Origin of the sequence: Sphingobium sp. Cam5-1 (genome assembly GCF_015693305.1) — a bacterium.
Lineage (GTDB): Bacteria > Pseudomonadota > Alphaproteobacteria > Sphingomonadales > Sphingomonadaceae > Sphingobium.
The window spans coordinates 904,243-1,019,585 of the sequence record NZ_CP065138.1 but is presented as its reverse complement, the minus strand read 5'-3'; the positions used below and the strand labels follow the sequence as shown (position 1 = coordinate 1,019,585).

The following is a 115,343-nucleotide window of genomic DNA, read 5'->3' as shown; positions in this document are numbered from 1 at the left end:
ATCAGCATGATATTTTCGGCATGATAATCGCGCAGCACTGTGACCGTGGGGCTGGCGGATTGCTCCACGATCGGCAGCACGGCATCCCAGGCGCGGGTATAAGCGTCCGCATCCACGGAAAGGCCGATCGCGGGGCAGTACCATTCAGTGAGCAGCCCGGCTTCGCGTTGATAGACCGCGCGATCATAAGGCGGCAGATCGGCGGCAGGCTGGCGATGAAGATCAGCGAGCAGTTCGACTGCGCGGCTATAAACGCCTTCCTCGTCGGCGGGGACATCGTCCAGATGTTCCTTGACCCGCAAGTCGCCGAAATCCTCGATGAGCACCAGACCTTGCTCCAGATCGCGGGCAAGGATCGCCGGGGCAGCAAAACCCTGTCCCGTCAGATGTTCGGCTATGGCGATGAAAGGACGCGGGTCCTCATGTGGCGGCGGAGCGTCCATCAGCACTGCACGGCGCGCGCCATCGACCACGCGAAAGTAGCGGCGGAACGACGCATCACCCGCCAGCGGGACGATAGCGGCATGCCCCCACCCAGCAGCTGAAAGAAAGGCGGGAGCGGAAGCGGGCGGGATCATATCTGCGACCATCGCTCTGTCCAAGCGTCCGGCACGCGCACTGTCAAGCGTCGAGCGCCGTCGGGTTCGATGTCGATGTGGAGCCGCAGCGCATGGGGCCATGCATCTGGACCCAGACGGTCGGGCCATTCCACGATCAGCAGACTGTCCATCAGATATTCGTCCAGAGCCAGTTCCTGCGCTTCGTTCGCATCATCAAGGCGATAGAGATCGACATGGGCGACGGGCAGCTTCACCTCCGGCACGTCATAGGGCTGGACGATCGCGAAGCTGGGGCTTGGCGCCTCGCCTGCAAGGCCAAGCCCCTCCAATATGCCGCGCGCCAGAGTCGTCTTGCCCGCGCCAAGGCCGCCTTCCAGCGCAATGACGTCCCCGATGCGCGCCACGTCGGCCAAATGGCGGCCGAGGGCCAGCATCGCCGCTTCGTCGGCCATGGTCAGGCTCTGCTCAGCCACGGGGTAGCTCGATCACGGCCATGGTGCCCTGCCCCGGCTCTGACACGAGCTGGAGGGTGCCGCCATGGGCCTCGGCGAATTGCTTGGCGAGCGGCAGGCCAATCCCGGCCTTTTCGCCGCTTCGTGCCTGTTCGGCCCGCGCCGCCGCATCGAAGATCGTGGCGCGGCGCTTTGCGCTGATGCCTGGACCATTGTCGGACACGACGAGCCGCGCGGAGTCGCTGCTGCCGTCGCCGTGCAGCAATACGCGCGCGCCGCGTCCGCTGTAGCAGACCGCATTTTCCAGCAGATGGTCGAGCGCCTGTCCTATCCGGCGGCTGTCGCCTTCCACTTTCCCCAATGTTTCATGCAGGGAGATGGCAAGGTCGATGCCCTTGGCCGTTGCCTCACCCTTGATCCGTTCGATGCTTTCCTTTGCCAGGGCGGCGAGATCGACAGGGGCGCGGTCGATCGGAAGCGTCCCGGCTTCTCCCTGTGTCAAGTCCAGCACATTGTCGATCAACATCGACAGGCGATTGGTGCTCTGGAGAATGCCATCGACATATTCCTTGGCGGAATCGCTCATATCCCCGGCATAACCGGCGCTCATCATCTCTGCGAAGCCCGCGATGGTGGTGAGCGGCGTGCGCAGTTCGTAGCTCATATTGGTGACGAAGGCCGTCTTGACCCGATCGGCCTGCTCCAGCGCTTCGTTGCGGTCGCGCAGTACCTGCTCGACACGGCGGCTGTCGGTGACGTCCAGCATCGTGAAAAGCGCATTGCCGTCGGGCAGAGGGATGGCGGCGAATTCGAAGATGCGGCCGTCCGCGAAACCGACATGGCCGACGCGCTGCTTGCGTTCCACGGTCGCTGCGCGGACAAGTTCGCGGACGAGATTGGCCTGCTGCGGCTTGGCGAGGCGGGATTGGACGGCACGGAGAAGTTCGTCGATGCGCGGATGCTGCGCGAGAAGTTCTTCGGAGATTTCCCAGATCGAGCGGAAACGGCTGTTCCACAGCGACAGGCGGCCATCGGACGAAAAGACGCCGATCGACTCGAAGAGGTTGTCGAACGTTGCCGTACGGACTCGCAGCAGCGTGTCGCGCGCGCTGGAAAGCTGGACCTGCTCCGTCCGATCCTCAAAGATCAGGAGCAGGCCGCCGTCGGGCAATGGCTGACCATAGACGCGCAGATGCGTGCCGTCGGCGAGCAGCCAGTTTTCCTCGCGCGGGTCGGGGGAGAGGAACCAATCGCGGCGTTCGGCGCGCCACGCCGGAAAGTCGCGATGTTCGGGCAGGCGGCGGGCTTCGCGCATGCGGTCGAGGACGCGTTCGAACACGGGCTGATCGGCCAGATGTTCCTGATCCAGCCCGAACAGGCTCATGAATGGCTGGTTCCAGAACCGCAGGGTGCGATCCGGGCCAAAGCGGGCTACGCCTGCGGAGAGGCGATCGAGCAGGTCGCGCTGAGCCGCTTCGAGGCGGCGATGCTCGACCCGTGCCTGTTCAAGCTCATTCTGGTCCATCGCGAAACCGGCGACGCCAGCTTCGCCAAGCGGCACATCGACGACCCGCATCGTTCGGCGTTCGCCATCTATGGTTGCGGGCACCATGCGCTCGACCACCCGATCCTCGGCCAACGCCTGCTCTGCTGATGACTGAGGGCCAAGGCCGCCCACCGCCTCGACCAATTCCGTGCCCTGAGCGATGACGTCTGCCGCATTGGCCCCATCCACCGCGCGGACATAGGCAGCGTTGACGAGGCTGAGGCGCATGTCGGCGGTGCGATGCCACATTGGGAAAGGCGCGGCTTCCACAAGGCCCGCGAGCGCTTCCAGGGCCTCGCGCAACTGCTCGACCTTGCTCTTCAGCGCCTGAATCTCTGATTGGCTGTCGGTCGCGTCGAATATCCACAGGACTACGCCGCCGCTTTCGGCCAGCACTGGCCCGGCAGGCGCGCCGCGCACCAGCAAGAGCCGGGACGAACCCTCTCCTCGCACAGGCAGGGCGAAGCTGCGTCCGGCGCGCTGGGCCGCCGCTATTTCCTGCGCGAGGGCCGCTGCGTCCTCCGGTTCCAGGCCGCCGTCGGGCGCGGTCAGTTCGGATACGAAAGCGGGCACCCGGTCCTTGCCAAGCCATTTGGCGAGCCGGTCGGCGGCCTCGATCCGGCCATCGGCATGAATGATGATGGGGGCGGCGGGCGCTGAAGCGAGTAGGCTGGACAGGCGGTCGAACTTGCCCTGAACCTGCGTGCCTTCGCGCCGCATGCGCTGCCCGGTCGAAAGCGCCCACACCGCGGCGGCCAGCCAGGCGGCCAGCACGATCCCCAATATGACTGCGGCAAAGGGGGTCAATGACGTCATTGCGCCTGTTCACCCCTCATCGCGACCTGCCACCCCTTTGCATGATTATCAGGGGACTAACCCAAGTCGGGAGCAGCGTGAAGCGGGGAGTTTGAAGAAATGCGCGGCTCCTTAAAGACGGACAAGCTCCCATCTTCGTCATGCCAGCGAAAACGGGCATCTCAGCCGGACGCCGTTGGCAATAGATGCCAGCTTTCGCTGGGATGACGAGAGGCTAAGCATAAAAAAGGGGAGACTTGCGCCTCCCCCTTTCCGGTTTGCTTAGTAGCGGTAATGATCCGGCTTGAACGGACCTTCCGGCGTCACGCCGATATAGGCGGCCTGCTTGGGGGTCAGCTTCGACAGCTTCACGCCCAGCTTTTCGAGGTGAAGCGCCGCCACCTTTTCGTCCAGATGCTTGGGCAGGACGTAGACCTCGTTCTTATACTGGTCCGACTTGGTCCACAGTTCGATCTGCGCCAGCACCTGATTGGTGAAGCTGGACGACATGACGAAGCTCGGGTGGCCGGTGGCGCAGCCCAGATTGACCAAGCGACCTTTGGCCAGGACGATGATCTTCTTGCCGTCGGGGAATTCGACTTCGTCGACCTGCGGCTTGATTTCGGTCCACTTCATGTTGGACAGGCCAGCAATCTCGATCTCGCTGTCGAAATGGCCGATGTTCGACACGATCGCCATATTCTTCATGGCGCGCATGTGATCGACGGTGATGACCGCTTCGTTGCCGGTCGCGGTAACGAAGATATCGGCGCGGGTGGCGGCCTCTTCCATCGTCACGACTTCATAGCCTTCCATCGCGGCCTGAAGCGCGCAGATGGGATCGACCTCGGTCACCAGAACGCGGGCGCCGCCGTTGCGGAGCGATGCCGCTGAACCCTTGCCAACGTCGCCAAAGCCAGCGACGCAAGCGACCTTGCCCGCCAGCATGACATCGGTCGCGCGGCGGATGGCGTCGACCAGCGATTCCTTGCAGCCGTAGAGGTTGTCGAACTTCGACTTGGTGACGCTGTCGTTGACGTTGATCGCCGGGAAGGGGAGCTTGCCCTTCTTCGCCAGCTCATAAAGGCGGTGGACGCCGGTGGTGGTTTCTTCCGACACGCCCTTGATCGCGGCGACGGTCTTGGTCAGGTAGCCCGGACGCTCGGCGAGGAAGCGCTTCAGCGTGGCGACGAAGATTTCCTCTTCCTCATTGCCCGGCGTGAAAAGCTCTTCCCCGGCTTCGACGCGTGCGCCCCACAGAGCGAACATGGTGGCGTCGCCGCCATCGTCCAGGATCATGTTGCAGGTCGTGTCACCCCAATCGAAGATGCGGATGACATAGTCCCAATATTCTTCCAGCGTCTCGCCCTTGACAGCGAACACCGGGATGCCGCGCGCGGCGATAGCGGCGGCGGCATGGTCCTGGGTCGAGAAGATGTTGCACGAAGCCCAGCGGATTTCGGCGCCCAGTTCCGCCAGCGTCTCAATCAGCACGGCGGTCTGGATCGTCATGTGGAGCGATCCGGTGATGCGCGCGCCCTTGAGCGGCTTCGCAGCGCCGAACTCGGCGCGCAGCGCCATGAGGCCGGGCATTTCGGTTTCGGCGATCTCGATTTCCTTGCGGCCGAACGCGGCAAGGTTGATGTCGGCGATCACATAGTCCTGCGCCTGGGTGGCGGGTGCTGTGGCCACGAGCGTGTCTCCATCGGTTTAGAATGTGCCGGAGCCGCTCGCATGGCGAAACGGCGGCGATGGTCTGCGCTTTACCAATCGCCGCCGGTGATGGCAACTCAATATAAAGTTTTCTTTATGTCACTCTTCTCCCGGTCGAGATGCGACCGCGACCCTCGTTTCACCCAGATCAGCGGATGGCTCGGCTTCCCGACCCGCAATCGCCATAACGACGTCGCAGCGGGCGCCCGACAGATGCGGGGTCGTACCGGCAGCGTCCGATAATTCAAGCAGCGCCGCCCGGGTCGCGGGTAGCGCGTTAGCCGCATCCGTGATCGACTGTAGGTCACGGCAGGCAAGCCCTTCGGCCCCGGCGCCATAAACGTTGGCGAGGCTGGTTACGTAATTGTCATAAGCTCCCAGCGCGCCAACCGGTCCTGCGACGGAACGGAAATGTTCGCGCAGTTCATCATTGACCTGCGTCAACGCGTCACGCTTTTCCCGGATGAAGCGGTTATAGTCGGCCAGGAAGTTGCTGCCCGTGGAGCGACAACGCAATGCCGACACCATCAGCATCATCTCAAAATCCCGGATTTGCGCCGCCTCTACCGCAACCTTCTTCCAGCAAGGTGCGGCGCTGGCAGGCGCGAGCGGCATCGCTGCGGCAATCATAGCCGCGACAAACTTCTTCATGATTTGAACCCCCGAGCAATCTCCCGAGGATGAAGGTGCGCCTGCGCGCTTGCCGCATTGTAAATGAAGGCAGTTAGCGGGAATTTACCCGGAAATGTTCAGTTACGATGCGGAAACAAGCTCTGTTTCGCGCCATCGTTACGCAGTTGAACCGGGGGAATATTTCGCAAATTATGCGACGTGATCAGGCGGAACCAGCGCCGCTCACCAGATGAGACGCATCGACTCCGGCAGCGGCATAGGCCGCCGCCCATTTTTTTTCCGCCGGAACGTCGAACAATATATCCGCGCTGCATCCCGCCGGGAACCAGCTTTCGCCGGTCATCTCCTGATCGAGTTGTCCTGCGCCCCAACCGGCATAGCCGAGGGCGACGATATAGCGACTGGGACCAGTGCCTTCCGCAATCGCCTTCAATATCTCCAGCGAGCCGGAAAGCCCCCAGTCCTCGCCGACCTCCACCATGTCATGCCCTTTCCAATCTAGGGAATGCAGCACGAAGCCCCGGCGCGGTTCCACCGGCCCACCGCGAAGCACGGGTATGTCGGGGACATTGGCAGGGTTGATGTCAAAGCTTTCGAGCAGCTCGTGCAGCCCGACGCCCTCGATTTCATCGCTGACCGCGATGCCGAGGGCGCCATTTTCATCATGGACGCAAATGGCGATCACGGAATGATCGAAGCGCATGTCTTCCATGCCCGGCAAAGCGAGCAGGAACTGACCGGCATAGGAGCGAAGCTGATCCATGAGATGAATATACGCTGCCCAGCGGCTTTGCCAATGGCCGGCTGTCGTTTGCCCGGGGCGATGCGGCACGTTCGCGCACCTTGACACAGGACCGCCAAGCGCCGACCTCCCGCTCCATCAACGGCAGGAGACAGAACATGACCATCGCAAAAGGGGATCGCATCCCCACCACCACCTTTGCCAAGATGACGGAAAATGGGCCGGAACAGGTCTCCTCCGACGAATTTTTCAAGGGCCGGACGGTGGCGCTCTTCTCCGTTCCCGGCGCCTTTACGCCGACCTGCTCGGCCAAGCACCTCCCCGGCTTTGTCGAGAAGGCCGACGCGCTGAAGGAAAAGGGGGTGGACGAGATTGCCTGCACCGCGGTCAATGACGCGTTCGTCATGGGCGCTTGGGGCAAATCAGCTGGAGCGGACGATAAGGTCACCATGCTGGCGGACGGCAATGGCGACTTCGTCAAGGCTGCGGGCCTGACGATGGACGGCAGCAAGTTTGGCATGGGCATGCGTGGCCAGCGCTTTTCCATGATCGTAAAGGATGGCGTCGTGACCGAACTGAATGTCGAGGCACCGGGCGAGTTCAAGCTTTCGTCGGCTGATCATCTGCTGGGGCAGCTCTGACGCGATTGCCGCGCGACGATAACCCCGTCGCGCGGCTACCGGCCTTCCTTCCGTCACATATCTGCGGTAGCAAGGTTCGATGACGAAAAGCATCGGCAGCGCGGCGGTCGCGCAATTGGACCGGATCTACCAGGCTTCTATCGGAAATTTGCGCGAGGCCATGCAGGCCTATGCCCGGGATGGCAGCGTACCGCCGCCAGAGGCAAAGTCCGATCGCCGCTTCTGTTATCCCGAACTGCGCATCGTCCATCATGCCGAAACCGATGCCCCGCCGCCGGGGCGATCCTTCGCCCGTTTGTCCAAGCCTGGCCTTTATACCACCACGGTCACCCGGCCTGAGATGTTCGGCGATTATCTGGCCGAACAGATCGATTTGCTCGTCCGGGATTATGGAGTGGAGGTCGAAACAGCGGTCAGCGATCAGCAGATTCCCTTTCCCTATGTGCTGGATGGGCTGGACATCAGCGCTCTTGACGGGACCCCTCCCACCGAACTGGCGCGCCATTTCCCCGCAACCGAGTTGGCGGAGATCGGGGACGAGATCGCCGATGGCCTGTTCATGCCGGATGCAGATGGGCAAAGGCCGCTGGCTCTGTTCGACGGGCTGCGCACCGATTTCTCGCTGGCCCGACTGAAACATTATACGGGGACGCCAGCCGAGCATATTCAACGATACATCCTGTTCACCAACTATCATCGCTATGTCGACGAGTTCGTGGCTTGGGCCTGCGCGGAACTGCAAAGAGACGGCTCGCCCTACACGGCCTTGTCCGGCGCAGGCGGCGTCTATGTGACGCGGGAAACGGCCGATCCTGCGCGCATGATCGCGGACAGTGCATGGCGCAAGCATCAGATGCCCGCCTATCATCTGATTGCACCCAATCGCAGTGGCATCACGCTGGTCAATATCGGCGTCGGCCCCGCCAATGCGAAGACCATCTGCGATCATCTGGCAGTCCTGCGGCCGGAAGCCTGGCTGATGATCGGTCATTGCGGCGGCCTGCGTCCAAGCCAGCGGATCGGCGATTATGTGCTCGCCCATGCCTATCTGCGCGACGACAAGGTGCTGGATGATATGCTGCCACCCGAAATACCGGTGCCAGCCATTGCAGAGGTGCAGGTCGCGCTGGCCAAATCCGCCGAAGCGGTATTGGGCGGAAGTGGAGCCGAGGATTTCAAGCGCAGGCTGCGCACCGGGACCGTGGTGACGACCGACGATCGCAATTGGGAGCTACGCTATTCCAGTTCAGCGTTGCGGTTCAGCCTGTCGCGCGCGGTCGGTATCGACATGGAGTCCGCTACGATCGCCGCGCAGGGCTATCGGTTCCGGGTTCCGTATGGGACATTGCTCTGCGTGTCGGACAAACCGATCCATGGCGAACTGAAGCTGCCGGGGCAAGCGAACCGCTTTTATGAGGAAGCGATTGCCGGGCATCTGCGGATCGGCCTGATGACGTGCGAACTGCTGCGGCAGGAAGGCCCTAAACTGCACAGCCGGAAACTGCGAGCCTTCAACGAGCCGCCATTTCGGTGATCGATTGGCGGGTCAGCAGGTCAGGAACTCCACCATGGCCTCGCCCAATTCCTTCTTCGTGACTGCGGCCATGTGATTGCCGGGTATCTCGACATAGCGGCCATTGGGCAGCGTATCGACAAGCTCCTGCGCAATCCCATTATCCTGATCGTCGATGCCACAGATGACTTCGGTCGGCTGCATAAAGGTCGCGATCGTCTCGGCCGACGTATCCACGAAGGTGTTCAGGATGTGCAGCAACGCGACCGGATCGCCCTTCGTCGTTTTCAGGAAGGCTTCCGTCATCCATTCCGAGGTGCCGCGCTCGAACGTGCCGAGGTTGGTGAGGACGTTGCGATAATAGCCGCCCTTGTCGAGCGTATTGACGAGGCCTCGCAGGCCCATGCCCGCAAGGATCACCCGGCGCGGGGTCGCGCCGCGCGCCAGCATTCGCACGGTGGTCCGCGCGCCTAGCGAATATCCGCCGAGGTCGTAATCGGTCAGGCCAAGCTGGTCGATGACAGCCAGATTGTCGTCCGTCAAGGCATCGGGCGGATAGGCGGCGGGGTCATGCGGTTTGCCGCTTTCGCCATGTCCGCGCAGGTCCGGCATGATCAACCGGAAGCCCGCGTCCACAAGCCGCGCGGCATGGCCGTAACGCACCCAATTGGTCCAGGCGTTCGAGAAATAGCCATGGATGAGAACGAGGTCGCGTCCCTCCCCAGCTATATGGACCGCAATGGGAAGACCGCCGAGCCCCTCGACTTCCACTTTCTTTAGCTCAAGGTCGGTCATGATAACTCCCTCACTGTGTCGCCGCTGCTCGATATGGCCTTGGCGCCACCTTGTCGATGGCGGCGTAGGCCAAGGATCAGCAGGGCGATTAGTGCACCGACCTGAGCGGCGGCCATGTCCTTTTGCGGGTCCCAGACGTCGCCTTGCTGGCCATTATACCAGTCGGCGGTTTCTCCTTTCGCCATCAATGTCAGCAGCCATTCGAACGATTCATAAAGGGCGCTGACAAAGCCGATCGTGACGAAACCGAAGGCCAGGCTCCAGCACAATGTCATACCACCCCGTCGCCGGGCGATCTGCGCCAGCGGGTGTGTCAGCAGCAGGCCAAAAGCGAAATGCACGAGCCGGTCATAACCATTGCGCCGCCACCCGAAGGTGCTCGAAAGGTCATGGCCTGTCATCGAGCGCGCCCAATCGTCATAGGGCACATAGGAATAGATGTAGCGTCCGCCCAATGTATGCAGGAGCAGAAACAGGGTGATGCAGGCCATTGCGCCATTACTCAGAGGCCAGCGCCGCAGAAGCCAGGGCGCAGCCAAGGCGAGGGCGATCGTTGGCCCATGCTGTAACGGCGCGAGTTCGGGAAATGGCTGATTGACCTGCGCGGCGGCGATGGCGCCAATCAGCAGCAGGATAATCCGGCGCTGCGCTATCGGAAGGCTTTTCCAAACAGCGGCAGCGCCGGACGTCATCAGTTGGCCTCAGCCCTTCTTCAGGTGGCGGCGGCCCAGCAGTTCAGCGATCTGCACCGCGTTCAGCGCAGCACCCTTGCGGAGGTTGTCGCTGACGCACCAGAGCGAGAGGCCGTTGTCGATGGTCGAGTCCTCGCGGACGCGGCTGACGAAAGTCGCATAGTCGCCCACGCACTCGACCGGGGTGACGTATCCCCCATCTTCGCGCTTGTCGACAAGCATGACGCCCGGCGCTTCACGCAGGATGTCCTGTGCTTCCTTGGCTGAGATTTCGTTCTCGAACTCGATGTTCAACGCTTCGGAGTGACCGACGAATACGGGCACGCGGACGCAGGTGGCCGTGACCTTCACCTTGGGATCGAGGATCTTCTTGGTTTCCGCAACCATCTTCCATTCTTCCTTGGTCGAACCATCGTCCAGGAAGACGTCGATGTGCGGGATCACGTTGAAGGCGATCTGCTTGGTGAACTTCTTGGCCTCCGCCGGGTCGCCGACGAAGATGTTGCGCGACTGTTCGAACAGCTCGTCCATGCCCTCTTTGCCAGCACCGGAAACCGACTGGTAGGTGGCGACGACGACGCGCTTGATCTTCGCGGCGTCATGCAAGGGCTTGAGCGCAACGACCATTTGCGCGGTCGAGCAATTCGGGTTCGCGATGATGTTCTTCTTCGTATAGCCGTCGATCGCGTCCGGGTTCACTTCGGGCACGATCAGCGGGACATCGGGGTCCATGCGGTAAAGCGACGAATTGTCGATCACCACGCAGCCAGCCGCAGCCGCCTTGGGCGCATATTCAGCCGTCGGGCCGGAGCCAGCGGCAAACAGGGCGATGTCCCAGCCCGTGAAGTCGAAATGTTCGATATTTTTGACTTTGAGCGTCTTGCCGGTGTCACCGAAATCGATTTCGGTGCCCTGCGACCGGGGCGATGCGACCGCCGCGATCTCGTCAATCGGGAACTCGCGCTCGGCGAGAATGGTCAGCATTTCGCGGCCCACATTGCCCGTGGCACCAACGACGACGACCTTGTAACCCATGACTAAAGACTCCACTCCATGCAAAATTGCGCAAGGGCGCGCCATAGCGTTGTCCCGGCAATTGTCCAGCATGAAGCGGCTTTGCGCGCCGATAGCCTTTATTTACCTAGGCGCGGCTCCTCGGGCGCGGTTCCGTTGCGGCGAAGGAAATCCTCGATCGTGCGCCATAGATGAATGCTGATGCCGGGGCCGCCCACGCGGTGCGTCTGGCCGGGATAGACCATCATCTCGAACGGTACGGCGGCCGCCTGCATGCGGGCCATCAAGGCGGTGGCGTTGTCGAACACGACATTGTCATCGGACATGCCATGGATCAGCAGCATCGGGTCCTTGATTTTGACGGCATCATCGATGGCGCCGGACGCGGGATAGGCGCTGGGCCGGTCCTGCGGCTTGCCCAGATAGCGCTCGGTATAGTGCGTGTCGTAAAGCTCCCAGCGGGTTACGGGAGCGCCCGCGATCGCGGCAGAGAACAGGCCTGGCGCCTTTTCGAGCAGCTTGACCGACATATAGCCGCCATAGGACCAACCATAGGTCGCAATCCGCTGAGGATCGACATAGGGCTGGGATTTCAGCCACTCGACGCCCTTTAGCTGGTCGTCGACTTCCACCGTCCCCATGGCGCGGTACAATTGATCCTCGAACGCCTTGCCGCGATCCGGCGTGCCCCTGTTATCGATTGCAAAGACGATCCAGCCGCGATCCACCAGATATTGATAGACGGGCGATCCCCATTGATTGGTGACCACCCTCCCCGCTCCCGGCCCGCCATAATGCAGCATGAAGACAGGGTATTGCTTGCCCGGCTCCAGCGGCGGGGTCATGATCCGTGTATAGAGCGTTGACCCATCCGCCGCCTTGATCGTGCCAAAGCGCGTCTTTGCATGGCTGGCGAGGTAGGGGGCATAGGGGTGATCCCCGGTCATAGCATTTTCTGACAGCCACCGAAGCCGCTTGCCGCTGCCATCGGCCAGATAGACCTGCTTGGGCTGGTCCGTGTTGCTGCGGGAGATCACCAGATGCGTTGCGCCGCTGTCCATCACCGCATCGTTCCACCAGCCATTGCTGGTCAACTGCCGCAACGGCCCCTTGCCCGACAGGGAGCCTGCGTAAAGCTGCTGCTCCAAAGGCGTTTCGCGATTGCCGGTGAAGTAGACAGTGCCCTGCCGCTCATCCACCGCGACCACGTCCCGCACCTCCCACGTGCCGCTGGTGAGGGCAACCCACTTGCCGCCGCGAACATGGTATAGATGGCCGTGCCCCGTCTTTTCCGACCACCAAAGGAAGCTGCCGTCATTCAGCGGCTTGAAATTATTGCTAAGGTTGACCCAGCTTTTCGCCCTTTCGGTCAGGACGATCCTGGACTTGCCCGTCGCAGGATCGACCGCGAGCAGATCGAGCCGCTTCTGGTCGCGGGTCTGACGTTGGACGTAAAGGGTCCGGCCGTCCTTGGACCAATCGACCCGCGCCAGATAGATGTCGCTGTCATCGCCAAGATCGACCTTCACTTGGCCACTGCCATCCGGCCGCATGACGTAAAGGTCAACCAGCGCGTTCGGTGTCCCCGCAGCGGGATAGCGTTGCTGATAGACCTTCGTCCCTTCCCCGCCGATCGCGGTCCGCGTAACGATGCCAACCGGCGCTTCATCCACGCGAGCAACCGCGATCAACTGGTCGTCAGGCGACCACCAATAGCCGGTGCGCCGGTCCATTTCCTCCTGCGCCACGAACTCCGCGACGCCCCAGCTGACCGTGTCGCTCGCGCCCTGCGTGACCTGCCGCTCCTGCCCGCCGATCGGCTGCACGAAGAGGTTGCCGTCACGGACGAAGGAGACAAAGCCGCCCTTGGGACTGACCACGCCATTCAGTTCGCTGCCCGGAGTGTTGGTCAGGCGCGACACCTGGCCATCGAGCGACGCAAGGTAAAGATCGCCATCCACCGGAACGAGGATGCTCTTGCCATTGGGAGCCCAGTCATAGCCGACGATCCCGGTGCTGCCCGCCACCGACCGATCCCGTTCGCGCTGCATCTTTTCCGCTTCTGAAAGCTCGGCGCCGCTGCCGGTCTTCCTTGAATCCACCAGCATGCGCTCAGCCCCGGCCGCGCTGTCGATCGCCCAAAGGTCCAGCCGTTCCTTCTCGTCCGCGCGCGGCTTGAGCAGCGTGACAAGCTTGCCATCCGGTGAGAGCTTCAGCGCGCGCGGCTGAGGCCCCGACAGGTCGGGATTAGCGAAGATGCGCTCAAGCGTCAGTTGCTGTTGTGCGGAAACCGGGACGGCAGCACTTGCCAGCAGTGCCAGAGCGGCTGTGCTGCCCTTCAACAATGAGGACATCCTTATCCTTTCGCCTCGGCCAAGACAGCCGGATGTATCGCCGCGAGTTAACGCGGAGTGGACGAAAAGATCAATGTAGGGACATAATCTTTCTCACCATGACCGAAGGAGATCATGGTGGGCGCGACAGGGATTGAACCTGTGACCCCACCCGTGTGAAGGGTGTGCTCTACCGCTGAGCTACGCGCCCCCTGAAAGGAGGATGCGGCCATTGGCATCGGCCACGGCTCCTGTCAAGACGAGCTTAGAGGGGGAGCTGCAAATTGCACTTATTGCCTTTTGGGCGTGAAAGTTTAGTGGCGGGAACGATAAAGGGAGTGACTATCGATGCGTCAGACCATTGCCCTCGTGATCACTGGGCTTCTTCTCACCAGCTTGGCGGCCTGCAACACGGTCAAAGGCGTTGGCCGGGACATTGAATCGGTCGGTCGGGCCGGTGAGAGGGCGATGTAAGGATAGGCCAGCCTTACCTTCACACCGATTATTGGAGGACGCGGTTAGTCATGGCCGCGCTTCTTTCCAGCTTTACGCCGTCACAATCCGGCTGGCCGCAGTTGCAGGCCGCGATGGTGTAGCGGACGCCGCACATCACAAGGACGTCATGGTCGAAGCTATAGTTGGAAATCCCTGCCCGCTCGACCTTCTCTCGCGCTCTGGCTTTCAGAGACATGTGAAATTTTCTCCCATTCGCCGTCCGGACATGATCTTTGCTGCTCTGCACAAAGTCAATTGACCGGGATCGGTTCCTGAATGGATTGTCATAAATCCGTCCAGAAAATGACACGATCCGGCGCCCTCCGCTACTATGCTTGCGCGGTAGCCCATTCGCACCCATATGCCGCGCCATGAACGACCAACGCTCCTCCGCCATGCCCGTCTGGCACGGCACCACCATCATGTCCGTACGCAAAAATGGGAAGGTGATCGTGGCCGGTGATGGCCAGGTTTCCATGGGTCAAACGGTGATGAAGCCTAACGCCCGCAAGGTTCGTCGTCTGCATGACGGTTCCGTCATCGGCGGTTTTGCGGGGGCCACGGCCGACGCCTTCACCCTGTTCGAACGGCTTGAAGCCAAGCTGGAACGACACAATGGGCAGCTAATGCGCGCCGCCGTGGAGTTGGCCAAGGACTGGCGCACCGACAAATATCTCCGCAATCTGGAGGCGATGATGATCGTTGCCGACAAGGAAGTGACGCTGATTCTGACAGGCAATGGCGACGTGCTGGAGCCGGTCGGCGGCGTGGCGGCTATCGGATCTGGCGGCAATTTCGCGCTCGCAGCAGCCCGCGCGCTCGTCGAGTATGAGGAAGATGCAGAGACGCTTGCGCGTAAGGCTATGGCCGTGGCGGCCGATATCTGCGTCTATACCAATGACCAGCTTGTGGTCGAAGAATTGGCGAGCGTGACCTAGTCTATCAAAGCCCCTCCCTTTCAAGGGAGGGGTTGGGGTGGGTCGCGCGGAACGCGCGTCCAGGCCTACCCCGATAAGTTGCCAGCGATTGCTGGCGCAATCGCACCCACCCCTGCCCCTCCTTTGAAAGGGAGGGGGGAGCCCGAAATGAACGACAATCTGACCCCAAAAGCCATTGTTTCCGCTCTCGATGCGCACATCATAGGGCAAGCCGATGCCAAGCGCGCCGTTGCCGTGGCGCTGCGCAACCGCTGGCGTCGGCAGCGCCTCTCGCCCGATCTGCGCGATGAGGTGACGCCCAAGAATATCCTGATGATCGGCCCCACAGGCTGCGGCAAAACCGAGATCAGCCGCCGTCTGGCGAAACTCGCCGACGCGCCGTTCGTGAAGGTTGAGGCGACGAAGTTCACCGAAGTCGGCTATGTCGGCCGCGATGTGGAGCAGATCGTGCGCGATCTGGTCGAAGAAGCCGTGCGTCTGGAAAAGGATCGCCGCCGCGAGGCGGTGCGTGAAGCTGCTTCCGAGGCGGCGATGAGCCGTCTGCTCGATGCCCTCACCGGCAAGGAAGCGAGCGAGGCGACCCGCCTCTCCTTCCGTCAGCGGATCGAAAACGACCAGATGAATGACGTCGAGGTTGAGGTGGAAGTCGCCGACAGCCCCTCCATGCCGATGGAAATCCCCGGCATGGGCGGCCAGGTCGGCATGATCAACCTGTCCGACATGATGTCAAAGGCATTCGGCCAGACCCAGAAGAAGCGTCGCAAGCTGCGCGTAGCCGAGGCTTGGGACAAGCTAGTCGAAGAAGAGCAGGACAAGCGGCTGGATCAGGACGATGTCGCCCGTGTCGCGATCACCAGCGCCGAGCAGAATGGCATCGTCTTCCTCGATGAGATCGACAAGATCGCGGTGAGCGATGTGCGTGGCGGCTCCGTAAGCCGCGAAGGCGTGCAGCGTGACCTGTTGCCGCTGATCGAGGGTACGACGGTATCCACCAAATATGGGCCGCTGAAGACGGATCACATTCTGTTCATCGCATCGGGTGCGTTCCACGTCGCGAAGCCCAGCGACCTGCTGCCGGAGCTTCAAGGGCGCCTGCCGATCCGTGTCGAACTGAAGGCGCTGACGGAGGATGATTTCGTCTCGATCCTGTCCGACACCAAGGCAAGTCTTGTTGCGCAATATCGCGCATTGTTGGCGACCGAAGGCGTCACGATCGACCTCACACCCGACGGCATTCGCGCGGTCGCGAAGATCGCTGCCGAGGTGAATGGCGAGGTCGAGAATATCGGCGCCCGCCGTCTTCAGACGGTGATGGAAAAGCTGCTGGAAGATGTGAGCTTCGACGCTGAAGATCGCCAGGGCGAAACGCTGGTGATCGACGCGGCCTATGTCGAGAAGCAGCTGAGCGAAGTGGCGCGCAACACCGACCTCAGCAAATATGTGCTGTAAGTGAGATAAAGTCCCTCCCTTTCAAGGAAGGGGTTAGGGTGGGTGCGAGCGTAGCGAGCCTCCTTCGGAGGCCCCACCCCTTGATCCCCCCCGCCTGCGGGAGGGGAGATTGATTAGTAGCTGCGTCCCACGAGCACCCGCTCGACCGCCTTTTCGCCGGTGAAGATGCACGCACCATCGGCCGCCTCCGCATCCAGCGGTACGTTACGCAGCGTCAGCTTCTCGCCCTTCAGCCACTCGATCACCTTATCGAGCGCCGGACCCGTGGGCTTCGACCATTGCACCAGCGCCCAGCCTTGCTTCTTGCTCGCGGCAAAATAGGCTTTGAGCGCATCCAGCGACGTGATCGACTTGTCGATGTTGCCATGCAGCCGCGACTGAGCATCGGCGAACAGAGCCTGCTGAATCTCCTCCAGCATGCCGGTCGCAGCGGCCAGAAAATCGCTCTTTGCGACGATCTGGCTGTCGAGCTTCCCATCATCGCGATAAAGCCGGTCACGGCGCAGAACCGAAACGTTCCCGCCTGCCACATCACGGCCGCCTACCTCGATCACGATCGGCGCGCCCTTCTTCACCCAGCCCCAGCGCTTGTTGGCAGCCTTGGCGGGGCGCTTGTCCAGAAGCGCGCGGACGGGCTCGCGGAATACGTCCTGCTTGTTCAAAGCGGCGACCAGATCGGCGCAATAATCCAGGATCGCCGCATCCTCGTCATTGTCGCGCAGCATCGGCACGACCACGACCTGATAAGGCGCCAGACGCGGGGGCACGCGCAGACCATCATCATCGCCGTGGACCATGATGAGGCCGCCGATCATGCGCGTCGACATGCCCCAGCTGGTCGTCTGCGCCAGCTCCTGTTGCCCTTCGGCATTTTGGAACTTGATGTTCTGCGCCCGCGAAAAGGTCGTGCCGAGGAAATGCGACGTGCCGGCCTGAAGCGCCTTGCCGTCCTGCATCATCGCTTCAATCGAATAGGTCGCAACCGCACCGGGGAAGCGCTCATTCTCCGGCTTTTCGCCAGCGACCACCGGCAACGCAACGCACTCTTCGGCGAAGCTGCGGTAGACTTCCAGCATCTTCATCGTCTCTTCCATCGCCTCATCGACGGTGGCGTGCGCCGTATGCCCTTCCTGCCAGAGGAACTCGGCCGTGCGCAGGAACATGCGGGTGCGCATTTCCCAGCGGACGACGTTGGCCCACTGGTTGATCAGCACCGGCAGGTCGCGCCAGCTTTGCACCCAACGTGAGAAGGCCGCGCCGATAACCGTCTCCGAAGTCGGACGAACCACTAAAGGTTCTTCCAGCTTCGCCTCGGGATCAGGCACCAGCTTGCCGTCTTTCTGGATCAGGCGGTGATGCGTGACGACCGCCATTTCCTTGGCAAAGCCGTCCACATGCTCTGCTTCCTTTTCGAAATAGGAAAGCGGGATGAAGAGCGGGAAATAGCAGTTTTCGTGGCCGGTCGCCTTGATCCGTTCGTCCAGCAGCTTCTGGATACGTTCCCAGATACCGTAGCCCCATGGCCGGATGACCATGCTGCCGCGAACGCCGCTTTCCTCGGCCATGTCGGCTTCGCTAACGACGGCCTGATACCAGGCGGCGAAATCCTGTTCACGGGTAACGGAAAGGGCGTGCTTCACGGGTCCGGCCTTGTTCTTCGACTTAAAGGATGGCGCGCCATAGGCGAAGCGCGCCGTCCCGTCGACCCCGAACGCGCTGGCTCAGCCCAGCTTGTCGATCTTGGCATTCAGGGCAGAAAGCTGCGCCTTCAAATTCGCGATCTCGTCATCCTTGCTACTTTCGGAAGCGGGCTGCGCAGGAGTAGGCGCGCCCGGCATTCCCGGCATGGTAGGCATTCCGGGCACGTTACCGAAGGCATTCGCAGCAGCTTCGATCATCTGCATGTTGCGCTTCGCGATCTCTGCCAGCGGACCACCGCCAAAGGCACCTTTCATCGCTTCCTGGAACTGCATCTGGTTCTTCCGGAACGCGTCCATCGACGCTTCCAGATATTGCGGCACCATCGACTGCATGGAATCGCCATACATAGCGATCAGCTGGCGCAGGAAGTTGACGGGTAGCATGTTCTTGCCCCGCTGCTCTTCCTCCATGATGATTTGCGTGAGGACATTATGCGTAATGTCCTCCCCGGTCTTGGCATCCACAACCACGAACTCGCGCCCCTCACGAGTCATTTGCGACAGCAGATCAAGAGTGATGTAACTGGACGTTTCCGTGTTATAGAGACGCCTGTTCGCATATTTCTTGATGATGACCGGCTCTGATTCATTGGCGGTCTTGGTTTTGGCCATGGATTCCTCTCCCACACCTGTACATTCCGCATTAGCACAAGGCGTTGCCGCACCGCAACATGGCCCGCGGCCATTGCCCCTCTTTCTCGACATTTTATGGCGGGAAACGGAGCATGACGCTGATCTGCGACGGGCAGCATTCCAAGGTCTGCGCAAATATCAGGACGCCACCCGGCCGTCTCCGCCACCAGCGCCCACCGTCTTTGCTGCGGCCGGAAGCGCCAGATTGCTGCGATACGGCACGGAAAATGGCCGTGCGCCCGTCGTCTTCATCCCTTCGCTGATCAACCCGCCACAAGTTCTGGACCTGTCGGAAGGGCGATCCATGCTGCGCCACATGGCCGCAGCAGGACATGACGCCTATCTGGTCGATTGGGGCAGCCCCCGTGCCGAGGACGCCCACCTTGACCTTGAGCATCATGTGACGAAGCGCCTTCTTACTATGCTGGAATCGCTCCCCCAGCCGCCCATCCTCGTGGGCTATTGTTTGGGGGGCAGCCTTGCGCTGGGAGCGGCGGCGGTTGCCGAGGTGAAGGCCGTCGCCACCATCGCGGCGCCGTGGCAATTTGATGGCTTCCCCGAGGCCGATCGCAACCTTATCGCGTCACTCTGGCGCGGCGCGAAGGCCACCAGCGAGCAGCTTGGCTATGTGCCGATGGAAGTGCTGCAATCAGGCTTCTGGGCGATGGACCCGGCCCGCACCATCCGGAAATATGCTGCATTCGCCGAAATGCAGCCCGGCTCTGAAGCCGAGCGTGCCTTTCTGGCCGTGGAGGATTGGGCGAACGGCGGATCACCCCTGACCTTCGCGGCAGGCCAGGAGCTGTTCGAAAACTTCTACGGACGCAATGTCACTGGCCACCGGCAATGGCGAGTCGGTGGCAAGACGGTCCATCCTGAAAGCCTTCGCTGCCCGACATTATCCGTCCGATCCGCCACCGACCGGATCGTCCCGGCCAGCGCCGCGCCGGAACTGGCCGATGGCTTTACACTGCAACTGGGCCATGTCGGCATGATCGTCGGAAGCAACGCCCGTCAGCTGCTCTGGGACCCGCTGTCTCTATGGCTTTCAACCCATGGAGGTTGATGATATTGCAACTGCGAACTGAAACCCTTCAACGAGGACAGGACTTTGTCAGACATCGTCATTACCGCTGCAAAGCGTACCGCCGTGGGCAGTTTCATGGGCGCATTCGGGTCCACGCCTGCGCATGAATTGGGACGCACCGCCATCATCGCGGCGCTCGATCAGGCCGGGGTAGCGGCTGAGGAAGTCGATGAGGTCATACTGGGCCAAGTCCTGAGTGCGGCGCAGGGGCAGAACCCCGCGCGTCAGGCCGCCGTCAACGCCGGAATACCAGTGGAACGCACCGCCATCGGCATCAACCAGCTGTGCGGATCGGGCCTTCGCGCGGTCGCGCTCGCGGCGCAGGCGATCAAGGCGGGTGATGCCCGCATCATGATCGCTGGCGGTCAGGAAAGCATGTCGCTCGCCCCCCATGCGCAATATCTGCGTGGCGGCGCGAAGATGGGTCCGGTCTCATTCATCGACACGATGACGCATGATGGCCTGACCGATGCGTTCAACAACTACCACATGGGCGTGACCGCCGAAAATCTGGCGGAGCGGTATCAGATCAACCGCGAAGCGCAGGATGCGTTCGCCGTGGCAAGCCAGAACAAGGCAGAAGCCGCGCGGGCGTCCGGGCGGTTCAGGGACGAGATCGTTCCGGTGACTGTGAAGGGTCGCAAGGGCGATACCATCGTTGATGCCGACGAATATATCCGCGCTGGCGCGACGCTGGAAGCGATGCAGGGCCTGCGCCCCGCCTTCAAGAAGGACGGCAGCGTAACCGCAGGCAATGCCAGTGGCATCAATGACGGCGCTGCCGCACTCGTTCTCATGACCGCAGCCGATGCCGCCAAGCGGGACGCTGCCATTCTTGGGCGTATTGCCGGCTTTGCCACCTGTGGGGTTGATCCTGCGATCATGGGCATCGGCCCCGCCCCCGCGTCCCGCAACGCGCTTGCCAGGGCGGGTTGGTCGCTCGCTGACCTTGACCTGATCGAAGCGAATGAGGCGTTCGCGGCCCAAGCGCTGGCGGTTGGGCAGGAACTTGGGTGGGACCCGGAAAAGGTCAATGTGAACGGCGGCGCGATCGCCATCGGCCATCCGATTGGAGCGTCGGGCGCGCGCGTTCTGACCACACTGCTTTACGAAATGCAGAAGCGTGATGCGAAGAAGGGCCTTGCCACACTATGCATTGGTGGTGGCATGGGCGTTGCCATGTGCATCGAAAGATAGCTGGTAGTTGGGCCGCCGGATCGAGTTCGGCGGCCTACCACATCCTTATTCCCAGAGCCGATCGTAACGGGGACCAAGGCCGGTCAGCAATTCATATTGCGACAGGCCGGATAGCGCTGCGGTGGCGGGCAAGTCGTAGGCGATGTCGAGCCAATCCCCTTCCGACACTGACGGCATCGCAGAGACATCCACCGCAACGAGGTCCATCGAAACCCGTCCCACGACCGGCAGTTGAACATCGCCCGCGCTAACCATCCCTCGGCCGGAAAAGCAACGCAAATAGCCGTCCGCATAGCCGATGTTCAACACAGCTATTTCCATGTCGCGCTCGGCGATATGCACCGCGTTATAGCCGATGCCATCGCCTGCGGGCACATGGCGTCTTTGCAGGACCTGCGCCTGCGGAAAGACGACCTGCGCGATGTTTCCGGCCGCTTCGGTTCTGGGAATACCCCCATAAAGCGCCAGCCCCGGTCGCGTCAGGTCAAATGCATAGGCTTGCCCCAGGCAAATGCCCGCGCTGTTCGCCAAGCTGTAACGGCGCGCGGTAGCTTTCCCAGTCAGGCCGCCGAACCGATCAAGTTGCAGTTTGCTTAGCCCAGTATCCTCGTCGGCCGACGCCAGATGACTGAGCAGCGTGTCAACGGTCAACCCGTCCAAAGCGGCGGCAACGTCACTCCGCCAATCCAGTCCGAGCCGGTTCATGCCCGTATCAACCATGACGTCGCAGGCGCCTCCGCCCGCCGCCTTCCACCGCGCGATCTGATCCGCCGTGCAGAGAACGGGCCGCGCACGCGACGCAATTGCCGTCTGCATATCCTCGCCGCGCACGCCGTGGAATACGGACAGGTTAATCCCATCCTGCAACATCGGCTCCAGCAAAGCCGCTTCGGCCCAGTTCGATACGAAAAAGTCCCGGCAACCCGCGACAAGCAGGCGGCGCATCACCTCGACCGCGCCGGTGCCATATCCGTTCGCCTTGATAGCGGCGCCACATGCAGCGCCGCCGCTATGCCGTTGCAACCAGCGCCAGTTATTCACAAGTGCGCCGCCATCAAGGCGAAGGCGCAGCGGAGCAGTAAATGCGGTCATCGCCGTTGCGATAGCGGCATCCAGTACAGGCGTCGAGGGTTTCGAAGGGCGCGGCTTCTTGCTTCGGGGTCAGCGGCACCGCCGACGTGACAGCCTTTGAAAGCGGACCCGTTATGCAACTGCGGCAGTCGATCGGCACCTGAAAAGACCAAACCTGACGCAGCCCCTATGGGCTAACGCCTCACGGGGTTTCGGTATCAATAATCTTTGGGCGCGGACGGGAATTCCCACCGCGCCCAACTCCCATTCCTATTCCAGTTCCAGAATGATCGCGTCCACCGGCAGGCTTTCGCCCTGCGCGGCCGACACGCTCTTCACCACGCCCGCCTTGGCAGCGCGCAGGATATTTTCCATCTTCATCGCCTCGATCACGGCGAGCGGCTGACCGGCCTCGACCTTGTCGCCTTCCTTGACGTGCAATGCAACCAGCAGGCCCGGCATCGGACAGATGAGGAAGCGCGACAGATCAGGCGGGATCTTTTCGATCATATGCTTGGCGTGAACCGCCGCATGAGCGGGCAAAATGCGCAGCTTGTGGCTTGCGCCATGAGCCGTCAGCACGAAGCCGGAGCGAACCGGCGCGATCTTAACCGCCAGCAGTTCCTCGCCAAACTCCGCCTCTATCAGGCGATCGCCCGGTGTATATTCCAGCGCCATGTCAATCGCTTCGCCATCCACGGTGACGTCATCCCCGTTGATGACCACGTCATGGACTGCCTCGCCGATCTTCACCTGCCAGCTGGTGGGAGCGCGCAACTTCTTGCCAAGCTGCCCATCGATGCGGCGGGCACGATCGGCCTGCGCCATCGCTGCGAACGCGCCAATCGCCGACAGCTTCCTGAGCAGCGTTTCGGAAGCGGGAGCGCCGGTGAAGCCATCCGGATATTCCTCCGCGATGAAGCCGGTGGTGATGTTGCCCGAACGGAAACGCTCATGCTGCATCAGCGCGGATACGAAATCGATATTGTGGCCCGGCCCCTCGATCTCGAACTGGTCGAGCGCCGCGATTTGCTTGTCGATCGCTTCCAGACGGGTCGGCGCCCAGGTGATCAGCTTGGCGATCATCGGGTCATAGAACATCGACACTTCGCCGCCTTCGACCACGCCATCATCGACGCGCACGCCATCGCCAGTTTCGGGCGGATTGTAGCGGATCAAGCGGCCCGTCGAGGGCAGGAAGCCGCGATAGGGATCTTCAGCATAGACGCGGTTCTCGATCGACCAGCCGTTGATCTTCACATCCTCCTGACGGAAGCTCAGTTCCTCGCCATTGGCGACGCGGATCATCTGCTCGACCAGATCGAGGCCGGTGATCTCTTCGGTGACCGGATGCTCCACCTGCAAGCGGGTGTTCATTTCCAGGAAGTAGAAGCCGTCGCCGGTCTTGTCCGCGCCCGACACGATCAGTTCGACCGTACCCGCGCTAAAATAGCCGACCGCGCGCGCCAGAGCGACGCACTGCTCGCCCATCTTCTTGCGCATTTCCGGCGAAACGAAGGGCGAAGGCGCTTCCTCGACCACCTTCTGGTGGCGGCGCTGGATCGAACATTCGCGCTCATTGAGGTAAACGATGTTGCCGTGCTGATCGCCCAGAATCTGGATTTCGATGTGGCGCGGGCTTTCGATGAACTTCTCGATGAAAACGCGGTCGTCGCCGAAGCTGTTCAGGCCTTCGCGCTTGGTCGCCTCGAAGCCTTCGCGGACATCCTGCTCGCTATAAGCAAGGCGCATGCCCTTGCCGCCGCCGCCAGCCGAAGCCTTCATCATCACCGGATAGCCGATCTCGTTGGAGATACGGACGGCATGTTCGGTATCCTCGATGACCCCGACATAGCCGGGGACGACATTGACGCCCGCCGCCTTGGCGAGCTTCTTGGACTCAATCTTGTCGCCCATCGCGGCAATCGCGTTGGCGGGGGGGCCGACGAAGATGATGCCTTCAGCGTCGAGCGCCTTGCGAAAGCTTTCGCGCTCCGACAGGAAGCCGTAGCCCGGATGCACCGCATCGGCGCCGGTCGCCTTGCACGCCTCGATGATCTTGTCGGCGAGCAGATAGGACTGCGCGGCAGGTGACGGGCCGATATGCACCGCTTCATCGGCCAGCAGCACGTGAGGCGCGCGCGCATCCGCGTCCGAATAGACCGCTACGGTCTTGATGCCCATCCTCCGCGCCGTGCGGATGACGCGGCACGCAATTTCGCCACGGTTCGCGATCAGGATCTTGGTGATTGCCATTATCTATCCTTGCCCCAGTCCTATTTTCGGCCGTGCGGGCCGAGCTAATTCAAAGCTCACCTCTTCCTTCATGCCGGACTTGATCCGGCATCCCGCTACCTTCTCTCCACGCAGGGAAGAAGCGGGACCCCGGATCAAGTCCGGGGTGACGAGCAAGTGAGTGTGTCGGTTACTCCGCCGCCTCGAGATGCCCGTGCGGTTGCGCCATCATCGGCGTCAGCCCGAGCTTCCCGAGCAGCGCGCTATCCTTGTCATCCCCGGCATTGGCTGCGGTGAGCAGCTTGTCGCCCGTGAAGATGCTGTTCGCCCCAGCCATGAAGCAGAGCGCCTGACATGCCTCGCTCATGCTCTCGCGGCCGGCGGACAACCGCACCATCGACTGCGGCATGACGATCCGCGCCACGGCGACGGTGCGGACGAACTCCACCTCATCGATCTTGGCGAGCGGCGTGTCCTTTAGCATGTCACCCAGCACAGTGCCCTCCACAGGCACCAGCGCGTTGATCGGCACGCTCTCCGGATGCGGCATCGTGCCAAGCGCATGGAGGAAGCCAATGCGGTCAGAGCGCGTCTCGCCCATGCCTACAATTCCGCCGCAGCACACATTGATCCCCGCCGAACGCACATTTTCGAGCGTCTCGATCCGGTCCTCGAAAGTCCGGGTGGTGATGACGTTGGCGTAATTTTCCGGCGAGGTGTCGATATTGTGGTTGTAATAATCCAACCCCGCATCCGCGAGCTGCTTCGCCTGATCGGACGAGAGCATCCCCAGCGTCATGCAGGTTTCCATGCCCATCTGGCGCACGCCCTTCACCATTTCGATGAGCTTGGGCATGTCCCGTTCCTTGGGATTGCGCCATGCCGCGCCCATGCAGAAACGGCCCGAACCATGGTCCTTCGCCTGCGCCGCCGACTGAAGCACGGCCTGCACGTCCATCAGCTTGGTGGCTTTGAGGCCGCTTTCCGCCTCGGTCGACTGGCTGCAATAGCCGCAATCCTCGGGGCAACCGCCGGTCTTGATCGACAGCAGGGTCGAAAGCTGCACCTCATTGCGCGGGAAGTTCGCGCGATGGATCGACTGCGCTTCGAACATCAGGTCGTTGAAGGGCAGGTCGAACAGCGCGGCGATTTCGTCGCGGGTCCAGTCGGTACGGGCAGCAGTTTGGGTCAAGCGGCTTCCTCCAGCCCCGCCGGGGGCATGTTGTGGCCGAGGAGGCGCAGCACATCGGCGGCGCATTCCACGACGTTGGAGCCCGGTCCATAAATCCCCTGAACGCCCGCGTCACGGAGATAGTCATAATCCTGCGGCGGGATCACGCCGCCCGCGATCACCTTAATGTCGTTGCGGCCCTTTTCGCGCAGCTGGCGGATGAGTTCGGGGATCAACGTCTTATGCCCCGCAGCCAGCGACGAAGCGCCTACCACGTCCACCCCGCTATCCAGCGCCAGAACCACCGTTTCCTCCGGCGTTTGGAACAGCGGGCCTGACACGATGTCAAAACCCATGTCCCCGAAAGCGGACGCAATTACGTTGGCGCCCCGGTCGTGGCCGTCCTGTCCCATCTTGGCGATGAGTAGTTTCGGTTTGCGACCGAGGCGCCGCTCGACGGCCTGCACGCCGTCAAGAACCTGTTTCCAGCGGCTGTCTTGAGCATAAGGCTTGGAATAGACGCCCTTCACCGGCGTCGGGACCGTGCCATAGCGATCAAAGCTGTCTTCCATGGCGGAGGAAATTTCCCCCAGCGTCGCGCGCGCGCGCGCGCACTCGACCGCCAGGGCCAGCAGGTTATTTTCGATACTCGAGGGCTTGGCTGCACCGTCGCGTAGCGCCTGAAGCGCCGCCTGGCACTTAGCCTCGTCGCGCCCGGCCTTGACCTTGTTGATGCGGGCGATCTGCGCCTCACGAACCTTGGTGTTGTCGACCTCCAGCGTTTCCAGCAGGTCCTCGTTCGCCAGACGATATTTGTTGACGCCGACGATGACATCTTCGCCACGATCGACGCGCGCCTGCCGAGCGGCCGCCGCTTCCTCGATCATCGCCTTGGGCCAGCCTGCCGCCACGGCCTTCGCCATGCCGCCTTCGCCCTCTACGCGATCGATGATTTCCTGCGCGGCATCGACCAGCTGCTGGGTCAGCGCTTCGATATAATAGCTGCCGCCGAGCGGATCGACGACCTTCGTCATCCCCGTTTCTTCCTGGATCACGATCTGCGTGTTGCGCGCGATACGTGCGGAAAAGTCGGTGGGGAGAGCGATCGCTTCATCCAGCGCATTGGTGTGCAGCGACTGCGTGCCACCCAACATCGCCGCCATAGCTTCGATGGTCGTGCGGATGACGTTGTTATAGGGGTCCTGCTCCGTCAGCGACACGCCGGAAGTCTGGCAGTGAGTACGCAGCATCTTGCTGCGCTCATCCTGCGCGCCGAGCTTCGTCATGGCGCGATGCCACAGAACGCGAGCGGCGCGCAGCTTCGCGATTTCCATGAAGAAGTTCATGCCGATCGCGAAGAAGAAGCTCAGCCGCCCGGCAAACTTGTCGATGTCGAGGCCCGAAGCTACGCCATATTTCACATATTCGATGCCGTCGGCGATGGTGAAAGCAAGTTCCTGAACCTGCGTCGCACCAGCTTCCTGCATATGATAGCCGGAAATGGAGATGCTGTTGAACTTGGGCATCTCACGGCTGGTATAGCCGAAAATATCGGAGATGATCCGCATGCTCGGCTCAGGCGGGTAGATATAGGTGTTGCGGACCATGAACTCCTTCAGAATGTCGTTCTGAATAGTTCCGTCCAGCAGCTTGCGGTCGACGCCTTGCTCTTCACCGGCAACGATGAAGAAGGACAGGATCGGGATCACCGCACCGTTCATGGTCATCGAAACGGACATCTGGTCGAGCGGGATGCCATCGAACAGGATCTTCATATCCTCGACGCTGTCGATCGCCACGCCCGCCTTGCCGACGTCGCCGACGACGCGTGGATGGTCGCTGTCATAGCCGCGATGGGTGGCAAGGTCGAAGGCGACGCTCAGGCCCTTCTGACCCGCCGCCAGGTTGCGGCGATAGAAGGCGTTGGATTCCTCGGCGGTCGAAAAGCCCGCATATTGACGGATAGTCCAGGGACGTCCCGCATACATGGATGCGCGCACCCCGCGCGTGAAGGGCGCAAAACCCGGCAGGCCCGGATCGACGGTCACGTCCTCGGCAGTATAGAGCGGTTTGACGGTGATCCCTTCCGGGGTCTCCCAGTTCAAATCCTTGCCCTTCACTTCCTTGGCGGCGGCGGTCGCCCACTGATCCAGCGTCGGCTTGTCGGTCATCTCAGTTCACCCAATCGTCACCCCGGACTTGATCCGGGGTCCAGCTTCCCTCGGACCCGCTCGCAAAGAAGCGGGATGCCGGATCAAGTCCGGCATGACGAAACTCAATGCGCCTCTTTGGGCGTTTCCATGATCTCGGTCAGCACCCCATTCATATCATTGGGGTGGACAAAGAAGATTAGCGTGCCATGCGCCCCGATGCGCGGTTCACCGAGCACCTTCTTGCCAAGCCCTTCGAACCAAGCCTTGGCTTCATGAATATCGGGCACTTCATAGCACATATGATGCTGGCCGCCGGCCGGGTTCTTCGCGATGAACCCATGGATAGGCGAGTTCTCACCCAGCGGCTCGATCAGCTCGATCTGCGTGCCTTCGGTGCCATTCTCGCCCGGCGTATCCACGAAGCAAACCTTCACCCCCTGAGCGGGCAGGTCGAACGGTTCATGCGTCAGCGTCGCGCCCATGATATCGCGATAATAAGCGAGTGACGCTTCCAGCGAAGGCGTCGCCACGCCGATATGGTTCAAGCGACCGAGTTTCATCACGTCTTCCCTACTTCGTCACCCCAGCGAAAGCTGGGGTCTCGTGCCTTGAAGGTCCAGCCAAGCCGCCTGAGATCCCAGCCTGCGCTGGGATGACGACCCTTGCGAGCCATCAAAGCGGAATATTGTCGTGCTTCTTCCACGGATTCTCCAGGCTCTTGTTGCGCAGCTTGCGCAGGCCCAGAGCGATCCGCTTGCGGGTCGAGTGCGGCTGGATCACCTCGTCGATGAAGCCCTTGCCCGCCGCCACGAACGGATTGGCGAAGCGGTCTTCATATTCCTTGGTCTTTTCCGCAATCTCTTCCGGCGTCTTGCCACGGAAGATGATCTCCACCGCGCCCTTGGCGCCCATCACCGCGATCTCGGCGGTCGGCCAAGCATAGTTCAAGTCGCCGCGCAGATGCTTCGACGACATAACGTCATAGGCGCCACCATAGGCCTTGCGCGTGATGACGGTGATCTTCGGCACGGTCGCTTCGGCATAGGCGAACAGTAGCTTCGCGCCATGCTTGATGATGCCCGAATGCTCCTGCGCGGTCCCCGGCAGGAAGCCCGGCACGTCAACGAACGTCACGATCGGAATTTCGAACGCATCGCAGAAGCGAACGAAACGCCCCGCCTTCTTCGATGAATTGATGTCCAGAACGCCTGCCAACACCATCGGCTGGTTGGCGATGATCCCGACGGTCTTGCCCTCGATCCGGCCGAAACCGCACAGGATGTTGCCCGCATGGGCAGGCTGAACCTCGAAAAAGTCGCCTTCGTCCACGACCTTGCGGATCAGCTCATGCATGTCATAGGGCTGGTTCGCATTGGCCGGGATCAGTGTGTCCAGGCTCTCTTCCATCCGGTCCCACGGATCAGCGCTCGGCCGCTCAGGCACCGGCTCCTTGTTCGACGCGGGCAGGAAGTCCACGAAATCGCGGGTCGCCAACAGCGCCTCGATATCATTATCGAAAGCCACGTCCGCCACGCCCGACTTGGTCGTGTGGGTCACCGCGCCGCCCAGTTCTTCCTGCGTCACGATCTCGTTGGTGACGGTCTTCACCACGTCAGGACCGGTGACGAACATGAAGCTCGAATCCTTCACCATGAAGATGAAGTCGGTCATCGCAGGCGAATAGACCGCGCCGCCCGCGCACGGCCCCATGATCACGCTGATCTGCGGCACCACGCCGGATGCCAGCACATTGCGCTGGAAGATTTCGGCATAACCGGCAAGCGAAGCCACGCCTTCCTGAATGCGTGCGCCGCCGGAATCGTTAAGGCCGATCACGGGCGCGCCGACCTTCAGCGCCATGTCCATGATCTTGCAGATCTTCATCGCGTGCCGTTCGGACACCGCGCCGCCATAAACGGTGAAATCCTGGCTGAACACGAAGACAAGGCGGCCGTTGATCGTGCCTGAACCGGTGACGACGCCGTCGCCCGGAATATGCTGCTCGTTCATGCCGAAGTCGACGCAATTATGTTCGACATACATGTCGACTTCTTCAAAGCTGTCTTCGTCCAGCAGGACTTCCAGACGCTCCCGCGCGGTCAGCTTGCCCTTGGCATGCTGGGCGTCGATGCGGCGCTGGCCACCGCCCAGGCGCGCGGCCTCGCGCTTGGCTTCCAGCTGTTCGATAATGGCGAGCTTCGACATAAAGAATATCTCTCCGGCAACGGGACGGTCGGCTTCATTTGCCCCCTTTCCCTGCTTTCGCATTTTTCGCAAATGCAAATTTGCCAATTTGCAAATCACGATTTCGCAAATTAAGAGCCGCGCATGGCACGAGGCAATCGTATTTTCGCAGGTCCACGGCTGCGGCAGCTTCGCCTGGACCACCGGATGGACCAGGCCACGATGGCGCAAGCCTTGGGGATTTCCGTCTCTTATCTCAGCCAGCTGGAAAATGACGACCGGCCTCTCACTGCCAAGGTAAAGGCGGCGGTCGCCAGCGCCTTCCCCACTGATTGGGCCAGTTTCGACAGCCGCGAGGAAGAGCAGCTGCTCGGCGCCTTCACTTTTGCACTGGCCCACCCCGAACTGCCCGGCCCACTGATGGAACCCGAGCGCATCGAAAAGCTGCACCTCCAGTTCCCGGAGTTCGCGGCCCGCTACATCGACCTCTATAACGCCCATATGCGCGCCAACGAGCGCATCAACATGATCGAGGAGGCGATTGCCAACGATCATGAAGTGCAGGCGCGCCTACCCTGGGAAGCGGCGCGCGACTGGTTTCATGAGGCGGGCAACTATGTCCACGCGCTCGATTGCCTGGCGGAGGACATGGCCTCCAGCTTCACGGCCGGACAGGTTCTGGACGAAGGCATGCTGGTGGAGGCTCTCGCCCGCCGCCACGGCATTGAAACACTTATCGCCGACACGCCCGATTCAGCCCTGCGCGCCTATTCGTCTAACGATCGCCGCCTGTTCGTGAATGCGGCCCTCCCGACGGAAAGCCGCAAGTTCATGCTGTCTCACCAACTCATGATGCTGGAGGGCCAGGCCGTGATTGCCGACGTCGTGAACCGGGCAGCGCTGCCGGTAGAAGGCGCCGACCGCCTCCTCGCCATCGGCCTTGGCAACTATGCCGCTGGCGCGCTGCTGATGCCCTATGCCCAATTCCGGCAAGCCGCGCGGGAAGTGCGCCATGACATAGATCGCCTCAGCCGCCGTTTCGGGGTGAGTTTCGAACAGGCCTGCCATCGCCTGTCGACCCTTCAACGCCCCGGCCTGCGAGGCATCCCCTTCTTCTTCTGCCGCGTCGACATGGCGGGCAACATCACCAAGCGGCACAGCGCCACCCGCCTGCAGTTCGCCCGTTTCGGGGGCGCCTGCCCCTTGTGGAACGTGCATGAAGCCGTCGCCATACCCGACCGCATCAATGTCCAGCTTGGCGAAACGCCTGACGGCGTGCGCTACGTGTCCATGGCCAAAGGACTGGTAAAGCCTTCGGGCAGCTATTCACGCACCCCACGCCGCTACGCCGTTGTTTTGGGATGCGAAGTCGCCCATGCGGCGAACTTCGTCTATGCCGACGGGCTACAGCTAGAGATGGAGGGGGCAGCAACGCCCATCGGCATAACCTGCCGCCTCTGCCCGCGCCAAAGCTGTGACCAGCGCGCCTTCCCGCCCGCCGACCGGCCGATCCGCGTCGATCCGGACAACCGCCAGATCGTGCCCTACTGGATCGGCTGATCGGCCTCGCCAGCACCCAGCTTGCGGAAACTGGCCCTTTGCGGGCTTCTCCGGCTGCTTAAGATCGGACTTATGGACCACGGCCTTTTTCACCGCGCCGAATTGCAGGCAGACCTTGCACGCGATGGCTTCGCCCGCATCACCGGACCTCACATGCTGACGATGCTGAAAGCCGATGAAGGATGCTGGGCGCAATTCGCCGATAGCTGGAATGACCTTGGCCCCGATCTCTACATGGCGGACGGGGGACGTTATCGTCGGCGACGGCATGCCGCATTTCGCTGTGAGCAGAGACGTTTCACGCGCAAGCCCCACCAACCGCATTTCCAGAGCCGCGACTATAACCCCCTTAACGGAGACGTGCAGCGCTGGTTCGACCCTGTCCATCAGGCGACGATCGACAACCCTGTCACGCAAGCGATCTTTGCTTTCTGCGCGGCGAATTTTGGAGCCGATGGCGCACGGGAGTGGCATGTCGAAATGCATCAGTTCCGCATCGAGACGCGCGAGGAGCATATCGGCCGCCCGACGCCTGAAGGATTGCACCGCGACGGGGTGGACTGGGTCCTGGTGATGCTGATCGAACGGCGCAATGTGGACGAAGGCGTGACCCGCATCGGCGCGCCGGACAGCACGGCTCTAGGTGAATTCACCCTCGCCCGGCCTGGGGACACGGTGTTGATCGACGACCGCCGCATCCTGCATGGCGTAACCGAAATCCACCCCATCGATCCACGGCAAGCCGCGTGGCGCGACGCATTGGTCGTGACCTTCGCGGCGGCCCGCTGACCTATTTCAGCAGCACCAGTTCCTCGGCCATGCTTGGGTGGAGCGCCACAGTGTCGTCAAACTGCTGCTTGGTCAGCCCCGCTTTCACCGCGACCGCCGCAGCCTGTAGAATCTCCGGCGCGTCTGGCCCAATCATGTGCAATCCAACCACGCGGTTTGTGGTCGCATCCACCACCATCTTGTACAGCGCGCGTTCGTCCCGGCCGGCAAGAACGTTCTTCATGGGGCGAAAGTCTGACGTATAGACCTTGACCGTCCCAAGCTTGTTCTTCGCCTGCGCCTCGGTCAATCCTACGCCAGCCAGGGGCGGATGACTGAATACGGCGGACGGGACGCAGTCATAATCCACCGTCCTGGGATTGTCGCCAAACACCGTGTCGGCGAAGGCATGGCCTTCCCGAATGGCGACCGGCGTTAATTGCAGCCGGTTCGTAACGTCGCCAACCGCATAGATGCTCTCGCAACTCGTGCGGCTATATTCATCGACCTTGATCGCCCCCTTGTCGTCCAGCTCCACGCCTGCATTTTCGAGGCCAAGCCCTTCTACATGCGGCTGGCGTCCCGTCGCAAACATCACCGTGTCGCAGGGGATGGGATCGCCATTGCTGAAATGCATGCACAGCGTGCCATCCTCATTCTTCTCGATCCGATCCATCTCCGCATTGAAGCGGAACTGGATGCCTTTCATCGTGGAGATCTGGAGCAGCCGATCGCGGATCTGCTCGTCATAGCCGCGCAGCAGCGTCGATGAACGGTTGACGATGGTCACATGGCTGCCAAGCTGATGAAATATGCCCGCAAATTCATTGGCGATATAGCCGCCGCCGACAATCACCATCCGCTTGGGCGCATCCTCAAGATGAAAGGCTTCGTTGGACGTGATGCCATGCTCCGCTCCTTCCATTTCCGGGATCGCGGGCCAGGCCCCCGTCGCGACAAGGATGTATCTGGCGCTGATTTCACGGCCGCTTGAAAGCTTCACCGAATGCGGCCCGGTGATCGTGGCACGTTCCGCGATCAACTCGACCTTATGGCTCTCCAGCGTGTTCCTATAGAGCCCCTCCAACCGATCGACATCAGCCAGCACATTGTCGCGCAGGACTTTCCATTCGAAGTCGCAGTCGGGGACATGCCAGCCAAAGCGCCGCGCATCTTTCAAATCCTCGGCGAAATGGGCGCCGTAGATCAGGAGCTTCTTGGGCACGCAGCCGCGAATGACGCAAGTGCCGCCGACCCGATATTCCTCGGCGACCGCAACCTTCGCGCCATGAGCCGCTGCCACCCGCGACGCACGAACCCCTCCCGATCCCGCACCAATGACGAAAAGGTCGAAATCGTAATCGGTCATGCTGCTCTCCGCTGGATGGAGGCCGGATATGGCGGCTATCCAGCGGAGTTACAATCATCTTGGGCCTCTACGCACCGCCCAAGGCCAGATCGATCAGTGCCATGGTCGAGGGGTCGAAGCCCTTCGCCCCTTCCGCCTCGATCGACTTGGCGATTTCCTTGCCCAGTTCCACGCCGAATTGATCGAAGGGATTGATCCCCATCAGCACGGCGTTGGCAAAGGTACGATGCTCGTAAAAAGCAATCAGCGCGCCCAGCGCATCGGGCGTCACATCCTCCAGCAGGATCGTGGTGGAGGGCCGATTGCCGGGATAGGCGCGCGCCGGATCGGCATCATTGTCCTTGCCCCGCATCAACGCCGCACCCTGGGCGAAACAGTTGACCAGCAGCGCCCGGTGATGCGCCGGATCAAGAGCATGGCCAGGATCGATCGAAGCGACGAACTCGACGGGCGCCAGGATAGTCCCCTGATGCAGCAGCTGGAACACGGCATGCTGCGCGTCCGTGCCGACGCCACCCCATGTAATCGGTGCTGTCGGCCCATCGACAGGCTGGCCATCGCGTGTCACGCTCTTGCCATTGCTCTCCATCTCCAGTTGCTGGAGATAGGATGGCAGCAGCCGCAACCGCTCGTCATAGGCGAACAGCGCGCGCGTCTGGCATCCCATGAAGCGGGCATAATATTGGTCGACAAAAGCCGCGATCAGGGGAGCGTTCTGCGCCGGATCGGACAGCCGGAAATGCCGATCCATGGCAGCCGCGCCTTCGAGCAGGCTTTGAAACGCATCCCAGCCAAGCGCCAGCGCAGCAGGGAAGCCGATGGATGACCAGAGCGAATAGCGCCCGCCTACCGTCTCGGAAAATGGCAGAATACGCGTTTCGTCCACGCCCCATTCGATCGCCTTGTCAGGATTGGCGGTCAGCGCAATCACCTTGCCATAGGGATCATCCACCCCCGCCTCGACAAGCCAGTTGATCGCGCTCGCGGCGTTCAACATGGTTTCGGTGGTGGTGAAGGTTTTGGACGCAATGGCGATCAGTGTTGCCTCCGGATCGAAGCGCGAGATCGCCCGCTCCAGTGCGGTCCCATCAACATTGGACACGATCGCCACGTCATAGCGCGCACCGTCGCCGCCCAGCGCGTCGATGATCAGGTCAGGTCCCAACGCCGACCCGCCGATGCCGATATGCAGGATATGGCGGATCGGGCCTAGCGCCTCCCCCTCGATCGCGTCGATTAGCGCGCGCATGCGGGCGTGCAGCATCTTTGCCCGCGAAACGCTTTCCGCATTGCCCTCGCCCCGTTCTGCGGGATGTTCGGCCGCGCGGCCTTCGCTATTATTGATCGGCTCGCCCGCGAAAAAGGCGTCACGCCATTTGGCGAAGTCCTTTTCCTGCGCCAGCTTCAGAAAGCCGTCCAGCAGATCGCTGGTCAGATGCGTCTTGGACCAGTCGAAACGGATAGGCCCTTGGGTCAGCGTGAACTTGCTCAGCCGGTTCGGGTCCGCCGTAAAGATGGACTTCAATTCGGGCTGCGGGATGGCAGCAATGGCCTCCAGTGCAGGGCTGGACATGGAAGGGTAAATCCTCTTTTTTCCGTGTTTAGCGACGACGCCGCACCTGTCGATTCTCCCGCCTCTTACCCAAGCGTAACGGCCAATGCACCGCCCACCATGCTTGACGGCGGGTTTACAACGCAGCAAAAGCCGCAACGGCCTGTTTTCAAGGCGGATCGAAGGACTAGACAATATAGCATGAGCGCAAAATCCGAAACGCGGGACTTCCTTTGGTTTCTCGCTAAGCTGGCGGTGTTCGTCTTTGTCCTGCGCAGCTTCATCGTCTCTCCGTTCAATATACCGTCTGAATCGATGCAGCCCCGCCTTCTGATCGGCGACTATCTGCTCGTTGCCAAATGGCCCTATGGCTATTCGCGCTACTCGCTGCCCTTCAACCTGCCGCTGATCCCCGGCCGCATCCTGGCATCCACGCCGCAGCGCGGTGATGTGGTGGTTTTCAAGGCGCCGCCGACCCAGAAGAATGACTATATCAAGCGGGTGATCGGCCTGCCCGGCGACATGATCTCGGTACGCGGCGGGACGGTTTATCTGAACGGTCAGGCCATTCGGAAACAGAGGGTCGCCGACCTCGTCATCCCCGTATCGCCTAACATGGTCGATGCTGCAGCCAAGGAAGGCAGCCCCTCCCCCTGTTACCGCCCGAAGTTCGAGCAAGATGCGCCAAGCGGCGGGCGTCAGTGCCGTTACCCGCAATATCGTGAGACATTGCCCGGCGGCAAAAGCTACAACGTCCTCGACCTCGTCCCGGACGGCGCGGCCGACGATCGCGACACGGTCCTCGTGCCCGAAGGCCATCTGTTCATGATGGGCGACAATCGTGATCGCAGCGCGGACAGCCGCTTCCCGGCGGTCGAAGGTGGCGGCATCGGGCTGGTGCCTGAGGAAAATCTGGTTGGAAAGGCGATGATTTCCGTGTTCTCCACCGATGGCAGCGCCAATTGGCTGCTCCCCTGGACATGGTTCACCGCAGCCCGCTGGAACCGCATCGGGGAAGGCTTTTGACCAAGGCCGACACGTCTGGCTGGCTCGCCGGGCTGATCGGACGAGCGCCGAAGGACGAGGCGCCTTTTCGTCAGGCGCTTACCCATGGCAGCGCGAATGCCGTAAATTATGAGCGGCTGGAATTTCTCGGTGACCGGGTGCTTGGCCTGATCGTCTCCGAATGGGTTTATGAGCGTTTTGCCGGAGAACCTGAAGGCAAACTGTCGCGCCGCTTCAACGCGCTGGTGTCGGGTGAGACATGCGCCGAAGTAGCGCGCGCGGCTGGCGTCCCGACGCATCTCATCCTCGGCAAACAGGCCCGCGACGACGGCGCGGCCGACAGCGACAATGTGCTGGGCGACGTCATGGAGGCGCTGATTGGCGCGCTTTATCTGGAAGCAGGCATTGACGATGCCCGCAGGCTAGTGCGTCGTCTCTGGGCCGACCGGGTGGACACGCAGGAAAGCGCGCCCAAACATCCCAAGTCCACCCTTCAGGAATGGGCCGCCGCCAACCGCCGCAAACCCCCGGAATATGCGATGACTGACCGTTCCGGCCCACACCATGCGCTGCGCTTCACGGTGACGGTGAGCATCAAGGGCGCAGGAGAAGCGAGCGCAACGGGGGGAAGCAAGCAAGAGGCGGAGACGGCTGCGGCGAAGGCGTTGTTGGATAAGCTGACGAATTGAACGTCCTATCAGTCCCAATTTCCAACCCCCGTTCGCGCTGAGCTTGTCGAAGCGCCCTACTTCCTTTCAGAGCGAAGATGCCTTTCTACACCTACATGCTCCACTGCGCCGACCGCAGTTTTTATGTCGGCCACACGGATGATCTACAAACCCGCGTAGCTCAACACGAGGCGGGAGGGATCGCAAGCTACACTCAGATTCGGCGGCCCGTTAAACTGGTCTGGTCACAAGAGTTCAGCACGCGTATCGAGGCGATTGAAGCAGAGCGCCAGATCAAGGGCTGGAGCCGTGCAAAGAAGCTCGCGCTCATCCGCGAGGACTGGGATCTCATTTCGATCCTCGCGCACTCGAACAAAGATAAGTAAGGCGCTTCGACAAGCTCAGCGCGAACGGAGTATAGTTTGGAAGTTTCAGAACCTCACCAACGCTGCGGCGTCATCGCCATAGTCGGCGCCCCCAACGCTGGTAAATCCACACTGGTCAACGCCTTGGTCGGCCAAAAGGTCGCGATCACCAGTCCCAAGGCGCAGACCACCCGCACCCGCGTCATGGGCGTCGCTATCGAAGGCGACACGCAGATCGTCCTGGTCGACACACCCGGCATCTTCGCACCAAAGCGCCGCCTTGATCGCGCGATGGTTCAGGCCGCATGGGGCGGCGCGCAAGGCGCTGACCTGATCGCATTGATAGTCGATGGGAAGGCGGGCCTCGGCCCCAAGATGGAGCCGATCATCGAAGCGCTCACACATCGGCCCGAACGCAAATGGCTAATCCTCAACAAGGTCGATATCGCCATCAAGGAGAAGCTGCTGGTTCACACCCAGAAGCTTTACGAACGAATTGGCTTCGAAGAGACATTCTTCATCAGCGCCGCGACCGGCGATGGCCTGCCCGAGCTCAAGACCGCCTTCGCCAATGCCATGCCCGAAGGCCCCTGGCACTTCCCCGAAGATCAGGTCTCCGACGCAACCGACCGTATGCTCGCCGCCGAAATCACGCGCGAGCAGCTCTATCACCAGCTTCACGCCGAACTGCCTTACGCGGCCGCAGTCGATACGGAGCAGTATAAAGAACGCGAGGATGGCTCAGTCGAAATCCATCAGCAGATCCTTGTCGGCCGCTCCAGCCAGCGTGCCATCGTGCTCGGCAAGGGCGGCCAGCGCCTCAAGGAAATCGGCTCAAAGGCTCGGGCCGAACTGGCGCAGCTGCTGGGTGTCAAGGTCCACCTCTACCTCCACGTCAAGGTGAAGGAAGATTGGGAAGACGACCGCTTCATCTACCGCGACATCGGACTGGATTGGGTGGAGTAGCACTCATCTATCCCCGTTCGCCCTGAGCCTGTCGAAGGGCTCTTCTTCCTTTCAAAAAAGTAAGAGGCTTCGACAAGCTCAGCCCGAACGGGAGGTGGCGGGAGATCTACTCCGCCGCCGCCTTCTTCGCCGGGGCCTTCTTGGCAGCAGGTTTCTTCGCCGCAGCTTTCTTGGCCGGGGCCTTCTTCTTACCCTTCTTCGCAGGCGCCGCGGCAGCCCGCGCGTCGATCAACTGCGCCGCTTCCTCCAGCGTCAAGGCATCCTGCTCGATCGTCTTGGGCAAGGTCGCATTAGTCGTGCCGTCGGTGACATAGGGGCCATAGCGCCCTGCCATCAGCTTGATCTCGGCCTCGGTACGCGGATGCTTGCCCAGCACCTTCAAAGGCTCGCGCGACGCGCCACCGCGCCCGCCCTTGTTTGCCGCATCGGCCAGCTTGGCGACGGCGCTATTCATCCCCACCTCGAAAATTTCGGCGGTGGAGGACAGTCGACCATATTTGCCGTCATGCAGCAGATAAGGCCCAAAGCGTCCGATATTCGCGACGATCGGCTTGCCCGTTTCCGGATGCAGCCCGACCTCACGCGGCAGGCTCAATAGCTTCACCGCCCAATCCAGCGTCATTTCGCCATCCGGCAAGTCCTTCGGGATAGAGCCGCGCTTGGCCTCCTTCCCTTCGCCCATTTCGATATAGGGACCAAAGCGCCCGGACTTGCGCACGATGTCCTGCCCGGTTTCGGGATGCTGCCCCAGCACCTCCGGCCCCTTGTCATCACCGCCATCGCTGCCGCCCGGTTGCCCGAACTTGCGCGTAAATTTGCACTCCGGATAGTTGGAGCAGGCGATGAACGCGCCGAACCGGCCGCCACGCAATGCCAGCTGTCCGTCGCCACACATCGGGCACGCACGCGGGTTGCTGCCGTCGGCCTTCGGCGGGAACAGCATCGGTTCCAGGAACTTGTCCAGTTCAGCCGTGATGTCAGACGGCTTTTGCTCCATGACCTCGGCGGTCTTGGGCTTGAAGTCGCGCCAGAAGGCTTCCAAAACGGCCTGCCATTGCGCCCGACCGCCAGAAATTTCGTCCAGCTCGTCCTCAAGGCCCGCCGTGAAGTCATAGGACACATAGCGCTCAAAGAAACGCTCCAGAAACGCCGTCACGAGCCGCCCACTCTCCTCAGCGAAGAAGCGGTTCTTCTCCACCCGCACATAGTCGCGGTCCTTCAGCACCTGAAGCGTCGAGGCATAGGTCGAAGGCCGCCCGATGCCCAGTTCCTCCAGCTTCTTGACCAGCGACGCTTCCGAATAGCGCGGTGGCGGCTGAGTGAAATGCTGCTCGGCCGTCACCTTCTTCTTGGCAGGCGCGTCCCCGGCGACGAGGCGCGGCAGCAGCTTGCTGTCGTCATCCTCGGCATCGTCGCGCCCTTCTTCATAGAGCGCGAGGAAGCCCGGAAAGATCACCACCTGACCTGTCGCGCGCAATGCGTGCTGCCCAGTGCCATCGACCAAATCGATCACCGTCCGCTCCAGCCGCGCCGAAGCCATCTGGCTCGCCAGTGCGCGCTTGAAGATCAGGTCATACAGCCGCGCATGATCGCCCGATCCGACCTTGTCCCGCCCAAACTCGGTCGGACGAATGGCTTCGTGCGCTTCCTGCGCATTCTTCGCCTTGGTCTGATATTGGCGCGGCTTCTCCGGCAAATATCCGCCGTCATAGCGCTCCGCGATCGCCTTGCGCGCGGCGGAAATGGCGCTGCCGTCCATCTGCACGCCGTCGGTACGCATATAGGTGATCGCGCCATCCTCATACAGTTGCTGCGCGATCCGCATCGTATGGCTGGCCGAGAAGCCCAGCTTGCGGGCGGCCTCCTGCTGCAATGTCGAAGTCGTGAACGGCGCGGGAGGATTGCGCGAAACCGGCTTCGTCTCGACCTTCTCGACGGTGAAGCGCCCAGCCTCCACGTCCGCCTTCGCGGCCATGGCGTCGCCTTCCTTGCCGATGGTCAGCCGGTCGATCTTCTCGCCCTTCCAACGCACCAGGCGCGCGGTAAAGCCCTGCCCGCCCTGCTCCATCTCGGCCGCGACCGACCAATATTCCTGAGCGACGAAGCTCTCAATCTCACGCTCGCGATCGACCACCAGCCGCAGCGCAACCGACTGCACCCGCCCCGCCGACTTGGCCCCCGGCAGCTTGCGCCACAGCACCGGCGAGAGGGTAAAGCCCACAAGATAGTCGAGCGCCCGCCGCGCCCGATAGGCGTCGATCAGATCCTCATCCAGCGCGCGTGGCTTCGCCATCGCGTCCAGCACGGCTGCCTTGGTAATCGCGTTGAAGGTCACCCGGTCCACGGTCGCAGGCAGCGCCTTCTTCGCGCGCAGCACTTCCTGCACATGCCAGCTGATCGCCTCCCCTTCGCGATCAGGGTCAGTCGCCAGGATCAGGCGCGTCGCCTTCTTCGCCTCATCGGCAATGGCTTTCAGCTGCTTGCCCTTGTCCCCGTAATTTTCCCACGACATCGCAAAGCCATTGTCCGGGTCCACCGACCCGTCCTTCGGCGGCAGATCGCGGATATGGCCATAGCTGGCGAGGACGTGGAAATCGCCGCCCAGATATTTCTCGATGGTCTTCGCCTTGGCTGGCGATTCAACGATGACAAGCTGCATTCATGCCCCGGTTTTTGAGTTCTCTCACGTACACGCGCGAGTCTGGAAGGCGGCGGTGCCCTGCGTCAAGAGCATCACGACAGGCTCACCTTGCCGCCCGCACGACGTTCCAGCCGACCTGCCAGTTCCAATTCCAGCAGCACGGTCTGAACGATGGCTGGGGAAAGGCTAGATAGACGAATGACCTCATCGACAGGCACTGGGGCATGACCCAGCAGACCCAGAACGATCTCCCGCTCCTGCCCCGCCACATCGGACGAAACCGGCGCGCCGCTAAAGTCGAGCCGCCCCTGCCGCACCATGCGCTGGTCGATGCCGCCAATGGCTTCGATCACATCCGCGCCATTCTGTACCAGCGTCGCGCCTTCGCGGATCAGGTGATTGCAACCTTGCGCCCGTGGATCGGCTGGTGATCCCGGCACCGCCATGACCTCCCGCCCGGCCTCGACAGCCAGGCGCGCCGTGATGAGCGATCCCGATTTGGGCGCCGCTTCCACCACCACCGTCCCCGCGGCCAGTCCAGCGATGATGCGATTACGCGCCGGAAAGTGACGCGCGAGCGGCTGCATGCCGGGAGGATGCTCCGTAACCAGCAGCCCCTCACCCGCCACCTGCTCCTGCAAGTCGCCATTTTCTGGCGGAAACACGATATCGATGCCGCAGGCGATAACCGCGATCGTCCCGGTTCCCACCGACCCTTGATGCGCGGCCGTATCGATACCCCTCGCAAGGCCCGACACCACCACCGCGCCCTGCTGTCCCAATTCCTGCGCGAGAGTCCGCGCGAAACGGCAAGCTGCGGCAGAAGCATTTCGCGCACCCACCATCGCCACACACTGCCGCCCGGTTAGCCCAACATCGCCGCGCACGATCAATGCAGGCGGCGAACCATCCATCTGTTCCAGCAGAAAGGGATAATCCTGATCCCCCATCAGCAAGTAGCGCGCGCCGAGCGCCCGGCTGCGGGCAATCTCCTGCTCGACAGCGCCTGCGTCCGCCACAGCCGCCTTCCCGCCGCCCCGCGCGGCAAGCTCCGGCACTGCCCGCAAAGCTTCTCCCGCCTTTCCGAAGCGCGCCATCAACTGCCGAAAAGTAACCGGCCCGATGCGGGGCGAACGGATCAGGCGGAGGCGATCGAACCGCTCCTGTTCGCTCACTCTTTGGCAGCTCCGATCTTGGGTTCGGTCCCCTTCGCGAGCCGCGCGATATTGGCCCGGTGCCGCCACAGCAGGATCAACATCATTGCCAGTGCTACAGGAACCAGATCAAACCGCCCCATGAACCACAACGCGACCGGAGCGCTGATCCCTGCCGCCATGCCGCCAACTGAAGACCATTTCGTCCCGAACAGCGCCCCCAGCCATACAAGCGCAAACACAATTCCCGCAGGCCAGTGCAGCGCGGTCACCACGCCCATCATCGTCGCTACGCCCTTGCCCCCCGCAAAGCGCAGCCACACAGGATAGCAATGCCCGATAAAGGCCATCGCGCCCGCCATCGGCCCGCCATTGTCGATCAACGCCGCGCCGATCAGCACAGCCGCCGCGCCCTTCAGCAGGTCAAGCAGCAAGGTCGCCGCCGCCAGCCCTTTGCGACCCGTCCGCAGCACGTTGGTGGCGCCGATATTGCCCGACCCGATCTGCCGCAAATCCCCGGCGCCTGTGACGCGCGTCAATAGCAGACCAAAGGGTATGGACCCCAGCAGATAGGATATCAGCAGGACGAATGTGGGAAGTAGCCAGGGAGGATTCATGATCTCGCCGAAATGATTGCGGCGCGACCATAGCGTTGCCGCTGCCGGGGGCAATGGCGAAGCTGCACCAACCGAAACAAATCCTCCCCACGCCTTTAGCGCAGGGCGGATCAGGAAACCCCAATATTGACAGCCTCATCCTCACCCGCGACATGTGCGCCATAATGAAGGTCGCCCCGTCAGCCCCCCTGCTCTTCTTCGATTCCGGCGTCGGCGGGCTCTCCATCCTCGCGCCAGCACGCGCAGCGTTGCCCAACGCCCCTATCGTCTACGCCGCCGACAGCGCAGGCTTCCCCTATGGGACGAAGAGCGAGGCGGAAATCGCCGCCCGCGTGCCCGCGCTGCTTGGCCGCCTGGTCGAGCGCTTCCGCCCGCGCCTTGCCGTGATCGCCTGCAACACCGCCTCGACCATCGCGCTCTCCGCTGTCCGCGCCGCGCTGGACATCCCCGTCGTCGGCACCGTCCCCGCGATCAAACCAGCCGCGCTTCTTTCAAAAAGCCGCGTATTCGGCGTACTCGGCACCGATGCCACCGTGCGCCAGCCCTATGTTGATCGCCTAACGGCCGAGTTCGGAGCAGACTGCACCGTCCTGCGTCACGGCTCCGCCGCCCTTGTCCAGCTGGCCGAAGCCAAGCTGCGCGGCGAGCCTTTGAACCCCGCCGTCGCCCGCGACGCTCTTGCTGGTCTTCTCGATCAGCCCGGCGGCGACCTTATGGACATTGTCGTCCTCGCCTGCACGCACTTCCCGCTGGTGGAGGCGGAACTCGCGGCCGCCGCACCCAGGCCCCTCACCTTTGTCCACGGCGGGGAGGGGATCGCGCGCCGCATCGCCTACCTGACACAAGGACAGGATTGGCCAGCCTCGCCCCCGTCCGGAAGAGCCGTGTTCACCCGCCTCGACAATAGCGTCGCGGCGCTCGCCCCGGCGCTCGCCGACTTCGGCCTTACCCAGATGGAAGCGCTTTGAGGGGTGAGACCTTTGGTCCACTCCCAATTTCCCCTATCATCGTGATAGGTATTTCTCCCTAACGCTGCGAACGGTTATCGCTGGTAATGAAGCGCGGCAGCAGGTAAACGCCCGCAAGAGGGGAATGCGGGCCACTAAGGGACTAGGGCGTTACGTGAACTACAAGCATATCTTCGCGCAGGCGATCGACCGGCTTCACAGCGAAGGCCGCTACCGCGTGTTCATCGATATCCTGCGGAACAAGGGTGCCTTCCCTAACGCCCGCTGCTTCCACGGCCATAATGGCCCGAAGCCGATTACCGTCTGGTGTTCCAACGACTATCTCGCCATGGGTCAACACCCCAAGGTCGTCGCCGCGATGGAAGAGGCGCTGCACGATGTCGGCGCGGGCTCCGGCGGCACTCGCAACATTGGCGGCAACACCCATTATCATGTCGATCTGGAAGCCGAACTGGCCGATCTGCATGGCAAGGAAGCGGCCCTGCTCTTCACGTCCGGCTATGTGTCGAACGAAGCCGCACTTTCCACTCTCGCCAAGCTGCTTCCCGGCTGCATCGTCTTTTCAGACGAACTGAACCACGCATCGATGATCGCGGGCATCCGCAATTCCGGCTGTGAGAAGCGCGTGTTCCGCCACAATGACGTCGATCACCTGCGCGAGCTGCTCGCTGCAGAAGATCCCGACGCGCCCAAGCTGATCGCCTTTGAAAGCGTCTATTCGATGGACGGCGACGTCGCCCCCATCGCCGCGATCTGCGACCTGGCCGACGAGTTCAACGCGCTCACCTATCTGGACGAAGTCCATGCAGTCGGCATGTACGGCGCGCATGGCGGCGGCATTTCCGAACGCGATGACGTCGCGCATCGCCTGACCATCATCGAAGGCACGCTGGGCAAGGCTTTCGGCGTCATGGGCGGCTATATCACGGCCGACCAGATGATCGTCGATGTGATCCGTAGCTATGCGCCCGGCTTCATCTTCACGACTTCGCTCTCGCCCGTGCTCGTGGCTGGCGTGCTGGCCAGTGTCCGCCACCTCAAACAGTCCAACGAAGAGCGCGAAGGCCAGCAGGCCGCCGCCGCCACCTTGAAGCGCCTGATGGCGGAATCGGGTTTGCCGGTGATGCCGTCGGTTACTCACATCGTCCCGCTGATGGTCGGCGACCCAGTAAAGGCCAAGCGGATCAGCGACATCCTGCTCGCCGAATATGGCGCCTATGTGCAGCCCATCAACTACCCCACCGTCCCGCGCGGCACCGAGCGGCTACGCTTCACGCCTGGCCCGGCGCATACCGTGGAGATGATGCAGGACCTGGTCCAGGCGCTGGTCGAAATCTGGGATCGGCTGGAGCTGGAACTCAAGAAGGCCGCCTAACCGGACCTCTTGCGGAACAATAGGGGCATTTCCCATCTTCTTGGATGGATATGCCCCATTGGATCGAACCGCACCCCACCGGAATATACGTCCGCCCCGCTGACGCCTGGATCGATCCATCACAGCCAGCCGAACGCGCGCTCGTCACCCACGGCCATGCCGATCATGCGCGCGGCGGCCACGGCCATGTCTGGGCGACGCAGGAAACCCTCGCCATCATGGCGCTGCGTTACGGCACGGCGAGCGGCACGCCCGTCGGCTATGGCGAGCAAATCCGTATGGGCGGGGTGGACATCTCCTACATTCCCGCAGGCCATGTCCTCGGCTCGGCCCAAATCCTGCTCGAACATGCGGGCGAGCGCGTCATCGTCACCGGCGATTACAAGCGCCGCCCCGACCCCACCTGCAAGCCGTTCGAGCCAGTTCCCTGCGACATCTTCGTCACCGAAGCCACATTCGGCCTCCCCGTCTTCCGTCACCCTGACACAGGCAGCGAAGTCGACCGCCTGCTCGCCGCGCTTCAGGCCCATCCCGACCGCTGCGTCCTAGTCGGCGCCTACGCCCTCGGCAAAGCCCAACGCCTGATCTGCGAAGTCCGCGCGCGCGGCCATCATGATCCCATCTACATCCACGGCGCGATGGAGCGCATGTGCGCGCTCTATCAGGATTTCGGCATCGACCTCGGCGAACTCCGCCCCGCCACCGGCGTTCCGGCCAAGGAGATGCGCGGCCACCTCATCGTTTCGCCCCCTTCCGCCCTCAACGACCGCTGGAGCCGCCGCCTGCCCGATCCCATCACCGCCATGGCGTCAGGCTGGATGCGCGTCCGCCAACGCGCGCGGCAGAAGAATGTCGAACTCCCTCTCGTCATTTCCGACCATGCCGACTGGGACGAACTGACCAGCACCATCCGCGAAGTCGCTCCATCCGAAACCTGGATCACCCACGGCCGCGAGGAAGCCCTGCTCCACTGGTGCATGACCCACCAGATGCGCGCGCGAGCGCTGGAACTGGTAGGGCGCGAAGATGAGGATGAGGGCTGATGCTTCGTCCTACCTCGCCATTGGTTTCCCCTCCCCCAGCCCCGTTCGTTTCGAGCGAAGTCGAGAAACGGGAAGGACGCGCATATCGTTTCTGGACTACGCTCGAAACGAACGGAAGTAAGGCATAATGCGCGCCTTCTCCCAGCTCCTCGACGGCCTCGTCTACACCCGTTCGCGCAACGGCAAGCTGGACCTCATTGCCCGCTACATGCGCGAAGCTCCAGACCCCGATCGCGGTTGGGCACTCGCCGCCCTCACCGGCAACCTCGACATCAAGGCCGTCAAGGCCTCGGCCATCGGCGAGATGATCCGCGCCCGCACCGACCCCGTCCTCTACGAAATGAGCCGGGACTATGTCGGCGACCTTGCCGAAACCGTCGCTCTCCTGTGGCCCAAGAGCGAGGACCAGCCGCCAGAGATAGACGACGGCTCCCTCACTCTCTCCGCCATCATCGACCGCCTACACAGCGTCAGCCGAGCCGCCGCCCCGGCGACCCTCGCGCAAATGATGGACCATCTCGACGCCTCCGGCCGCTTCGCCCTCCTGAAACTCGCCACCGGAGGCCTGCGCGTCGGCATCTCCGCCCGCCTTGCCAAGACCGGCTTCGCCCAAGCCTTCAACCTAGACGTCGATGATGTGGAGGAATGCTGGCACGCCCTCTCCCCGCCTTACAAAGCCCTGTTCGACTGGGCCGAAGGCAGGTCTGGCCGCCCCGACCCCGCAGGCACGCCCTTCTTCCGCCCCTTCATGCTCGCCCACCCGCTCGAAGCCGACAGCGTTGACCTCAGCGACTATGCCGCCGAATGGAAATGGGACGGCATCCGCATCCAGATAGTCGGGACCGGCGAGCAGACCCGCCTCTATAGCCGCGCCGGGGATGACATCACCGGCAGCTTTCCCGAAATCGCGCAAGCCTTCACCGCCCACGCAGTCCTTGACGGCGAACTCCTAGTCAAAGGAGAATTCCAGGGTGGAGAAGCAGCCAGCTTCAACGCCCTCCAGCAACGCCTCGGCCGCAAGGCAGTGACGGCCAAGATGATGGCCGACTACCCCGCCTTCGTCCGCCTCTACGACATCCTCCTCCACGCCGACGAAGACCTTCGCGCCCTCCCGTGGGAGCAACGCCGCCCGCGCCTCGAAGCCATCGTCCCGACCCTCAACCCCGACCGCTTCGACATCTCCGCCCTCATCGAAGCGCCAGACTTCGAAAGCCTCGCCGACATCCGCGCAGGCGCCCGCGACGCCGCCATCGAAGGCGTCATGCTCAAGCGCCGCGACAGCCCCTATGTCGCCGGACGCAAGGCCGCGCTCTGGTATAAATGGAAACGCGATCCCCTGACCGCCGACTGCGTCATGATGTACGCCCAGCGCGGCCACGGCAAACGCTCGTCCTTCTATTCGGACTACACCTTCGGCTGCTGGACGGAGGAGGGCGAACTGCTCCCCGTCGGCAAAGCCTATAGCGGCTTCACCGACGAAGAACTCAAATGGCTGGACCGCTTCGTGCGCACCAACACGGTCAACCGCTTCGGCCCGGTGCGAGAGGTGGAAAAGTCACTGGTGCTGGAGGTGGCCTTCGACAGCATCCACGACAGCAAGCGGCACAAGTCGGGGCTGGCGATGCGCTTCCCGAGGATCGCGCGGATCAGGCGGGACAAGCCTGCGGCGGAAGCGGATACTATCACGGCATTGAAACGACTTGTTGGCTAAGTGACTTGAGTGCCATAACGGGATGGTACACCATAAACGTCAAGAAGAGCTGGGGGGCCGCCGTTGAAAGCCGTTACACAGGAAAACGTTTCCGCGCCTATAAAGGTACAAGTGGCCAACGAGGAGCCTTTCTCTCGGCATCCAGCCAATCTGACGATTTACGTTGGATCACCTCCAAAGGGGGAGGAGAGCGACGCCCATATCTGGCCTTCGGTAATTTCTGCAACTGGTAGCATTCTTTCGAGTGCAGCATGGCCAATTGGCATTGTTGTTGTAGCCCTGATGTTCAAGAAACAAATCTCCGCACTCATCGGTCGAATAAAATCGTTCAAAGGACCGGGTGGGATTGAGATTACGACCGAGGAATTGATAAACAATTTGCCCTCGTCACCACCCCAGCAAGAAACTGCGCAGGCACAGGATGTTGAGGAGGTTGCCCGATTATCGCCTATTGACGCCATCGTAACGTCGTGGGTCAACGTTGAGCGCGCAATTGGAAGACTTTATGGTCGCGTACAGTTGGTCACAACCGGCAATTCAGAGCCAAATTTCCGGCGAAAGCTTGACTTCCTTACAAGTGCTGGCGCAATTAGCTCCAGCATCGTTCCGGAAATCCGAATTTTGAGCCAAATTCGTAACAGAGTTGTGCATCATCCGGACGAAGAACTGAGCCAAGATTCTGTCAGAACTTATGTTGCAAACGCACAATCGATCGTTGATTTGATTGACGCCATTCCCGGCGACCCGGCTCTGCAATCCTGAGGTTAGATCCTACTTAAAAGGAGCCCCCCATGCCCTACACCGGAAGCTGCCACTGCGGCGCAGTCACCTTCACCATAGCTACCGACGCACCCACGGAGGCTATGTCCTGCAACTGCTCCCATTGCAGCCGCAAGGGCTTCCTCCTTACCTTCGTCCCCGCCGACCAGTTCACGCTAAACAGCGGTGAGGACAAGCTGACCGACTATCAGTTCTACAAGCACCAGATCACGCACCGCTTCTGCAACGTCTGCGGCACGCAATCTTTCGCGGAAGGCGATTCCCCGAACGGCCCAATGCGCGCGATCAACCTGCGCTGCGTGCCGGAGGTCGATCTCGACACGCTCAAGATCAACAAGGTCGATGGCGCGAGCTTCTAGCCCCCTCCGTTCGTTCCGAGCGTAGTCGAGAAACGGCAAGCGCAAACATATCGTTTCTCGACTTCGCTCGAAACGAATGGCGGTAGCTTATGTCTGACTTTGCGCTGTCACGCGCAGCCCCTATATGGGCGCTTTCGCGCAACGGGCGCGCTTCACCTATGGAGCAGTTAAATTGAGCAAGGTTCTGGTCATTGGCGCAGGCGGCGTCGGGTCTGTCGCGGTTCACAAGATGGCGATGAACAGTGACATTTTCAGCCATATCACGCTCGCCAGCCGCCGCCTCGTCAGCTGTGAAAAGGTGGCCGAATCGGTGAAGGCGCGCACCGGCGTCACCATCGACGTGGCGCAGGTTGATGCCGATAATGTCGAAGAGACGATCGCACTCATCGAGAAGGTTCAGCCGAAACTCGTCGTCAACCTCGCCCTGCCCTATCAGGATCTGGCCATCATGGACGCGTGCCTCGCGACCAAGACCGACTATCTCGACACCGCCAATTACGAACCACGCGACACGCCCAAGTTCGAATATAGCTGGCAATGGGCCTATCAGGACCGGTTCAAGGAAGCAGGCATCATGGCGCTGCTGGGTTCGGGCTTCGACCCCGGCGTCACCAGCGTTTTCGCCTCCTACATCAAGAAGCATCTGCTCGACCGCATCGACACGCTCGACATTCTCGACTGCAACGGCGGCGACCACGGCCAGCATTTCGCCACTAACTTCAACCCGGAAATCAACATCCGCGAAGTGACCGCCCCCTCGCGCCACTGGGAAGGCGGCAAGTGGGTCGAAGGCCCGGCTTTGAAGCACAAGCAGGTGTTCAACTTCGATCAGGTCGGCGAAAAGAATATGTACCTCATGTATCATGAGGAATTGGAAAGCCTCGCCAAACACTATCCCGAAATCAAGCGCATCCGCTTCTGGATGACCTTCGGCGACGCTTACCTCAAGCATCTGGAAGTGCTCCAGAATGTCGGCATGACCCGCATCGATCCGGTGATCTACGAGGGCAAGGAAATCATCCCGCTCCAGTTCCTGAAGGCGGTCCTCCCCGAACCGTCCAGCCTCGGCTCCACGACCAAGGGCAAGACCAACATCGGCGACATCGCCACCGGCGTGAAGGATGGTCAGCAGAAGACCGTCTATGTCTACAATGTCTGCGATCATGAGGACGCCTATGCCGAAACGGGCAACCAGGCGGTCAGCTACACCACCGGCGTTCCGGCGATGATCGGCGCGGCCATGATGCTGACCGGCGCCTGGAAAGGCGAGGGCGTGTTCAACATCGAACAGTTCGATCCCGATCCTTTCATGGACATGCTGAACAAGCACGGCCTTCCCTGGCAGGTAAAGGAACTGGACGCGCCGCTGGATTTCTAATCCTAAATTCCCTCTCCCCTTCAGGGGAGAGGGTGCCGAGCGCAGCGAAGGCGGGAGAGGGGAATGACCCGTCCCTAGCGTTGTTCCCCTCTCCCCGACCCTCTCCCCTCAAGGGGAGAGGGAGAATGGAGCGCATATATGGAAACCAAAGCCGGCGATCCCGCCGCCTTCGCGCATTTCGACCTTCACCGCGTCCCCTCACCCGCCTTCGTGGTGGATGAGGCCGCGATCCGCCGGAACCTGTCCATCCTGCGCGACATAGGCGATCGCGCGGGCATCAAGGTGCTGGGCGCGCTCAAGGCCTTTTCCATGTGGTCCCTCGGCCCCGTAGTAGCCGAATATCTCGACGGCGTGTGCGCGTCCGGCATCTACGAAGCACGCCTCGGCCGCGAAGAATATGGCGGTGAGGTCGCGACCTACTGCGCCGCCTATAAGCCGGACGATCTGGCGGCGATCCTCAAAATCTCCGACCACGTCATCTTCAACAGCCCCGGCCAAATCGCGCGGCTCAAACCCGTCATCGATGATGCCAGAATGAACGGTGTGAACTTCGACATCGGTCTGCGCATAAACCCCCTCCACGCCGAGGGAGAAGTGCCCAAATATGATCCCTCGCAGCCCCACAGCCGCCTCGGTTTCCCCATCGATCAACTCCGCCCGGAACATCTTGAAGGCGTCGATGGCCTCCATGTCCACAACCTGTGCGAACAGGATTTCCTGCCGCTCCAACGCACCTGGGCAGCCATCGAATCTCGCGTCATGCCGCATGTCAGCGGCCTGAAATGGCTGAACTTCGGCGGTGGCCATCATGTCACGCGCGCCGACTATCAGATCAACGACCTGATCACCTTTCTCCAGCGGATAAAGGCGCAGACCGGCCTTGAACTCTATATCGAACCCGGTGAGGCGATGGCCCTCGACGCGGGAATCCTCATCGGCGAAATCCTCGACGTCATCGACAATGGCATGCCCGTCGCCATCACGGACATTTCCGCCACCTGCCACATGCCTGACGTCATAGAAGCGCCGTACCGCCCCGCCATGCTCCATGAACAGGAAGAAGGCCCGGTGACGCGACTCGGCGGCCCCTCTTGCCTCGCGGGCGACATCATCGGCGACTATCGAGTCCCAGGCGGCGCGACTCCAGGACGCCGCGTCGCCTTCCTCGATCAAGCCCACTACTCGATGGTAAAGACTAACACCTTCAACGGCGTACCTCTCCCCTCTATCTGGCTGTGGAATTCGCAGACCGACGAACTCCAGCAAATCCGGCGCTTTTCCTACGAGGATTTCAAGGCCCGTCTCTCCTGACGCACATTTCATAGCGGCGCGCGCAACAAAATTTACGTGCGCGCTTTACAGGGGGGACCCCTAAGCATATATCGCCCTTCCGCTGCCCCATGGGACTTCCACCGCAAGGCAGCTTGATTGCCATGAACTACACTGGAGGTCCCTTGAGTTGCACAAGCACCATAGCGCGCTGGGGGTAGCGACCGCCCTCAAACCGGCAGCACCGGTAACGCTGATCCGCCCGCAGGCTGCGGCCCGCGCTGCCCGATTCTTCGCTGAGAAGTTTCCGGGGCGCTCGCTCTATGCCGTGAAGGCCAATCCCTCGCCGGACTTGCTTCGGACGCTTTGGGACAGCGGAATCACGCATTATGACGTTGCGTCCATCGCCGAGGTTCGCCTCGTCGCGGAAACGCTACCGCAAGCGAAGCTGTGCTTCATGCACCCCGTGAAGGCTGAAGAAGCCATTGCCGAGGCCTATCACGTTCATGGCGTGCGCACCTTCTCGCTCGACACGATCGACGAGTTGGAAAAAATCGTTCGCGCCACCGACGACGCCACGGACCTTGAACTGTGCGTCCGCCTGCGTGTCTCGTCCGAACATTCTGAACTGAGCCTCGCTTCCAAGTTCGGCGCGGAACTCGGCGAAACCCGCGAACTGTTGATAGCCACCCGTCAGGCAGCCGACGCGCTCGGCATCTGCTTCCACGTGGGTAGTCAGGCGATGAGCCCACAGGCTTATAGCGACGCCATCGAGCGCGTCCGCGCAGCGATCGTCGATGCGGCTGTCACGGTCGACATCATCGACGTAGGTGGCGGCTTTCCGTCCGTTTATCCGGGCATGGAACCGCCAGCGCTGGAAGCCTATTTCGACGCTATCTATCGCGGGTTTGAAAGCCTGCCGATCAGCTATTCCGCTGAACTGTGGTGCGAGCCTGGCCGCGCGCTTTCAGCCGAATATAGCTCCATCATCGTGCGGGTAGAGCGTCGTCGCGGCACCGAACTCTATATCAACGACGGTGCCTATGGCGCGCTGTTCGACGCTGCGCATATCGGCTGGCGTTTCCCAGTCGCCCTGCTGCGTGAGGAAGAGAGCGAAGCGGATTTGACCGGCTTCTCCTTCTACGGCCCGACATGCGACGACATGGATCACATGGTGGGTCCGTTCATGCTGCCTGACGATGTGGCTGTCGGCGACTATATCGAAATTGGCATGCTCGGCGCATATGGCGCGGCGATGCGCACCGGGTTCAACGGCTTCACATCAGAAGCGGTCATCGAGGTGGAGGACGAGCCGATGGCGAGCCTCTACGCCGATCCGGTTCCGGCACGCCGTCGCGCAACTGTCATCAAGCTGGGCTAAAAGGCTCAAGCTCCCCTTTGGAGAGGGTGCCTGTCCCTCGCTGCAAATATGTGGCGAGGGATTTTCTTAAGGACGGCGAAAGACCGCCGCCAGTTCGACATGGGTCGACCATCGGAACTGGCCGACCGGCTTCACCTTGTCCAAAACATAACCGCTCGCCACAAGATGCGCCGCATCGCGGGCAAAGCTCGCCGGATTGCACGAAACATAGGCGATGACCGGCACTGTTGACGCCGCCAACTGCATCACCTGCTCCCGCGCGCCCGCCCGTGGCGGATCGATCACCACCGCTGCAAACCGGTTCAGCTCTTCAGGAACCAGCGGCCGCCTGAACAGATCGCGATGGTCGGCAACCATGCGTCGTTGAGCGCGATTGGCCGCCAGTTTGAGCGAAAGCACCAGATCGCGCGCGCCTTCGGCCGCGTAAACCGGACGCTCCTTACCAACCCCGAGCGCGAATGTACCAAGCCCACTAAAAAGGTCGGCAACCGCACCGCTTGCGGGTAGAGCCTCTCTCACGACCTCCAGCAGCGCAGATTCCCCATCTGGAGTGGCCTGAAGGAAGGCGAAGGGCGGAAAGGCTACGGCAACCCCACCAAATGTCATCGTGCCCGGCTCAGGCTCCCAGCGCGTTTGCTGGCCATCGCCTTCATCGATCGTCAATCGCGCCAGGCTGTGAACGGCAGCAAAGTCCCGCAACGCCTCGTCCGCCGCCAAGCCCGAAACCTGAACATTCTCCAGAAGCAGGTCCACGCCCTGATCGATGAGGGACATGCGAACATGCGCGGCCCGCCTATCCGGCAGGATCAGGGGCAGCAACGTTCTCAGCGGCTCGATCAGGGCAAAAAGCCGAGGCTCCAATATCTCGCACATCGCAAGATCGATCAGCTTGTGACTACCCGATTCAGCAAAACCGATGGCGATCCGCCGCCCCTCCCGAACGGCGCGTAATGACGCGCGGCGCCGTGTCCTGGGCGGCGACAAATGAGGCGGCAGCAATGATCCAGGTGGCACCGCCAGGCCCTGCCCCATCAAGGCGCCGGTCACGCGCCCCGTGACGAACTCAGCGAGGCTTTGCTCATCGACATGCTGCAGTTCGCACCCACCACAGGCGGGGAAATGAATACAGGGCGCTTCAACATGATGGGGACCAGTTGAAAGACTGCCATCGGCCGCCAGCCTGTCTCCCGGCGCTGCGAGCGGCACGTGCCTCCCGTCGGCGGTTACGCCATCGCCCTTTGCGGCGATGCGAATAATAAGGTCATTGTCGATGTCGGTCACAGGCGGGAGGCGATAGCCGCTGGCAACCGGGTGATCAAATCATCCGCAATAAACGCCGCTCCTGCGCGTCTCGCTGCCTCGCCATGAAGCCACACGGCTTCGCTCGCCGCGCGAAACGCGTCTCCCCCGACCGCCAGCCGTCCAGCAGCCAAGCCTGCCAGAACATCCCCCGTCCCGGCTGTCGATAGCCAGGATGACGCGCCGGTTGCTACAGCAACGCGGCCATCGGGTGCCGCGATGATGCTGTCCGATCCTTTGAGGATCACTATGGCCCCCGTTCGCTGGGCTGCTTCAACCGCACGATCAATCTTGCTGCCGGGCAGATCGCCAAACAGCCGCACGAACTCTCCTTCATGTGGCGTCAGGATCGACGAAGGCGGAACTGGCCCCACCTGCCCCGTTGCCAACAATGTTAGTGCGTCAGCGTCGAGCACCAGTGGATGACCGCATTGCAGCACTGCTTTCAAACGATCGGCTGCATGCTCATCATGGCCCAAGCCAGGCCCGACGAGTACCGCCGCCAACCTCTCGTCCTGAAGTTGCGCCTCTACCTGATCGGGCTCGTCAGCCCGCAACGTCACGACGGCATCCGAAGCCGAAGAACCTGTGTCTATGACCAGATGTCGAACCATGCCCGCGCCGGAGCGTGCCGCAACCTCGGCAGCAAGCCGCCCTGCCCCCGCCATGCTGCCGCCCACTATGGCTACCAGTCCACGACTATATTTATGATCCGTTGCTCCCGGCGCTGTCAGGCGAGGCGGAGTAAGCCTATGAACGGCTCCGTCACCCCCCACACCAATGTCCGCGCAAATCAGCCGGTTGAACGTGCCGGCCGCAGGATGCAGCACGTGAGCAGGCTTGAGCGCCCCCAGCGCAATACAGACGTCGAATTGCGGCACCGGGGACAGCAGTGCACCACTGTTCGTATCGATCCCGCTCGGCAGGTCGATGGTGTAGCTGAGACCGGCTCGCTGCGTGAGGCTGTTCAGCCGTTCGGCAACAACTGTGTCCAACCCACGCGAAAGCCCCGTGCCAAATAGAGCATCGACCACCTGGGTTGCCGACCCCGCGTCATTGAGGGACTCGATCGGCCCATTCCATGCTACCCGTGCACGGCGACTCGACTCCGTGCGGCTTTCCCCCAAAGCTGCGACACGGACGGGCACGCCCCGCGCCCGCAGCAAACGGGCAACGACAAAGCCATCGCCGCCATTATTACCCGGACCGCACAGCACCAGAAGGTCCCGCCGACCCCCCGCGCGCCAGATGACCTCTGCCGCAGCGGCCCCCGCGCGCTCCATGAGTTCATATTCTGGGATACCGCTCGCGAACACGGCCTGCTCGGCTTGCCGCATCTGGGCGGCGGTCAGGATGGCCGTCCCGATCATGGCACGGCCGCCGGAGGGATGGTTGCTGGCAGCCTATAATGATCCCCGCCAGCGCTGACTTCGATAACAGCGCCGCTGGTTACGGCGATCTTCGTGGGTTCCGCGCCATCAGCCGATGCTAACCCTCGTCCGTTCCCCAGAATATGAAAACGGCGGAACCCACCATCCGGGTGGCGGATGGTTAGAAGCTCTCCGTCCTGCTCGACAACGCAAGTACGCGCCCATTTGGCGTCGGCACCGATCGCGCAGTCCGCAAGAGCCCTCTTTTCCGATGCAGAGTTCGCGAAGGGACTCTGCGCCCCTTCGCCCTGATCACAGCCTGCCAGGGCAAGGCACATCAGCCCCACCCCGGCGATCTGGTCAGATATCCGCATAGACATGGGTTTCGGTCTTCGCTCCGGGATGCGTCACTGCCCCCTTGTAAGCCGGTCCCACATTCTGTGCATAGCGCCAGAGCGCGCCTGACTGATAATCATTCTGGCGAGGCTTCCAGTTCTTCTGCCGCTCGGCCAGCACGGACTCAGAAACCTTGAGGTCGATCCTGCCTGCTTCGGCGTCGATAGCGATGACGTCGCCATTCTCGACCAGCGCGATCGGACCGCCCTCGGCAGCCTCTGGTCCAACATGCCCAATGCAGAAGCCTCGCGTCGCGCCGGAGAAGCGCCCGTCGGTGATCAACGCCACCTTCTCACCCATGCCCTGACCGTAGAGCGCGGCAGTGGTCGACAGCATTTCGCGCATGCCGGGACCGCCTTTGGGGCCTTCATAGCGGATGACGATAACCGATCCTTCGGCGATATCGCGCGCTTCGACCGCCGCAAAAGCGTCTTCCTCACAATCGAAAACGCGAGCAGGCCCTTCAAATTGGAGGCGGTGCATGCCCGCCACCTTCACGATCGCGCCATTGGGCGCAAGCGACCCCTTCAAGCCCACGACGCCGCCCGTCGGGGTGATCGGCAACTTGACGTCATAGATGACCTTCTGGTCAGGATTCCAGGTCACTTCCTCGATATTCTCGGCAATCGTCTTGCCGGTGACGGTCATGCAATCGCCATGCAGCAGGCCGTTGTCGTACAACGTCTTCATCAGCATGTAGACGCCGCCAGCATCGTACATATCCTTGGCGACATATTTGCCGCCGGGCTTAAGGTCAGCGATGTAAGGCGTCGACTTGAAGATTTCCGCCACGTCGAACAGGTCGAAATCGATGCCGCACTCGTTCGCCATGGCGGGCAAGTGCAGCGCTCCGTTGGTCGAGCCACCCGTCGCAGCGACGATCCGGGCTGCATTCTCGAAGGCTTCGCGAGTGCAGATATCACGCGGACGGATGTTCTTCGCCAACAGTTCCATCACTTGACGGCCAGCGGCGACGGCGACCTCTTCGCGGCTCTTGTAGGGAGCGGGCGCCATGTTGCTGTTCGGCAGCGAAAGGCCGATTGCCTCACCCACGCACGCCATAGTGTTGGCGGTATACTGCCCGCCGCATGCGCCATGCCCCGGGCAAGCGACCTTTTCGAGCGCGATCACATCCTTCAGCGGACAGGCGCCCGCTGCATATTTGCCGACCACCTCAAACACATCAACGACAGTAACGTCGCGATTTTCAAACCGGCCCGGCAGGATAGACCCACCATACACGAAGATCGACGGAACATTCAGGCGCAGCATCGCCATCATCATGCCCGGCAGCGACTTGTCGCATCCAGCGAAGGTTACGAGCGCGTCATAGCAGTGACCACGCACCGAAAGCTCTACCGAGTCCGCGATGACTTCGCGGCTCGCCAGCGAGCTTTTCATGCCCTGATGGCCCATCGCGATGCCGTCGGTGACGGTGATGGTGTTGAACCGGCGCGGCATGCCGCCAGCTTCATTCACGCCCTGACGGCAAAAGTCCGCCTGCATGTCGAGCGTCGTGTTGCAAGGCGCGCTGTCATTGCCGGCCGAGGCAATGCCTACGAAGGGACGGCCAATCTCTTCTTCTGTCAGGCCCATCGCATAATAATAGCTACGATGCGGAGCGCGCTCCGGACCAACCGAGACGTGGCGGCTCGGGAGTTTCGACTTGTCGAATGTATGAGACATAAAACCTACCCTTCTTGCGCGCCTCCTTTCCAAAAAGGGACGAGTCACGCAAGGCTATTGCGGCATTGTAGCACGATGGGGCCAATTATGCGGGCGAAGCGGCCTTGTCCTTCGCCATCGCTCACCAAATCCTGCCGCATCTCGATGCCAAGATAGGGTATGCCATTGGCTTCGGCATGACGGTTCATGGTCGCGTTCAGCAAGCGCCCCGAATAAGGCAACTGATCGCCGACCATCAGGCCAGCCTCCTTCAGCATTGGAATGGCGATGCGGGCCGCACGGTCATCTTCATTGTAAAGCACGCCAATGTCCCATGGCCGCTCTGCCTCTGGGTCACTTGCGAGCTGCGGGGTAAAACTGTGCACTGAGAGGATGAAAGGCGACGTCATCCCGTCGAGCAGTCGGCCGATCTGATGATGATAGGGATGGTGAAAGCGGATCATGCGATCAGAAAGGTCCGCATGGCGATTGCCCGGAATGGCATGGCCGTCGCTCATCACGGGCAGCAGGCCCGGCGCGTCATCCTCACGATTAAGGTCGATCACAAGTCTGGAAACGCCACCCAATATCGCGGTGCATCCCAACTGCTCCGCGAGTAACCGGCTGACCTCGGCCGCTCCGATGTCTATGGCAATGTGGTTGCTCAGCACGGCAGGATCGATACCCAGATCGATGTCGGCAGGCACATGAGCCGACGCATGATCCGCGATGATGAGCAGGTCGAGGGGGCCGCCTTCCACCTGTGTAAATGCCTCGCTCACGCTCCGCCGATCTCCGTTTCCATTACCCACCAGCCGGGTTGCATTGCTGATATTGTGCGCGCAGCCACGGCTCGCCCGCCCGGATCATCGAACAACGCAAAGCAGGTTGCGCCAGACCCTGACATCCGAGCCAGCCTGACGCCCGCTTGCTCCCATAGCAGCGAAAGCACGTCGGCAATGACAGGGGCTACCGCGATCGCCGCCGGTTCCAGATCATTGCGCGCGCTTGCGATCACATCGTCGAGGGTAGCGGCAGTCAAGGGGCCTCGATCCAGTTTGTCCCATCGGCTGAAGACATTGGCCGTGGAGACGCCGACACCTGGATTGACCAGGAGCATCGCGGCCCCCTCCAAGCCTTGGACATCGAGCGGCTCGAGCACTTCGCCCCGGCCGCGCACCATCTGCGTAACGCTGCTGACGCAGGCTGGCACGTCCGAACCCAGGGACAGGCCGATGCGCTCCAGTTCAGCGCCGGGGAGTTGTGCGTCCCACAGCCGGTTCAGCAATCGCAACGTCGCCGCCGCGTCGGCAGAGCCGCCGCCAATGCCCGATGCTACCGGCAGGTTTTTCGTCAGCTTCAACGCAGCGCCGCGCGCTTCGCCTAGACGTTCTTGCAACGCCCGGGCGGCTTTCATGACAAGATTATCTGTGCCGGACCCCAAAGCCTTGCCGAATGGCCCATCCAGCGTCAGGCTGATTTCCTCCCCATGGCCTAGACTTCCGCTGAGCAGGTCTCCGTCCTTCGCAAAGACAAACAGGCTTTCCAGGGCATGATAGCCATCCGGCCGCCGATCTCGCACGTGCAGGGCGAGATTCACCTTGGCGAAAGCGGTTTCCGCCAACATTGCAGCTTCAGGGTGCGGCATATTCTGGTGTCATCCCGATTTTCGCCTTCGCATGAAGTCGCGCCGCCACTTCTCCTTCCGCGAAGACGGCCGCGGCCCGCCAGGCGTAGCGCGCTTCATAACGGCGTCCGGCGGCCCATAGCGCGTCGCCCAAATGCTCGTTGATGGTTACATCAGCCGGAGCGCCTTCGGCTGCACGCTCCAGCACCGGCACCGCCGTTTGCACATCTCCAGCCACGAAATGCGCCCATCCAAGAGAATCCGTTATGGACGGGTCGTCTGGTTTCAGGGCATTCGCTTTCTTCAGAAGTTCCAGCGCAGCCGGAACATTCTGCCGCCGCTCGACCTGAGCGTAGCCCAAATAGTTCAGCACCGCCGGTTCATTGGGCGCGATTTTCGCAGCGCGCTCCAGGGCTGTACGCGCTTCGTCCCAGCGGCCCGCCTGCTCAAGCGCACTACCCCGCATCAGCAAGAGAGCCCAAGGCACATTGTCCGCGCCGTAGCGCCCTTCGGCCATCCGGAAGGCGTCAGCAGCCCCGGTGAAATCCTTCGCTTGGGCCAGCAACTGCCCCAGCTTCACCATATGATCCACATCCGCACCAGGCGCCTTAACCAAAGAGCGGGCAAGCGATATTGCTGCCGTGCTGTCATCAGACGCCGCGAGTGCGTTGACCATCGCCGTGTGCCTAAGCGACCCAAACCAACCTTCTGGCGCGACTTGGTTCAGTTCAGACACAGCCTGTTCCCCGCGCCCAGCTTCGGTCAGCAATTGCGCCAGGGCCAACCGCCCATCAGCGCCGCCGGGATTGGCGAAGCTGGCGATGCGAGCCAGCCTGATCGCGAGCATTCGCGTGCTCTCATCCGATGAAATATCGGTAGCCAAACGCGCGAGCAGGCGGGCAAACCCTTGTGCTGGCGTCAGCGCTCGCCCCGCTTCCCCGGCTCCGCGTTTGCGCGCGATATCCTTCCGCGCCAGAACATATTCGGCCCGCCCATCAGGAAGCAAAGCCATCGCCTCCGTTCTCGCGCCCCGAGCCGCAAGCTGCGCAGCGAAGGTCAGCCGCATTTCGGCGAGTTCGACCGTGCGCAGCCCCAGCGCGCGATTGATCGCCAGCCCAGCATCCGCAATGTCGCCACGGCCAAGCGCTTGGAGCGCGATATGCTCATCAATGTATCGGCGCGCGAGGGAGGCATAGCGATCCGCCGGGTCGATCTCTGGCGGCGCAACCCGGCCTTCGCCCACCGCAATCCAGCTGCGGATTATCGGTGCAAGAAACCCGAAATTGCCTTCAGCCGCGACCCGATCCGTGATCCGACCAGCCGCCTTCCAATCCCTTCGGACCAAAGATTCGCCGAGGAACAGGAGCGTCCCGTCCCTTGGCATCAGTTCCTTGGCGTCAAGCAGTCTTGCCGAACGCATGGCCAGAGCCATGTCGCCGCTCATCAAAGCATGCAGATAGGAACGCCTCGCCACCTCCACGCTATCTGAATCCCCGGCCAACGCATCGCGATAGCTATTAAGCGCAATGCGCGCCGCTCCGTCACTGTCGGCCAATCTGCCCCGCGCATAAGCATGCAGCGCGCTCGATCGATCCACCGATGCGCGAGCAGGGGAAGCCAGCAGCATCGGCAGCAACATCGCAGAGAGCAGGCGCCTACATGTTGGGATAGTTCGGCCCCCCGCCGCCTTCGGGCACCACCCAGTTGATGTTCTGCGTCGGGTCCTTGATGTCGCACGTCTTGCAGTGGACGCAGTTCTGGGCGTTGATCTGGAACCGGGGATTGCCCTCTTCCTGCCCAACCACCTCATAGACCCCTGCCGGGCAGTAACGCTGCGCCGGTTCGTCATACATGGGGAGGTTGTAGGCGATCGGGATCGACGGGTCCTTCAACTGAAGGTGAACCGGCTGGTCTTCCTCATGATTGGTGTTCGACAGGAACACAGAGGACAGGCGATCAAAGCTGATCACCCCATCGGGCTTGGGATAGTCGATCTTGTGCCCGATCTCCTTGGGCCAGATCTTTTCATTGTCCGGCTTGTGCTTCATCGTGAAGGGCAGGCCGATCTTCAGCGTGCGCATCCACATGTCGATGCCCGCCAGCAACGTGCCGATCGTATTGCCGAACTTGGCCAGCAGCGGCTCGGCATTCTTGACCAGCTTCAGCTCGTCAGCGATCCAGCTGGAGCGCAGACGATCATCATAGTCATGCAGGACATCGCGCGAGCGTTCGTTCTGAATCGCCTCGAACGCCGCTTCGGCTGCCAGCATGCCGGACTTCATTGCCGTATGCGTGCCCTTGATGCGCGGCACGTTGACGAAGCCTGCGGAACAACCAATCAGCGCGCCGCCCGGGAAAACCAGCTTCGGGACCGACTGCCAGCCACCTTCATTGATCACGCGCGCGCCATAGGACACGCGGCGGCCGCCTTCCAGATACTGGCGGATCGCCGGGTGCTGTTTCCAGCGCTGAAATTCCTCGAAGGGATAGAGGTAAGGATTGCGGTATCCGAGGCCGACCACGAAGCCGATTGCAACCTGCCCGTTGGCCTGATGATAAAGAAAGCCACCGCCATAGGCGTCAGTCAGCGGCCAAGCCTGCGTATGGATGACCAGACCCGGCTTGTGCTTGGCGGGATCAATATCCCACAGTTCCTTCATGCCCAGGCCATAGACCTGCGGTTCACAATCCTTGTCCAGTTCGAACTGGCGCTTGAGGATCTTGGTCAGGTGGCCGCGTGCGCCTTCGGCAAAGAAGGTATATTTGGCGTGCAGTTCCAGCCCCGGCTGATAATCGCCCTTGCGATTGCCTTCCCGGTCGATGCCCATGTCGCCGGTGGCAACGCCTTTTACGCTACCATCTTCATTGTAGAGAATTTCGGCGGCGGCGAAGCCGGGGAATATTTCGACACCCAGGCCCTCAGCCTGCTCGGCAAGCCAGCGGCACAGATTGCCCAGCGACCCGGTATAGGTCCCCTTGTTGTGCATCCAGCGTGGCGTAGCGATGTGGGGCACAGGCAATTTGCCGCGCTTGGTCAGGAACCAATGCTGATTATCGCGTACCGGCACCTCAGCAAGCGAACAGCCCATGTCGCGCCAGTCCGGCAGCAATTCATCAAGCGCCTTGGGATCAATTACCGCGCCCGACAGAATATGGGCGCCGATCTCGGACCCTTTTTCCAGAACGCACACCGCCAGTTCCTGACCGGCGTCATTGGCCAGTTGCTTCAGCCTGATCGCCGCGGACAGCCCCGCCGGTCCCCCGCCGACGATGACGATGTCATAGGGCATCGATTCCCGTTCGCTCATAATCCCTCCATCGAGACGGGCCGGACAGTTTCCCTGTCCTGTCCGGCCGCCGCATTACTCAAACGATTTACCACTGGTTGCCGATGAAGATTCTTGACCCCGGCGTCAACCTCTGGCCCTAGAAGAACGATGCGGGGAATGACGGAAGACTTGGCCGATGCTGCCAGCGCCTATCTGGCGTGGTGGGACATGGCGGGCGTTGATGGCGCGACGACGGAAACGCCGGTCAATTGGCTGCGTCCAACGCCAGCTGCCACCCCGCCATCGTCTACCTCCGCTCCCATCACAGTGAAGAAGCCCGAAACGCTTCAGGATTTCACAACCTGGCTCGCCGAGGACGCGGGACAACCCGAGCGCCGCTGGTCCGGACCATCGATATTGCCGCAGGGACAAGCCGGATCGCCGCTGATGATAATCACGGACATGCCCGATCCGGCCGATATGGACGCAGGCACATTGCTTGCCGATCGCGCCGGACGCTTGTTCGACGCCATGCTCTCTGCGATCGGCTTGTCGCGTGAGACGGTCTACATCGCTTCCCTCTTTTGCGCGCGCCCACCCGGCGGCATGGTGGAGGCGGCGGATCTGAATGCTGCGGCCGACCGCATGCGCACCCATGTTTCCCTCGCCGCTCCCGTTAAGCTCCTGCTTCTGGGCGACCGGACGATCCGCACATTCCTTCCCGTACAAGACAAGCAAGGGATGGAAAGTTTACACTTTTTTAACCATGATGGCGGCATTGTGCCTGCTTTAGCCACTTTCCACCCGCGGCTGCTGCTCGGGCAGCCTGCGGCGAAAGCGGAATGTTGGCGCACATTGCAACGCCTGGTCGAGGATATGCATCAGTGATTCGCGCGCTCACCCGATCTTCCTGTCTGGCTCTGGCCGCCATGAGTGCCGCCGCAGCCATGCCCGCAAAAGCGAATGAAGCGCCGTCGGCCGCAGCGTTCAGGTCCGACTTCAACTCAGCCTTGTCCATCAATGACGCCGACAAGGGGCGTTACTCGGCCATCTACGGCGCACTGGCGAATCAGAGTTGGGCTGACGCAAAAGCCATGATCCTGGCTTTGGATCCGCAGGACCCGATGCGTTTCGTTGCCCTCTCCGACCTCTATGTGGCGAAGGACTCTCCACGCGTTGAGCTGTTCGATGTGCTCGACCTGGTGAACAAGGCAGCTTGGCTTCCCAACGCGGATCAACTTTCGCGTCTGGCGCAAAAGCGCGGCGCGACGATCCTGCCTACCCTCCCGCAAATCCAGAAGATGGTATGGCTGGGTTCCGCACCCCGCCGCGAATATGTCGCCACGACGAAGACCGACCTGCTGGCACAGGCGCTGGTTGGCCAGATCACGCCTTTCATCAAGAATGACGATCCTGTCGGAGCGGAAACGCTGCTGGCGTCCGGGGAAATCGGCCTCACCCCTGAAGGCGTGACGGAAGTGCGCCAGCGTGTCGCCTGGTCCTATTATATCGAGAATAACGACGCCGACGCACGCCGCATGGCCAACCGAGCGCTCGAAACCCGTTCGAGCAGCGACTGGACGGTGCAAGCACACTGGACGCTGGGTCTCGCATCTTGGCGCCAGCATGACTGTGCCACAGCCGCACCTGCGTTCGCCAATGTTGCGGCTCTCGCTGGAAATGCCGACATGCGGGCAGCGGGAGCCTATTGGGCTTCCCGCGCCTATATGGTCTGCGGTCAGGCTGAAAAGGTCGAGGGCCTTTTGAAGACGGCAGCTCGATCCGATGAAACCTTCTATGGCTTGCTTGCCCGCGAGACACTGGGCATGCCCGTTGGCGGCGCCAGAGTGCCGCCCCACTTTGGCGCCGCCGATTGGCAACAGCTCAAGGACAGTCCGAATGTCCGAGCGGCCATTGCTCTTGCGTCCATCGGGCAGATCGCGAAGGCCGACCAGTTTATTCGCCACCAGGCGCGGATCGGCGGCGCGGCCCAATATGACGCGCTGCTGAAGCTGGCCAACGCTCTCAGCCTTCCCGCCACTCAGCTTTGGCTCGCGCATAATGGTCCGGCGGGTAAACAGCCTGGCAGCTTCGCCCGCTTCCCGACGCCCGACTGGCGTCCGGATGGCGGATGGCGTGTCGATCCCGCCTTGATCTATGCCCACACGCTTCAGGAATCGGGGTTCCGTAGCGACGTCGTCAGCAGTGCGGGTGCCCGCGGCCTGATGCAGGTCCTTCCCGGCACCGGGAGCGATATGGGCCTTTCCTCCCCTGCCCAGTTGTTCGTGCCATCGACCAATATGGAATATGGCCAACGCTATCTGGAAAACCTTCGCAGCATGAGCGCCACCGGCGGGCTGCTGCCCAAGGTCATGGCCGCCTATAATGCAGGCCCGCTGCCCGTCGAACGGTGGAACAGCGAGGTCAAGGACAATGGCGACCCTCTCCTGTTCATGGAGTCGCTGCCCTATTATGAAACCCGCGCTTATGTGAACATCGTCATGCGCAACTACTGGATGTACCAAATCCAGGCGAAGGGCAGCGCTGATTGCCTCACCGGGATGGCGCAGGGCATGTGGCCCACCTTCCCCACCGCCAAAGGCGCGCGCATGGTCAGGCTGAGCCAGAACAGCAATCTGTCCGCACCCAGCATCGCGGGCGGCTCTGACTAATGCCGATCGATGAGGACCGGCCATTTCTGCCGGTGCGAATTGCGGTCCTGACTGTGTCCGACAGCAGAGGCCTTGCAGACGATCGATCCGGCGACACCTTGGTCGAGCGGATAAAGGCGGCGGGCCACATATTGGCTGCGCGCTATATCGAAAAAGACGATCGAGCCGCCATCGTTGCGCGCCTGCATAGCTGGATTGACGATCCACAGATTGATTGCATCATCTCCACGGGAGGCACGGGCGTCACCGGTCGCGATGTGACCCCGGAAGCGATCGCCCAGGTCCAGGACAAGGAAATACCTGGCTTCGGCGAGCTGTTCCGTTGGCTCAGCTACCAGACAATCGGAACTTCGACGATACAGTCGCGAGCCACCGCCTGCGTCTCGCGCGGGACTTATATCTTCGCGCTGCCGGGTTCTACCGGTGCGGTGAAGGACGCTTGGGACGGAATTCTCTCCACCCAGCTCGACAGCCGTTATCGCCCCTGCAATTTCGTCGAACTGATGCCTCGCCTGATGGAGCGCTGACCTACCGACGCTTGCCACCATGTTCCCTTTATGTTCTAAGGAAGCATGGTTGCTGAAAAGGGTCGAGGCGCGACGTTGAATGTCGCTAGTCACCGCTTCAATATCGCGGAACAGATCGCTGACGGCGACTGGCTCGATACGCTTGATGCCATCGATGGCCCCGCACCGCGCCGTCGCACACAGGTCACGGTCGAACATCCCCGCACTATCATCAGCCGCAACAAGTCGCCGGATCTCTCCTTTAGCCAATCGATCAACGCTTATCGGGGCTGCGACCAACCCAGTAACAGTTGTGTAATGATTTGTCGGGGCATTCTTGATAATTCATTCTGGGAGGCAGAGAGACATACGGCCACTCAGCTGGGTATGGGAGATATCGTTGAACGACAGTTTTACATGCTCAATCTGTGGAGAAGAGCATCGTGGCCTCGTCAAAGACTGGGCCTACAAGCTGCCTGATGAGGTATGGGCTATACCGGAGGCCGAGCGAGCTGAAAGAGCACGCTTCAATAATGATCTCTGTCAGTTCGATGAGCGGAATTTCATCCGTTGCGTGCTGGACATACCGCTAACGGAGACATCAGACAGCTTTGGTTGGGGGGCTTGGGCAGAGGTCGGTTGGACCACCTTTGAACGCTATCTGGAGCTTTATGACCAAGACGGCTCCACGGAGCCTACGCATTTGGGCACCCTAGCCAACGATCTACCAGCATATCCAGCGTCATTCGGCACGCCAGTTGTCATCCAATTCAGAAATTCGACACAGCGCCCCTCTCTGTTCCTAAACGCAGAGGACAAAAGCCTCTTGGCGAGAGAACAACGAAACGGCATCTGCGAGGCGCGTTATCACGAGATTTTGACCATCATTGAGCGTCGCTAACATCGAACTTTTTTCCCTAACCGCTAAACGCCAGCTTGCGCATTTGTTCTCTTTATGTTCTAGAAATGCAATGCGTAGGGAACGTGGACGAGGTGCAACGCAAAACCAGACCAGCAGCCGTTTTGGTTTGCCAGAGCGGGAAGCAGATGGCGACTGGCTGGACGATCAGGAATCCGTGGATGGCGAAATTCCAAGGCTTCGCACAACTGTTACGGTTCAACATCCGCGCACGATCATCACGAAGAACACGTCTCCAGACATCGGATTTTCGCAGTCTGTAAATAGTTTTTCTGGTTGCGAGCATGGATGCATCTACTGTTTCGCCCGGCCAACTCACGCCTATCACGATCTGTCACCCGGCCTGGATTTCGAAACGCGCCTTTTCGCCAAGCCGGATGCGCCCGCCCTCCTCCGCGCCGAACTGTCAAAGCCGTCCTACAGAGTCTCCCCTATCGCCATGGGGACCAATACCGATCCCTATCAACCGATCGAACGGGATTGGAAGATCACCCGCCAATCTATTGAGATATTAGCTGAATGCCGCCACCCACTCTTCATCACGACAAAGTCCGACCGGGTTCTTCGCGACCTTGATCTTCTGAAGGAGATGGCGCGCGACCAGCTCGTTGCCGTAATGATCTCCGTAACGACCCTTGACCCAAAGGTCGCGCGCACTCTCGAACCTCGCGCGGCTCATCCCCTCCGGCGGGTGGAGGCTATCCGTCAGCTGGCGCAAGCAGGCGTGCCGGTCGTCGCCAGCATCTCTCCCATCATTCCCGCCATCACGGATCATGAGATAGAATCCATAATCGACACCGCCGCCGCCGCCGGGGCTCGCGACGCGACCTTCATCCCGGTTCGGCTCCCCTTCGAGGTGGCACCCCTATTCCGCGCCTGGCTTCAGGAACATCACCCAGACCGAGCCGCGAAGGTCATGGGAATCATTCGTGCAATAAGGGGAGGGCGCGACAATGACCCTGATTTCGGCAGCAGAATGCGAGGACAGGGGGTTTGGGCCGACCTGATACGCACCCGCTTCATCAAAGCGCGAAAACGCGTCGGCTTTTCAGGCGAGAGGCTGATCCTCAGGACCGACCTGTTCCGTCCGCCCGCAGGTCCACAGCTTCAACTCTTTTGATCAGGCCGTTGCCGCGACCAGCCTGAAGCCGGAGCGCCGAGTCCGTGCCCGATACCCATCCGCTTTCGGCTCCATCCGTTCGAAGCTTTGGATGGACAAGCCCGGAATGAGCGCGATCGCATCCACCTGGTCCGCCCCGATCAAGAAATCATCCCCAACGAACATCCGCGCAGCCTTACCGCCCGCCAACGGGGTACGCAGGAAAACCTCGCTGCGCCCGCCCCTGTTGCGCAGCAGCAGCTCCGCCAACGCGTTTACAGCTGATGCATCCTGCACATCCACCACCAATTCCATCCGCGATGCACTGGCGAGTTGGTTGAACTGCTCCACGCCTCTGATCGTGACGCGAGGTGTTTCTTCGCCCGGCATACGATCCAGCTCTACCATCAACAGGGCGCAATCACCGTCCCGCGCCATAGCGTCGATAGCCTTGCATGCATCTTCATCGAAGCAACTCGCCTGAAATTGTCCGCTGCTGTCGGAGAATGTCGCTGCCGCATATCGCGCCCCGCGTCGCGTTTCGCGCCAGCGCACCTCTTCCACCATTGCAGCCATGACCGCATTGGCGCGCCCGCCCTCCGCCACCTGCTCGGCACAGATCGCCCCGTAGCTTCTCGCGCCGCGCGCTTCAGCCAGATGACGATAGCGATCGACAGGATGCGCCGAGAAGTAGAAGCCAAAGGCTTCCTTTTCCTGCGCCATCCTGTCCGCGGTGGACCAGGTCTGATGGGGCGGAATTCGGACGTCTGCATGCGGCGTCTCGACGTCGCCAAACAAGCCGCCCTGCCCGCTTTCGCGTGCTTCGGCGGCACTGGCGGCAACGCTCAGGATAGTATCTGCCGCTGCATGCACTCCAGCCCGGTCGGGATGGATTTCGTCGAACGCGCCTGACGCCGCGAGACTTTCAAGCTGGCGGCGGTTCAACAATCGCGGCTCTATCCGGTCTGCAAAGTCATCGAGGGACTTGAACGACCCGCCCGCATCCCGCTCGGCAACCAGCTGCTCCATCGCCTTTTCGCCGACGCCCTTAAGCCCCCCCAAGGCATAACGCACCGCGAAACCTAGGCGCGCATCCTCACCCTCATGCTGGATCGGTTCAACGGAGAAGTCGGCAAGGCTGCGATTGATATCGGGCGCAAGACAGCTGAGGCCCATGCGTCGCATGTCATCGACAAAGATGGTCAGCTTATCCGTAAGATGGATATCGAACGCCATCGAGGCGGCATAGAATTCCGCCGGATAATGCGCTTTCAACCACGCCGTCTGATAGGCAAGCAGCGCATAGGCGGCGGCGTGGGACTTGTTGAAGCCATAGCCCGCGAACTTGTCGATCAAATCGAACAGCTCATTGGCTTTGGCGGCCGGAATGTCGCTCCCGGCGCAACCTTCCACGAACCGCGCTCGCTGAGCATCCATCTCCGCCTTGATCTTCTTGCCCATGGCGCGGCGGAGAAGATCAGCGTCCCCAAGGGAATAGCCCGCCAATATCTGGGCGGCCTGCATCACCTGTTCCTGATAAACGAAGATGCCGTATGTCTCTTCGAGGATCGGCTTCAGGAGAATATGAGGATATTCAATATCTTCCTGCCCATTCTTACGGCGCCCGAACATGGGAATATTGTCCATCGGACCGGGCCGGTAGAGCGAAACGAGCGCGATGATGTCGCCGAAATTGGTGGGCCGAACGGCGGCCAGGGTCTTGCGCATGCCTTCCGATTCCAGCTGGAACACGCCGACCGTGTCGCCCCGCTGAAGAAGGTCATAAACCGCCGGATCATCCCAACTGAGGATGCTCAAATCGATCTCGACCCCGCGCCCAGCTAGCAGCTGGACCGCCTTTTGCAAAACAGACAGCGTTTTGAGACCCAGGAAGTCGAACTTCACCAATCCCGCGCCTTCGACATATTTCATGTCGAACTGTGTCACCGGCATATCCGACCGCGGATCGCGATAGAGCGGCACAAGCTGTGACAGCGGCCGGTCGCCAATGACGACGCCCGCCGCATGAGTCGAACTATGCCGGGGGAAGCCCTCCAGCTTCATCGCATAGTCAATCAATCGTTTGACTTGATTGTCATTGTCATATTCGGCCTTGAACTCTGCCACGCCGTTCAACGACCGTTCCAGCGTCCAGGGGTCTGTCGGATGATTGGGCACCAGCTTGGCAAGCCGGTCGACATGCCCATAGCTCATCTGCAGAACGCGTCCGGTATCCTTGAGCACCGCCCGCGCCTTCAGCTTACCGAAGGTGATGATCTGCGCCACATGGTCGGAGCCATATTTCTGTTGAACATAGCGGATCACTTCACCACGCCGCGTTTCGCAAAAGTCGATGTCGAAGTCCGGCATGGAAACGCGTTCGGGATTGAGGAATCGTTCAAACAGCAACCCCAGTTGCAGGGGATCGAGATCGGTGATGGTGAGCGCCCAGGCGACTACCGAACCAGCGCCCGAACCACGCCCCGGCCCAACCGGAATATCCTGCTCTTTCGCCCATTTGATGAAGTCGGCAACGATCAGGAAGTAGCCGGGGAAACCCATCTGAATGATGATGTCGGTTTCGAACTTCAATCGATCGAAATAGGGTTGGCGGGCCTCATCTCCCTCGATCCCTGCCTTTTCCAGCCGCCACTCCAACCCTGCCGTTGCCTGTTCCCGCAACATCTGTGCTTCGCCTTCGATGTCGCCAGCAAGGCTCGGCAAGATAGGCTTGCGCTTTGGTGCAGCGACCGCGCAACGTTGGGCGACTACAAGCGTGTTGGCTAGCGCCTCCGGCAAATCCTCAAACAGCCGCTTCATCTCTGCGGCCGGTTTCATCCAGGCGTCGGGCGAACTCGTCCGCCGGTCGGGAGTTTCGACATAGGCCCCGTCGGCGATACAGAGCATCACGTCATGAGCCTCGTGAAAGTGAGGCTCGGCAAAGCAGGTCGGATTGGTCGCGATCAGCGGCAGATCACGCGAATAGGCAAGTTCGAGCAATTCCGCTTCCGCCCTGCCCTCGACGGGATCGAGCCTCCGGCAAATTTCGACATATAGGCGATCCGGAAAGAGAGTCTGAAGCCGGTCAGCATAGGCAAACGCGGCGTCGGGCTGGTCCTCCGCGAACAATCGGGCAAGCGCTCCCTCCGTCCCAGCGGTCAGAGCGATAAGCCCTTCCGTCCGGCCAGCCAGCGCATCCAGCGTAACGTGGGCAACTTCTTCAACCGGACGGTCGAGGTGAGCCATCGAAACCAGCGCGCAAAGATTATCGTATCCCGCTTCATCCTGTGCATAAAGCGCCAGCCAATCATGCACAGCAGCCGCATTGGTAGGGCGCCCGGGCCGCAATATGCCCAGCATGGCTCCGATTATCGGCTGAACGCCCTCGCCCTTGCAGGCATCTGAAAAAGCCATCGACCCATAAAGGCCATTGCGATCAGTGATCGCTGCTGCCGGAAAGCCGAGCGTTCGCGCTTGCTTAGCGATCTTCTTCGGCTCGATCGCGCCTTCCAGCATGGTGAAAGAGGAAAAGATACGAAGGGGTACAAAACCGGCATGAGGCATCCGGCATTGATAGCGCCGCTACCGCCTCGGGCGCCAGTCCTTCTTGAGAAATGCTGTGGATAAACGGCGCTATCTCCGGGTCTCCTGCCCCTTGATTAAGCATTCTCCAACTTATCACAGAAGAGTTCGTGCTGTTGATGCCCGGATTTTTGCTGGATCAGGCGATCGATCGTGCGCGGCAAGTCCAAGCCAAGGATTCAGAATCTGCGGGTGCAGCATGGCCATCAAGAGCTTGGCCCCATCACGGCTTCATTCGGACTCGCAGCCTATCCCGGTCATGGCAAAGCTGGGCAACGCATCCAAACCGCCGATGCAGCGCTACTTCGCGCGAAGACGCAGGGGCGAAACCAGATCGTGGTTGCCGCTGTCCGTGAAGATGCCTCAGTTCAAGGCTGAAGCGTCCTCCAGCAATCCTTCATGAAGACGGACCACGCGATCCATCTTCTCCGCGAGCCTTTCATTATGGGTCGCGACCAGAGCGGCTGAGCCCTCCTCCCGTACAAGGCGGAGAAACTCGGCCAGCACGATATCGGCTGTCCGTTCATCCAGATTCCCCGTGGGTTCATCGGCCAGGATCAAGGCAGGACGGTTGGCGAGTGCCCGCGCCACCGCCACGCGTTGCTGCTCGCCGCCGGAAAGTTGGCTCGGCCGATGATCCAGACGATGACCAAGTCCCAAGGATGTTAGGAGCGACTCAGCACGTGCACGTGCCGCATGGAATTCCTTGTCACGGATAACTTGGGGGAGGATGACATTTTCGGTCGCGTTGAAATCCGGCAGCAGATGGTGGAATTGATAGACGAAGCCCAGCGCATCCCTGCGCAAGCGCGTCCGCCCGTCATTGTCGAGACGCGCAGCTTCCTCACCATCGATGCGGATGGACCCGTCGAATCCCCCTTCCAACAGACCGACCGCCTGCAACAGGGTCGATTTGCCGGACCCTGACGGCCCCAGCAGCGCCACGATCTCTCCCTCTCCGACAGTCAGGTCGACGCCGCGCAGGACCTCGATCGTGACGCCTCCTTGAGTGAAGCTGCGCTTCAGGCCCGCAACCTTCAATATGTCATTCATAGCGCAGCACCTGAACGGGGTCGGTATTGGCAGCCTTGAAGGCCGGATAAAGCGTTGCAAGGAAGCTGAAAATTAACGCCATCAGGCAGATGATCGTGATTTCGATGGGATCTGGCTTGGCCGGCAGTTCGGTCAGAAAACGGATCGAGGGATCCCACAAATTCTGCCCGGTCATGAACTGGATCGCATTTACCACACTCTGCCGGAAGAAGAGGAAGGTGAAGCCCAGCACCATCCCGGCCACCATGCCCAGCGATCCGATGGTCACGCCCACGGTCATGAATATCTTGACGAGCCCAACCCGACTTGCGCCCATCGTTCGCAAGATCGCAATGTCACGCGTTTTCGCTCGCACCAACATGATCAGCGAGGAAAGGATGTTGAAAACTGCGACCAGCACGATGATCGAAAGCACCACGAACATCGCGACCCGTTCAACGGCCAGTGCTTCAAAAAGGGAGGCGTTCATCTGGCGCCAATCGGTCACGACAGCCCGACCCGCAACCTTTCCAGCCAGCGGTTCCAAGATCGTTCCCACCCGATCAGCGTCCACGGTCTCGATCTCGATCATCCCGACCACGTCGCCGAGCAACAATAGGGTCTGCGCATCTTCCACAGGCATCACGACGAACGCCTTGTCGTAGTCGTAGACACCCACCTCAAAGATCGCCGCCACCTGATAGGAAATCTGGCGCGGCACAGTGCCGAACGGCGTCGACCGCCCTGCGGGATTGATTATGGTGATGCTGTCGCCAAGTTGAAGGCCCAGATTTTCAGCCAGCCGCGATCCTATGCCAACCTTGCCCGCGTTGGCGGTGAGGTTATCCATGCTCCCCGCCAGCACCTTCGCCTTCAGTGTCGCATTGTTCCGGATGTCCTTGACGGTCATGCCCCGGACGAGGACCGCTTCGACCCTTCCCTGAAAGCTGCCGAGCAACGGCTGTTCGATAAGCGGCGTTGCGCTGGTGACGCCGGGCGTGGCCTTTGCTTCTTTCAGAATGGATCGCCAATCGGGTAACCGTCCGCCATAGCCCTGCACCACCGCATGGCCATTCAGTCCCACAATTTTGTCAAACAATTCAGCGCGAAACCCATTCATCACACTCATCACGATGATGAGCGCGGCCACCCCCAACATCACGGCGGCGAGGCTTATCCCGGCGACGAGGAAAATGAATCCCTCCCCCTTCCCAGGCAGCAGATAGCGCTTGGCAATCATGCGTTCGTAGCGTGACAAGATCATAATGGCGCGAACGGCCCTTTGCGTGATGTTAATTGCTGCCCGTCTAGCAGGGTCTCCACTAACGGCAAGCATCGCAGATTGTTGCACCTCAGCCACAGGCATGAAGCTAAAATCTTCCCGTACGGAAATAGCCCGTGACAGCGGGCCTTCAGAGCCATAGCAAAGTCAACGAAGCACAGGTTAATGGCCGTGGTTCAGGGATACTGCTTCCCGCTTCAAGCTTAGGGGGCTGAGAAGTGGTTGAGGCAGACCAAGGGGGAGACGAGCAATCGTCCATTAGTGCCCGGATCGTGGAAACACGATCCGGGCACTTTTGATTCCGGCTGAAACAGGCCTCTTGAAACCCGATTTCGTTCAACCATATCAACGACGCACGGCCGCCTGATGGGGTCGCGCATCGTATCGCCGGACGCCAGCATGGGTCCGGTAAGATCATTTTGCTCTGATGGAGATTATGACATGCGTGGTTTTGACCTGACCCCCTATCGCCGCTCCACTGTGGGTTTCGACCGACTTTTCGATCTGATCGAAAACAATGCCCGCCTGCAGCAGGGCGACAACTATCCCCCTTTCAATATCGAGCGTCTTTCGGAGGACCGATATCGGGTTACGCTCGCGGTGGCGGGCTTTCGGCCTGACGAAATCGATATCACTGCTCAACAAAATCTGTTGCAGGTTGTCGGACGCAAGGAAGATAGCCCAAACTCTGATCGCTCCAAATTCCTGCATGTTGGCATCGCCAATCGCAGTTTCGAGCGGCGTTTCGAGCTGGCCGACTTCGTGCGGGTGGAAAAGGCCGATCTTGCGGACGGCCTGCTGACGATCGAACTCGTCCGCGAAATTCCTGAAGCGATGAAGCCAAAGAAGATCGCTGTGAATGGCGGGCAGCTGGTTGATATCAACAAGGATCGCGACGCAGCCTGATCGGATGTTCATGGGGCGCGGCCTGAAGGTCGCGCCCTTTTCGCATCTCAAATCTCTACCTGGCTACCCAGTTCCACCACCCGGTTAGTGGGCAGGCGGAAGAACTCCATCGCGCTTTCCGCGTTTCGCAGCATCCAGGCGAAGATTTTTTCTCGCCACAGCGGCATCCCTGGATTGGCAGACGGTAACAGCGTTTGGCGTGCCAGGAAGAAACTGGTCTCCATCATCCGGAATGCCTGGCCACAACCGGTAACGTTCTTAAGGGCTGCTGGAACGTCCGGTTCCTGCATGAAACCATATTCCAGCACGAGGCGGAAGAACCCCTTCCCGAGATCCTCCAGCCTGCATCGGCCATCATCCTCAACGACTGGCACGTCCTTGATCTTCACCGTCAGCAGGATGACCCGCTCATGCAACACCTTGTTGTGTTTCAGGTTGTGGAGCAAGGCGTGGGGAACACCATTTGGCGTGGATGTCATGAACACGGCCGTCCCCGGAACGCGCACAGCGCTGTTGGCAGCTGAAGCCACAAACACAGGGATTGGCATGGCACCTTCGCGCAAGCGATCCTGCACCAACCGACGTCCACGCGACCATGTGGTCAGCAACGTGAATACGACGAACCCGATCAGCAGCGGGAACCAACCGCCATCCGGCACCTTGGTAAAATTGGCCGCGAGATATGCGCCGTCCACGACGAAGAATACCGCAAGCAAGGGTGCGGAATAATACCAGCGCCACTTCCACAGCCGATAGAGCAGCACGGTTAGCAGTAGATTGTCGATGAACATCGCTCCGGTGACGGCGATGCCATAGGCGGCAGTCAGATTGGACGATGTCTGGAACACCAGTACCAGCAGGATGACCATCACCATCAATCCCCAATTGATGAGGGGGATATATATCTGTCCCGCGGTCGAGGCACTGGTATGCGCGATCCGCAAGCGGGGCATGAAGCCCAGTTGGATCGCCTGCTGCGTCACCGAAAAGGCGCCGGAAATGACTGCCTGGCTGGCGATTATCGCCGCCAGGGTCGCGAGGCCGATCAGAGGCAACTGCGCCCATTGGGGTGCCAGATGATAGAAGGGGCTATGGAGCGCAGCCGCGCCTTCGCGGAACAGCAGAGCCCCCTGCCCCATATAATTCATCATCAATGCCGGGAGGACGAAGCAAAGCCAGGACACGCGGATCGGGCTGCGCCCGAAATGCCCCATATCGGCATACAGCGCTTCCGCCCCGGTCACCGCAAGGACGACGGCTCCCAATGCGAGGAAGGCCGGCAACGGATCGGTCATGAAGAACATGAACGCCCAATAGGGATTGAACGCTAGGAGAATGCCAGGCGTCTTGATTATGCTGATGATGCCCAGGGCCGCGATGGTGACGAAATACACCAGCATGATTGGGCCGAATAGGGCAGCAACCCGGTTAGTTCCGAAGCCCTGGATCCAGAACAGGCACACCAATATGATCACTGCGGCAGGTAGAATCGCGGGTGCCAGTTCAGAGTTATAAACGGCGAGGCCTTCCACCGCCGACAGCACTGATACCGCAGGGGTGATCATGGAATCACCATAGAAGAGTGACGTCGCGAACACCCCCAAAAGAACGATCCCGCGCGACCATCGCTGAGTCTTTGTCTGTCCGTTGATCAGCGCGAGCAGCGCAAGGCTGCCACCTTCGCCCTTGTTGTCGGCGCGCATGATGATCGAGACATATTTCAACGTCACGACCAGCATCATCGACCAGAACATCAGGCTGATGACGCCAAGAATGTGGTCAGGATCGAGTGCCAGATGATGATGGCCCGCGAAAGTTTCACGAAAAGCGTAGAGCGGACTGGTGCCGATGTCGCCGAACACGATGCCGATCGCCCCGACGACAAGCTTGGCCGTCGCTTTCTGGCCCGCGTGGCTATGTCCTTCAGACTCGTCATCCTGCGCGTTCGCGACGGCGCTCGCCAGTTGATCAGCCATGAAGGAAACGCCAGATGGTCATGATCATACGACACTCAAGCCAAGGCATGCGCACGGGGGCTACCCCGCTTACCTCACAAAGATGGCGGGCGCCCTATCACGCCTCTTTGACCAGCGCAATTGACGAGCCATGTCATTGAACCGCAGGCGCGCTGTCAGCCAGCATTGCGTCGATACGCTTAATGTTAAGCTCCAGTTCCGCCTTGATTTTCGAGCCTTCAGGCGCCCTCGCAGCCAAAGGCGCCCACAGATCACGGGCGGCCTGCAACTGGCCCGCTCGAACGAGAGCCAGGCCGTAAAAATAGGGCGGAGCAGGCGCTTGTGGGTCAAGCGACATGGCGCGCCGGTAAGCAAAGTCAGCGCTCGGCGAAACCACACCTCCAGCATGTGACACAAGCGCGTTGCCCAGACCCAGCCACAGGTTGGGGTCACCCGGTGATTGCTTGATCCCCGCAAGCAGCACGTTCGCTGATTCTTTCGTCTTGCCCTGCCTGCCAAGGCCGTCTGAGAGCATCAGCCACTGCCCTGCCGGACCATAGCGTTCCGCCATGCCGCGGCGCAGTTGGGCGACTTGCTCGTCAAACTGCTTGCCGTTTGAAGCAGCAGCACTTCTGGGCGCTCCCGCCAAACCAGGATTTCCCTGCCACGCATAACCAGCAAGACCGAGGAGCAGAGCGGCGGCTGTCAGCTCCCATGAAACGCGCGGAATACGGCCGATGGCTACCAGAAGCACCATCAGGCAAATAGCGAACGCAGCCGCTATGACCCATCCTGTCATTTCGGCCCTCCCCGCTTGATCCGTCCGCGCACAAGCAATAGCCCAAGGCCGATCAGCAGTAATGGCGCGCCCCAAAGCGGCCAAAGAACCGGGTCCGCCGTAGGCTCATAACTTACCCAATCGCCATAACGTTCAATGAGCCAGCTCCGGATATGCTCGGGTTGTTCCCCCGCCATGATCCGCTCCCTGATCTGGGAACGCATATCACCTGCCAGACTGGCATTGCTGTCTGCAATGGATTGGCTCTGGCAAGTGAGGCAGCGAATCGTCTCCATCAGCGTCTTCGCCTTCCGCTCGAGCGCTGGATCATCGATTTGCCGGTCTGCATAGGGAGCCGGAGGAAGTGCCGACTGCGCCAGCACCGGCGAACTCATCAGCAATGCAAGCAATGTCAGCAGCCGTGTCATCGCGCAGCCTCCAAACGCTGGAGAATCATCGGGACGTCATCCGCCCTTATGTCACCGACATGCTGGTAGGCGATGCGACCCTTTCCATCGATGATGAAGCTTTCTGGCACGCCGGAGGAGCCAATCGCGATCTGCACGCTGCTGCGCGCATCAAGGCCGATATGGCTATATGGATTCCCATAGCGCCGAAGAAAGCGATCGACATCAGACCGGGCGTCACGGATCGCGACCCCGTCAATTTCCACACCTGCTTGCTTCAGCGCCATAAGCTGCGGAGCTTCGGCCGCGCAGGGCACGCACCAACTGGCGAAGATGTTCAACAGCCGGGGTTTGCCCGTTGCCAGTTCCGCGCTGGCCAGGGCGGGGCGATCGCTCGCCGCTGCTGGCAAGGTGAATTCGGGCAATGCTTTACCGACGAGCTTGGAGGTGATGATCCGGTCGTCCGGTTTCAGCAAGCCACTCCCAAACAGGATGAAAAATCCCGCAAAGAACACAAGAGGTAGCCAGATCAAGAGCTTCTTCATGCCGCAAGCGTCCTGCTGCGCCATTTAAGGAGCCATCCGCGCCGCTCGCGCCCTACCAATGCCAATGCGCCACCAAGGGCGATCAGCCCGCCGCCAAACCAGATCAGCGTGACAAAAGGCTTCCACCAGACCCGCAGTTGCCAACGTCCCTCGGTCGCCTCTTGGCCAAGCACCACATAAAGCTGGCCGTTCCACCGGGTCAGCAGGGCCGCTTCAGTGGTGGTCGTGGGGGGAGAAGGGAAGAAACGAGATTGCGGATGCAGGGCAACCGGTGCGCCATTCCCCCGGCTCGCTTCCATGTCAGCCTGTAACGCTGTCCAATTGTCTCCGGCGATCGGCGAAATCTGCACGAGGCGAAGTTTCCAATCGGCAGCTTCGACGACGTCGCCGGGGCGGACGGCCGCCAGCTTTTCAACGGTAAACGCAGAATCGCAAGCCATGCCCGCGAGGCTGACAGCGCATCCCAGGTGAGCGATGACCATCCCCCAGGTGAACAGCGGCGTACGGCGCAAGTTGCGTTTCCACAGCGGCGCGACGCTGCCCGCCGCTACGGCCAAGGCGATGACCAGCCCAAGGAACGGCAGCACGCCAATCCGTCCCCAGGCGAGCATTGCCATAACGGCAAGGGTGATCAGGGCGATGACGGCCGGAATCATCATGCGCCCGGCAACCTCTGCCAGCTTGTCCCGACGCCAACGGGTCAATGGTCCCGCCACCATGACGATCATCAGGATGAGCGCAATGGGACCGGCTATCCTGTCGAAATAAGGAGCACCAACCGATACCTTATGCCCGAACGCCTCGGTCAGCAACGGATAGAGGGTGCCGATCAGCACAAGGCCCAATATTACCGTTAGCAGCAGATTGTTGACGACCAGCATGGTTTCTCGGCTGACGAGTTCGAACGGTGCGCCTTCACGAACCGCCCCTACCCGCCAACCGAACAACGCCAGCGCGCCTCCGATATAAAGGCCCAGGAGGATCAGGATGAAGCTGCCTCGTTCCGGATCCACGGCGAAGGCATGGACGCTCGTCAATATGCCCGACCGAACCAGGAAGGTCCCAACCATCGACATCGAGAATGCGATAACAGCCAACATCACTGTCCAAGCCCGCAGCGCATCACGGGTAGCAAGCACTGTTACGCTGTGCAGAAGCGCCGTTGCCGCGAGCCATGGCATCAACGAAGCGTTTTCCACGGGGTCCCAAAACCACCAACCGCCCCAGCCCAACTCATAATAGGCCCAGTAGCTGCCAGCCGTGATTCCGAGGGTTAGCAATATCCACGCTGCAAGCACCCAAGGACGCATCGCCCGGGCGAAGTCTGCATCGACCCGCCGCGTCAGCAGCGCGCCAATGGCAAAGGAGAAGGCGACTGAAAGGCCGACATATCCAAGATAAAGGGTCGGCGGGTGGAACGCGAGGCCGGGGTCCTGCAACAGAGGATTGAGTCCTTGACCATCCGCTGCGGGAGGAGTGATTCGTGCGAAGGGGTTGGAAGCGAAGAGCAGGAATGCATAAAACCCCAGGCTAATAGCGGCCTGACCGCCCAGCGTCGCCATATGCGTGTCCCGCCGTAGCGCCCGTTCAAACAGGGCAACGGCAGACCCCGCGACGCCCATGACCGTCACCCAGAGCAGCATGGAGCCTTCATGGTTGCCCCAAGTTCCCGCGAACTTGTAAAGCCAAGGCTTCATGGAATGGCTGTTGGTCGCGACCAACAGCACCGACATGTCCGATCGCATGAAAAGCGTTATCAGCGCCACAAAGGCAATGGCAGTGAGCGAGCCTTGGGCCACGGCTACCGGTCGGACAGCCTGGAGCAATTCGCTCTTTTTTCCCGCTAGCCCGAAAGCCACCAGGCTCAGTTGTAGAAACGCCAGCGCCGCCGCAAGCCATAGCGCGGCCAGACCCGCTTCGGCGATCATGCCGCCTTCTCCGCTCGTTCCCGCCCTATGGCCACCCTAACAGCGTTCACTGGCCTGCTTTCATCTCGTGGGTCGTCTCATTATACTGAATGCCTTCGAGTTCCCGAGGCATGTACCGTTCATCATGCTTGGCCAGCAGGTTGGTGGCGATGAACGTGCCCGTGCCATCGAATGATCCTTCCGCGACCACGCCCGATCCTTCCTTGAACAGATCTGGAGCGATGCCCTTGAAAACAGCTGGAACGGTCGCTTTGCCGTCGGTCACGTCAAAATACATGGTAACGCCGTCGGCGGCTCGTTTAAGACTGCCTTTCACCACCATGCCGCCCAGACGAATGGGTTTGCCCGGCTCGACACCTTTGGCACGAACGTCGGCGGGCGCGTAGAAATAGGCGGCTTCGTCGCGCAATGCCGATGCCGCGAGCAAAGCCGCTCCGATCAGGGCGATCAGGGCCACGATCGCCAGAATGAGGCGCTGATGCTTCGCTTTCATGGCCGGTCTGACAATCTCTGTGCAGCCGACTCTGCATCACGCATGGAACGCCAGCATGCAAGGCAGAGGGCCAAGGTGCCCGAAAAGGTCAGCGCATAAGCGCCGACGACGAAAGCCCATTGGTTCATGCCCTTATCCCCGCGCCAGCCGCTGCATGCGCGCTTCCACCTTGTTGCGCGCCAATATCGTGCGCATCCGCATCAACACGATCGCCCCAAACAAAAGGGAAAAACCGATAAGGGTAAACCCCAGCGGCCAGAGAAGCGAAGTGTCGATACTCGACCCCCGCATCGTGATGCTGGGTCCCTGATGGAGACTGTTCCACCATACGACGGAGCGGTTTATGATCGGGATATTGACCGCGCCTACCAAGCCAAAAATGGCTGTAGCCGCGCTGACGCCGCCCTGTTCCTGACGCGCACTGGCATTCGCCAGCGCTATATATCCAAGATAAAGGAAAAGGAGCACGAGCATGGACGTCATCCGCCCGTCCCACTCCCACCATGTCCCCCAGGTGGGACGCCCCCAAATGGACCCTGTCGCAAGGCAAATAGTCGTAAACAGCGCGCCCGGGACCGCAATCGCGCGTCCCGCAACGGCGGCCAGCGGATGTCGCCAGACCAGCTGCATCAGCGCCGCCACAGCAATTCCTGTCCATCCGGCCATTCCAAGCCATGCCGCGGGCACATGGATATAGAGTATGCGAACCGTCTCGCCCTGGAGATAGTCAGCCGGGGTGATGAACAACCCGCAGCCCGCACCCACCAGAAGCAAAACGAAACCTGGCCAGAACAGCCAAGTGGTCAGCGGCCGAGCGATCTTCAGGAAACGGGCAGGATTGGCGAAGCGGTGCATTTGGAAAGGCTCTTTAGCTGTGCCGAACGCGCAAAGCCAGTGGCCCTTTTTCTGTTGCGCATAGGACATAATGTCGCTGCCACGGCGGCCCAAACAGCCTTTTTTGTTTCAGACAGGCGACAAATCAGGATCGAACCACTATATGCGCGCGCAGCAGCCATTTGAGGCGCACAGCATCGGCTATGGATCCGCTCGCACCCATGTTTACGACAAACCCGTTCGACGACGACAAGCTGCGTGAAGAATGCGGCATTTTCGGGGTCATTCAAGCAGAGACCGCGTCCGCGATCGTCGCGCTTGGCCTTCATGCGCTTCAACACCGTGGACAAGAGGCCGCCGGTATCACCAGCTGGGACGGTCACGACTTCCATACCCACCGCGCCATGGGGCATGTGGCGGGCAATTTCGACCGCGACGAAGTGATTCGCGGCCTGCCAGGCAATACGGCATCGGGCCATGTCCGTTATTCGACCACGGGCGAAACGTCCCTCCGCAACGTACAGCCCCTCTATGCCGAGCTTAATTCCGGCGGCTTCGCCATCGCGCATAACGGCAATATCTCCAATGCGATGAAGCTCCGCCGCGAGCTGATTCGTCGCGGCTCAATCTTCCAGTCGACATCCGACACGGAAGTGATCATCCATCTGGTCGCGACTTCGACCTATCGGACTCTGCTCGACAAGTTCATCGATGCGCTCAAGCAGATCGAGGGTGCCTATTCGCTGATCGTGACCACGCCCGAGGGCATGATCGCGTGCCGCGACCCGCTCGGCATCCGGCCGCTGGTCATGGGCAAGTTGGGCGACGCCACCATTTTCGCGTCGGAAACCGTCGCCTTTGACGTAGTAGGCGCCGACCATGTGCGCTCCATCGATCCGGGCGAACTAGTCATTGTAACTCATGATGGACAGATGCGCAGCCATCGCCCCTTCGGCGAGGTGCATCCGCGCCCCTGCATTTTCGAACATGTCTATTTCAGCCGCCCCGATTCGATCGTGGATGGTTCGAGCGTCTATTCGGTTCGCAAGGCGATCGGCGCTCAATTGGCAATCGAAAATCCTGTCGATGCCGATCTGGTGATTCCTGTTCCCGATAGCGGCGTGCCTGCGGCAATCGGCTATGCCCAGCAGTCAGGGCTTCCCTTCGAACTGGGCATCATCCGTTCCCACTATATCGGACGGACCTTCATCCAGCCGGGCGACAAGGTTCGTCATCTTGGCGTCAAGCTCAAGCACAACGCCAATCGCGCCCTAATCGCCGGGAAGCGCGTCGTTCTTATCGATGATTCGATCGTGCGGGGAACGACCAGCCTGAAAATCGTGCAGATGATGCGCGAGGCAGGCGCCAAGGAAGTGCATATGCGCATTGCCAGCCCGCCGACGAAACATAGCTGCTTCTATGGCGTCGATACGCCGGAACGCACGAAGTTGCTGGCTCATCGCCTGGACATTGGCGGCATGCAGGACTTCATCCATGCCGATAGCCTTTCCTTCATTTCGATCGACGGCCTCTACAAGGCGCTAGGCGAAACGAAACGGGCCGACATCCGCCCCCAATATTGCGATGCCTGCTTTACAGGCGACTATCCGACCACGCTCACCGATCAGGATGATGTCGTGGTGCAGAACCAGCTTGAACTGCTGGCTGAACGGGTCGTCTGATCGACAGGTCATTTCTGGATGGCTGCCCGGTCATGGGCAGCTACCTTTCTCACTAAACCGGCCCTCTCCATCCGGAAGGGCGAACAGGATGCTTCATGTCCACTCTTCCTCTTTCCGGTAAGCTTGCCCTGGTGACCGGCGCGAGCCGCGGTATCGGCGCCGCCACTGCCAAGGCCCTTGGCGCTGCGGGTGCTCATGTCATCCTGACAGCCAGAACTGCCGGTGGTCTTGAGGAGGTGGAAGAATATATCCACGGCGCCGGAGGCAGTGCCACCATAGCGCCGCTCGACTTGGTCGATGGCGAAAGCATCGGGCGGCTTGCTCAAGCGGTTTCGGGCCGGTGGGAGGCGCTGGATATTCTGGTTCTGAACGCGGCGACCCTCGGCAGCCTGGCTGCAGTGCCCGCGATCGACGTGAAGGAATTCGCCCGTCTGCTGACGCTGAACATAGCAGCACCACAGGCCCTGATCGCAGCTTTCGACAGGATGCTCCGCGCAAGTTCCGACGCGCGCGTCATTGCCATCACATCGTCGGTCGCTACCGCGCCGCGCGCTTATTGGGGTGCCTATGGCGCTTCGAAGGCAGCGCTCGAAACGCTCGTCAGCACTTATGGCGAGGAAGTGAAAAATATCTCGGCCATACGTACTCATGTCGTTGACCCGGGCGCGACCCGGACGGCGATGCGCGCCAGAGCCTATCCTGGCGAAGATCCCGCGACGGTGAAGGACCCGGAGGTCGTAGGCCAGGCCATAGCCGATCTCGTCCTTTCGGATCAACCAAACGGCTATCACCAACGTTTGGATTGATTTTAGCCCGGCTTGACCAGCGTTACCTGAGCGACATCGATCGTGCCGCCGCGAAAGCCGCCTTCGCAATACATCAGATAATAGCGCCAGAGCGCGACGAAATGCTGGTCGAAGCTGGGGGGTAATAGACCGCGGTCGACGGCTCGGTCGAACCTTTCCCGCCACCGTCGAAGAGTTTCCGCATAGTGGACGCCAAAATGGCGGACCTCCCTCCATTCGAGCCCATTGGCTTCCGCCAAAGCCCTGAAGCGGCTTTCCGACAGCAGCATTCCGCCGGGGAAAATGTACGTCTGGATAAAATCGGCGCCACGCGCATATTTGTCGAATATGGCGTCGTCGATGAGGATATATTGGATTGCCGCTTTCCCGCCGGGCTTCAGCAGCCTCTCTATGGCGGCGACATAAGCGGGCCAATATTCCTGACCTACCGCTTCGACCATTTCGACGCTTGCAATCGCGTCATATTGTCCTTGAGCATCCCGATAATCCGTCAGCAGGATGTTTGCGCCAGAACCTAGCCGCTCCCGCGCATATTCGGCCTGCTCGGTCGATAGGGTCAGCCCATCATAGCGGATAGCGCAGCGTTGCATCGCCTGCTCAGCCAAGCCTCCCCACCCGCAGCCTATCTCAAGCAGTGCGCCGCCTTCCTTAAGGTCGAGCCGGTCGAGGATGGCGTCCACCTTGCGCTGCTGTGCTCGTTCAAGGCTCTCGATCCGGTCATCGGGATCACGAAACAACGCACTGGAATAATACATGTCCCGGTCCAACCATAGACGGTAGAAGTCGTTCCCGAGATCATAATGATAGGCGATGTTACGACGTGATCCCTTCCGGTCGTTGCGGCGCACCCAATGCCCGAACCGGCCAATCCATCGAGCCGGGCCGTTTGGACGAGCCACATTGCCCAGTGTCGCGGCGTTCGCCATGAACAACTCGAACAAGGGGACCGGGTCCGGACTACTCCATTCACCCGCAGCCCATGCCCGATACCATCCAGCCGATCCCCCGACGACCAGCCGCAACAAAGCCCGCCAGCGGACCAGCCGGACTTCGCAGACCGGTCCCGTTCCACGCCCCCCCAATATTCTCGCGGTTCCATCCGGCAGCGTGGCTTCAAGCCTTCCTTTCAGAAGGCCCGAATCGATACGGTCCAGCAAGCGGTGAAATTGAGGGGCAACCAAGCGCGATGCCCATCCGCGCCTATGTTCCCCGGCCGGGCGCCGCACGGTCGGCGCTCGTCTGCCATGCCTGGGATCGATCGCGTTCATCCCTTCACCCCTGTTCCCTTGTCTATGCGTCCGTCCTTAAGCCCTGCTTTGCCGGTAGGTCGCAAGCGCGCGTTCGCGCGCCTCGCGATGACCAACGCGCTTGGCGGGATATGAGGCCGGTCGTGCATCATAGGCTTCAGGATCGTGAATCGCCGTGTCATCGAGATGAGCCAATTCGGGCACCCATTGCCTGATATAATCACCCGCTTCGAATTTTGGAGACTGGGTCAGCGGTGCCATGATTCGGGAAAACAGGTTTGCGTCAACGCCACTGCCCGCCACCCATTGCCAATTCACGCTATTGTTGGCGTAATCCGCGTCCACCAATGTGTCCCAGAACCATTGCGCGCCGTGTCGCCAATCTATCAGAAGATGTTTGATGAGGAAGCTCGCGGCGATCATGCGAACCCGGTTGTGCATCCACCCGGTTGCCCAAAGCTGGCGCATACCGGCATCCACTATCGGGTAGCCCGTTCGTCCTGTTTTCCAGGCGGCAAAATCATCGCCCGCTTCGCGCAAGCTGCGCCAGGCCAAGCGGTCGAAATCGGAGCGGGCATTTTGTGACCCATAAGTCGGCAATGCCAGAATCTGCGTATGCGCATAGTCCCGCCAGATCAGTTCTTTGAGAAAGGTGGTCGTATCTGCTGCTGCCTCGCTCACTCGGTGCCAGACATAGGCGGGAGAAACCTCCCCGAAATGCAGATGAGGAGAAAGCCGCGAAGTTCCTTCCACGGATGGAAGGTTACGCGCCACATCATATTCATCCGCCTCTTCGAGAAAGGAGGCGACGCGGTGGCGCGCCCCAGCTTCACCAGGCGACCAGTCCCCGGCAAAGCCTGCTGCCCAGTCGGGATAACGGGGGCACAATTCCCAATCGTCGAGCGAATCGCTCACGGGCCATTTTGCTGGCGCGTCGATCCTTGACGGAGTCGCGACGGGTTCGGCCGGTGGCATGTGAAGCATCGTTGCCCGGGCGAACGGCGTGTATATCTGATAAAGATTGCCGCCCGACGTGCGGACACTCCCAGGCGGCAACAACAGCATACCGTCATGCAGCTGAAGATCGATCTGTTTCGCTGCTGCCTTTTCGGCATTCCGCCACCATGGCTCATAATGAACGAGTGCATGCACCCGCTTGGCACCGGTTTCGCGGGCGAGCCTCTCTAGCTGCTCGGCGCTCTCCCCTTTGCGCAGGATGAGGCGAGACCCTTTGCGACGAAGGCTGTCGTCCAGCGACTTCAGGCTGTGATGAAGCCACCACCGCTGCGCGCTGCCCATTTTCCATTGCTTTGGGGATGTATCGTCCAGGATATAGACAGGGATCACCGGCCCTTCCTTCACTGCCGCCGCCAGAGCTGCTTGGTCAGATAAACGGAGGTCTTGGCGAAACCAAAGGATCACAGGATTGGACATTTGCCAGCTTTGCCATTGCCAGGCCGAGCTTCCAATCCCCTCTCCCATTTCGGCGCGAAAAGCTGTCCGCATATGGTGCTGTGCGTTTTAGCGAATGGACGGCCGCTGTTTCGCCCATTATCATTGCACTGCACAAAGCGGTCCAATGGCTTGCGGCCAGGACAATGATCAGGGGACATCATGGCATCGGCGCCAAATGATTCGGAACTCGCGTATCGGCCCTGCGTCGGCGTGATGCTCGTCAGCATGCATGGCAAGGTCTTTGTCGGCCAGCGTATCGATAGCCAGGTGGAAGCCTGGCAAATGCCTCAGGGCGGAATCGATCATGGGGAGGAGGAAAGGACTGCCGCCCTGCGCGAACTGGGCGAGGAAACCGGGATCGGGCAGCATCATGTAGAGATCATCGCGAAGGCGCGGGACGAACATTTTTACGACTTGCCGCCTGAGCTTGTCGGAAAGTTATGGGGCGGCAAATATCGCGGCCAGCGCCAGATATGGTTCCTCGCGCGCTTCCTCGGCAGCGACGAGGATATCAACATCGCTACTGAGGATGCCGAATTCTCAGAGTGGAAATGGATTGAGCCGGAAGCCCTTCCCGATGTGATCGTTCCGTTCAAGCGGAAGCTGTACCGGGACATTTTGCAGGAATTCAAGGCCCTGATCTGACCGGATCACTGATCCTTCCGGCCCACTAGCGCGATCGGAGATAAATAGCCGAATCGCAAGGCTGGAGGCGATCAGCCTGGTCTGGTAAGCTCCGCCCATGAACGGCCTTTCGTCGTCAGACCGCGAACTACTGGATCGCGCCGCAGCCGCCCCGATGCTGGATCAGGTGCAGAAATGGGCGGCTATTAATAGCGGATCGCGGAACCTGGCCGGTTTGGCGATAACTGCTTCGATGCTGGCAGATGCATTCTCCACGCTGCCCGGCGACATTCGCTTGGTCGAAGGCGCAAAAGTCGATGCCGTTGATTCCAGAGGACGCACCCAACTGGTCCAACATGGACAGCATCTGCTGCTTTCCGTGCGTCCCGACGCTGCGATCAGGCTCCTCCTGACCGGACATATGGACACGGTCTTTCCGGCAGATCATGGGTTCCAATCGCTTCGATGGATCGATCCCGGCAGCCTGAACGGTCCCGGCGTAGCCGACATGAAAGGCGGCCTCGCCGTCATGCTGTCGGCACTCAAAGCGTTCGAGGGATCTCCCGCTGCCGCCCGGATCGGCTATGACGTCGTCATAAATAGTGATGAGGAAGTTGGCAGTCCTTCTTCGGCAGACCTTCTCATGATGGCCGCGAAGGGGAAAGTTGCGGCGCTGACCTATGAACCGGCGCTTCCCGATGGCACGTTTGCGGGTGCGCGGCCGGGTAGCGGGAATTTCTCCTTCATCGTCAGTGGCCGCAGCGCCCACGCCGGGCGCAACCCGGAAGAAGGCCGCAATGCCGTGCTCGCAGCGGCCGATCTCGCCCTCCAACTGAAAGCGGGGAGCGGCGCTGGCTTTACGTGCAATCCCGCGCGGATAGATGGCGGCTCTCCCAACAATGTCGTGCCCGACCATGCGATCCTGAGAGTGAATTTCCGGCCTCAAACTGCGGAGGCTGAGCAGAGCGCGAAGCGACTCATCAGCCATTCCGTCCAGGAGGTTGCTCGCGATCATGATGTGAGCTTGAAAGTTCATGGAGGATTTGGCCGACCGCCTAAACCTCTCGATGAGAAAGCCGCTGCCCTCTTCCAGTTGGTCAGGAAATGTGGCGCCGAGCTGGGCGTGGCCGTGAACTGGCGGGACACAGGGGGCGTTTGCGATGGTAACAACATCGCGGCGTGCGGCGTGCCTGTAGTTGACACGATGGGCGTTCGGGGCGGTGCCATTCATAGTGACGAGGAATATTTGATCGTCGAAAGCCTTGCCGAACGCGCGCGGCTTTCCGCGCTCACCCTGCTGCGCATTGCGGAGGGCAAGTTTCCACAGGAGAAGATGGTTTGAGCTTTGTCATGCGGACTGCGCGGGCGGATGATCTGCAAACCCTGTATGAATTAGCGAAAATAACGGGGGGCGGATTTACCAACCTGCCCGCTGATCGGAAGGCGCTGGAGCAGAAGCTGGTCCGGACTGAGACGGCGCTCGCTCGCGAGAGTGGAGGGGTAGAGGATGAGCTGATCCTGATGGTGCTTGAAAACTGCACCACAGGGCAGGTTCGTGGCACCTGCCAGATCTTCAGCAAGGTGGGGCAAAGCTGGCCATTCTATTCCTATCGCCTGGGCGTCCTGACCCAGCATAGCCAGGAATTGTCCCGCACATTCCGGGCGGAGATGCTGTCGCTCGTCACTGATCTGGAAGGCTCGACGGAGGTCGGCGGCCTCTTTCTGCATCCGCGGGAGCGCGCCGAGGGCCTGGGCCTGCTGCTCGCCCGCAGCCGATATCTCTATATCCGCAGTCATCGCGAACGGTTCGGAGACCGGGTGATCGCCGAGCTGCGTGGCGTGATCGATGAGGCGGGAGCCTCGCCTTTCTGGGACGGGCTCGCGGGGCGCTTCTTCGGCATGACATTTCAGGAAGCGGATGAATTCAATGCGATCCATGGCAACCAGTTCATCGCGGACCTGATGCCCAAGACGCCGATCTACACCGCCATGCTGAGCGACAGCGCAAAGGCGGTGATCGGCCTGCCTCATCCCAATGGCCGGGCTGCCATGCGGATGCTGGAGACGGAAGGTTTTACGAATCCCGGCTATATCGACATCTTCGACGGCGGCCCGACGATGGTGGGACAGATAGACGCACTGCAAACCATTTCCCATGCACAGGATATGATCCTGTCCGCCGTTCATGACGGTGGAGGAGAAAGACAGCTGGTAGCCACCGGAGAGCGCGCGAATTTTCGTTGCACATATGCAATGGTGAAGGGAGACGGCGACAAGCTGTCGCTTGACCGGCAAAGCGCCGAACGGTTGGGACTGGAACCGGGGCAGCAATTTACCATGGTGGCCCGCGCATGACGGTCAGGGAAATCAACTTCGACGGCTTGATCGGGCCGAGCCACAATTATGCGGGGCTTAGCTTGGGAAACCTGGCATCGGCGGGCAGCGCTGGCACGGCCTCATATCCGCGGGCCGCAGCGCTGGAGGGCATCGAGAAGATGCGCGCGAACCTGCGCCTGGGACTGGTACAGGGGATATTCCTGCCCCAGTGGCGGCCGGACGGCCGATGGCTAAGCGCGTTGGGTACAAATATCGGCGAGGCTGAGCCCCATATCCGGGCAGCCGCGATGTCCGCTTCCTCCATGTGGGCGGCGAATGCGGCGACCGTGTCGCCCGGCCCCGATACGGCCGACCGACGCACGCACCTGACGATCGCCAACCTCGTCACCATGCCGCATCGAAGCCATGAATGGCAACAAACGCTGGCCCAGTTGCAGATCGCATTTTCCGACAAGGATGCCTTTGCGATACATCCCCCTATCCCCGCGCCATATGGCGACGAAGGCGCAGCCAATCACATGCGACTGTGTGACAGCCATGCGGATCAGGGCGTCGAGATATTCGTCTATGGCCAATCCGGCGGCCCCTACCCCGCCCGACAGCATGTGGAGGCTAGCAAAGCCATAGCACGGCTCCATGGCCTTGATCCGGCACGCACATTGTTCGTCATGCAGTCTGAGGAGGCCATAGCGGCTGGCGCCTTCCACAATGACGTCGTGGCCGTCGCCAACGAGACCGTGCTTTTCGCCCATGAGCAGGCCTTTGCCGACAAGGCGCGATTCTACGATCAACTGCGCGCGACGTTACCCGCACTCCAGATCATCGAGGTGCCGGCGGCGGCCGTTAGTTTGGCCGATGCCATCCAAAGCTATCTGTTCAACGCGCAATTGGTGACACTGCCGGATGGCGGCATGGCGCTGATCCTGCCTGCCGAGGCCAAGGGGGTTGCCAGTGTCTGGAGCTGGCTGGAAAAGCTGGTTGCGGGCAACGGCCCCATTCGCGAGTTGATCACCGTGAATGTGCGGCAATCCATGGCGAATGGGGGTGGCCCGGCCTGTCTGAGGCTGAGGGTCGTGGCTGATCCCGCCAACGTCGATCCCCGGTTCTTGGTGAACGAGGCCAGGTTGGATGAGATCGCCAGCATAGTCGAGCGCTATTGGCCTGAGCGGATCGTGCCTGCCGATCTGGCCGACACCCGGCTGATCGCCCAGATCGAACAATCGTGGTTAATGCTTGTTGACCATTTGCAGCTTTCGGGCGACTTAATTCCCTAGAGCAGGTCGCAGCTCGAGTGGGACCATGAAACGGATCAAGCGCCTCTTCACGATCAAGACGAAATTCGAGGCATTTCTGATCATCTATGCGCTCGCGCTGGGCGCCACCGAACGCGGCGTCGTCTATCTTCAGCAATATCCCGGTTTTGGCGGGCAATTGCTTGCCCTGGCATGCACCGGATCGGTCTTCATGGCAGGCGGAATGATCATCGATGCCGTCGAGATGCGGCGCCGCCTGATCTTCTGAATAACTGCCTTCCGCAAAGCGGCGGTTGACCGGCAACGGACAGCCATGCAGGAGCGGCGTCATGGCCGCCATCATGCTTCAGGGAACAGGGTCCGACGTTGGAAAGTCGGTGCTCGTCGCCGGATTGTGCCGGGCGCTGGTGCGCCGGGGCTACGGGGTGCGCCCGTTCAAGCCGCAGAATATGTCCAACAACGCCGCCGTCACCATCGATGGCGGAGAGATTGGCAGGGCGCAGGCTCTACAGGCGCTGGCCGCTGGCGTAGAGCCGCACAGCGACATGAACCCCGTACTGCTGAAGCCGCAGGCGGATCGTACATCGCAGCTGGTGGTCCATGGGAAGGTTCGCGGCGCGCTGAACCCCGGTAACTTCCGGACAGCTCGTGCCGAACTATTGGACGCGGTGTTGGCAAGCTATGACCGGCTGAAGCAGCAATGCGACATCGTCGTGGTCGAGGGCGCTGGCTCTCCAGCGGAAATCAACCTGCGGGCCGGGGACATCGCGAACATGGGATTCGCCCGTGCCGCCAACGTGCCGGTCATATTGGTCGGCGACATAGACCGGGGCGGCGTGATCGCGGCGATCGCAGGCACGAAGGCTGTCATCGATCCGGCGGATGCGGCGATGATACGGGGGTTCCTGATCAACAAGTTCCGGGGCGACCCGGCCCTGTTCGAAGACGGTTATCGGCAGATCGAGCAATTATCGGGCTGGCGCGGCTTTGGCGTGGTGCCATGGCTTGTCGCTACCGCCCGGCTGCCCAGCGAGGATGCGGTCGTGCTGGAACGGGCAAGCGGCCCGGATGGCAAGCGCATCGTCATCGCCTGCCCTATCCTGCCCCGCATCGCGAATTTCGATGATCTTGATCCGTTCAAGCTGGAACCCGACGTGGCGCTGGTTATGGTGCCGCCCGGCCAGCCCATACCGGCCGAAGCCAGCCTGATCATCCTGCCGGGTTCCAAAGCGACGATCGCCGACCTGCACGCAATGCGAGCAGAAGGATGGGACATCGACATCCTTTCGCATCATCGTCAGGGCAAGCCTATACTGGGAATTTGCGGTGGTTATCAGATTCTTGGCAAGCGCATTTCTGATCCGGATGGAATTGAGGGTGAACCCGGCAGCATCGAAGGACTGGGTCTGCTCGACATCGAAACGCGTCTGACGGGGACAAAATCGCTGGAGAGAGTGTCAGGCACGGCCTGGGCGCAGAGTTTCCATGGGTATGAAATGCATCTGGGTTCAACCGATGGGCCGGACTGCGCGCGTCCCTTCGCTCGATTGGACGACGGACGGGTAGATGGCGCGATCAGCGTCGATGGCCTTGTATCCGGCACCTACGTCCATGGCCTGTTTGCCAGCACAGACGCTCGCGCCGGATTAATGGCCGCGATCGGCGTTCATTCTGAAGGCGTGGATTATTCCGCATCGGTCGATCGGGCGCTGGACGACATTGCAGAACAACTGGAACGACATGTTGATATCGATGCGATGATCAGGATTGCCAACTGCGGCTGAAAGATCGCGATCGCGCTCAACTAGCGCTGGATATTCTCGGGTCTGCAAAATCCCTGGATGATCTGAAATCACGCAAACAGGATCAGCTATAATGCTCTCAGAGGAGCATCTGATAAGCTGCTGATTTTCCGTGAAAAGAAAATGGTGCGCCCGGAACGATTCGAACGTCCGACCCTCAGATTCGTAGTCTGATGCTCTATCCAGCTGAGCTACGGGCGCGTTGTGGAGCGGCAGATAGAGGGGGGCGGGAGATTGGGCAACCCCCTTTTTTCAGTTTTTTTACGGCCTCCGCTCGGCAGTTTCGCCAGCGCAACTTTTTGCAGCGCTGGCACGTTGCGAACAGGGGCAAGGAGGCGAAGCATGGCTTTCACTTTGAACGAGATTTCGCTGCTCGTGATCGCGCTGGCTATTGGATTGGTGATCGGCCTGATGATCAGCGGCCGTGGAAAATATAAGCGGCTGTGGCGTGACGAGAGGTTGGCTCATCGCGAAACGATCAAGGAGCGCGATGCGCGGCTCGCAGCCGTTGCTTCTGACCGTAGAACGGTAGCTGGAGATATTCGCGGCGAACGAAATGACCTGACGCGGATCAGGGGAATTTCGGCAAAAGACGCTGCTGAGTTGGAGGCTGCGGGCTATCACAGCTATGCGCAGCTTGGATCGATTGACCGTGAGGAGCAGGCTGCGCTGGAATCAAGGCTGGGGCGGGAGCCGGGGACCATCGAACGCGAGGAATGGCGCCTGCAGGCGCGGCTGCTCGAAGCGGGCAAGGTGCGCGAGCATGAGCGGCGCTACCTGGAGGTTTAATAAGATCCGGGTGCCCCTCCCACGGTTGCGGGAGGGGCTGGAAGCCTTACTTCTTCGCCAATGCGGCCTGAGCGGCGGCCAAGCGGGCAATCGGTACGCGATAGGGGGAGGCGGAGACATAATCCAGGCCTGTAGCCTCGCAGAAGGCGATCGAGGCCGGATCGCCGCCATGTTCGCCGCAGATGCCGAGTTTGATCCCCGGGCGGGTCGCGCGGCCGCGTTCGGCGGCTAGCTCGATAAGCTGGCCCACGCCCTCCACATCGATGCTGACGAACGGATCGCGGGCGAAGATGCCCTTATCCACATATTGCGTCAGGAACCGGCCTGCATCGTCACGGCTGATGCCGATGGTGGTCTGCGTCAGGTCATTGGTGCCGAATGAGAAGAATTCGCCCACCTCGGCAATCTCACCTGCTTTCAGCGCAGCGCGTGGCAGTTCGATCATGGTGCCGACGAGATATTCGACCGAAGCGCCCTGCTCGGCGAAGACTTCGCTGGCGACGCGATCGACGATCGCCTTCATCAGTTCCAGCTCTTTCTTGGTCGCAACGAGCGGGATCATGATTTCCGGGATCGGCGCCTCGCCGCTGCGCTGCTTAACGAGCAGCGCCGCCTCGAAGATGGCGCGAGCCTGCATCTCGTAGATTTCGGGATAGGTGACGCCCAGACGGCAACCACGATGGCCGAGCATTGGGTTGAACTCATGCAGTTCGGCGGCGCGGCGCTTGAGCGCGTCCACACCCACGCCTGCGGCCTTGGCCACTTCCTCGAACTCCGCTTCGCCATGCGGCAGGAATTCGTGAAGCGGCGGATCGAGCAGGCGGATGGTGACGGGCAGGCCCGCCATGACCATGAAGATCTGCGCGAAGTCGTCGCGCTGTTCCGGGAGCAGCTTGTCGAGGGCGACGCGGCGGCCCTTTTCGCTGTCAGCGAGGATCATCTCGCGGACCGCGGTGATGCGGGCTGCGTCGAAGAACATATGTTCAGTGCGACAGAGGCCGACGCCCTCCGCGCCGAACTCACGCGCGACCTGGCAGTCCTGCGGGGTTTCGGCGTTGGCGCGGACACGCAAGCGGCGGACCTTGTCGGCCCAGGCCATCAGGACGCCGAAATCGCCCGCCAGTTCGGGCTGCACGGTCGGGACTTCGCCCGCCATCACCTCGCCGGTCGAGCCATCGATGGTGAGGATGTCGCCTTCCTTGAGGGTGCGGCCTTCGATGCGGAGCGTCTTGGCGGCGTTGTCGATCGACAGACTGCCCGCGCCGGAAACGCAGGGACGGCCCATGCCGCGCGCTACCACGGCGGCGTGTGACGTCATGCCGCCACGCGCGGTCAGGATGCCCTTGGCGGCGTGCATGCCGTGAATGTCTTCAGGGCTGGTTTCGACGCGGACGAGGATGACGGAATCGCCCAGCTCGTTGCGGCGCTCGGCTGTGTCGGCATCGAACACGATCGCGCCCGAAGCGGCGCCCGGCGAGGCGGGCAGGCCCTTGGTCAGCACGTCACGCGGCGCCTTGGGATCTAGAGTCGGGTGCAGAAGCTGATCGAGCGCGGCGGGATCGACGCGGGCGACGGCTTCTTCCTCGGTGATCAGGCCCTCGGTTGCCATATCGACCGCGATCTTGAGCGCGGCCTTGGCGGTGCGCTTGCCCGAGCGGGTCTGGAGCATCCAGAGCTTGCCCTGCTGCACCGTGAATTCGATGTCCTGCATGTCGCGATAATGGGTTTCGAGAATCTGGAACACCCGCGCCAGTTCGGCATAGGTTTCCGGCATCGCCTCTTCCATCGACAGCGGCTTGGCCCCTGCCCGCTCGCGCGCCTGCTTGGTCAGGTACTGCGGGGTGCGGATGCCCGCGACCACGTCTTCGCCCTGAGCATTGATGAGGTACTCGCCATAGTAGGCGTTCTCGCCGGTTGCGGGGTCGCGGGTGAAGGCGACGCCGGTGGCCGAGGTATCGCCCATATTGCCGAACACCATCGCCTGGACGTTGACGGCGGTGCCCCAATCGTGCGGGATTGAGTTCAGGCGGCGATAGACCTTGGCGCGGTCGGCCTGCCAGCTGCCGAACACGGCGCTGATCGCTCCCCAGAGCTGGTCGTTCACGTCCTGCGGGAAAGGCTTGTTCCAGAGCTTTGAAACAAGGGCCTTATACTCGGCAACGAGCGCCTTCCAGTCGTCGGCGGTCATTTGCGTATCGAGCGTGTAGCCCTGATCTTCCTTGGCGATTTCGAGGGCTTCCTCGAACGCACCGTGGTCGAGTTCGAGAACCACGTCGGAATACATCTGGATGAAGCGGCGATAGCTGTCCCAGGCGAACCGCTCGTCGCCGCTCGCGGTGGCGAGGCCCACCACGGTTTCGTCGTTGAGGCCGAGGTTGAGGACCGTGTCCATCATCCCGGGCATGGAAATGCGCGCGCCGGAACGGACGGATACGAGCAACGGGTCGGCCGCGTCGCCGAACTTCTTCCCCGTCACACCCTCGATATGGGCGATGCCGTTGGCGACTTCCGCCTTCAGGCTATCCGGGAATACGCCGCCATCCTCATAATAGCGGGTGCACATCTCGGTCGTGATGGTGAAACCCGGAGGCACAGGCAAGCCGATGGCGGCCATGCCGTCCAGATTGGCGCCCTTGCCGCCGAGGAGATTCTTGTTACCCTTGCCACCATCATCGACGCCGCCGCCGAAACGATAGACATAACGCGTCGCGGTCGTGCTCATGCTGGCCTCTTCCATTGTCAACATAGTCCCGGCTCTCCCTGCACTGATTGCCGTGTATTTGTGCGTTGCAGCAACTTTCCTACAACAGGCGGGGCGATGAACGCACCCGCTTTTACGATGATCCTTTGTTCTTCTCTATCCTCTATCGCTGTGAAGCGTCGGACTTTTCCGAACTACCCTGCAATTTTCGAGAAGTCGGCGACCGCATGCACGGCGTCCCGCACCCGCGCCAGCAGCGCGAGGCGAGCCGACCGCTTGTCCGGATCAGCGTCGTTCACGGTCACCTTGTCGAAGAAGGCATCGATCGGTGCGCGCAATGTTGCGAGTGCGGCCATGGCGCCTTCGAAATCTTCCGCCGTGACGGCTGCTGCCGCGCGGGGTTCGGCGGTGTCGAGGGCGGTGATGAGGTCGGCCTCGGCGGGTTCGGGGGTGTAGGTTAGAACCCTTGCCTGCTCGTCACCCCGGACTCGAGCCGGGGTCCCGCTGCCGTCCGAACCGCTGAAAGAGCGGGACCCCGGCTCAAGGCCGGGGTGACGGTTGATGGAGAGGCCAGTTTCTTCCTTCTTCAGGATGTTGGCGGCGCGCTTGTATCCGGCGAGCAGGTTTGTGCCGTCGTCGGTGGCGATGAAGGACTGGAGCGCCTTCACGCGGGCGAGCAGGCGGACGAGGTCATCCTCTCCACCGAGGGCGAATACGGCGTCAATCAGGTCGTGGCGGACGCCTGCTTCCTTTTGCTGGACTTTGAGGCGGTCGGCGAAGAAGTCGAGCAACTTCACATTCCTGACTGCCCTCTCGGCTACCTCAGTGGTCGCCGGCAAGTAATCGCCTTTCAGAAGTTGCCCTTCCTCCAACCGAGAGGCCGACAGAAGTACGGTTCGTTCAATCTGGAAACGCTGTCCAATAACCTCAAGCAAACCAAGCCGAACAGAATTAAATTGGGACAGTGCCAACACGCCCAGCGCTGCTCGTCTGAGGGCAAATGGATCTTTCGACCCGGTTGGAAGAAGTCCAATCTCGAAAAACTCGATCAAGGTATCGAGCTTATCAGCCAGCGACACCGCTACCGTCACAGGCGCAGTCGGCACTTCGTCCCCCTGCCCAACCGGCTTGTAATGGTCGCGGATCGCATCAGCCACCGCATCGGGCAAACCTTCGGCGCGGGCGTAATAGCCGCCCATGACACCTTGAAGTTCAGGGAATTCGCCGACCATTTCGGTGACGAGGTCGGCTTTGGCTAGGCGGGCGGCTTGTTCGGCCAGGTCAGCCAATTGAGCGACGGTTGGCGCCTGCCCACCCCCGGCCCCTCCCGCTTGCGGGAGGGGGGAAGGGGTGATGATGCCTTGTTCTACCAGCCAGCGGGCTAGTTTGGCTACGCGTTCCACCTTGTCGGCGACGGTGCCTAGCTTTTCGTGGAAGGTGATGCGTTCGAGCTTTTTGGCGTGGTCTTCCAGCTTCGTCTTGCGGTCCTGTTCCCAGAAGAAGCGGGCGTCGGACAAGCGGGCGGCGAGGACCTTGCGGTTGCCTGCGATGATCGCTTCGCCGCCGTCCTTTGCCTCGATATTGGCGGTGCAGATGAAGGCGGGGGCGAGTTTGCCACCACTATCACGCAGCACGAAATATTTCTGGTTTATCCGTAGGGTTAGCTGGATTACTTCAGGCGGAACCTCAAGGAAGGCCGGGTCGAAATCGCCGAGCAGCGGGACCGGCCATTCGGTCAGGCCTGCATTCTCCGCGACGAGACCCTTGTCCTCGATCACGGTGTAGCCCTTCGCGGCGGCGGCTTCGTTCGCTTTTGCCTCGATGATCGCTTGGCGTTCCGACAAGCTGACGATCACATGGCAGGCGCGCAGTTTTTCGACATAGTCATGCGCGCCGCCGATGGTGATTTCGCCAGGGTGGTGGAAGCGGTGGCCGAGGGTGGCGTAGCCGCTGCGCACGCCTTCGATTTCGATATCGACAAGGTCTTCGCCCAGGATCGCGACAATGCCTTGCAATGGGCGGACCCAGCGGAGGCTTTCCGTCGTCTGGGAGGCGGTGCCCCAGCGCATGGACTTGGGCCAGGGGAAGGCGCGGACGACGGCCGGGACGGCTTCGGCCAGCACTTCAGCGGTAGCTCGGCCGGGCTTGTTGACGGTGGCGAACCATACGCCGTCGCGGTCTTCGAGTTGGTCTTGAGAGAGGCCCGTCTTGCGGAGGAAGCCTTCCAGCGCCTGTGCGGGGGCGCTCGTGCGGGGGCCTTTGAATTCCTCGCTGACGGCGGCGGTTTCCAAAGGGAGATCGCGCGCGATCAGGGCTAGGCGACGGGGGGTTACGAAGCTGTCGATGTTTTCGGACTTCAGGCCAGCCTTGCCCAGCTCCTCGGTGAAGAGGCGGGCGAGGTCTTCGGATGCCTTGAGCTGCATCCGGGCCGGGATTTCTTCGCAGCGGAGTTCAAGGAGGAAATCGGTCATGCGATTTTCTCCGCAGCCCTAGCGGAGGCTGGGGCCTCGTGCCGGATGACGAAGCGCGTGGGGCATGAGATCCCAGCTTCCGCTGGGATGACGGAATTATTCGCTGGGATGACGGAGTTACACATCTGCATCACGCGGCCCACCCGTTTACTTCCATCCACTTTTCGCAGGAGCCTTTCGCAAGGTCGCGGACGCGGCCGATGTAGCTGGCGCGTTCCTGGACGGAGATGACGCCGCGTGCCTGGAGCAGGTTGAAGACATGGCTTGCCTTGATCGCCTGATCATAGGCGGCGAGCGGGACGCCCGCTTCCAGCGACGCCTTGCACTCTGCTTCGGCATCCTTGAACCAGCGGAACAGCTTTTCGGTGTCGGCGATCTCGAAATTCCATTTCGACATCTGCTGTTCATTGGCGAGGAATACGTCGCCATAGGTGACGCCCGCGTCGTTGAACTTCAGGTCATAGACGCTATCGACGCTCTGAATATACATGGCGAGGCGTTCGAGGCCGTAGGTCAACTCGCCCGCGACAGGCTTGCAATCGAAGCCGCCCATTTGCTGGAAGTAGGTGAACTGGGTGACTTCCATGCCGTCGCACCAGACTTCCCAGCCAAGGCCCCAGGCGCCCAGCGTCGGGCTTTCCCAGTCATCCTCGACGAAGCGAATGTCGTGGATCAGCGGATCGATGCCGATCTCCACCAGCGAGCCCAGATAGAGTTCCTGAAGGTTCGCCGGGGAAGGCTTCATGATCACCTGATATTGGTAATAATGCTGGAGGCGATTGGGGTTTTCGCCATAGCGGCCGTCAGTCGGGCGGCGGCTGGGCTGCACATAGGCGGCGTTCCAGGCGTCGGGGCCGAGACTGCGCAAGGTGGTGGCCGGGTGAAAGGTGCCCGCGCCGACTTCCATGTCATAGGGTTGCAGGATGACGCAGCCTTGGCGGCCCCAATAGGCGTGCAGGGTCAGGATCAGGTCCTGAAAGGAAAGCGGCTTGCCTGTCGCCACGGACGGTCCCTTGCGAAAATGACGGTTTGATCGCGCGCGCCTTGGCGCAGGCAGGCTTTTGGGTCAAGGAAAAGCGGGCTTGAAGGCAGTTAATCCGCTTGCCCAAACGCCACCTGCCCCGCATGGATATGGCGAAACTCTTCGCAATGGATCGATAGCCAGTATGAAATGGTCGCTTTCGCGCTTGATGGTTGCAGGCTTGCTGCTGCTAAGCGCCTGCACTCAGGAACAGCAGGCCGCCGCTCGGCCGCCAGCGGCAAAGACCGCCTATGTGACGCCCGCCCTGTGGCAGGTGAAGGATGAGGATACGACGATCTATCTCTTTGGCACGATTCATGTGCTGAAACCGGGAACGGAGTGGTTCAAGGGCGGCATCAAGCGGGCCTTTGATGGGTCGGACGAGCTGGTTCTGGAGATTGTCGAGCCAGAAGACCCGCAGGCGATGGCCGCGTCCATGGCGCATACGGCTCTGGCGCGTGACGGGGTGAAGCTGTCGGATCGCCTGGATGTCGACATGCGAGGCAAATATCAGACGGCGATGGGAGCGAACGGCTTGCCCTGGCAGATGTTCGAGCCATTCAATCCCTGGATGGCTGGCATGGCACTGGCGGTGAAGCCGCTCGAAAAGCTGGGCTATCAAGCGGACCTTGGCGCGGAGAAGACGCTGACGGCGGCGGCAAAGGCCGCGGGCAAGAGGATAGGCGCTCTGGAGACAGTGGAGCAGCAACTGGGCTATTTTGCCGGGTTGCCAATGAACAGTCAGGTGAAGTTCCTGAACGCCACCGTGGAGGGCCTGCCGGACATGGACAAGGATTTCTCCAGCCTGATCGCGCACTGGCAGGAGGGCGATCCGGACAAGCTGGCCGCTGAAATGAACGAATCGCTCGAAGCTACGCCGGAACTGGCGCAGGTATTGCTGATTCAGCGGAACATGGATTGGGCCAAATGGATCAAGGAACGGCTGGCGCGCCCCGGAAGGGTGTTCATCGCCGTCGGCGCGGGGCATCTGGCGGGCAAGGGTAGCGTGCAGGAGCAGTTGAAGGGAATGAACGTCGCATTGGCCAGAGTCGCGGAGTGAACTTGCTGCGGTGGCTGGGTCTGTGCGCGCTGCTGATGATCGCGGCGTGCGGGCCGGAGCCGATTTCTCCTCCGGAGGGCGGCGGGCCTGCCCTGTGGCGAGTGCAGGGGCGTGGGGTCGATGGATGGCTGTTCGGGACCATTCACGTGCTGCCCAAGGGGGTCGGCTGGCGGACCGGCAAGATTGAGCAGGCGATGGACGCTGCGGACCAGCTAGTGCTCGAAACTGCGGAAATTCAGGACCAGACACGAACGAGGGCGCTGTTCGAGAAAATGGGCCGCAGCCCCGACCTCCCGACGCTCGAAGCCCGTGTGCCTGGGGATAAGCGCGATGAGCTTCGGCGGATTGCTGACGAAGGGGGCGCTAATATGCAGCTTCTGTCCGGATATGAAAGCTGGGCAGCCGCAATGCTGCTTTCGGCGGCGGCGCAGCAATCGCTTCACCTGAGCGCAAGCGCGGGTGTCGAGCCGGTGCTGATCGCCGCGTTTCAGGAAGCGGGCAAGCCGATCGGGGGACTGGAGACGGTCGCGCGGCAGTTCGGCGCCTTTGACGCCTTGCCCGAGGCCTCGCAACGGCAGCTTCTGACCCAGACTGTGACGGAGGCAAAGGGGATGAAGGCGCTGTATGAACGCATTCTTCATGCCTGGCTGAAGGGGGACATGGCCGCGATCGCGCGGGAGGATCAGGGTGAAGAACAGCCCGACCCGGTGGTTGAAAAGGCGGTGTTGGTTTCCCGCAATCGGGATTGGAGCGCGGCTATCACGAAGCTGAAGGGGCGCCCCTTCATCGCGGTGGGCACGGGGCATCTTACCGGGCGGGACAATCTTATCAGCTTGATTGAGGCGCGCGGGTACAAGGTGACACGGGTGCAATAGCGCCGCGCCCTTGCCTTTGCTCACCTTTCTGCTACAGGGCCGCCTTCCCGTGATGGTCATCCCTGGAGGCGTTGCGGGAAGTTTTGACATATCAGCTTTTGGAGACACGCAATGAGCGAGCAGCTTACGCTGTCGGCAGAGGCACGCGATCGGGCAGGCAAGGGAGCCTCCCGCGCTCTCCGCCGTGAGGGCCGCGTACCCGCCGTCATCTATGGAATGAACGAAGAACCCCAGTCGATCCATGTCGAGGAAAAGCTCCTCAACAAGCTGCTCGGCACCGGCCACTTCTTCAATTCGGTCGTCATGGTCGAGGTAAACGGCAAGGCCGTGCGCACCCTGCCCAAGGATGTCGCTTTCCATCCCGTGACCGATCGTCCGCTGCACGCCGACTTCCTGCGCGTTTCGGAACATGCCACCGTCCACGTCAACGTGCCGGTTCGCTTCGACAATGAAGACGCCTCGCCGGGGATCAAGAAGGGCGGCGTGCTGAACATCGTCGCGCATGAGATCGAACTGATCGTCGACGCAGCCGAAATCCCCGACGACGTCGTTGTTGACCTGACGGGTCTCGACGTGGGCGAATCGATCCACATCGGCTCGGTGAAGCTGCCCAAGGGCGCGAAGGCTGCGCATGATGAAACCGATTTCACCGTCGCGACCATCGTTGCACCGTCCGCTCTGAAGAGCGCCGAGGGCGACAACGAAACTCCGGCGGAAGGCGAATAAGCCTTTCACCTCGGCTTACCGATTACCGGTTTGCTCACCCCCGTTCGGGCTGAGCTTGTCGAAGTCCTTTGCTTTTCCTTGAAAGAGAAGAGAGGTCCTTCGGCAGGTTCAGGCGAACGGGGGTTCGCTTTGTTTGGAGACGTGGGATGCAGATCTGGGTCGGGCTGGGCAATCCGGGCACCCAATATGCGATGCACCGGCATAATGTCGGCTTCATGGCGGCCGACGTCATCGCCGACATGCACCGCTTCTCCCCGCCCAAAAAGCAGTTTCAGGGATGGGTGCAGGAAGGCCGCATCGGACCTGAGAAGATCATCCTGCTGAAGCCCGCCACCTTCATGAACGAAAGCGGCCGGTCAGTCGGGGACGCGATGCGTTTCTACAAGCTGGCGCCGGAGGACGTGACCGTCTTTCACGACGAACTGGACCTTGCGCCGATGAAGGTGAAGGTGAAGCGCGGCGGCGGCAATGCCGGGCATAATGGCCTGCGATCGACGGATACGCATATCGGCCCGGACTTCCGGCGCGTGCGGATCGGCATTGGGCATCCGGGGCACAAGGACCGGGTGCATGGCTATGTGCTTGGCAATTACCATAAGAGCGAGATGGATGCGCTGGCCGACATGCTTGGCGCGATCGGCGCGGAAGCCGAATGGTTGGCCAAGGGTGACGACGCGCGTTTCATGAATGAGGTTGCGCTTCGGCTGGCGGACTGATCCGCAGGCACGCGCTAGTTAAGTGAAAGTCCGTTCCGCCGCCCTGCCTGTGCGGTGAAATCAGGGGAATGGATTGCGCAGTGCAGCATTGCCGGGCCATAGAAGACGCCTGCTCCACTTCCCAAAGGGATACAGGTGATACTGACCGTCTCGACTAAGCCTTTCAATGACCAGAAGCCGGGCACTTCCGGCCTGCGCAAGAAGGTGCGCGTCTTTCAACAGCCGCATTACGCCGCCAACTTCGTGCAGTCGGTGTTCGACAGCCTGGCCGACTTCGAAGGACAGACTCTGGTGGTCGGCGGCGACGGGCGGTATCTCAACCGCGAAGTCATCCAGATCGTACTCAAGATGGCGGCGGCAAATGGTTTTGGCCGGGTGCTGGTCGGTCAAGGCGGCATATTGTCGACCCCTGCGGCATCGCATCTGATTCGATCGTCAGGCGCGTTCGGCGGTCTGGTTCTGTCGGCCAGCCATAATCCCGGAGGCCCGGACGAGGATTTCGGCATCAAGTATAATGTCGGCAATGGCGGCCCCGCGCCGGAGAAAGTGACGGACGCCATCCACGCCCGCACGCTCACGATCGACAGCTATCGGATAGTCGATGCGGACGACATCGACATCGACACCATCGGCACGGCCCAGCTTGGCGGAATGACGGTCGAAGTGGTCGATCCGGTTGCCGCTTATGCCGACCTGATGGAGCAATTGTTCGACTTTTCAGCCATTCGGGAGATGCTCGCCCAAGGCTTCACCCTCTCCTTCGACGCGATGAGCGCAGTCACCGGCCCTTATGCCACAGAGATTTTCGAACGGCGTCTGGGCGCGCCATCGGGAACCGTGCGCAATGGCACTCCCCTGCCCGACTTTGGCCATCATCATCCCGACCCGAACCTCGTCCACGCAAAGGAATTGTATGACCGAATGATGGGCAAGAACGCGCCCGACTTCGGCGCGGCGTCGGACGGCGATGGCGATCGCAACCTGATCATCGGCCGTAACTGCTATGTGACACCTTCGGATTCGCTCGCGGTACTGGCGGCCAACGCGCATCTCGCGCCCGGCTATGCAAAGGGCCTCAAGGGCATTGCACGGTCGATGCCCACCAGCGGCGCTGCAGACCGGGTGGCGGAAAAGCTGGGCATACCGCTTTACGAGACGCCGACCGGATGGAAATTCTTCGGCAATCTGCTCGACGCGGACATGGCGACGATCTGCGGCGAGGAAAGCGCGGGAACCGGGTCCGACCATGTGCGTGAAAAGGATGGCATCTGGGCCGTGCTGCTGTGGCTCAACATCCTGGCGGCCCGCAAGCAAAGCGTGACGGAGATCATGCAGGCGCATTGGGCCACCTACGGCCGCAACTATTATGCGCGGCACGATTATGAAGCCATCGCCAAGGATCGCGCCGAAGCGCTGATGGGTGCGCTGCGGGACAAACTATCCACCCTTCCCGGCACATCCAATAGCGGCGGAACGGTGAAGAGCGCGGATGATTTCGCCTATACCGATCCCACCGACCAATCCGTCAGCCGCAATCAGGGTATCCGCATCCTGTTCGAGGATGGATCGCGCATCGTGTTTCGTCTCTCCGGCACCGGCACCGAAGGCGCTACCTTGCGCGTCTATATTGAACGCTATGTAGATCGTGACGGCAACCTTGGCATGGAAACCGCCGACGCCCTCGCGCCGCTGGTCGGGGCCGCGCAAGAAATCGCGGATATCGAAGGATTTACCAGCAGGGACCGGCCGAGCGTGATCACCTGACAGACATAAAAACTTATCCGAGGGACATGGGACAGCAAGAGCGAAAGACTAGGGACGCGCCATGTTTCGCCCCCGCACTATTGCTCGTTCTTTCCGCGCATTTCTAGGCGCCTGCACCCTTCTAACCGGCGCTGCCGCGCATGCGGCGACGGCCGAAGATGAGCAGGTCTGGGTGAATCTGACTGCCATGGGGCCGGTCAAAGGCGACCTCATCTTTTTCGCCGAGATCCAGCCTCGGTTCGGCAATGGCGCCTCACGGGCCGACCAGACTCTCCTGCGCGGTGCGGTTGGATGGAAGCTGTCGCCAGAACTCTCCGTCTATCAAGGCTATGCGCATATCGTCCTGCCGTCGCAAGGCGGGCGCGATGTCAATGAAGAGCGCAGTTTTCAGCAGATCAGCTGGACGATCGCCAAGCCATGGGACGGCGAACTATCGTCCCGCACGCGGCTGGAGCAACGCTGGCGTTCGGATGGCAGCGGCATGGGATGGCGGCTGCGGGAGATGCTCCGTTATGAAAAGCCGCTGAACGCCGGCAGCCAGGCCGTCAACGCGCTGGTCTATGCGGAGGGGTTTGCCGCGCTCAACAGCACGGACTGGGGCCAGAGAGCGGGCTTCGACCAGTTGCGCAGCTTCGTCGGCGGGGAGATCAAGCTGATGGGCAAGTCCACAGCCGAGATCGGCTATCTCAACCAGCTGATCAACCAGCGGAGCGGGAACCAGCGCATGAACCATGTCGCATCGATCACCCTCTTCTTCCGCCGCTGAGCACAGGCTGGCCTTCGGACGCGGAACAGGCTATCGGCCCGGCCATCATTTTGACGTGAAGGCAGTTCCATGGGTTTTCGTTGCGGTATCGTCGGGCTTCCCAATGTGGGCAAGTCCACCCTGTTCAATGCGCTGACCGAGACGCAGGCGGCGCAGGCAGCGAACTATCCCTTCTGCACAATCGAGCCGAATGAAGGCCGCGTCGCCGTGCCTGACGATCGGTTGCAGACGATCGCGAAGATTGGCGGCAGCGCCAAGATCATCGAAACGCAGCTGTCCTTCGTCGATATTGCAGGCCTGGTTCGCGGCGCTTCCAAAGGCGAAGGTCTAGGCAACCAGTTCCTCGCCAATATCCGCGAGACGGACGCCATCGTCCACGTACTGCGCTGTTTCGAAGATGGCGACATCACGCATGTCGAGGGCAAGGTCGATCCTATCGCGGACGCGGAAACGGTCGAGACTGAGTTGATGCTGGCGGACCTGGAATCGCTCGAAAAGCGGGTACCGAACTTCGCCAAGAAGGCGGCGCAGGGCGACAAGGAAGCAAAGGTGGCCGCATCCGTGCTCGGCAAGGCGCTGGACCTGCTGCGCGACGGCAAGCCCGCGAGGCTGACGCAGCCCGCCGATGACGAGGAGGCCCGCATCTTCCGGCAGGCCCAGTTGCTGACCGCCAAGCCTGTCCTCTATGTCTGCAACGTCGAGGAAGAAGCGGCGGCGGAGGGCAATGCGCATTCCGCTCGTGTGTTTGAGAAGGCTGCGGCAGAGGGCGCGAAGGCGGTCATCGTATCGGCCGCGATCGAAGCGGAACTCATCACCATGCCGGTCGAGGAGCGCGCCGAATATCTGGAAGCGCTGGGCCTGACCGAAGCAGGTCTCGCCCGCATCATCCGGGCGGGTTACGAATTGCTCGGACTCATCACCTTCTTCACGGTTGGACCGAAGGAAGCACGCGCCTGGACCGTGACCAAGGGGTCCAAGGCGCCCCAGGCGGCGGGCGCGATCCATACGGATTTCGAAAAAGGCTTCATCCGCGCCGAAACCATGGCCTATGCCGACTATGTCCAGTTCAATGGCGAAGCGGGTGCCAAGGAAGCGGGGAAGTGGCGGTCGGAAGGCAAGGATTATGTGACGCAGGACGGCGACATCATGCTGTTCCGCTTCAACGTCTGACGTCGTGACGCTGCGGCCCGGCCAGATTCCGGCCCAGCGCAAGGCCGCTTTTCCACCTAGTGTCGATGAACACACGACGCTGCTGATTCTCGGCAGCCTTCCGGGGGATGCCTCGATCAGGCAGGGCGAATATTATGCTCATCGCGGCAATGCTTTCTGGTCGCTGATGGGTGATGTGCTGGGCGAGGATTTGCGCGCCCTGCCCTATGCCATGCGGCTGAAGCGTTTGCGTGGGCGAGGCGTTGGTTTGTGGGACGTGATCGAGAGCGCAGACCGCGAAGGCAGCCTCGACAGCGCGATCCGTGGCGCGGAACTTCGGGATTTGGGCGCGTTTGTCACGCGCCTGCCTGCGCTCCGGGCGATTGCCTTCAACGGCAAGACGGCGTCTGTGCATGGCCGCCGTCAGATCGGCTCTGACACGGGGCTATCCTTAATCGACCTGCCATCCAGCAGTGGCGCTAACGCCATGCTATCCCGCGACAGGAAGGCAGAGCTGTGGCGGACGCTGCGTCAATGGATCGCGTCATCCCGACATTGACGTAAACGTAAGGTCCGCCTAGATCGTCTGCAACATGAAAGGTGCTGGATCATGAGCGAGATTGTCTATTTCGAAGATGTTGAAGTCGGCAGCAAGCTGGAGTTCGGTTCAATCACCGTCACCCGGGACGAGATCATCGCCTTTGCATCGGAATTTGACGCCCAGCCCTTTCACCTTTCGGACGAAGCTGCGGCAGAAACGCATTTTGGCAGCCTGTCGGCCAGCGGATGGCACACCACTGCGCTGTTCATGAAGATGTTCGTCGCGAAAATGCAGGCTGGCGGACATCAGGATGCAAGCCTGGGTGCCATGGGCATAGATGAACTGCGCTGGCTGCGGCCCGTCAGACCGGGCGACACGCTGCGGGGCGCATCAGAGGTTGTAGAAAAGAAGGCCTCGCGCAGCAGGCCGGAGATGGGCATCATCAAGAGCAAGGTGACGATCTTCAACCAGCATGACGAACCGGTCATGACGCTGATGCCGATCACGATGTTCCGCACGCGTCCGAACTGAACGGATCGGCAGCTATCTGTCGCGCTTTGGCGGCAGCGGCTGGTTGGCGAGAGCATCCGCAGCCATCAGGCGGATCTGGCTGGCTGCCGAGTTCGACAGTTGAATGAGGTGAAGGCCGGGCGGCAGATCGAACCAGACGATCTTCGCAATGCCCGAACATGCTGCGCCATGACCATGGGCGGAAGAGGGAACTGCGCTGCGGCCGGTGACGATATCGACCCAGGCGGAACCAGACAGACCTATGCCCACCCGGGCGGGCGTCTTGATGGCCAGGCTGAAGAGGCCGCCATAGCTTTTAGGCTGCTGATGCCTGGGCTTCACAGCATATTGGACCTGCGCTGAAGGACGCAAGGTTGCGACGATGGGCTTGCCGAGGATCAGCCGAGGCGCGGAAGCTGCTTCGCCCGCCGCTGCCTCCGTCCCGCTCTGATTCCAGCTCGTCCATGGTTCAGGGGGAAGCGGCGCATTGCGGCATGGGTCATCGCCGTGCGTTGCGGCAAGGGCGGGCGCAGACAGGCTCAGGGCAGCCAAGCAGGCGATCATGCGCATGGTCATTTCCTCCCGAACAGCTTCTCGATGTCGCTATGACCCAGCTTCACCCAAGTCGGACGGCCGTGGTTGCACTGGCCGCTGCGTGGCGTGATTTCCATCTCCCGCAGCAGCGCGTTCATTTCCGTGACGCTCAGCATACGACCGGCGCGCACCGATCCATGGCATGCCATCGTCGCTGCCACCAGATCGAGCCGCTCCTTCAAGGACAGAGCATCGTCATAGGCGGCCAGATCATCGGCGAGGTCGGTGACGAGCCCCTGCACGTCGCCCTGTCCCAGCATTGCGGGGACCGCGCGCACGAGCATGGCGGAAGGACCGAACCGCTCCAGTTCCAGGCCGAAGTCGCGCAACTCATCGATACGCGTTTCAAGGCGGTCGCATGCAGGCTCGTCCAGTTCGACCACCTCGGGCAGCAGCAGCGCCTGCGCGGCGACGCCCTGCCCCTCCATCGCGCGGCGCATGCGTTCAAGCGTCAGGCGCTCATGGGCGGCGTGCTGATCAACGATCACCAGCCCGTCCTCAGCCTCTGCGACGATATAGGTTCGCGCTACCTGCCCACGCGCCACGCCAAGCGGGAAGCTGGTTCCTTCCGGCGCGGGTGCGGCGGCGGGTTCCGCGCGCGCTTGGGGCGGAGGGGCGAAGAAGGAAGGGCGGCGATCGGCGAACGCGGCGGCGGGGGGCGTGTAAGATGCTGACGCAGCTTCGAAGATGGGGAGCGCATTGATGGGGGTGGGCGACACAGGCTCTGCCCGCCAGGCGGAAAGGCTCGCCGGATCGGCCTGCTGCACGGATCGGAACCCTTCCGCATCGAGTGCGCGCCGTACGCCTGAAACGATCATGCCCCGGATCATCGCCGGGTCACGGAAGCGGACCTCGGTCTTTGCCGGGTGGACATTGACGTCCACCTCCAGCGGCGGAACGTCGAGGAACAGAGCCACCACGGGATGCCTGTCGCGCGCCAGCATGTCGGCATAAGCGCCGCGCACCGCTCCTATCAGCAGGCGATCGCGAACCGGGCGGCCGTTCACGAAAAGGAACTGATGATCCCCGACGCCACGATTATAGGTCGGGAGCGATGCAACGCCCGACAAGCAAACGCCTTCCCGTTCAAGCGAGACGATCACATGATTCTCGGCAAGCGCACGGTCGGTGAGCGCGGCCACCCGGTCCTCCCGTGCTTCTCCTGCCTGCACGGCGACGGCTCGGCGGCCATCATGCTCCATGGTGAAGGCAACGGACGGATGGGCCATGGCCAGGCGGCGGACGATGTCGAGGCAGGCGGCATATTCCGCCTTGGCTGACCGGAGGAATTTGCGCCGGGCCGGCACTCGCGCAAAGAGTTGCTCGACGGTCACGCGGGTGCCCGGGGGCAGGGCAGCGGGTCCTTCCGACAGTAGCGCGCCATTATCGACAGTGCGGTTCCAGCCGTCCTGCCCCTTGGGGCGACTGTCGATAGAAAGCCGGGCGACGCTGGCGATGGATGGCAGTGCTTCCCCACGAAAGCCCAAGGTCGATACATTTTCGATCGCATCGTCTGGCAATTTCGACGTCGCATGCCGCTCCAGCGCCAGCGCGATCTCGTCAGGCGCCATGCCGCAGCCATCGTCGCTGACCTCTATCCGGTCGAGCCCGCCGCCGCCTAACCGTATGAAAATGCGGCTTGCCCTGGCATCCAGCGCATTTTCAACAATTTCCTTGAGCGCGCTGGCGGGTCTTTCGACCACTTCACCGGCAGCGATACGGTTGACCAGATGTTCGGGCAGGCGGCGTATTGACATTGATTAGTGACTAGCCCAAGCGAGCGCTTTCCGCGAGCCGTTGCCCCCGAAAATTTTGCCTCATCACACGGAATGATGACAGGGGCGGCGGAACGTGGCAGGGACCTCCGAACGCCCCGGTTCGCGTCGCCGGGACGGGCGGGCTGAACAGGAACAAGCATGTCGATCTTTTCGCGACTTTTCAAACTCTCCTCCCAGGATATGGCTATCGATCTCGGCACGGCGAACACCGTCGTCTATGTGCGGGGCCGCGGGATCGTATTGAATGAGCCATCGGTCGTGGCGGTGGAGACGCTGAACGGCGTGAAACGGGTCAAGGCCGTGGGCGACGATGCCAAGCTGATGATGGGCAAGACACCTGATTCGATCGAGGCGATCCGCCCGCTGCGCGATGGTGTGATCGCCGACATCGATGTCGCCGAACAGATGATCAAGCACTTCATCACGAAGGTGCATGGCGGCAAGTCGCGGCCCTGGCGCTTTCCCGAGATCGTGATCTGCGTGCCGTCAGGCTCCACAAGCGTCGAACGCCGCGCGATTCGCGATGCGGCGAGCAACGCGGGCGCTTCCCAAGTCTTCCTGATCGAGGAACCGATGGCCGCCGCGATCGGCGCCGACATGCCAGTTACCGAGCCGATCGGATCGATGGTCGTGGACATTGGCGGCGGCACCACCGAGGTAGCGGTGCTTTCTCTTCGCGGCCTTGCCTATACCACCTCGGTACGCGTCGGCGGTGACAAGATGGACGAAGCCATCGTTTCGTTCGTGCGCCGTCACCATAATCTGTTGATCGGCGAAGCCACCGCCGAACGCATCAAGAAGCAGTTCGGCGTGGCTCAACCCCCCGAAGACGGCGTGGGCGAAACCATCCACATCAAGGGGCGCGACCTGGTGAACGGCGTTCCCAAGGAAATCTCGATCAACCAGGGCCAGATCGCCGACGCGCTGGCGGAACCGATCAGCACCATCGTTGAGGGTGTCCGGATCGCTCTGGAAAACACCGCTCCGGAACTGGCGGCGGACATCGTGGATCAGGGGATCGTTCTGACTGGCGGCGGCGCGCTGCTGAAAGGTCTGGACGATGAATTGCGCGACGAGACCGGCCTGCCCGTCACGATCGCTGAAGATCCGTTGACCTGCGTTGCCATCGGCACCGGCCGCGCGATGGAGGACCCGATCTTCCGAGGCGTGCTGCAGACCGCTTAAGGTCAGGGGGACCACAGCATGGCGCGGCCATCCAGCCGACGTCCCGGCCATAACCGCAAGGCGCAGTACAGCCTGTTTGCCAGCTATGTTGTGGCGGTGACGGGTGCGGCCGTTGGCTTGCTGCTGGTCGCCGTGGCAATTTTCGATCCCACGGGATTCGCGGCGATCCGTATGGCCACGGCGGAAATCTCTCGCCCCGCGTCGCTCGGCCTGCGCAACATGGTAAGCGGGGTGAGTTCGCTGGACGACGTGCTGACCGCTTATTGGCGCGCCGGATCACAGAATATCGCCTTGCGCCATCAGGTGGATGCAGATCGCAACCGCATCATCGAGGCGAAGGCGATCGCACAGGAAAATCTGCGCCTCAAGAAGCTGCTGAAGCTGGTCGATGAAGATCAGAGCGATCTGCTCACGGCACGGCTGATATCCTCCTCTTCGTCCAGCGCTCGCCGTTTCGCCCGCCTGAACGCCGGCCGGTGGCAAGGCGTCCGTCCCGGCATGCCCGTGCGTGCATCCGAGGGCCTGGTGGGCCGCATCCACAGCGTGACGCCCAACACGGCTGACGTGCTGCTGCTGACCGACAGCAGCAACATCGTGCCGGTCCGTCGTGCTACGGACAGCGTGGCAGCAATCTCAACCGGGCTGGGAGATGGAACCGTCGAAATACGTTCGCTAGCGGCGGGCCGAAATCCGTTCAGCCCTGGCGACATCCTCGTCACGTCAGGTGTCGGCGGTATTTATCAACCCAATATTCCGGTTGCGGTTGTCGTGCGCATAGCGGGCGAGATCGCCTACGGTGTGCCGCTCGCCAATCCGGCGAAGGTAGATGCGGTGGTGGTCGAACGCTCTTTTGAAGAGGTCGTGACGCGCGGTAGCCCGACTATGCCTGAAGCTGCACCAGCAGAAGCGGCAGCGAACGCCAGCGCACCATGATCGACCCGCACCTCCAGCATGTTCCGAAACTGGGCCGCACTCCGTCCAATTTTCGGCTGACAGGGACGCCAGTCATCACGGTCATGCTCGGATCGTCCATCACGGTCCTGCCGGTTATCGCACAAGCGCCGGTCATGCCGCCCTTCGGCCTGCTGCTATTGCTGTCATGGCGGTTGCTGCGGCCAGAGTTGTGGCGCGTCTGGATCGGCGTTCCTCTCGGCCTGTTCGACGACATCATGAGTGGGCAGCCGATCGGATCGGCGATGTTCTTGTGGACCATGATGTTGATCGGCATCGACGCGGTTGAACATCGCATGGTGTGGCGCAGCTATCGGCAGGACTGGCTAATCGCGGCGGCAGCCATTATCTTCTGCATCGCCGGTGGCCTGTTCTTTGCTCGGATTACCGGCGGAGGAAACATCAAGCTGGAACTGGTCGCCCCACAAATGCTCTGGACGATCCTGCTCTTCCCCTTCGTGGTGCGGCAATGCGCCCGGATCGATCGCTGGCGCGTGATGGCATGAAGCTGCCCAAGCTCAAGCGTAAGACCGTTAACGAAGCATCCTTGTCCTTCACCTTCACCCGACGGGCGATGGTGGTAGGTGGGCTGCAGGCGGGAATAGGCGCCATGCTGATCGGCCGAATGGGCTGGATCAGCGTTGCGGAAAACGAGAAATATAATCTCCTCTCTGAAAGTAATCGGGTCAACCTGACGCTGATTCCGCCGCGTCGTGGCTGGATATTGGACCGGAACGGCCGTGCGCTGGCCAATAACCGGACAGACTTTCGCGTCGATCTGATCCCCGAACGCGTGACCGATCCGGAAGGCACGATCCGCAGCCTGACGCAGCTTCTCTCGCTGCCGCCCGACGAGGTGGAGCGCATCCAGACGGAACTGGAAAAGGCGCCCGGCTTCCGCCCCGTGCAGGTGGCCGAAAAGCTCACCTATGATCAGTTCGCGGCGGTCAGCGTTCGTCTGCCCGACCTGCCGGGTGTCGCGCCCAGCCAGGGCTTTTCGCGCTACTATCCCGCCGGTGCGACCGTGGGTCATCTGCTGGGCTATGTAGGTGCGGCATCGGCCAAGGATTTTGAGGAACGCAGGGATCCGCTGCTGATCACGCCCGGCTTCAAGGTGGGTAAGGACGGGCTCGAAAAATCGTTCGACAGGGAACTGACGGGGAAGCCCGGCGCGAAGCGCGTCGAAGTCACGGCGCGCGGCAAGATCGTGCGGGAATTGACCACCCGGCCCGACACGCCCGGTCAATCCATTAAATTGACGATCGATGCGGGGTTGCAGGAATATGCGGGACGGCGGCTGGCCACGCAAAGTGGGTCGGTCGTGGTCATCGACTGCCGGAATGGTGACGTGCTGGCCATGGCTTCCATGCCCAGTTTCGATCCCAACAGCTTTTCTGATGGCATCAGCCATCTGGAATGGGAAATGCTGTCGAAAGACGATCACATCCCTCTTCGCAACAAGACCTTGCAAGGCCTGTATCCGCCCGGATCGACAGTCAAGCCGATGGTCGCGCTCGCCCTTCTGGAGGCGGGAATCTCGCCTGCCGACCGTGTGAACTGCCCCGGAGCGATCAGAGTGGGCAACACATTGTTCCACTGCCACAAGAAGCGCGGGCATGGGGCGCTCGACATGCGGGGTGCGATCGCGCAGAGCTGCGACATATATTTCTACCAGATGGCCCAGCGGATCGGGATGGACCGCATTGCCAGCATGGCGCACCGGGTTGGCATGGGTCAGAAATTTTCCCTGCCCTTCCCCAGCCAAAGCTTCGGCACGGTGCCCGACCCGGCATGGAAGCTCAAGAAATACGGGCAGAAGTGGCAGGTCTATGACACCGTGAATGCCACGATCGGCCAGGGCTATATGCTCATCAATCCACTCCAGATGGCGGTCATGGCGGCACGTCTGGCTACCGGCCGTCAGTTGATGCCCAATTTCATCCATGGCGCTCATAGGCCGGAACCGGCCCCTGTCGGCGTGGCGGAGCAACATCTTGTCACTATCCGTGATGCCATGAGCGCCGTCGTCAATGGTGGCGGCACCGGCGGCGCGGCGCGGATGAGCATTCCCGGCGTCCTCATGGCCGGAAAGACCGGTACAGCACAGGTCCGGCGCATCACCATGTCAGAACGCGCGGGCGGGGTGCGCGGCAACGCCTCCCTACCCTTCAAGCTACGCGATCACGCCCTGTTCCAGGGCTTTGCGCCGTTCGACAATCCTCGTTATGCGATCGCCTGCATCATCGAACATGGCGGCCACACCAACCGAGTGGAGGATGCGCCGATGATCGCCAGCGACACCATGTCTTTCCTTTTTGATCAGGCAAAGGCGATAGAAAAGCTGGAGACGCTAGAAAAAGACTGGGGCGGTCCACCTGCCGAGCGGATGGCCCGACAGATGGCCGCGTTCCGCCTCGCCAAGGCGATCGAAAAGGGCGAGGCGCCGCCAGAGGCCGCCAATGCCGCCCAGGCAACGACGGCCGCCAACGCAGCCGCCCCGGCGTCGCCATCGCCCGTGGCGGAAGATGATGCGCCGCCGCCGCCCGGCCCCGGCACGGTGGCAGACTGATGGGCATTATCCCTCAGCCGCTGACGGAATTCCCTTGGCGCGTACTCGCGATCCTGATCGCCATCGCAGGGTTCGGCACACTCGTGCTCTACAGCGCGGCAGGTGGCAGCATCACGCCGTGGGCGATCAACCAAGGCGTGCGATTCATCATCTTTTCGGTGATGGCCTTCACCATCAGCCGGGTGCCGCTGGAGCTTTTCGCGCGCTTCGCCTTTCCGGCCTATGGGGCCATTCTGATCTCGCTGGTGCTTGTAGAACTGATCGGCGGCGTTGCGGGCGGCAGTCAGCGATGGATCAACCTTGGCTTCATGCAGTTGCAGCCATCGGAATTTATGAAGCCGATCATCGTTTTGGCCGTCGCGCGTTTTTATGCTTTGCTTCCGGTAGGTGAAATCCGACGCTGGACGGCGATATGGCCCGCACTCGTCCTCATCGGGGTGCCATGGGCGTTGGTTTTGGTACAACCAGACCTGGGGACAGCGACGATGATCGCGGCGGGCGGCGTGACGGTCATGTTCCTGGCCGGATTGCCGCTGCGCCTGTTCGTGGGATCAGGCCTGGTGATGGCTGCGATCATCCCGATCGCCTTTAGCTTCCTGCACGACTATCAGCAAAAGCGCGTGCTCATCTTCATGGACCCGGAAAGCGATCCGCTGGGCGCGGGCTACCATATCAGCCAGTCAAAGATCGCGATCGGGTCGGGCGGCATCTGGGGCAAGGGCTTCCTGAAGGGGAC

At 61.3% G+C, this 115,343-nt stretch carries 102 protein-coding genes and 2 tRNA genes (2 of these 104 only partly in view); 53 read left to right on the top strand and 51 right to left on the bottom strand.

The features are described 5' to 3' along the window. The 6 genes from IZV00_RS05095 to IZV00_RS05070 all read right to left on the bottom strand — a co-directional run. On the bottom strand, positions 1-578 hold the 5' portion of the coding sequence (locus tag IZV00_RS05095) for an aminoglycoside phosphotransferase family protein (protein WP_196226514.1). Its footprint begins 409 nt before the window's first position; the window shows 578 of its 987 coding nt (coding positions 1-578); the start codon lies at positions 576-578; its stop codon lies beyond the left edge, outside the window. After that, the gene (gene tsaE, locus IZV00_RS05090) at positions 575-1,012 is read right to left on the bottom strand and encodes a tRNA (adenosine(37)-N6)-threonylcarbamoyltransferase complex ATPase subunit type 1 TsaE (RefSeq protein WP_443020073.1); all 438 of its coding nucleotides are present in this window, start codon (positions 1,010-1,012) and stop codon (positions 575-577) included. The genes IZV00_RS05095 and tsaE overlap by 4 nt, the downstream gene beginning before the upstream one ends. 13 nt (positions 1,013-1,025) lie before the next feature. Then, positions 1,026-3,374, bottom strand: a complete 2,349-nt coding sequence (locus IZV00_RS05085; RefSeq protein ID WP_196226068.1) for a PAS domain-containing sensor histidine kinase — start codon at positions 3,372-3,374, stop codon at positions 1,026-1,028. A gap of 261 nt (positions 3,375-3,635) precedes the next feature. Next, positions 3,636-5,045 carry an adenosylhomocysteinase gene (ahcY, locus tag IZV00_RS05080; protein ID WP_196226067.1) on the bottom strand — a complete coding sequence of 470 codons (1,410 nt, stop codon included), beginning with the start codon at positions 5,043-5,045 and terminating at the stop codon, positions 3,636-3,638. 120 nt (positions 5,046-5,165) lie between these two features. Then, positions 5,166-5,717, bottom strand: a complete 552-nt coding sequence (locus tag IZV00_RS05075) for a hypothetical protein (RefSeq protein WP_196226066.1) — start codon at positions 5,715-5,717, stop codon at positions 5,166-5,168. Between the two features lie 184 nt (positions 5,718-5,901). Beyond that, on the bottom strand, positions 5,902-6,462 hold the full coding sequence (locus IZV00_RS05070) for a YqgE/AlgH family protein (protein ID WP_196226065.1): 561 nt from the start codon (positions 6,460-6,462) through the stop codon (positions 5,902-5,904). A 137-nt stretch (positions 6,463-6,599) separates the two neighbouring features. Between IZV00_RS05070 and IZV00_RS05065 the strand changes: the two genes are divergently transcribed. Then, positions 6,600-7,082 carry a peroxiredoxin gene (locus tag IZV00_RS05065; RefSeq protein WP_196226064.1) on the top strand — a complete coding sequence of 161 codons (483 nt, stop codon included), beginning with the start codon at positions 6,600-6,602 and terminating at the stop codon, positions 7,080-7,082. A 79-nt stretch (positions 7,083-7,161) separates the two neighbouring features. After that, positions 7,162-8,616 (top strand): AMP nucleosidase, encoded by a 1,455-nt coding sequence (locus IZV00_RS05060; protein WP_196226063.1) that lies wholly within the window; start codon positions 7,162-7,164, stop codon positions 8,614-8,616. A gap of 12 nt (positions 8,617-8,628) precedes the next feature. Here IZV00_RS05060 and IZV00_RS05055 read toward each other — a convergent pair whose 3' ends face one another. The 5 genes from IZV00_RS05055 to IZV00_RS05035 all read right to left on the bottom strand — a co-directional run bounded on the left by IZV00_RS05055 (position 8,629) and on the right by IZV00_RS05035 (position 13,640). Beyond that, positions 8,629-9,390 (bottom strand): alpha/beta fold hydrolase, encoded by a 762-nt coding sequence (locus IZV00_RS05055; RefSeq protein WP_196226062.1) that lies wholly within the window; start codon positions 9,388-9,390, stop codon positions 8,629-8,631. Beyond that, a complete protein-coding gene (locus IZV00_RS05050) occupies positions 9,387-10,082 on the bottom strand; it encodes a DUF2238 domain-containing protein (RefSeq protein WP_196226061.1) in 696 nt (231 codons plus the stop codon). Before IZV00_RS05050 ends, IZV00_RS05055 begins: the two co-directional genes overlap by 4 nt. 9 nt (positions 10,083-10,091) lie before the next feature. Beyond that, complete coding sequence (locus IZV00_RS05045) at positions 10,092-11,117, bottom strand: aspartate-semialdehyde dehydrogenase (RefSeq protein WP_196226060.1); 1,026 nt, start codon at positions 11,115-11,117, stop codon at positions 10,092-10,094. Positions 11,118-11,215: 98 nt separating this feature from the next. Continuing rightward, positions 11,216-13,450, bottom strand: a complete 2,235-nt coding sequence (locus IZV00_RS05040; protein ID WP_196226059.1) for a S9 family peptidase — start codon at positions 13,448-13,450, stop codon at positions 11,216-11,218. A 115-nt stretch (positions 13,451-13,565) separates the two neighbouring features. Beyond that, positions 13,566-13,640: transfer RNA gene (locus IZV00_RS05035), tRNA-Val, on the bottom strand. 137 nt (positions 13,641-13,777) lie between these two features. Here IZV00_RS05035 and IZV00_RS05030 point away from each other — a divergent pair. Next, entirely contained in the window at positions 13,778-13,903 is a 126-nt protein-coding gene (locus IZV00_RS05030) for an entericidin A/B family lipoprotein (RefSeq protein ID WP_196226058.1), read from the top strand. Between the two features lie 28 nt (positions 13,904-13,931). Here IZV00_RS05030 and IZV00_RS05025 read toward each other — a convergent pair whose 3' ends face one another. Continuing rightward, entirely contained in the window at positions 13,932-14,120 is a 189-nt protein-coding gene (locus IZV00_RS05025; protein WP_196226057.1) for a hypothetical protein, read from the bottom strand. A 199-nt stretch (positions 14,121-14,319) separates the two neighbouring features. Between IZV00_RS05025 and hslV the strand changes: the two genes are divergently transcribed. Together hslV and hslU are read left to right on the top strand one after the other, a co-directional pair. Next, positions 14,320-14,862, top strand: coding sequence for an ATP-dependent protease subunit HslV (gene hslV, locus IZV00_RS05020; protein WP_196226513.1), 543 nt, complete (start codon positions 14,320-14,322; stop codon positions 14,860-14,862). A gap of 147 nt (positions 14,863-15,009) precedes the next feature. Next, entirely contained in the window at positions 15,010-16,311 is a 1,302-nt protein-coding gene (gene hslU / locus IZV00_RS05015) for an ATP-dependent protease ATPase subunit HslU (protein WP_196226056.1), read from the top strand. Between the two features lie 113 nt (positions 16,312-16,424). On the opposite strand, the gene proS is transcribed toward hslU, so the two are convergent. Both proS and phaR read right to left on the bottom strand, forming a co-directional pair. Next, positions 16,425-17,951, bottom strand: coding sequence for a proline--tRNA ligase (proS, locus tag IZV00_RS05010; RefSeq protein WP_196226055.1), 1,527 nt, complete (start codon positions 17,949-17,951; stop codon positions 16,425-16,427). Between the two features lie 81 nt (positions 17,952-18,032). Further along, positions 18,033-18,623, bottom strand: a complete 591-nt coding sequence (gene phaR, locus IZV00_RS05005) for a polyhydroxyalkanoate synthesis repressor PhaR (protein WP_196226054.1) — start codon at positions 18,621-18,623, stop codon at positions 18,033-18,035. On the opposite strand from phaR, the gene IZV00_RS05000 reads away from it, so the two are divergent. After that, positions 18,622-19,710 (top strand): alpha/beta fold hydrolase, encoded by a 1,089-nt coding sequence (locus IZV00_RS05000; RefSeq protein WP_196226053.1) that lies wholly within the window; start codon positions 18,622-18,624, stop codon positions 19,708-19,710. The genes phaR and IZV00_RS05000 overlap by 2 nt on opposite strands. Before the next feature lie 45 nt (positions 19,711-19,755). Next, a complete protein-coding gene (locus tag IZV00_RS04995; protein ID WP_196226052.1) occupies positions 19,756-20,928 on the top strand; it encodes an acetyl-CoA C-acetyltransferase in 1,173 nt (390 codons plus the stop codon). Between the two features lie 45 nt (positions 20,929-20,973). Here the strand turns inward: IZV00_RS04995 and alr are convergent, their stop codons facing one another. The 6 genes from alr to IZV00_RS04965 all read right to left on the bottom strand — a co-directional run bounded on the left by alr (position 20,974) and on the right by IZV00_RS04965 (position 29,763). After that, positions 20,974-22,020: an alanine racemase gene (gene alr / locus IZV00_RS04990; protein WP_196226051.1), complete on the bottom strand. Its 1,047-nt coding sequence runs from the start codon at positions 22,018-22,020 to the stop codon at positions 20,974-20,976. 249 nt (positions 22,021-22,269) lie between these two features. After that, on the bottom strand, positions 22,270-24,255 hold the full coding sequence (locus tag IZV00_RS04985; RefSeq protein WP_196226050.1) for an acetyl-CoA carboxylase biotin carboxylase subunit: 1,986 nt from the start codon (positions 24,253-24,255) through the stop codon (positions 22,270-22,272). Between the two features lie 169 nt (positions 24,256-24,424). After that, entirely contained in the window at positions 24,425-25,426 is a 1,002-nt protein-coding gene (gene bioB, locus IZV00_RS04980; RefSeq protein ID WP_196226049.1) for a biotin synthase BioB, read from the bottom strand. Next, entirely contained in the window at positions 25,423-27,576 is a 2,154-nt protein-coding gene (gene scpA / locus IZV00_RS04975) for a methylmalonyl-CoA mutase (RefSeq protein ID WP_196226048.1), read from the bottom strand. The genes bioB and scpA overlap by 4 nt, the downstream gene beginning before the upstream one ends. 104 nt (positions 27,577-27,680) lie before the next feature. Further along, positions 27,681-28,118, bottom strand: a complete 438-nt coding sequence (gene mce / locus IZV00_RS04970; protein WP_196226047.1) for a methylmalonyl-CoA epimerase — start codon at positions 28,116-28,118, stop codon at positions 27,681-27,683. Between the two features lie 112 nt (positions 28,119-28,230). Further along, positions 28,231-29,763, bottom strand: a complete 1,533-nt coding sequence (locus IZV00_RS04965) for an acyl-CoA carboxylase subunit beta (protein ID WP_196226512.1) — start codon at positions 29,761-29,763, stop codon at positions 28,231-28,233. 123 nt (positions 29,764-29,886) lie between these two features. On the opposite strand from IZV00_RS04965, the gene IZV00_RS04960 reads away from it, so the two are divergent. Further along, positions 29,887-31,302, top strand: coding sequence for a helix-turn-helix domain-containing protein (locus tag IZV00_RS04960; protein ID WP_196226046.1), 1,416 nt, complete (start codon positions 29,887-29,889; stop codon positions 31,300-31,302). Positions 31,303-31,374: 72 nt separating this feature from the next. After that, positions 31,375-32,091 (top strand): 2OG-Fe dioxygenase family protein, encoded by a 717-nt coding sequence (locus IZV00_RS04955; RefSeq protein ID WP_196226045.1) that lies wholly within the window; start codon positions 31,375-31,377, stop codon positions 32,089-32,091. A gap of 1 nt (position 32,092) precedes the next feature. On the opposite strand, the gene gor is transcribed toward IZV00_RS04955, so the two are convergent. After that, a complete protein-coding gene (gene gor / locus IZV00_RS04950) occupies positions 32,093-33,439 on the bottom strand; it encodes a glutathione-disulfide reductase (protein WP_196226044.1) in 1,347 nt (448 codons plus the stop codon). 67 nt (positions 33,440-33,506) lie between these two features. Further along, complete coding sequence (gene pgi / locus IZV00_RS04945; protein WP_196226043.1) at positions 33,507-35,012, bottom strand: glucose-6-phosphate isomerase; 1,506 nt, start codon at positions 35,010-35,012, stop codon at positions 33,507-33,509. Positions 35,013-35,192: 180 nt separating this feature from the next. Here pgi and lepB point away from each other — a divergent pair, with 180 nt between their 5' ends. The 4 genes from lepB (at position 35,193) to era (ending at position 37,995) form a co-directional block, all read left to right on the top strand. Next, positions 35,193-36,017, top strand: a complete 825-nt coding sequence (gene lepB, locus IZV00_RS04940; RefSeq protein ID WP_196226042.1) for a signal peptidase I — start codon at positions 35,193-35,195, stop codon at positions 36,015-36,017. Then, positions 35,972-36,685 carry a ribonuclease III gene (gene rnc / locus IZV00_RS04935; RefSeq protein ID WP_196226041.1) on the top strand — a complete coding sequence of 238 codons (714 nt, stop codon included), beginning with the start codon at positions 35,972-35,974 and terminating at the stop codon, positions 36,683-36,685. The genes lepB and rnc overlap by 46 nt, the downstream gene beginning before the upstream one ends. Positions 36,686-36,762: 77 nt before the next feature. Continuing rightward, positions 36,763-37,050: a GIY-YIG nuclease family protein gene (locus tag IZV00_RS04930; protein WP_196226040.1), complete on the top strand. Its 288-nt coding sequence runs from the start codon at positions 36,763-36,765 to the stop codon at positions 37,048-37,050. A gap of 36 nt (positions 37,051-37,086) precedes the next feature. Next, entirely contained in the window at positions 37,087-37,995 is a 909-nt protein-coding gene (era, locus tag IZV00_RS04925) for a GTPase Era (RefSeq protein WP_196226039.1), read from the top strand. 106 nt (positions 37,996-38,101) lie between these two features. Here era and topA read toward each other — a convergent pair whose 3' ends face one another. From topA to plsY, 3 genes are all read right to left on the bottom strand, one after another. Continuing rightward, positions 38,102-40,654 (bottom strand): type I DNA topoisomerase, encoded by a 2,553-nt coding sequence (topA, locus tag IZV00_RS04920; RefSeq protein WP_196226038.1) that lies wholly within the window; start codon positions 40,652-40,654, stop codon positions 38,102-38,104. Positions 40,655-40,728: 74 nt separating this feature from the next. Continuing rightward, entirely contained in the window at positions 40,729-41,811 is a 1,083-nt protein-coding gene (dprA, locus tag IZV00_RS04915; RefSeq protein ID WP_196226037.1) for a DNA-processing protein DprA, read from the bottom strand. Further along, entirely contained in the window at positions 41,808-42,407 is a 600-nt protein-coding gene (gene plsY / locus IZV00_RS04910; RefSeq protein ID WP_196226036.1) for a glycerol-3-phosphate 1-O-acyltransferase PlsY, read from the bottom strand. The genes dprA and plsY overlap by 4 nt, the downstream gene beginning before the upstream one ends. 164 nt (positions 42,408-42,571) lie before the next feature. Between plsY and murI the strand changes: the two genes are divergently transcribed. From murI to IZV00_RS04865, 9 genes are all read left to right on the top strand, one after another. Further along, complete coding sequence (gene murI, locus IZV00_RS04905) at positions 42,572-43,375, top strand: glutamate racemase (protein ID WP_196226511.1); 804 nt, start codon at positions 42,572-42,574, stop codon at positions 43,373-43,375. Between the two features lie 154 nt (positions 43,376-43,529). Beyond that, positions 43,530-44,750: a 5-aminolevulinate synthase gene (gene hemA, locus IZV00_RS04900; protein ID WP_196226035.1), complete on the top strand. Its 1,221-nt coding sequence runs from the start codon at positions 43,530-43,532 to the stop codon at positions 44,748-44,750. Positions 44,751-44,800: 50 nt separating this feature from the next. Next, positions 44,801-45,793 carry a ligase-associated DNA damage response exonuclease gene (locus IZV00_RS04895; RefSeq protein WP_196226510.1) on the top strand — a complete coding sequence of 331 codons (993 nt, stop codon included), beginning with the start codon at positions 44,801-44,803 and terminating at the stop codon, positions 45,791-45,793. 127 nt (positions 45,794-45,920) lie between these two features. Then, positions 45,921-47,504, top strand: a complete 1,584-nt coding sequence (locus tag IZV00_RS04890) for a cisplatin damage response ATP-dependent DNA ligase (protein WP_196226034.1) — start codon at positions 45,921-45,923, stop codon at positions 47,502-47,504. Between the two features lie 63 nt (positions 47,505-47,567). Further along, positions 47,568-48,266: a hypothetical protein gene (locus tag IZV00_RS04885; protein WP_196226033.1), complete on the top strand. Its 699-nt coding sequence runs from the start codon at positions 47,568-47,570 to the stop codon at positions 48,264-48,266. A 29-nt stretch (positions 48,267-48,295) separates the two neighbouring features. After that, positions 48,296-48,643, top strand: a complete 348-nt coding sequence (locus IZV00_RS04880) for a GFA family protein (protein ID WP_196226032.1) — start codon at positions 48,296-48,298, stop codon at positions 48,641-48,643. 172 nt (positions 48,644-48,815) lie between these two features. Beyond that, positions 48,816-50,021 carry a saccharopine dehydrogenase family protein gene (locus tag IZV00_RS04875; protein ID WP_196226031.1) on the top strand — a complete coding sequence of 402 codons (1,206 nt, stop codon included), beginning with the start codon at positions 48,816-48,818 and terminating at the stop codon, positions 50,019-50,021. Positions 50,022-50,159: 138 nt separating this feature from the next. After that, positions 50,160-51,332: a carboxynorspermidine decarboxylase gene (locus IZV00_RS04870; protein ID WP_196226030.1), complete on the top strand. Its 1,173-nt coding sequence runs from the start codon at positions 50,160-50,162 to the stop codon at positions 51,330-51,332. A gap of 148 nt (positions 51,333-51,480) precedes the next feature. Further along, the gene (locus IZV00_RS04865) at positions 51,481-52,671 is read left to right on the top strand and encodes a type III PLP-dependent enzyme (protein ID WP_196226029.1); all 1,191 of its coding nucleotides are present in this window, start codon (positions 51,481-51,483) and stop codon (positions 52,669-52,671) included. A gap of 66 nt (positions 52,672-52,737) precedes the next feature. Here IZV00_RS04865 and IZV00_RS04860 read toward each other — a convergent pair whose 3' ends face one another. The 8 genes from IZV00_RS04860 to IZV00_RS04825 are packed head-to-tail and all read right to left on the bottom strand — an operon-like array spanning position 52,738 to position 62,336. Then, positions 52,738-53,952, bottom strand: coding sequence for a class I SAM-dependent RNA methyltransferase (locus tag IZV00_RS04860; protein ID WP_196226028.1), 1,215 nt, complete (start codon positions 53,950-53,952; stop codon positions 52,738-52,740). Beyond that, positions 53,949-55,340, bottom strand: a complete 1,392-nt coding sequence (locus IZV00_RS04855) for an NAD(P)H-hydrate dehydratase (RefSeq protein ID WP_196226027.1) — start codon at positions 55,338-55,340, stop codon at positions 53,949-53,951. The genes IZV00_RS04860 and IZV00_RS04855 overlap by 4 nt, the downstream gene beginning before the upstream one ends. After that, complete coding sequence (locus IZV00_RS04850; RefSeq protein ID WP_196226026.1) at positions 55,337-55,720, bottom strand: hypothetical protein; 384 nt, start codon at positions 55,718-55,720, stop codon at positions 55,337-55,339. Before IZV00_RS04850 ends, IZV00_RS04855 begins: the two co-directional genes overlap by 4 nt. Beyond that, a complete protein-coding gene (gene ilvD / locus IZV00_RS04845; RefSeq protein WP_196226025.1) occupies positions 55,701-57,422 on the bottom strand; it encodes a dihydroxy-acid dehydratase in 1,722 nt (573 codons plus the stop codon). Before ilvD ends, IZV00_RS04850 begins: the two co-directional genes overlap by 20 nt. 44 nt (positions 57,423-57,466) lie before the next feature. Further along, positions 57,467-58,183: an N-formylglutamate amidohydrolase gene (locus IZV00_RS04840; RefSeq protein WP_196226024.1), complete on the bottom strand. Its 717-nt coding sequence runs from the start codon at positions 58,181-58,183 to the stop codon at positions 57,467-57,469. Further along, entirely contained in the window at positions 58,180-59,049 is an 870-nt protein-coding gene (locus IZV00_RS04835) for a 4-(cytidine 5'-diphospho)-2-C-methyl-D-erythritol kinase (protein ID WP_196226023.1), read from the bottom strand. The genes IZV00_RS04840 and IZV00_RS04835 overlap by 4 nt, the downstream gene beginning before the upstream one ends. Further along, entirely contained in the window at positions 59,036-60,667 is a 1,632-nt protein-coding gene (locus tag IZV00_RS04830; RefSeq protein WP_230463302.1) for a tetratricopeptide repeat protein, read from the bottom strand. The genes IZV00_RS04835 and IZV00_RS04830 overlap by 14 nt, the downstream gene beginning before the upstream one ends. A 16-nt stretch (positions 60,668-60,683) precedes the next feature. Next, positions 60,684-62,336, bottom strand: a complete 1,653-nt coding sequence (locus IZV00_RS04825; RefSeq protein WP_196226022.1) for an electron transfer flavoprotein-ubiquinone oxidoreductase — start codon at positions 62,334-62,336, stop codon at positions 60,684-60,686. A 138-nt stretch (positions 62,337-62,474) separates the two neighbouring features. Here IZV00_RS04825 and IZV00_RS04820 point away from each other — a divergent pair, with 138 nt between their 5' ends. The 6 genes from IZV00_RS04820 to IZV00_RS04795 all read left to right on the top strand — a co-directional run bounded on the left by IZV00_RS04820 (position 62,475) and on the right by IZV00_RS04795 (position 67,514). Next, positions 62,475-63,185, top strand: coding sequence for a uracil-DNA glycosylase family protein (locus IZV00_RS04820; protein WP_196226021.1), 711 nt, complete (start codon positions 62,475-62,477; stop codon positions 63,183-63,185). Further along, complete coding sequence (locus IZV00_RS04815) at positions 63,182-64,969, top strand: lytic transglycosylase domain-containing protein (RefSeq protein ID WP_196226020.1); 1,788 nt, start codon at positions 63,182-63,184, stop codon at positions 64,967-64,969. Before IZV00_RS04820 ends, IZV00_RS04815 begins: the two co-directional genes overlap by 4 nt. Continuing rightward, a complete protein-coding gene (moaB, locus tag IZV00_RS04810) occupies positions 64,969-65,496 on the top strand; it encodes a molybdenum cofactor biosynthesis protein B (protein ID WP_196226019.1) in 528 nt (175 codons plus the stop codon). Before IZV00_RS04815 ends, moaB begins: the two co-directional genes overlap by 1 nt. Positions 65,497-65,541: 45 nt before the next feature. After that, the gene (locus tag IZV00_RS21485; RefSeq protein ID WP_443020063.1) at positions 65,542-65,955 is read left to right on the top strand and encodes a hypothetical protein; all 414 of its coding nucleotides are present in this window, start codon (positions 65,542-65,544) and stop codon (positions 65,953-65,955) included. Then, the gene (locus IZV00_RS04800; protein ID WP_196226018.1) at positions 65,876-66,376 is read left to right on the top strand and encodes a DUF2199 domain-containing protein; all 501 of its coding nucleotides are present in this window, start codon (positions 65,876-65,878) and stop codon (positions 66,374-66,376) included. The genes IZV00_RS21485 and IZV00_RS04800 overlap by 80 nt, the downstream gene beginning before the upstream one ends. Before the next feature lie 70 nt (positions 66,377-66,446). After that, positions 66,447-67,514 (top strand): PA0069 family radical SAM protein, encoded by a 1,068-nt coding sequence (locus tag IZV00_RS04795; protein ID WP_196226508.1) that lies wholly within the window; start codon positions 66,447-66,449, stop codon positions 67,512-67,514. Here IZV00_RS04795 and dnaE read toward each other — a convergent pair whose 3' ends face one another. Further along, positions 67,515-71,057, bottom strand: coding sequence for a DNA polymerase III subunit alpha (dnaE, locus tag IZV00_RS04790; RefSeq protein ID WP_196226017.1), 3,543 nt, complete (start codon positions 71,055-71,057; stop codon positions 67,515-67,517). A gap of 171 nt (positions 71,058-71,228) precedes the next feature. Between dnaE and IZV00_RS04785 the strand changes: the two genes are divergently transcribed. Continuing rightward, the gene (locus tag IZV00_RS04785; RefSeq protein WP_329604486.1) at positions 71,229-71,453 is read left to right on the top strand and encodes a GGDEF domain-containing protein; all 225 of its coding nucleotides are present in this window, start codon (positions 71,229-71,231) and stop codon (positions 71,451-71,453) included. Here the strand turns inward: IZV00_RS04785 and IZV00_RS04780 are convergent. Beyond that, positions 71,439-72,128: an ABC transporter ATP-binding protein gene (locus IZV00_RS04780; protein ID WP_196226016.1), complete on the bottom strand. Its 690-nt coding sequence runs from the start codon at positions 72,126-72,128 to the stop codon at positions 71,439-71,441. The genes IZV00_RS04785 and IZV00_RS04780 overlap by 15 nt on opposite strands. After that, positions 72,121-73,371, bottom strand: a complete 1,251-nt coding sequence (locus IZV00_RS04775; protein WP_196226015.1) for a lipoprotein-releasing ABC transporter permease subunit — start codon at positions 73,369-73,371, stop codon at positions 72,121-72,123. Before IZV00_RS04775 ends, IZV00_RS04780 begins: the two co-directional genes overlap by 8 nt. A 459-nt stretch (positions 73,372-73,830) precedes the next feature. Between IZV00_RS04775 and IZV00_RS04770 the strand changes: the two genes are divergently transcribed. After that, on the top strand, positions 73,831-74,295 hold the full coding sequence (locus IZV00_RS04770) for an Hsp20 family protein (protein ID WP_196226014.1): 465 nt from the start codon (positions 73,831-73,833) through the stop codon (positions 74,293-74,295). Positions 74,296-74,342: 47 nt separating this feature from the next. On the opposite strand, the gene IZV00_RS04765 is transcribed toward IZV00_RS04770, so the two are convergent. The 7 genes from IZV00_RS04765 to ccmC all read right to left on the bottom strand — a co-directional run bounded on the left by IZV00_RS04765 (position 74,343) and on the right by ccmC (position 81,256). Further along, positions 74,343-76,271, bottom strand: coding sequence for a potassium transporter Kup (locus IZV00_RS04765; RefSeq protein ID WP_196226013.1), 1,929 nt, complete (start codon positions 76,269-76,271; stop codon positions 74,343-74,345). 133 nt (positions 76,272-76,404) lie between these two features. Then, entirely contained in the window at positions 76,405-77,049 is a 645-nt protein-coding gene (locus tag IZV00_RS04760) for a tetratricopeptide repeat protein (protein WP_196226012.1), read from the bottom strand. Further along, on the bottom strand, positions 77,046-77,456 hold the full coding sequence (locus IZV00_RS04755; RefSeq protein ID WP_196226011.1) for a cytochrome c-type biogenesis protein: 411 nt from the start codon (positions 77,454-77,456) through the stop codon (positions 77,046-77,048). The genes IZV00_RS04760 and IZV00_RS04755 overlap by 4 nt, the downstream gene beginning before the upstream one ends. Then, the gene (locus IZV00_RS04750; protein ID WP_196226010.1) at positions 77,453-77,980 is read right to left on the bottom strand and encodes a redoxin family protein; all 528 of its coding nucleotides are present in this window, start codon (positions 77,978-77,980) and stop codon (positions 77,453-77,455) included. The genes IZV00_RS04755 and IZV00_RS04750 overlap by 4 nt, the downstream gene beginning before the upstream one ends. Beyond that, a complete protein-coding gene (locus tag IZV00_RS04745) occupies positions 77,977-79,908 on the bottom strand; it encodes a heme lyase CcmF/NrfE family subunit (RefSeq protein WP_196226009.1) in 1,932 nt (643 codons plus the stop codon). The genes IZV00_RS04750 and IZV00_RS04745 overlap by 4 nt, the downstream gene beginning before the upstream one ends. 46 nt (positions 79,909-79,954) lie before the next feature. Further along, complete coding sequence (gene ccmE, locus IZV00_RS04740; protein WP_196226008.1) at positions 79,955-80,401, bottom strand: cytochrome c maturation protein CcmE; 447 nt, start codon at positions 80,399-80,401, stop codon at positions 79,955-79,957. Positions 80,402-80,533: 132 nt separating this feature from the next. Further along, positions 80,534-81,256, bottom strand: a complete 723-nt coding sequence (ccmC, locus tag IZV00_RS04735; protein ID WP_196226007.1) for a heme ABC transporter permease CcmC — start codon at positions 81,254-81,256, stop codon at positions 80,534-80,536. A 182-nt stretch (positions 81,257-81,438) separates the two neighbouring features. Between ccmC and purF the strand changes: the two genes are divergently transcribed. Further along, positions 81,439-82,917, top strand: a complete 1,479-nt coding sequence (gene purF / locus IZV00_RS04730) for an amidophosphoribosyltransferase (RefSeq protein WP_196226006.1) — start codon at positions 81,439-81,441, stop codon at positions 82,915-82,917. A gap of 95 nt (positions 82,918-83,012) precedes the next feature. Beyond that, positions 83,013-83,723: an SDR family NAD(P)-dependent oxidoreductase gene (locus tag IZV00_RS04725; protein ID WP_196226005.1), complete on the top strand. Its 711-nt coding sequence runs from the start codon at positions 83,013-83,015 to the stop codon at positions 83,721-83,723. A gap of 2 nt (positions 83,724-83,725) precedes the next feature. On the opposite strand, the gene IZV00_RS04720 is transcribed toward IZV00_RS04725, so the two are convergent. Next, positions 83,726-84,991, bottom strand: coding sequence for an SAM-dependent methyltransferase (locus IZV00_RS04720; protein ID WP_196226004.1), 1,266 nt, complete (start codon positions 84,989-84,991; stop codon positions 83,726-83,728). A 36-nt stretch (positions 84,992-85,027) separates the two neighbouring features. Further along, positions 85,028-86,404, bottom strand: coding sequence for a cryptochrome/photolyase family protein (locus IZV00_RS04715; protein WP_196226003.1), 1,377 nt, complete (start codon positions 86,402-86,404; stop codon positions 85,028-85,030). 180 nt (positions 86,405-86,584) lie between these two features. Between IZV00_RS04715 and IZV00_RS04710 the strand changes: the two genes are divergently transcribed. The 6 genes from IZV00_RS04710 (at position 86,585) to IZV00_RS04685 (ending at position 92,423) form a co-directional block, all read left to right on the top strand. Then, positions 86,585-87,070: an RNA pyrophosphohydrolase gene (locus IZV00_RS04710; RefSeq protein ID WP_196226002.1), complete on the top strand. Its 486-nt coding sequence runs from the start codon at positions 86,585-86,587 to the stop codon at positions 87,068-87,070. Between the two features lie 97 nt (positions 87,071-87,167). Then, entirely contained in the window at positions 87,168-88,391 is a 1,224-nt protein-coding gene (locus IZV00_RS04705) for a hydrolase (RefSeq protein ID WP_196226001.1), read from the top strand. After that, the gene (locus tag IZV00_RS04700) at positions 88,388-89,404 is read left to right on the top strand and encodes an arginine N-succinyltransferase (protein ID WP_196226000.1); all 1,017 of its coding nucleotides are present in this window, start codon (positions 88,388-88,390) and stop codon (positions 89,402-89,404) included. The genes IZV00_RS04705 and IZV00_RS04700 overlap by 4 nt, the downstream gene beginning before the upstream one ends. Continuing rightward, a complete protein-coding gene (locus IZV00_RS04695) occupies positions 89,401-90,660 on the top strand; it encodes an N-succinylarginine dihydrolase (protein WP_196225999.1) in 1,260 nt (419 codons plus the stop codon). Before IZV00_RS04700 ends, IZV00_RS04695 begins: the two co-directional genes overlap by 4 nt. A 25-nt stretch (positions 90,661-90,685) precedes the next feature. Next, positions 90,686-90,907, top strand: coding sequence for a hypothetical protein (locus IZV00_RS04690; protein ID WP_196225998.1), 222 nt, complete (start codon positions 90,686-90,688; stop codon positions 90,905-90,907). 61 nt (positions 90,908-90,968) lie between these two features. Beyond that, a complete protein-coding gene (locus tag IZV00_RS04685; RefSeq protein ID WP_196225997.1) occupies positions 90,969-92,423 on the top strand; it encodes a cobyric acid synthase in 1,455 nt (484 codons plus the stop codon). A 142-nt stretch (positions 92,424-92,565) separates the two neighbouring features. On the opposite strand, the gene IZV00_RS04680 is transcribed toward IZV00_RS04685, so the two are convergent. Next, a tRNA-Arg gene (locus IZV00_RS04680) sits at positions 92,566-92,642 on the bottom strand. A gap of 141 nt (positions 92,643-92,783) precedes the next feature. Between IZV00_RS04680 and IZV00_RS04675 the strand changes: the two genes are divergently transcribed. Then, complete coding sequence (locus IZV00_RS04675; protein WP_196225996.1) at positions 92,784-93,230, top strand: hypothetical protein; 447 nt, start codon at positions 92,784-92,786, stop codon at positions 93,228-93,230. Positions 93,231-93,276: 46 nt separating this feature from the next. Here the strand turns inward: IZV00_RS04675 and ppdK are convergent, their stop codons facing one another. The 3 genes from ppdK to IZV00_RS04660 form a co-directional block, all read right to left on the bottom strand. Continuing rightward, positions 93,277-95,976 carry a pyruvate, phosphate dikinase gene (gene ppdK, locus IZV00_RS04670; RefSeq protein WP_196225995.1) on the bottom strand — a complete coding sequence of 900 codons (2,700 nt, stop codon included), beginning with the start codon at positions 95,974-95,976 and terminating at the stop codon, positions 93,277-93,279. A gap of 149 nt (positions 95,977-96,125) precedes the next feature. Then, a complete protein-coding gene (glyS, locus tag IZV00_RS04665) occupies positions 96,126-98,402 on the bottom strand; it encodes a glycine--tRNA ligase subunit beta (protein WP_196225994.1) in 2,277 nt (758 codons plus the stop codon). Positions 98,403-98,532: 130 nt separating this feature from the next. After that, entirely contained in the window at positions 98,533-99,405 is an 873-nt protein-coding gene (locus IZV00_RS04660; protein ID WP_196225993.1) for a glycine--tRNA ligase subunit alpha, read from the bottom strand. A gap of 163 nt (positions 99,406-99,568) precedes the next feature. Between IZV00_RS04660 and IZV00_RS04655 the strand changes: the two genes are divergently transcribed. From IZV00_RS04655 to IZV00_RS04615, 9 genes are all read left to right on the top strand, one after another. Next, entirely contained in the window at positions 99,569-100,483 is a 915-nt protein-coding gene (locus IZV00_RS04655; RefSeq protein ID WP_196225992.1) for a TraB/GumN family protein, read from the top strand. A 35-nt stretch (positions 100,484-100,518) separates the two neighbouring features. Beyond that, on the top strand, positions 100,519-101,358 hold the full coding sequence (locus IZV00_RS04650; protein ID WP_196226507.1) for a TraB/GumN family protein: 840 nt from the start codon (positions 100,519-100,521) through the stop codon (positions 101,356-101,358). A 111-nt stretch (positions 101,359-101,469) separates the two neighbouring features. Next, positions 101,470-102,084 (top strand): 50S ribosomal protein L25/general stress protein Ctc, encoded by a 615-nt coding sequence (locus IZV00_RS04645; protein WP_196225991.1) that lies wholly within the window; start codon positions 101,470-101,472, stop codon positions 102,082-102,084. A 146-nt stretch (positions 102,085-102,230) separates the two neighbouring features. Then, positions 102,231-102,800 carry an aminoacyl-tRNA hydrolase gene (gene pth, locus IZV00_RS04640; RefSeq protein WP_196225990.1) on the top strand — a complete coding sequence of 190 codons (570 nt, stop codon included), beginning with the start codon at positions 102,231-102,233 and terminating at the stop codon, positions 102,798-102,800. Between the two features lie 135 nt (positions 102,801-102,935). Then, positions 102,936-104,564, top strand: a complete 1,629-nt coding sequence (locus IZV00_RS04635; RefSeq protein ID WP_196225989.1) for an alpha-D-glucose phosphate-specific phosphoglucomutase — start codon at positions 102,936-102,938, stop codon at positions 104,562-104,564. A gap of 61 nt (positions 104,565-104,625) precedes the next feature. Beyond that, positions 104,626-105,330 carry a DUF2490 domain-containing protein gene (locus IZV00_RS04630; RefSeq protein ID WP_196225988.1) on the top strand — a complete coding sequence of 235 codons (705 nt, stop codon included), beginning with the start codon at positions 104,626-104,628 and terminating at the stop codon, positions 105,328-105,330. 69 nt (positions 105,331-105,399) lie between these two features. Continuing rightward, a complete protein-coding gene (gene ychF, locus IZV00_RS04625) occupies positions 105,400-106,500 on the top strand; it encodes a redox-regulated ATPase YchF (RefSeq protein WP_196225987.1) in 1,101 nt (366 codons plus the stop codon). A gap of 4 nt (positions 106,501-106,504) precedes the next feature. After that, complete coding sequence (locus IZV00_RS04620) at positions 106,505-107,038, top strand: DNA-deoxyinosine glycosylase (protein WP_196225986.1); 534 nt, start codon at positions 106,505-106,507, stop codon at positions 107,036-107,038. Positions 107,039-107,089: 51 nt separating this feature from the next. Further along, positions 107,090-107,551, top strand: a complete 462-nt coding sequence (locus IZV00_RS04615) for a MaoC family dehydratase (RefSeq protein WP_196225985.1) — start codon at positions 107,090-107,092, stop codon at positions 107,549-107,551. Between the two features lie 12 nt (positions 107,552-107,563). Here IZV00_RS04615 and IZV00_RS04610 read toward each other — a convergent pair whose 3' ends face one another. Further along, positions 107,564-108,106 carry a hypothetical protein gene (locus tag IZV00_RS04610; protein ID WP_230463301.1) on the bottom strand — a complete coding sequence of 181 codons (543 nt, stop codon included), beginning with the start codon at positions 108,104-108,106 and terminating at the stop codon, positions 107,564-107,566. Continuing rightward, on the bottom strand, positions 108,103-109,881 hold the full coding sequence (mutL, locus tag IZV00_RS04605) for a DNA mismatch repair endonuclease MutL (protein WP_196225984.1): 1,779 nt from the start codon (positions 109,879-109,881) through the stop codon (positions 108,103-108,105). The genes IZV00_RS04610 and mutL overlap by 4 nt, the downstream gene beginning before the upstream one ends. A gap of 159 nt (positions 109,882-110,040) precedes the next feature. Between mutL and IZV00_RS04600 the strand changes: the two genes are divergently transcribed. The 5 genes in view from IZV00_RS04600 to rodA are tightly spaced (at most 18 nt apart) and all read left to right on the top strand, a layout consistent with a single transcriptional unit that may run on beyond the window. After that, the gene (locus IZV00_RS04600) at positions 110,041-111,087 is read left to right on the top strand and encodes a rod shape-determining protein (protein WP_007685698.1); all 1,047 of its coding nucleotides are present in this window, start codon (positions 110,041-110,043) and stop codon (positions 111,085-111,087) included. A gap of 18 nt (positions 111,088-111,105) precedes the next feature. After that, positions 111,106-112,020 carry a rod shape-determining protein MreC gene (gene mreC, locus IZV00_RS04595; RefSeq protein WP_196225983.1) on the top strand — a complete coding sequence of 305 codons (915 nt, stop codon included), beginning with the start codon at positions 111,106-111,108 and terminating at the stop codon, positions 112,018-112,020. Next, positions 112,017-112,544 carry a rod shape-determining protein MreD gene (mreD, locus tag IZV00_RS04590; RefSeq protein WP_196225982.1) on the top strand — a complete coding sequence of 176 codons (528 nt, stop codon included), beginning with the start codon at positions 112,017-112,019 and terminating at the stop codon, positions 112,542-112,544. Before mreC ends, mreD begins: the two co-directional genes overlap by 4 nt. Further along, on the top strand, positions 112,541-114,607 hold the full coding sequence (gene mrdA, locus IZV00_RS04585; RefSeq protein WP_196226505.1) for a penicillin-binding protein 2: 2,067 nt from the start codon (positions 112,541-112,543) through the stop codon (positions 114,605-114,607). The genes mreD and mrdA overlap by 4 nt, the downstream gene beginning before the upstream one ends. Continuing rightward, positions 114,607-115,343, top strand: the 5' portion of a protein-coding gene (gene rodA / locus IZV00_RS04580; RefSeq protein WP_196225981.1) for a rod shape-determining protein RodA. Its footprint extends 379 nt past the window's final position; only the first 737 of its 1,116 coding nucleotides appear in the window; its start codon is at positions 114,607-114,609; its stop codon lies off the right edge, out of view. The genes mrdA and rodA overlap by 1 nt, the downstream gene beginning before the upstream one ends.

Excerpts from the sequence above, each read along its gene's own strand:
- moaB (WP_196226019.1), top strand. The coding sequence starts at position 64,969 with ATGCCGATCGATGAGGACCGGCCATTTCTGCCGGTGCGAATTGCGGTC.
- IZV00_RS04855 (WP_196226027.1), bottom strand. The coding sequence starts at position 55,340 with ATGATCGGGACGGCCATCCTGACCGCCGCCCAGATGCGGCAAGCCGAG.
- IZV00_RS21485 (WP_443020063.1), top strand. The coding sequence starts at position 65,542 with ATGGTTGCTGAAAAGGGTCGAGGCGCGACGTTGAATGTCGCTAGTCAC.
- IZV00_RS04780 (WP_196226016.1), bottom strand. The coding sequence starts at position 72,128 with ATGAATGACATATTGAAGGTTGCGGGCCTGAAGCGCAGCTTCACTCAA.
- IZV00_RS04750 (WP_196226010.1), bottom strand. The coding sequence starts at position 77,980 with ATGAAGAAGCTCTTGATCTGGCTACCTCTTGTGTTCTTTGCGGGATTT.
- IZV00_RS05045 (WP_196226060.1), bottom strand. The coding sequence starts at position 11,117 with ATGGGTTACAAGGTCGTCGTCGTTGGTGCCACGGGCAATGTGGGCCGC.
- alr (WP_196226051.1), bottom strand. The coding sequence starts at position 22,020 with ATGACCGCATTTACTGCTCCGCTGCGCCTTCGCCTTGATGGCGGCGCA.
- IZV00_RS04825 (WP_196226022.1), bottom strand. The coding sequence starts at position 62,336 with ATGAGCGAACGGGAATCGATGCCCTATGACATCGTCATCGTCGGCGGG.
- IZV00_RS04770 (WP_196226014.1), top strand. The coding sequence starts at position 73,831 with ATGCGTGGTTTTGACCTGACCCCCTATCGCCGCTCCACTGTGGGTTTC.
- IZV00_RS04895 (WP_196226510.1), top strand. The coding sequence starts at position 44,801 with ATGCCCCATTGGATCGAACCGCACCCCACCGGAATATACGTCCGCCCC.
- mreD (WP_196225982.1), top strand. The coding sequence starts at position 112,017 with ATGATCGACCCGCACCTCCAGCATGTTCCGAAACTGGGCCGCACTCCG.
- IZV00_RS04715 (WP_196226003.1), bottom strand. The coding sequence starts at position 86,404 with ATGTCCAATCCTGTGATCCTTTGGTTTCGCCAAGACCTCCGTTTATCT.
- IZV00_RS05085 (WP_196226068.1), bottom strand. The coding sequence starts at position 3,374 with ATGACGTCATTGACCCCCTTTGCCGCAGTCATATTGGGGATCGTGCTG.
- IZV00_RS04630 (WP_196225988.1), top strand. The coding sequence starts at position 104,626 with ATGTTTCGCCCCCGCACTATTGCTCGTTCTTTCCGCGCATTTCTAGGC.
- lepB (WP_196226042.1), top strand. The coding sequence starts at position 35,193 with ATGAGCGCAAAATCCGAAACGCGGGACTTCCTTTGGTTTCTCGCTAAG.
- IZV00_RS05075 (WP_196226066.1), bottom strand. The coding sequence starts at position 5,717 with ATGAAGAAGTTTGTCGCGGCTATGATTGCCGCAGCGATGCCGCTCGCG.
- IZV00_RS04755 (WP_196226011.1), bottom strand. The coding sequence starts at position 77,456 with ATGACACGGCTGCTGACATTGCTTGCATTGCTGATGAGTTCGCCGGTG.
- IZV00_RS04930 (WP_196226040.1), top strand. The coding sequence starts at position 36,763 with ATGCCTTTCTACACCTACATGCTCCACTGCGCCGACCGCAGTTTTTAT.
- mce (WP_196226047.1), bottom strand. The coding sequence starts at position 28,118 with ATGAAACTCGGTCGCTTGAACCATATCGGCGTGGCGACGCCTTCGCTG.
- hslU (WP_196226056.1), top strand. The coding sequence starts at position 15,010 with ATGAACGACAATCTGACCCCAAAAGCCATTGTTTCCGCTCTCGATGCG.
- IZV00_RS04745 (WP_196226009.1), bottom strand. The coding sequence starts at position 79,908 with ATGATCGCCGAAGCGGGTCTGGCCGCGCTATGGCTTGCGGCGGCGCTG.
- pgi (WP_196226043.1), bottom strand. The coding sequence starts at position 35,012 with ATGTCCAGCCCTGCACTGGAGGCCATTGCTGCCATCCCGCAGCCCGAA.
- IZV00_RS04615 (WP_196225985.1), top strand. The coding sequence starts at position 107,090 with ATGAGCGAGATTGTCTATTTCGAAGATGTTGAAGTCGGCAGCAAGCTG.
- plsY (WP_196226036.1), bottom strand. The coding sequence starts at position 42,407 with ATGAATCCTCCCTGGCTACTTCCCACATTCGTCCTGCTGATATCCTAT.
- IZV00_RS04965 (WP_196226512.1), bottom strand. The coding sequence starts at position 29,763 with ATGTCGAAGCTCGCCATTATCGAACAGCTGGAAGCCAAGCGCGAGGCC.
- IZV00_RS04705 (WP_196226001.1), top strand. The coding sequence starts at position 87,168 with ATGAACGGCCTTTCGTCGTCAGACCGCGAACTACTGGATCGCGCCGCA.
- IZV00_RS04765 (WP_196226013.1), bottom strand. The coding sequence starts at position 76,271 with ATGGCTGATCAACTGGCGAGCGCCGTCGCGAACGCGCAGGATGACGAG.
- ychF (WP_196225987.1), top strand. The coding sequence starts at position 105,400 with ATGGGTTTTCGTTGCGGTATCGTCGGGCTTCCCAATGTGGGCAAGTCC.
- IZV00_RS05055 (WP_196226062.1), bottom strand. The coding sequence starts at position 9,390 with ATGACCGACCTTGAGCTAAAGAAAGTGGAAGTCGAGGGGCTCGGCGGT.
- IZV00_RS04690 (WP_196225998.1), top strand. The coding sequence starts at position 90,686 with ATGAAACGGATCAAGCGCCTCTTCACGATCAAGACGAAATTCGAGGCA.
- scpA (WP_196226048.1), bottom strand. The coding sequence starts at position 27,576 with ATGACCGACAAGCCGACGCTGGATCAGTGGGCGACCGCCGCCGCCAAG.
- IZV00_RS04695 (WP_196225999.1), top strand. The coding sequence starts at position 89,401 with ATGACGGTCAGGGAAATCAACTTCGACGGCTTGATCGGGCCGAGCCAC.
- IZV00_RS04610 (WP_230463301.1), bottom strand. The coding sequence starts at position 108,106 with ATGACCATGCGCATGATCGCCTGCTTGGCTGCCCTGAGCCTGTCTGCG.
- IZV00_RS05060 (WP_196226063.1), top strand. The coding sequence starts at position 7,162 with ATGACGAAAAGCATCGGCAGCGCGGCGGTCGCGCAATTGGACCGGATC.
- topA (WP_196226038.1), bottom strand. The coding sequence starts at position 40,654 with ATGCAGCTTGTCATCGTTGAATCGCCAGCCAAGGCGAAGACCATCGAG.
- IZV00_RS04955 (WP_196226045.1), top strand. The coding sequence starts at position 31,375 with ATGGACCACGGCCTTTTTCACCGCGCCGAATTGCAGGCAGACCTTGCA.
- IZV00_RS05070 (WP_196226065.1), bottom strand. The coding sequence starts at position 6,462 with ATGGATCAGCTTCGCTCCTATGCCGGTCAGTTCCTGCTCGCTTTGCCG.
- murI (WP_196226511.1), top strand. The coding sequence starts at position 42,572 with ATGAAGGTCGCCCCGTCAGCCCCCCTGCTCTTCTTCGATTCCGGCGTC.
- IZV00_RS05065 (WP_196226064.1), top strand. The coding sequence starts at position 6,600 with ATGACCATCGCAAAAGGGGATCGCATCCCCACCACCACCTTTGCCAAG.
- IZV00_RS05040 (WP_196226059.1), bottom strand. The coding sequence starts at position 13,450 with ATGTCCTCATTGTTGAAGGGCAGCACAGCCGCTCTGGCACTGCTGGCA.
- ccmE (WP_196226008.1), bottom strand. The coding sequence starts at position 80,401 with ATGAAAGCGAAGCATCAGCGCCTCATTCTGGCGATCGTGGCCCTGATC.
- ppdK (WP_196225995.1), bottom strand. The coding sequence starts at position 95,976 with ATGTTGACAATGGAAGAGGCCAGCATGAGCACGACCGCGACGCGTTAT.
- IZV00_RS04870 (WP_196226030.1), top strand. The coding sequence starts at position 50,160 with ATGGAAACCAAAGCCGGCGATCCCGCCGCCTTCGCGCATTTCGACCTT.
- tsaE (WP_443020073.1), bottom strand. The coding sequence starts at position 1,012 with ATGGCCGACGAAGCGGCGATGCTGGCCCTCGGCCGCCATTTGGCCGAC.
- IZV00_RS04655 (WP_196225992.1), top strand. The coding sequence starts at position 99,569 with ATGAAATGGTCGCTTTCGCGCTTGATGGTTGCAGGCTTGCTGCTGCTA.
- glyS (WP_196225994.1), bottom strand. The coding sequence starts at position 98,402 with ATGACCGATTTCCTCCTTGAACTCCGCTGCGAAGAAATCCCGGCCCGG.
- IZV00_RS04600 (WP_007685698.1), top strand. The coding sequence starts at position 110,041 with ATGTCGATCTTTTCGCGACTTTTCAAACTCTCCTCCCAGGATATGGCT.
- ccmC (WP_196226007.1), bottom strand. The coding sequence starts at position 81,256 with ATGCACCGCTTCGCCAATCCTGCCCGTTTCCTGAAGATCGCTCGGCCG.
- IZV00_RS04645 (WP_196225991.1), top strand. The coding sequence starts at position 101,470 with ATGAGCGAGCAGCTTACGCTGTCGGCAGAGGCACGCGATCGGGCAGGC.
- pth (WP_196225990.1), top strand. The coding sequence starts at position 102,231 with ATGCAGATCTGGGTCGGGCTGGGCAATCCGGGCACCCAATATGCGATG.
- IZV00_RS04710 (WP_196226002.1), top strand. The coding sequence starts at position 86,585 with ATGGCATCGGCGCCAAATGATTCGGAACTCGCGTATCGGCCCTGCGTC.
- mutL (WP_196225984.1), bottom strand. The coding sequence starts at position 109,881 with ATGTCAATACGCCGCCTGCCCGAACATCTGGTCAACCGTATCGCTGCC.
- IZV00_RS04720 (WP_196226004.1), bottom strand. The coding sequence starts at position 84,991 with ATGAACGCGATCGATCCCAGGCATGGCAGACGAGCGCCGACCGTGCGG.
- hslV (WP_196226513.1), top strand. The coding sequence starts at position 14,320 with ATGCCCGTCTGGCACGGCACCACCATCATGTCCGTACGCAAAAATGGG.
- IZV00_RS04760 (WP_196226012.1), bottom strand. The coding sequence starts at position 77,049 with ATGACAGGATGGGTCATAGCGGCTGCGTTCGCTATTTGCCTGATGGTG.
- IZV00_RS04650 (WP_196226507.1), top strand. The coding sequence starts at position 100,519 with ATGATCGCGGCGTGCGGGCCGGAGCCGATTTCTCCTCCGGAGGGCGGC.
- IZV00_RS04850 (WP_196226026.1), bottom strand. The coding sequence starts at position 55,720 with ATGTCTATGCGGATATCTGACCAGATCGCCGGGGTGGGGCTGATGTGC.
- IZV00_RS04725 (WP_196226005.1), top strand. The coding sequence starts at position 83,013 with ATGTCCACTCTTCCTCTTTCCGGTAAGCTTGCCCTGGTGACCGGCGCG.
- IZV00_RS04820 (WP_196226021.1), top strand. The coding sequence starts at position 62,475 with ATGACGGAAGACTTGGCCGATGCTGCCAGCGCCTATCTGGCGTGGTGG.
- IZV00_RS04795 (WP_196226508.1), top strand. The coding sequence starts at position 66,447 with ATGCGTAGGGAACGTGGACGAGGTGCAACGCAAAACCAGACCAGCAGC.
- IZV00_RS05000 (WP_196226053.1), top strand. The coding sequence starts at position 18,622 with ATGGATTCCTCTCCCACACCTGTACATTCCGCATTAGCACAAGGCGTT.
- IZV00_RS04960 (WP_196226046.1), top strand. The coding sequence starts at position 29,887 with ATGGCACGAGGCAATCGTATTTTCGCAGGTCCACGGCTGCGGCAGCTT.
- IZV00_RS04685 (WP_196225997.1), top strand. The coding sequence starts at position 90,969 with ATGGCCGCCATCATGCTTCAGGGAACAGGGTCCGACGTTGGAAAGTCG.
- IZV00_RS04890 (WP_196226034.1), top strand. The coding sequence starts at position 45,921 with ATGCGCGCCTTCTCCCAGCTCCTCGACGGCCTCGTCTACACCCGTTCG.
- IZV00_RS05030 (WP_196226058.1), top strand. The coding sequence starts at position 13,778 with ATGCGTCAGACCATTGCCCTCGTGATCACTGGGCTTCTTCTCACCAGC.
- IZV00_RS04675 (WP_196225996.1), top strand. The coding sequence starts at position 92,784 with ATGGCTTTCACTTTGAACGAGATTTCGCTGCTCGTGATCGCGCTGGCT.
- purF (WP_196226006.1), top strand. The coding sequence starts at position 81,439 with ATGGATCCGCTCGCACCCATGTTTACGACAAACCCGTTCGACGACGAC.
- IZV00_RS04985 (WP_196226050.1), bottom strand. The coding sequence starts at position 24,255 with ATGGCAATCACCAAGATCCTGATCGCGAACCGTGGCGAAATTGCGTGC.
- phaR (WP_196226054.1), bottom strand. The coding sequence starts at position 18,623 with ATGGCCAAAACCAAGACCGCCAATGAATCAGAGCCGGTCATCATCAAG.
- ilvD (WP_196226025.1), bottom strand. The coding sequence starts at position 57,422 with ATGTCTCATACATTCGACAAGTCGAAACTCCCGAGCCGCCACGTCTCG.
- IZV00_RS04880 (WP_196226032.1), top strand. The coding sequence starts at position 48,296 with ATGCCCTACACCGGAAGCTGCCACTGCGGCGCAGTCACCTTCACCATA.
- IZV00_RS04835 (WP_196226023.1), bottom strand. The coding sequence starts at position 59,049 with ATGCCGCACCCTGAAGCTGCAATGTTGGCGGAAACCGCTTTCGCCAAG.
- IZV00_RS05025 (WP_196226057.1), bottom strand. The coding sequence starts at position 14,120 with ATGTCTCTGAAAGCCAGAGCGCGAGAGAAGGTCGAGCGGGCAGGGATT.
- IZV00_RS04830 (WP_230463302.1), bottom strand. The coding sequence starts at position 60,667 with ATGTTGCTGCCGATGCTGCTGGCTTCCCCTGCTCGCGCATCGGTGGAT.
- dnaE (WP_196226017.1), bottom strand. The coding sequence starts at position 71,057 with ATGCCTCATGCCGGTTTTGTACCCCTTCGTATCTTTTCCTCTTTCACC.
- IZV00_RS04775 (WP_196226015.1), bottom strand. The coding sequence starts at position 73,371 with ATGATCTTGTCACGCTACGAACGCATGATTGCCAAGCGCTATCTGCTG.
- mreC (WP_196225983.1), top strand. The coding sequence starts at position 111,106 with ATGGCGCGGCCATCCAGCCGACGTCCCGGCCATAACCGCAAGGCGCAG.
- IZV00_RS05050 (WP_196226061.1), bottom strand. The coding sequence starts at position 10,082 with ATGACGTCCGGCGCTGCCGCTGTTTGGAAAAGCCTTCCGATAGCGCAG.
- gor (WP_196226044.1), bottom strand. The coding sequence starts at position 33,439 with ATGACCGATTACGATTTCGACCTTTTCGTCATTGGTGCGGGATCGGGA.
- rnc (WP_196226041.1), top strand. The coding sequence starts at position 35,972 with ATGGTTCACCGCAGCCCGCTGGAACCGCATCGGGGAAGGCTTTTGACC.
- mrdA (WP_196226505.1), top strand. The coding sequence starts at position 112,541 with ATGAAGCTGCCCAAGCTCAAGCGTAAGACCGTTAACGAAGCATCCTTG.